Raw genomic sequence first — 115,343 nt, forward strand, 5'->3', positions numbered from 1 at the left:
TATATGATTAATGGACGAGTCCTTTTGAGTGAGATGGAGGAATTGTTTGGTCTCGAGTTTGAGGACAGTGAAGATATAGATACAGTCGGAGGCTGGATCCAATATCAAAAAATTGATACTGTTCAAAATGGAGATTCATTGGAGCATGGTAAGCATCTATGGACTGTCAAGGAAATGGATAACCACCAAATTAAACAAGTATTGTTTACTCAAAAGGTTAAGAAATAATCAAAAGGAATTATTGGAACAACAAATTTTTTTACTATTCTTGGAGGTGAATCCCCCTTTAAGGGGGAAATAATTGGACGGATCAATCGCATTAAATTTATTTTTAGTAGCTATATTTATTGGGCTCACTGCATTCTTTGTTGGTGCTGAATTTGCCATTTTGAAAGTAAGGATGTCCAGAATTGAACAATTGATTTCTGAAGGCAACAAAAAGGCGGTTCTTGCCAAAAAAGTTGCAGAAAATCTAGACTATTACCTGTCAGCATGTCAGTTGGGTATTACGGTTACAGGATTAATATTAGGTGCGTTGGGGGAACCAACAGTCGAAAAAATGCTCCATCCTGTATTTGATGAATGGGGAATATCAGAATCAGTATCTACTGTCCTGTCCTATGTAATCGCTCTTAGCATCGTTACGTTCTTACATGTTGTTATAGGTGAACTTGCTCCTAAAACATTGGCTATCCAATTTGCAGAAAGATTATCCTTGCTTTTATCGCCGCCACTATATTGGTTCGGAAGAGTTACAAAACCTTTTATTAATGCATTAAATGGTTCTGCACAATATATCCTTCGAATTTTTGGTGTACAGCCTGCTGGACATGATACAGTCCATTCGGAGGAAGAATTGAAACTAATTGTCACTCAAAGTTATGAGAGTGGAGAGATTAATCAAACTGAACTGGCTTATCTAGAGAACATCTTTGCATTTGATGAACGTATTTTAAAAGATATTATGATTCCAAGAAATCAAATTGTCACTTTGGATAAGCAAATGTCTCTTGAAGAAATTCTTGAAACGCTTGATCGCTATGAATATACCCGCTACCCTGTTACGGAAAATAGCGATAAAGATCTTCTGGTTGGATTTATTAACACAAAAGAAATGCTAACAAATATAGCAGCTGGACGTGAAAGACCAATTCAGGATTTTATTCATGATATGCCGCGTTTGAAATCAACTACTCATATCAAGGATGTATTATTAAAAATGCAGCAGAGTCGGATGCACATGGCAATCGTTGTAGATGAAAAAGGCACTATAGCCGGCTTGGTCACGATGGAAGACATACTAGAAGAAATCGTCGGAGAAATTAAAGATGAATATAATGGAGATGAACTGCCTGCAACTTAATGGCAAGTTCGTTCAATAGTATGTAGAAGGAGGAGGCTGTCCGTTGAGTCGTTTGTAAGACTTTTCGGAGCCTCTTTTTTATGCATTTAAATAGTGGAATACTGCTTGTTTTAAGTAATTATACTGAGAGTCATTGGTGTCCGAAGACCATTTAGAGCTTGATTTTAAAGACCATGAGTTAAGCAATGCCTTCTTTATTTGAGGAAGATGCTCAGTCTCCATACAAATACCTCCTTTATTTAATCTGATCTATTAGTAATGTCCTCAAAACTTTTATCTATAAAATAGCCTAAATTTCGGTAAAAAGTTAATAGTAAATGAGTTACGAAGATATATATGCTTTTTAAATATACTCTAATCAATTAAAGTTATCCATCAATTACCAGTTTAAACTTTTCAGAAACCTTGTAGTAAAATAGAAGTATCTTTAAAAAAATAATAAAAATGATACTATTAGCAAGTGGACTTTTTTAATTAGATTCTTAAGCTAAAGTAATGAACAAATTTTCATAGAAGGAGTTTGACCTGAAAATGGGAATCCCATTGATTATTGCGGAGAAACCGGATCAAGGAGTTACACTGGCATCTCCATTCTCTTTCAAAAAAAGGGACGGGTATTTAGAGATTGCTCCTAATGAAGTATTTCCGGAAGGGGCATTATGTTCATGGGCCATCGGACATTTAACCGAATTATCCTCACCGGAGAAATATAAACCGGAGTGGAAAAGATGGGCTATTGCCACATTGCCAATAATCCCTGATAAATTTACATATGAAGTAACAAAATCAAAAACGAAGCAATTTAACATTATCAAGCAATTATTGAAGCGACCAGATGTCGAATCAATTATTCATGCAGGTGATGCTGGGAGGGAGGGTGAATTAATCGTACGCAATATTATTGCGGTGAGCGGCGTTCGTAAACCGATGAAGCGTTTATGGATCTCTTCTTTAACGAAAAAATCCATATTAGAAGGATTTAACAGCCTCCGTGACAGCCAGGAAACCATACCTCTCTATCATGAAGCCTATACAAGATCGTGTGCAGATTGGCTTGTTGGCATGAATGCATCAAGAGCCTATTCCTTGCTGCTTAAACAAAAAGGGATGAATGATGTATTCTCTGCAGGAAGAGTACAGACACCTACACTAGCTTTAATAGTGAAACGGGAATTGGAGATTGAAAAATTTGAATCTAAGCCATTTTGGGAAGTCATTGCTACGTTTGATATAAATGGGCAGACTTATGAAGGAAAATGGGAAAAGGATCAGGAGTCCAGACTGGATAAGCAGGAGATGGCTCAAAATATTGCAGCTTTTTGTAAAAATAAAGATGCGAAAATTATAGAAATGAAGACGGAGCGTAAAGAATTCCAGCCGCCCTTATTATTTAATTTATCGGCCTTACAGGCAACCGCCAATAAAATGTATAAGTACTCACCAAAACAAACGCTGGATATCACGCAAAAACTGTATCAAAAGGGAATTGTCTCTTATCCGCGGAGTGATTCAAACTACGTGACTAAAGGAGAGGCGGAAACATTCCCGGAGATCCTATCGAAACTTGCTCAGTTCGAGAAATATAAATCATTCATACCCGTTCCAAACGAATCCATTATCAATAACTCTAGGTTTGTTAATGAAAAGAAAGTATCGGATCACTATGCGATTATTCCTACTGAACAGGTGACGAATCCAGCCAAGCTTTCAGGAGAAGAAAGGAATATCTATGATTTAATTGTGCGTCGTTTGATTGCTGCTCACTATGAATCAGCCATATTTGACTATACAACCCTCATAACATTAGTTGATGGAAGAGCAGAGTTCATTTCAAAAGGAAAGCAGCAAATACGAGAAGGCTGGCGACAAATTATTTTCCAGCAAGAAAAGGATGAAGATACCATCCTTCCGAATGTCCAAAAAGATGATGAAGGTAAAGTGAAAAGCGTTAAAGTAAAAGAAGGAAAAACGCAACCGCCTAAACGATATACCGAGGGACAATTAATTACGTTAATGAAAACGGCCGGTAAGCATCTTGATAATGAAGAACTCGAAAAAGTGCTAATGAAATCAGAAGGACTGGGAACGGAGGCAACAAGAGCGGGAATTATTACGATGCTGAAGGATAGAAAATATATAGATGTTAAAAAGAATCAAGTATTTGCGACTGATAAAGCGAAAGTGTTGATCAGAGCGATAGGCGACGAGATATTGGCTTCACCTGAAATGACAGCTAAATGGGAGCAGCGCTTGGCCGAAATCGGGCAAGGGAAAGCATCAGCTGCTCAATTTATGGAGCAGACAAAGAAATTAACGGGGAAGATTATTGAGGATGCTGTAAAAGGCTTTGAAACCTGGGATTTTACAGGATTAAAGGTTGAAACGATTGAACGTACCTCTTCTAAGTTTACAACAGGGAAAAAGGTAGGCGCCTGTCCGCTGTGTAAAGGGGATATAGTCGATAAGGGTGAATTTTATGGATGTGCGAATTATAAGCAAAACCAGTGTAAATTTACATTTTCGAAAAAAATCCTTGGAAAAAAGATTTCCCAAACCAATATGCAGAAATTATTAAAAGATGGGAAAACCAATGTCATAAAAGGGTTTAAAAAAGGAGAAAAATCATTTGACGCGGCGATTGAATGGAAGGACGGTAAAATTAATTTCCTGTTTTCAAATGAAATTGCTCCAAAAACTTAAAAATTTTTGTGCATTCAGGTATAATGGTCGAAGAAGTTTCCATTTGCGCTGGTAAATGGAGTACATATTATATTAAGGGAGTTTTTGTAAATGAGTAAAGTATTGATTTTTGGACATAAAAATCCAGATACTGACACAATTTGTTCAGCAATCGCTTATGCTGAATTAAAAAAAGAGTTGGGTGTTGAAGCAGAACCGATTCGACTTGGTGCGATTAATGGTGAAACACAATATGCACTTGATACATTTAAAGTGGCAGCTCCCCGTTTGGTTGAGAAGGTTGCGGAAGAAACACAGGAAGTTATTCTTGTAGACCACAATGAAAGACAGCAAAGTGCGGATGATATCGATCAGGTTCGAGTATTAGAGGTTATTGATCACCACCGTATTGCAAATTTCGAAACAGCTGATCCATTGTATTACCGTGCTGAGCCGGTTGGATGTACAGCAACCATTTTAAATAAGCTATACAAAGAAAACGGAATTCAAATCAAAAAAGAAGTAGCTGGCTTAATGTTATCCGCTATTATTTCTGATTCTTTATTATTTAAATCTCCAACTTGCACAGAGCAAGATGTTGCTGCTGCAAAAGAATTGGCTGAAATAGCTGGTGTTAATGCAGAAGAATACGGATTGGAAATGTTAAAAGCTGGAGCAGATTTAAGCAAGAAAACTATTGCAGAATTAATTTCTTTGGATGCTAAAGAGTTCTCCATGGGCACATCAAAAGTGGAAATTGCACAAGTGAATGCAGTTGATACAAACGATGTAATGGCGAAGCAAGCTGAACTCGAAGCAGCTATGCAGGCAGCTATTAATGAAAAGGGTCTGGATTTATTCCTATTAGTTGTGACAGATATCTTAACAAATGATTCTGTTGCCCTTGCTATTGGTGATAAAGCTGCAGCTGTTGAAAAAGCTTTCCATGTAACATTGGTAAATAATACAGCTGTTCTAAAAGGGGTTGTTTCCCGTAAGAAACAGGTAGTTCCAGCATTAACAGAAGCATTATCGTAAATTTTACTTGCAAAATTTCTGGCATGATGTTATATTAATATATGCGATGAGCTGAATTGTGTAAGTCGAGCACATACCTTATGGTACACACTATGTGGAGTGTGGTGACTCGCCTCAATTTTTTCGAACAAGGCACCTGTTTTTAACAGGTGCCTTTTTATATATTCATATCCAGAGTGTCGATTGGACATATCAATAATGGTACACAAATAGCGAGCTTTAAAATACATAATGCAGGCAGATCAATCAAAAAATAGTAAAGATAATAATCAGGTTTTCCGAATAGGGAATCGTTGAGAAGGCATTTAACCAAACTAATACATAAGCTCAAGTTAAGAACGATTTACATATGTTAATTAGTATTCAAGGAGGAAATAAAATGAATAAGAAAACAGTAGATGATTACTTACAGGAAGGGATACATGGCGTTAAAGAAATAAAGCCTGCTGAACGGAAAGAATTTCTTGGGAGCTTACGTGAACGTGTGGTTGTCGCATTAACACAGGCTCAGGTTTTTCAAAAACAAATCCCACATGGATTTATTGACCTATTGAAAAAAAATAAGGGCGCTAAGCTTTATTTAAATGGCCACATTAATTATTCCCATCTATCGAAATTCGTTAAAGCAGCAGATGAACATGGGATTCAATTTAAAATCGTGACCAATAAAGACTATAATTCACCTAATGGTTTGGTATTGGCCTATGATCATGCAATTAATAACGATAACATTACATTAGAAGAACCGGCACAGGAAGAAACTAATACTGAGGAGACAGAAAAAAAGACAGGTTTTTTTGAATCACTTAAGCAACTCTTTACAAAAAAATCATAAACAAAATGTCATAACTGTGCACCCCTTAATACGAGAAACAATACGGTGTCTGGATGCATGTTTCGGTTAGGTGAGTATGTGCCATCGACTATTCTAGTTTTAGTTTGTATGGTATAGTTATCAAATTAGAGATAATTTAGGTTTATGATTTGAGGGGCACAAAGAATGAATTCAACACAAGAGTATATTGAAGAATGGCAGGAAGCACTTGAAGAAGAGATTCAGTATTTAAAAAAATATGGAAGTACCCGCTATCACCTGATGAATGGCAATAAGATTATGTCAGGTGATTCTTTTACGTACTATTTTGAGTCATCCAGTATTTTGCGTATACCTGTTGGAACGATTGCTAAGCTGGAATGGGGCGGGAGTCGGTTTGATGCCAGAATCCTATCCTCTGAGGGCAATAGTTTGCTTCTGTCTCTTGAACAATCAATAGGTGAATTGATTGAAGAGGCTACGATTTATCATGACCCATGGGAACTTTTAGATCAGCTGATTGAAAGACTGGATGATATCAGGAAAAGTAAGCGGAAAAGAAGTCGGGTTAAACGGATCATGGAGCCTTCCATGCCTGATAAACGAACGGACAAAACAAGTAAAAGCGCGGTACGCGAATTATATGCCAGATCAAAATATAACCCGGTCACATATGTTTGGGGACCGCCTGGTACAGGAAAAACGTATACTTTAGCACGAACGGCAGCCAATAAATATTTTAAAAAGAAACGTATATTAGTTCTCTCTCACAGTAATCAGGCTGTGGATGTCCTGCTTGCCGAAATTACGGCATTTGTTAAACGAGCGGATCGTTTTCATGAAGGAGATATTTTACGTTACGGCTCTCAAACTGGTGAGGGTCTTCTGATGCATGGGGATATATTGCCGGCTAAATTATTGGAAAGTCATGATGGACATTTAGTGAAGGAAAGGGATTCGATTAATGAAGAAAAGAAACTGCTAAAAAAAGATCTGTCTCTGTTTTTTAGCGTACGTGACTCGGAGCAGCTTCTTGACCTTGAAAAAAAACTGGGCAGAATCTTAGAGAAAATAAGGCAAAAAGAAATTCATTTAGTCAAAAATGCCTTCATTGTTGGGACTACCTTGGCGAAAGCAGCAATGGACCCGAGTATTTTTGAACAAGAGTATGATCTAGTTATCATTGATGAAGCCAGTATGGCCTTTATCCCGCAAATTGCCTTTGCCGGCGCACTTGCCAAGCGTTGTATTATTTGTGGGGATTTTAAGCAATTACCTCCTATTGCGGTTTCGAGGGGAGAGCTTGTAGACCGCTGGCTGAAGGAGGACATCTTCCATCGTGCCGGTGTAGCTGATATTGCACGTGGGGGAAAACTTCATACTCATTTGTTTTTATTAAAGGAACAGAGGAGAATGCATCCGGATATCTCCGCTTTTACGAACCAATATGTTTATAATTCACTGGTTGGCGATCATCCAAGTGTTCATATAAATAAAAAAGATATCGTTTCAAAGACACCTTTTGTAGATCGTGCTTCCGTACTGTTAAATACGAGCTTCACAGGGGAACACTGCTTTACGGGCACTTCCTCTGGTTCTAGAATGAATTTGATGAATCTATTGTTATCCTTTCAGGTTATTCATGAAGCCTACAGCAATGGGAGTAAATCAATCGGTTATGCAACCCCTTATCGTGCGCAGGCACAATTGATGGAAACATTAATTAAAGATCTATATGAGGAAGAGAACGGCCTGCATGATATATTGGCGGCCACTGTCCATCGTTTCCAGGGAAGTGAACGGGAAGTAATGGTATTTGATAGTGTTGATAGTTATCCGCAAAATCGGGCAGGGATGCTTTTAACGGGCAGGGAAAGTGAACGGCTGTTAAATGTTGCAATTACCAGAACAAAAGGGAAACTGATTCATGTCAGCGATGTGGAGTTTATAGAATCAAAAGTTTCGCATACAAAAACTCTTCATCAGCTCGTTCAATATCAAATGAAACGGAATCAAATGGTCAATATGGATCAAATAGGCAAATGGATTGCCAACCATCATCCAAAATTACAATGGATTTATGCAAGAAATTTGGAAGGGTTCTATCAGGATTTAAAAAAAGCCCAATCTTCCATTATCCTTTCCTTGCCAAATTCCAGTGTGTTATCATCGGATTTTGTTCAAAGAGTGAAGACGAGGAACTCAAGAACAAGACTGATGATGTATTCTCCAGATTCCCATTCCTATTTGGATCCGGATATCCATCTTCAGAATGGGCCAAGCTTCACATTTGTCATCCTTGACCAAAAAGTATTGTGGTTGGGGGTTCCTCTTGAAGCCAATAAACGTGTTCATCCGCCATACATTGGAATTCGATTGGAATCCGAAGCATTTATCAATCAATTTCTCCAGCAATTGCCTAAATAAATTGTCGGAATTTTAGTTGCTATTTTCACATATAAGATTTATAATTCTATATGTTGTTATTATTTTTAATTTAAAATACTATATATTGAGTTTAACGTGTTTAAGGTGTCGTATTACGACTTAATAGGGAATCCGGTTAAAATCCGGAACTGTACCCGCAACTGTATATGCTGATGAAATAAGTAAACCACTGTAGAGAAATCTATGGGAAGGACTTAGAGTAAAGTGAAGCATGAGTCAGGAGACCTGCCTTTTTCACTGGTTTGCCTTTATCGGGAGCAATGAGGGTGGAACGGATGAAATAGCATTTTTGGTCTTTCAATCTTGTTATTATTTCTTTTCCCATTGCTTATTTTAGGCAATGGGATTTTTTGCGTGGAGGGAAATATTATGAAGCCAATGGTTACTGAAAAGAGTAAATTGACAGAAACTCCAGTAGACGAATTATTAAAATCATTTGAAGAAATAGTTCATCTGAATAATTTGGAGTTGGTCAATGAAAATGCCAATATGAATGCCTCCTCTCCAATGGGACAAATGGGCAAGTTTGCGAGTGAAAGTGCTCGCTATTATGCAAAGGAGAATTTACTTTCTGATGAAGCAAGACATGCGTTTGATGAAAATCTCCTTTATCCGCATGATTTGGATTTTTATGCTACTGGTACTACAACTTGCTGCCAAATTCCGTTGGGGAATCTTCTTGAGAAAGGCTTTAATACGGGTCACGGTACCATGAGACCACCGCAGGATATTGGCAGTGCAATGGCGCTTGCTTCCATCATTATACAGGCTAATCAAAATATGCAGCATGGCGGCCAATCGTTTCCGATGTTTGATGCGGACCTAGCCCCCTATGTAAAGAAAACATTTAAAAAACATGTGAAACGTTTGAAGCAATATCCTTGTGAATGGAATGAGGAGTTGCTTCATCAAACAGCATGGAAGGAAACGGAGCGTTCCGTTTATCAGGCATGTGAAGCATTTATCCATAACTGTAATTCCATGCATTCACGCGGAGGCGGACAAGTTCCATTTGTATCCGTGAATTATGGAACGGATACAACCAAAGAGGGCAGAATGCTTGTTAGAAATCTTTTATTAGCTACAAACGCAGGTTTAGGTAATGGGGAAACTCCCATATTTCCAATCCAGATTTTCAAAGTGAAAACTGGTATTAATTTTGACGAGTCTGATCCAAACTATGACCTTTATCAATTAGCACTTGAAACAACTGCGGAAAGGCTGTTTCCGAATTTTAGTTTTATAGATAGTTACTTTAATTATCAGTATTATGATGGAACACATCATTCCGAGGTTGCGTATATGGGATGCCGCACAAGGGTTATGGGAAATCGTCATGGGATAGAAAACAGCATAGGCCGAGGCAATTTATCCTTTACGTCTATTAACCTCGTAAAACTGGCGCTGCAATCTAATTCGATTGAACAATTTTACGTAAAACTAAATGAAATTTGTAATATTGCCATCAGGCAGTTATTTGATCGGTATGAATATCAGGCAAAAAAGAAAGTGAGCCAATTTTCATTTTTGTATACACAAGGTGTTTGGAGAGGCAGTAAAAAGGCGAAGGAAGAACAATTAGTAGGCGAGCTGTTAAAACAGGGGACCCTATCAATTGGCTTTATCGGTTTAGCGGAATGTGTTAAAGCCTTGACTGGCTATCATCATGGGGAGAATGAGGAAGCATACGACTTGGCTTATGAAATTGTATCATTTATGAGAAAGAAAGCAGATAACGCGGCAGAAGAGTTTAATATGAACTTTTCCTTAATCGCTACCCCTGCAGAGGGCCTGAGCGGAAAATTTGTCAAACGGGATCGTAAAGAATTTGGCGTTATTAAAAATGTGACGGACCGTGCCTATTATACGAATTCCTTTCATATTCCAGTTCACTACCCAATTCGTACAGTCGAGAAAATTGAAAAGGAAGCTCCTTTCCATGAATTATGCAATGCGGGACATATTACGTATGTGGAAATTGATGGAGATCCAAAGCATAATCTAAAAGCGTTGGATATGATTATTCGTACAATGGCTAAAAACAATATAGGATACGGGTCCATTAACCATCCGGTTGATCGATGTCTTCAGTGTAATTACAAAGGATATATTGAAAAACAATGCCTGGTTTGCCATAACGATGATGAGTTAAAGATAGAACGAATCAGAAGAATTACGGGATATCTTGTAGGGGACATGAGTAAATGGAATCCTGCCAAGGCTGAGGAAGAAAAGAATCGAGTGAAGCATGGACAATGAGAGTAATGAACATTATTCATGACAGTGTTGTCGATGGGGAAGGAATGAGATCAGTCGTTTTCTTTGCTGGCTGCCCTCATCAGTGTAAAGGTTGCCACAATCCTGAGAGCTGGAATGGAAGAAACGGAAAAAACATTAGCATAGAAGATATTTATAAAGAATTGATGAGCAATTCGCTGACGGATGTAACATTTTCGGGTGGGGAACCGTTTATTCAGGCAGATCAGCTAGTTAAGCTGGCAAAGCTTTTGAAGGAAGGCGGTAAAAATATTTGGATTTACAGCGGTTTTACTTTAGAGGAGATTCTCTCCAATCCAAATACATCTTATCAAAAATTATTGTCTCTATGTGATGTATTGGTTGATGGAAAATTCGAATTGGACAAAAGGGATATAACTTTACCGTTCCGCGGAAGTTCAAATCAAAGAATTATACCGTTACAGGAGTTTTTTGTTTGAATAGATCGGCAATTAATAAGGGGGAAATTAGGATGGCAGTATCTTACGAATCAAACTATGAAAGTCTGGAAGTCACAGATTTAAGAAGTGTAGAAACATATATAAAGGAATGTGTTAATTCCTATACTTCTATCTATTCAGCAGAGGAATACTTAGAAAAAATCATGACAGCACTTGAGTATAAGTCTGACTATAGCAAGGAAGAGTTAGTGAATTTACTGGTACTCAGCGCCGTAGAACGTATCTCTGCTGATGAGCCTGATTGGACATTTGCAGCGGCAACAATTTATTTAGACCAGTTATATGATAAAGCTTCAAAAAGCCGGGGATATGATCTAACACAGAAATATGGGAGCTTTCAACAGCTTGTTGAACAATTGACCGATATGGGGATATATAATCCTGCATTGCTAAAAGAATATACAGAAGAAGAAATCAATGAACTCGAAGCAGTCATCGATCCCTTAAAAGATCAGTTATTTACATATATCGGCATTCGTACGCTGGCAGATCGCTATTTAGCGAAATCTCATCATGGAAGCTTATATGAACTTCCTCAGGAACGGTTTATGATTATTGCCATGACATTAATGATCAATGAGCCTAAAGAACAGCGAATCGGATTAATAAGAGAAGCATATTGGGCCTTATCCAATCTATATATGACGGTGGCCACTCCTACGCTTGCTAATGCTGGGAAAAGCTATGGCCAATTATCCAGTTGTTTTATCGATACTGTTGATGATAGTTTGCAAGGTATCTATGATTCAAACACTGATATTGCCAATCTATCTAAGAATGGCGGAGGGATAGGTGTTTATTTAGGGAAAATTAGAGCGCGAGGCAGTGATATTAAAGGGTTTAAGGGAGTTTCTTCAGGAGTTATTCCATGGATGAAGCAATTAAATAATACCGCAGTTAGTGTGGACCAGCTGGGTCAAAGACAGGGAGCCATTGCGGTTTATCTGGATGTTTGGCATAAAGACATATTTGCCTTCCTCGAAGCGCGTTTAAATAATGGGGATGAACGTTTTCGAACGCATGATTTATTTACAGGTGTTTGCATTCCGGATTTATTTATGGAGATGGTCAAGGAGCGCGGTACTTGGTATTTATTTGATCCTCATGAAGTAAGAAAAGTAATGGGGTATTCTCTTGAAGATTATTTTGATGAAGAAGCGGGGGATGGCCAATTCAGACAAAAATATACTGAATGTATCAATAATCCACAGCTTTCCAAAAAAGAAATACCTGCCATTGAAGTGTTTAAGGCGATTATGATTTCTCAGCTTGAAACAGGAACACCTTATATGTTTTATCGGGATACGGTCAACCGCTCTAATGCTAATCGCCATAAAGGAATGATTTATTGCAGTAATTTATGTACGGAAATTACTCAAAATCAAAGTCCAACTACTGTTATTGAACAAAGAACCGAGGATGGGAAAATTATTATTGAAAAAACACCGGGTGACTTTGTCGTATGTAATCTATCATCTATTTCCCTTGCTAAAGCTGTAAAGGAAGATGTCCTTGAACGGTTAATTGCAATACAGGTGAGAATGCTTGATAATGTCATTGATTTAAATAATATCCCGGTCATTCAGGCGAACATAACCAATAAAAATTATCGGGCTATAGGACTTGGGACATTTGGTTGGCATCATTTATTGGCGCTTGAGGGGATTGCCTGGGAATCAGAGAAAGCCGTTGAATACTGCGACCGTTTATATGAAAAAATCGCTTATTTAACGATTAAATCAAGTGTGGATTTAGCTAGTGAGAAAGGTGCTTATCCGTTTTTCGAAGGATCTGATTGGGATAGCGGATTCTTTTTTGACCAAAGAGGCTATGATTCAGATGCTTGGAGTCAATTGAAAAAAAGAGTGCATACTTCCGGAATTCGAAATGGCTATCTTATGGCCGTAGCACCAAATTCTTCAACTGCGATTATTGCCGGTTCTACATCCGGAATTGATCCAATTTTCAGAAGGGAATATTCCGAAGAGAAGAAGAATTACCGTATTCCAGTGACTGCACCTGACTTGAATCTGGAGACAATGTGGTATTATAAATCCGTTTATTTAATTGACCAAAAATGGAGCATTCTCCAAAATGCACGTCGTCAAAAACATATCGACCAAGGAATCTCGTTTAATTTGTATGTCCGTAATGATATTAAAGCACGTGATTTATTAGACTTGCATCTGCTTGCATGGGAGACCGGATTAAAAACAACATACTATGTACGTTCTACTTCAAGCGCTGTTATAGAAGAATGCGAAAGCTGCCAATAAGGATGGGGGAAATATAATGGATACAAAAACAATAGTGGAAAAACGTAAATTAGTCGATCGGGAAGCACCGAATAGTTCAACGGGTATTATTAATGGCAGAAATTCAAATATTTTAAATTGGGATGATGTGCGCTATCCATGGGCATATCCTAAATATAAAGTAATGCTATCTAATTTTTGGACGCCTTTTGAAATTAATATGGTGAATGATGCGAAACAATTTCCAAATCTTTCAGAAATTGAACAAGAATCCTTTCTAAAAATTATAGGCTTGTTGGCATTGCTTGATAGTATCCAGTCTGACTATGCCAGTAAAGTCGCCGACTATCTGACCGATTCATCTCTGAATGCATTGATGATTATGCTGGCGCAGCAAGAAGTCATTCATAACCATTCCTACTCCTATGTATTGTCAAGTATTGTCCAGAAAAGCAAGCAAGATGAAGTTTTTGAATATTGGAGAACCGAAGAGATTTTGCGTAAACGAAATGATTTTATTACTGATGGCTATCGGGATTTCACAGAAAACCCAACAATTGAAAATCTGCTTAAATCGATTATCTATGATGTAATCCTAGAAGGGCTCTTCTTTTACTCAGGCTTTGCTTTCTTTTATAATTTGGCCAGAAACCAAAAGATGGTGGCAACTTCAACGATGATTAATTATATAAATCGAGACGAGCAGATCCATGTTGGGCTGTTTGAGAAGATTTTTAAAGAAATATTGGCTGAACATCCTGAAACAAATACAGAAGAATTGAAAAATTTTGCGATTGAAACCTTCCGAACTGCTGCAGAGCTTGAGATTGAATGGGGTTATAAAGTTATAGGAAATAAAATCGAGGGAATTACGATGGCTGAGCTCGAACAATATATCCAGTTTATGGCTAATAAGCGTTGCAATCAATTGGGGTATGGAAGATCTCCGTTTCCAGAGGTTCCGAACAAAAATCCATTAAGATGGATTGTTGCCTATCAGGAAGTGGATTTAGGCAAGACGGATTTCTTTGAGCAGAAATCAAGACAATATACAAAAACAACAGATACCAATGGATTTGATGAACTGTAAATGTAAAAAGACGCCATTACGGCGTCTTTTTGCTTGAAGGCATCCTTACCAGCGGTGAGCTTTCGCATTGCTCCTCAAAATGATATTGGTTTGGGACATTGCAGTATGTCCGTTAACCTGTGATTTTGAGCGCTTCCGCCTTGTCCAGTTATGGTGAAAAAGAGAAGAGTGTGGATCTAAATGATTCCGATAACTCATTGCTTATCACCCCATCAGTAGGATACGTTCTGATGTCCCTTTTGAGGACATCAAGTATAGGATATACAAAATGAGTGCCTTTTAATCTCGGGAAAAGTTCACGAATTATTTTCTATATTATGATAAAATATATATAATATGGATATTGATGGTGGATAATTATGCGAAATTTGGAATATGAACAATAATAACGGAGAAATCTATGCCGCGGTCTCCCATTTTGACAGAATGATTTATAAAATCATCTGTTAAAGGGGAAAATACGATGAAATAGCACTGAAAGAAGTCCGGAAGAATGATATGACTGTTGTTTATAGTCAAGAAGCCTATCCAATCCAACGTTTTATGATGTTGGTACTTTTATATCTAAAAGCCATTCTCTGGAAAGTACCGAGTTTTGAGTTGGATCATTAATTGGATGTATGATATATAATCCACCAGATTATTCAGGCGGATGGGTACTTTGATGTAACACATCATCGATTTATCCTTATTGCGGAACCTGTATAAGTAAATGTGTTATTGAATAAAAGTCGGGCTTTCTTATAGTTTGTTTTCTGCTTATGAGCGATAAAATTTGTCCAAAAGAAAGATTGCTGTTTCTAATTTTCGTAAAATTAAAGTTAGCATATTTATCTGAAACATCAATTTTTACAGATATGTTATAGTAGCTTAGTGATTGATTTTAATTTATTGGCAGAAATCCATACAGAAACATTCCTCGATATTGTCAAGAAAGATCAGCTTGTTCTCTTTTCAATTTCTTCACCATGTAAAATACACTCTCCCGCAAAATGATAACTAACATCTAAAGAGGTATGTTATATTTTTTTAAAACTATATTAATTTAGGAAATTTAACTCATATTATACTTGTAGCAGCCAGCCTTAAATAGATACTTTTGGTCTTTAATTAATGTGTCAGTTGGCTTATTATAAATGGTATTGGTCTTTCATAGTATATATGGTAGACCTATTATAATTTGGAAAATGTTTGAAAAGTGAGCACGGTGATAAATATATAGATATCTAGCACTCTAAAGAATCAGTTTGTACTAATAGGAGGAAGTATAAAGTTGTTTAAAGAATTTTCCATCTCGCGGACATCATGTCTTGGCAAATCCCCGATTTATCAGGCAACCATCACAAGTGAAGGGCATGTAAGTTGGCAGGGTGAGAAGTATGTTTCATATATAGGCGTTAAGAACTTTGCGGTTTCTAAGCAAAGAGTTAAAAAAATTGAAGATCTCTTGCTATCATTCGATTACAAAAACTTCATTTATAATACTACTGCACAAATTGTGCCGGATAGCCCGACTTGTGTTACCCGATTGGTATATCAATTTGGCGAACATAAGACAGTGGTACATGATTTGGGTGACGAGGATGCTGCTTGTGATAATAGTAAGCATACATTGAAAAAATTGGATGCCTTTGAAAGAAAAATGGAAGAATTATTGGGATTAAAGAATTTAATTAAACAACCTCTCTATCTCTTCCATATTAAAAGAAAGTCGAACTCACATGAGGAATATGTAATATCCAGCTCCAATCAAGCTGATGCATTTCAAATGATTAATGTGAATGAGGCTAATTATCATAACTGGCAGATTGATAAGTTAGGAAAAGATAGTACAGGTCGTATACATCCATATATCATTATGAGCTCGGAGCGCTAAAACATTTGATTATGAGAAATAGTCGATGAATTGGAGTTTTTTTATTAATTTTAAGTTTGCTACTTGCAGGTTCCCTATTTGAGGAGTACAATTAATTTTATTAATTATTCTGACAATTTAAAGGGGACATCACATGGATACTCAACTAATTTCTATCACAAAAACCAATTATAAAAAAGAAAAGCCCAATCCTGAAACACTTGGCTTCGGAAGAATTTTTACGGATCATATGTTTATTATGGATTATGATGAAGAATTGGGTGGGTGGCATGATCCGAGGATTATTCCCTATCAACCTATTACACTTGAGCCTTCCTGCATGACTTTTCACTATGGACAAACGGTTTTTGAAGGGCTAAAAGCATATCGTACTCACGATAATCGGGTTTTTCTGTTTAGACCGGAAAAGAATTTTGAACGGATGAACAAATCTAATGATCGTTTATGCATCCCCCATATAGATGAGTCGTTTGTTATCAAGGCATTGGAAATCCTAATCGATATTGATCGTGAATGGATTCCGGACCGGGAAGGTACTTCTTTATACGTACGGCCGTTTATTATTGCAACAGAACCTTATTTGGGTGTTGCACCGTCCAAGCATTATCAGTTCATAATCATTTTGTCACCAGTGGGAGCGTATTATAAAGAGGGAATCAATCCCGTTCGAATTGGTGTTGAGAAAGATTACGTACGATCTGTAAAGGGCGGTACAGGGATGGCCAAAACAGGCGGTAATTATTCATCCAGTCTTAAAGCACAGGAATTGGCAGAAGCACTTGGCTGTTCACAGGTGCTTTGGCTTGATGGAATTGAGAAAAAGTATATCGAAGAAGTCGGAAGCATGAACGTCTTCTTTAAAATAAATGGTGAGGTTGTCACGCCTGCATTAAACGGCAGTGTATTGGATGGTGTGACTCGTCAATCAATTATTCAGCTATTACAACATTGGAACATCCCAGTTACAGAACGTCGAGTTTCTATGCAGGAGATTATTGAGGCTAATAAAAATGGGAAATTGGAAGAAGCCTTTGGGACAGGAACAGCAGCAGTAGTTTCGCCAATTGGTGAATTATTATGGGATAATGAAATTTTAACCATCAACAAAGGGAAAATAGGAACGTTAACGCAAAAATTATATGATACCATCACAGGAATACAAAATGGAAAAGTAGAAGATCCATTCAATTGGATAAAGGAAGTCAAAGAAGAAAGCCAGATACATGTATATAAATAAAAAGTTATGAAAGAGAATCGTGGGTAACCACGGTTTTTTTTATGCCTTTTTGTTTGGTTAATATTAATTTGGAAAGTGTATATATAAGATAGTTAAACTATTTAATTATAATATGGTATAATAATTAAGCAAAAAAATTAAAATTATTCTCGATGTAAGAGAGGACAATATAGGATGGATGGTAAAGAAAATCAAATAGAAGAATTTGAAAGTATATTGATTTCAACAATTAGAACAATCATGTCGGAGATTACGCAGCATCAGGATTTGGGGATTACCGGATCGCAATTTCATTTGTTAAATAAAATTGAAAAAGAAAAAGTGACAAACGTTAAACATTTAGCGAAAATCCTCAATGTGAAACCAAGCGCGATCACCGTCATGCTTGAAAGGCTGGTGCAGCATGGATTTGTTTCAAGAGTTCAAGATGAGAAGGATAGAAGGTTTGTCGCTGTAACACTTACCGAAGAGGGGGTTCAAGTTCTTCAGAAGGCAAGAGAGAACTCCCGAGAAATTTTAAAAAAGTATGCAGCTTTGCTGGATGAACACGAACTGAAGATATTAAATTCTATTCTTCAAAAATTTACTGATTATCAATCAAAATAATAAATATTTATAAAGAAAGAAGGAATAGTTTTGCCAAAAACACATAAAAAAGCATCTATATTAAAAATACTAACAAGATTTTTCTTCATTACACTTGGTGCAGTCATGATGGCTGTTGCATTGGAACTCTTCTTGGTACCAAACAGTGTCATTGATGGTGGAATAACTGGGATATCCATTATGCTTTCACATATAACCAAATTACAGTTGGGACTATTCATCTTTATTATTAACTTGCCATTCCTTTATATTGGATACAAACAAATTGGTAAAACTTTTGCGATTTCCTCTATTTATGGTATTGCTGTCCTTTCTGTTAGTACAGCAATGTTGCATCATATTGAGCCATTTACAGATGAGAAAATCCTGGCTGTGTTATTTGGAGGATTGATTCTTGGACTTGGAGTTGGGATTGTCATTCGTGTTGGCGGTGCCCTTGACGGTACAGAAATCATAGCGATTTTATTATCTAAGAAATTAAGATTACCAGTTGGACAAATCATTATGTTCATAAATGTTTTCATCTTTATAGCTGCAGGTTTCGTATTTGAATGGGATTCTGCAATGTATTCTATTTTCGCGTATTATATGGCCGCTAAGGTTATGGATATCGTAGTAGAAGGTTTAAATGAATCTAGATCTGTAACGATTATTTCCAACGAATATGCAGAAATTTCAGAGGCTATTCAGGATCGCCTTGGAAGATCGACCACGTTTATTTATGCAAAGGGTGGCTACCTAAAGGAAGATACGCAAATGGTTTATTGCGTAATGACACGTCTGGAATTGGCTAAATTAAAAGATGTTGTACATGATATTGATGAAAATGCCTTTATAGCGATTCAGAACGTTTCTGATGTTATGGGCGGTAACTTTGAAAAGAAAAACATACACTAATATTTAATACGATAGCAGCTCATCATTGGGCTGCTATTTTTGTTAGTTGAATAAATTACAAATATTTCTAGAGTAAAAATAATATTTAATGGGAATAGAAGTGAGAGATTAAGGGAGGAATTTAGATATGAAAAATGATAAACCGATTATTGGGTTAACAAGTAATATATTAAAAATAGAAGGAAACAATACAACAACTGTATTTTTAAGTTATTCAGAAGCAATAAAAAAAACAGGTGGAATTCCATTGATTTTTCCATTGGGTAATGAGGAACTCGCTAAGATTTGGGTTTCGATGGTTGATGGGATTTTATTAACGGGTGGTATTGATGTGAATCCGATATTTTACAATGAACCACCAAGTGAGGATTTAGGAGACACACATAAGGGGCTAGATCAATCACATTTCCAAATCATTGAAGAAGCACGCAAGCAAGGGAAACCGTTATTTGGAATATGCAGGGGTTCACATTTAATTAATGTAGCAGCAGGTGGAAGTCTCTACCAGCATGTTGAAGAAGATAAAGAAGATGATAATTCTGATGATTTGGAGCATCTATCAAATGTAGAGCGGCCTGAGCCAGTTCATACAGTTTTTTTAGAACAGGATAGCCAACTATATAGTATTGTCAAAAAGGATAAAATGGATGTGAATAGTTTTCATCATCAGGGCATAAAAGAGTTAGGTAAAGGCTTAAAACCAGTCGCGAAGGCTGAAGATGGATTAATAGAAGCGTTTGAAGGAATTGATGATTCAATTATGGCAACACAATTTCATCCAGAAGAATTGCGTAAACATGATGCCAGCATGGATCAATTGTTAAGACATTTTATTGGTGTTTGTAAGCAAAACGCTTTATGAGAAATTAAGTAAGCTAAACGAAAAGACTGTCATTTGGCAGTCTTTTTCTATGTGTAGTATATTGGGATAAATAGAATATACTGGGTTAGGGGTCGAGCGCCATGTTGGATGAAGGCAAAGTACCAAGTAATTCAAAAGCTTATTTGACGATTTAGTTTTACCTGCTGATACAAATCAGTACAATTCGATTTTTGGTGGTAAGGTAATGGCGTATGTTGATAAAATTGCAGGAATTGCTGCGATGCGTCATTGTAGAAAACCAGTGGTTACAGCTTCAAGTGATTCGTTCGATTTTCATGCTCCTATTAAATCTGGGCAGGCTATCTGTTTGGAGGCGTTTGTTACTTGGTCACACAATACCTCAATGGTGGTGTATGTAAGGGTTGAAGGAGAGAATCTGATGACTGGAGAGAGAAGACTAACGTCTGAGGCATTCTTGACCATGATTGCGATTGATAAAGATGGAAGGCCCTCTTCAGTTCCTAAAGTACTGCCTGAAACCGAGCTTGAAAAAGAGCTGTATAATCGTGCTGAAGCGAAGTATCAAGAACGGAAAATGAGAAAGCAGAAATCTAAATAAGGGAGTCACCAAAGCCTTGGAAATATGTTTTTCAGGTTTTATGATGATTTTTGTAACGGCTAATACTCCTCAATTATTCCTGCTTTTTAAAAAGAAATAGTCCTAAATTAGAAGGAAATTTCTAGAGATGAATAGCTATAGTTGAGTTACTTCTACCAAAGAAGAGAGAAAACATATACATAGATCCAGACCGAATTCAGTAACCTGAGGGAGCTAGTTTACTATTATAGAGATTAACACAGATGATAACAGGGAGGGCTGAGGCCTTCCCTTTTTTATTTCTGAAAAATAAATAATGGTATCTGACTCCTCTAGATATTTCATATTAACCATGTGTATACCTCCGAAACTGAACAGGGTTTACAGAGAGTGATATAGACTCAAGATCAGATGTTCTCAGTATTAATTGGATGATTATCCTATCATAAAAATCTTAGGATCGTCAGATATAAATAACTCAAACGAAGGTACTATATTATATGAAAATACTAATTGTGAATGCTGATGATTATGAGATTTATTGCATTTGAAATTTCTGGTTAGTAAGCCTTTAAAAAGGGTATTGTTTTATCAACGTTATGAATGATTTTTCGACTATGGAATATTGATTGGAAATTCCAATCTGATACGTATTAAAAGATATGAAAATATGGATAGCATAAGATAAAGCAGGAGAATCAGAGATGAGGACTGCAATATTATAAAATATCAAATCTATCTAAATGGAGGGAAAATGATGAATGAAGTAGAAAAATTCAGGTTAATTCTCCATGGTGGAGACGGTCGAAGCTGTGCGGTGGAAGCAATTGCTGCAGCGAAGCACGGAGATTATAGCCTAGCTCACCAAAAATTGAAAGAATCAACAGATGCTATTCTAATGGCTCATCAAACGCAAGTTTGTTTATTACAGAAAGAAACGGAAGAAGTTATGAATGTATCATTCTTAATGCTACTTGCACAGAATAATCTGATGAAAACCTTGACAGTTAAGAATATGGCTGCTGAATTTGTAGAATTATATGAAAGCAGCGAGTTACACACCGGAATTGATAGAAGAATTTATAAAAATGTATGAGGAATAAATTGGCTGTGAAGGGATTATGGTTTACCGATATTGAAGATGGCAAATAAAAACTGGAAAGAGTAGGAGCGTTGCCAAATTAAAAAGAAGGTTTGCTTGTATTATCATTGAATTGATGGGTAGAAAGGCATTACAACAAGCTGTCAATGAATAAAGGAGCAATCAGGAAGTTTACTCTATGACAGCGTTGTTGAAATCAGCTGTATTATTACAAGTAAGGGCCTTACCAATAGCAATTGGCGATCTTCCGGTTGCGTCTGAGTACAGTAAAGTAAATTAAATCATTTGAGAGTGAAACGGTAATTTTGGAAAACAGGATTAGCTGTAATTGAGTTAACGAGCAATCAACTTGTATCTTCGGGGGTTAACAAAATAGTTGAAAAACTCTGTAGCTCTATAAATTTCAGCTTTTATAATTCTTCACTTAACTTTTTTTGAAGCCTGAGAGGCTTTTTTTATTGCCTCAATATATTTTCCTTTGCCAATTTGGTTAATTCCTTCACCATGCTTCCACCTAGTTTACCGCCGATTTTTCCTGCATCTGCTGCAGCAATGCGACCATTATATCCTTCATTGAGGGGAATGCCAAGATCTTTAGCTACTTCATATTTTGCTCTGTCCGGGTGGTCGGCTTGCGCCACTTTTGCTTTCAGCTGATCTAATTGTTCCCTGGATTCAGGTACTAAAATTTTTCTGCGTTTGGCCATCGTTAATCACGTCTCCTTTAAATATAAGGTGCCCAAACCGCATTTTATCTACTCGATTTGTTATAATGAATTTTATATGAATTAGATAGAGATATTTAGCAGGGGGAAAATTGAAGTTATGAAATTTGTTTCTTGGAATGTGAATGGGATAAGAGCTTGCGTTGGAAAAGGTTTTTTGGATACTTTTAAAGAATTAAACGCTGATATATTTTGTTTGCAGGAAACTAAACTGCAGGAGGGCCAGATTAATCTGGAGCTGGATGGCTATTATCAATACTGGAATTACGCTGTAAAAAAAGGATACTCAGGCACGGCAATTTTTACTCGTCAAAAACCATTATCCGTTAAATACGGGATTGGGAATGATGAGTATGATGTGGAAGGCAGAGCCATTACATTGGAATTTGATCAATTTTTCATTGTAAATGTGTATACACCAAATTCACAGCGTGACCTGGCAAGGCTTGGGTACCGTTTGGTTTGGGAAGATTTACTTTATGCTTACTTACATGAATTGAATAAAGAGAAAGCAGTGATTTTAACGGGAGATTTAAATGTTGCTCATAAACCCGAAGATTTACGAAACCCCAAATCAAATAAAGGGAATTCTGGATTCACAGATGAGGAACGAGGTAAGATGACAGCTTTATTATCTAGCGGTTTTGTTGATTCCTTCCGTTATCTCTATCCTGATAAAACAGAAGTGTATAGCTGGTGGTCTTATATGAGCAAAGTCCGCGAACGTAATATTGGGTGGCGGATTGACTACTTTATTGTGTCTGAATCAATCGCTAATCTAATTACCGAAGCAGAAATCCACACGTCAATTATGGGTAGTGACCATTGTCCAATTTCTTTGGAAATGAAAATTTGAGTCGATGTAATTTTTAGTTAGTCGTATAGAGAAGTCCATATTCAAAAGTAAGGCATTAATCTAAAAATTATTTGAAAACAAAGAAACACTTTCAGCATTTCGAGAAAGTGTTTCTTTTTGTTTGTTAAAGCATTCTGTAAATCTCTTTATGGTTTACCGTTTGATTAGAATACCAAAAATGAGGTAGAAGATACTCCATAAAGTAATTCCCCATATCAAAAAGATACCCAATAAGGCTGCAATATCCATTAAAGATTTTATTTCAAACCATCCACTGAAAATAAGACATGGAAAAATGGTCAAAAGCATAAAACCAAAGTGAATTATACTCTGCTTCTTCAACGACCAGCCATCAATACTGTATATAACTGAAAAACCTGCAACTAGAGCACTGAATATACCCACAATAAACGTACTTCTTACCTCATGAACCGGTCCAGAGCCGTAATAAAGAACAATTGATATACTAGTCAAAATTAAAAAAGGTATAAACGCTCTTATCATTCCTGCCGTTACATAAGCTATTGTCTTCACCTCGTTCATATATCATATTCACAAGAGTAGACCTTACCAATAAACAGATTATATTTGTTAACATATTTATAATTTTGCCGTAACAGTAGGGGCATGCTGGGCAGTATTTGGCACACGGAGCATGAAGAGCCCGCCAATGATAAATAGGACCACTAAACTAAGCACACCAATATTTGTATTGCCGGTAATTTGCGTTGTGATTCCCATTAAAAATGGACCGGTAATAGCAGCAAATTTTCCAAAGATATTATAAAAGCCAAAAAATTCATTTGAAGACTCTTTTGGCACAAGTTTAGCGTAATAGGAGCGGCTTAAAGCTTGAATCCCACCCTGTGACGTACCTACCAGGATAGCCAATATCCAAAAATCAAGCGCTGACGTAATAAAATAAGCGTAGATACAAATAAATGTGTAGATTGCTATACCTACTAAAATCATGATTTTTTCATTGTATTTAGCTGCCAGTCTGGCATATAGCAAAGAGAATGGAGCGGCTATGACTTGCGTGACAAATAAAACAATTAACAAGGTAGTCGAGCTAAAGCCTAAATCAGTTCCATAGGCAGTCGACATCGTAATAATCGTATGCACACCATCAATATAAAAAAAATAAGCAATCAGGAAAATAAATAAATGACGATAGGCTCTGATATTTTGGAACGTAGCAAACAGGCGTTTAAAACTCATCCTGATTGGGTTTCTAACCCGTTCAATATAATATGTTTGTTGTACATTTCTTAACAGCGGAATCGTAAATAATCCCCACCATAGTGCTGTGATTATAAAGGCTGCTTGCATTGCTGCTGTAATGGAGAGTGGAATGATTTTTTGTTGAGCGAGCAGGGTGAGGGCAATCCCAATGATAAATGGAATGGTACTTCCTATATACCCCAATGCATATCCGTGAGCAGAGAGTTTACTCATTTTATTATCATCGGTCACATCTACTAAAAAGGCATCATAAAAAATATTTGCGCCTGCAAAACCAATGGAAGTGATGATGTAGCAAATCAATAAAATGATCCATTGATCAAAAGGTACGATTGCTAGCATGAAAGTGAAGAGTATCCCCAGTGAAAAAAAGAAAATAAAGAAACGTTTCTTAAATCCTTTAAAATCTGCAATTGTACCCAAGAGCGGTGCCAAAATAGAGATTAATAATGTACCAATAGAATTGGCATAACCCCAATAAGCAGTTGACGTAGCATTCGATATATTCGCTGTATCTGCGGCTGCTTTGAAATAAATAGGAAAGATGGCTGTCACGATTACAATTGAATAGGCTGAATTTGCCCAGTCATAAAAAGCCCAGCTTTTCTCCTGCTTTGTTAGTGAACTCATACCTTACCTCCTTTATTCTTTTGGCTGGATAAACGCTTCTATCACCTTTCCATCTGTTTCTCCCAGGGAGAGACCCAGCATAGCAGCTAATGTAGGACCTATATCGACAAGGTGCATGTTTGGAATGATTTGTCCGCTTGTGACTCCTTTGCCTGCTGCTATAAATACGGTGCTGTAATCTGGTTTTTGAGGAGAATATCCATGTGTGGCCAATGTATATTTGGGTTCACGCTTCACATCTTCTGCGCTTATATGCTTAATGAAATCGCCTTCATAAGATTCCGTGAAATAGAACCCTTTTCTTGCTTCAAGCATGAAGGCACAAGCTGGGTCTGCCCCTAAATTTTCTGCTTCAGTACCAGTCAGGATTTGTTCAATCCCGTTGTCTTTGTTCTCCATTAATTTAGTCAATAATGACTGAACTCGCTTGTAGGTACCGATATCTTCTTTATCTTTTACGTAAATATATGCTGATCCATCACAGGATTTACAATAAGCCTTCCAATTGATCAATTTTCCTTGTTTGTTAATATGTATAAAATTTTCCCGTTTAAATAGGGTGTTTACTTGTATCGCTTTATTTTCATCTAATGCACTGTGATCCCCAAGGACAATCACTGTTGTTTCTTCATATAATTGTATTTCTTTCAATGTGGTAATAATTTGGCCAAGACGTTCATTATGCCTTGTCAGTGCTTCATTAGCTTCGCTGGAATAAAATCCATGGTCATGTCGCTTTGAATCCAAATCTGTGAAATGAACAAGAAGTAAATGTGGCTGCTTCGTTTTGATTGTTTCAAGGCAAGAGGCCAGCACAAAGTCATCTAAATGTGGTTGACTCAGTCCCTGCCTCAGATGGCCGAATTTTTTATTCAGCTGCCATTGGTAGAGAGGACTGCCGTTGAAGAGTGAGACAAGCAGTTGAGTTTGCCAGGGTCTGTTTGGAAAAATTTCCGGCAAATTGTAATCGATGTTCGCACGGCCAGTGACAGGCCATAAAAGGGAAGCGGTTGTTAGGTTGGCCTTTTTTGCCTGATCATATAAAGTAGTGCCTTTAATAGAAGATCTGTACCATTGCCAATCAGGAGATTTCCGGCCGGGCTGAATAAGCGTATTGTTGATAATCCCATGTCTTTTCGGATAATTACCTGTGATGATGGATGTATGACAAGGATAGGTTAAAGAGGGGTAGATGGTTTGAACATGGTTTGCATAAGATCCTCTCTCAATTATATCCCTGAAATGCGTTAAATTAATTAATTTAGGAAAATCCAATGCAGATAAGCAATCAAAAGATATTACAATTATTCGCTTTGTTAGGCCGTTCATAGATACCTCCTTTCCGCTTTATCTTTTATTTTACTATTGTGTAATGAATTGTATAGTTTATTTTTTTGAAAATACATAAAATTGAGATATATTTATATATAATAGATGATTTTCAAGAAGTAAATTGTGTTATACTAATTGGTAAAAAGTATAACATATTAGTTTGAATTTTAAAAAAGTGGTGATACTATTAAGTTAACGAAAAAATTAATTGAGGTTGATTTAGAGAGGGAGATGAACAGAAAAATAACAGTCATTGCTTATATATTACGAATACATAACTAATTTATGGATAGAAGGGAATTGGCTGATGAACAAGAGGGAAATTGTATACGTTATATCTGATTCGGTAGGAGAAACAGCAGAATTTGTCGTAAAGGCGGTTGCCACACAGTTTAATGGCGGACAAGTAGATATTAGAAGAAATTCATATGTAAAAAGTGAAGAAGATATTGATGAAATTATCAATTTAGCAAAACAGGACTCCTCCATTATTGCGTACACCCTTGTTATTCCTTCCTTAAAAGAGCATGTGGATTTGCGGGCTAAAGAAGCGAATGTAGTAGCAGTTGATCTGTTATCTCCATTATTAAATGCATTTGAGGAAAAATTCCATAAGCCAGCCAATCATCTTTCAGGATTAACCAGACAATTGGATGAAGACTATTTTCGTAAGGTTGAAGCAGTTGAATTTGCCGTCAAGTACGATGATGGTAAAGATGCAAGGGGTCTTTTAAATGCAGATATTGTGATAATAGGAGTCTCAAGGACTTCAAAAACTCCATTATCGATGTATTTAGCACACAAAGGGTACAAGGTAGCCAATGTGCCCTTAGTTCCAGAAGTTTCACCGCCTGATGAGTTATTCAAAATTAAAAAGAGTAAATGTGTTGGTCTGATTATAACTCCAGACCAGTTAAATGCAATCCGTAAAGAAAGATTAAAATCATTAGGTTTAACCTCTCAGTCTAACTATGCCAGTTATGAGCGAATATTAGAGGAATTGGATTATGCCGAGAAAATTATGAAAAGAGTCGGCTGTCCGATCATTAATGTTTCCAATAAAGCTATTGAAGAAACAGCGAGTATTATTTTGGATATTTTAAAAGGTGAGAGGAGCTATGTATGATGACTAAATATGTTTATCTTTTTAACGAAGGAAATAGTAATATGAAAGATTTATTGGGTGGTAAAGGAGCTAATTTAGCTGAAATGACGAATATCGGTTTACCTGTACCATTTGGATTCACCATCAGTACAGAAGCCTGTAACTCTTATTATGAAAATGAAAAACAAATTACTGACGAGATGGAAGAGCAAATTCTCGAGGCACTACATAGTCTTGAACAGAGCACTGGTAAAAAACTTGGCGACCCAAACAATCCACTCTTAGTTTCAGTTAGGTCAGGATCCGTTTTCTCGATGCCAGGTATGATGGATACTGTCTTAAATCTCGGTATGAATGATAAAACGGTTGTTGGCATGGCAGAGTTAACAGGAAATCCAAGGTTTGCTTATGACTCTTATCGTCGTTTCATTCAAATGTTCAGCGATGTGGTTTTGGGAGTAGATGGATTTTATTTTGAGCAATTGCTGGAAGATATACGTGAACAAAAAGGGTATCAAAATGATCCTGAATTAACCGCCGAAGATTGGAAAACAGTTATAGAAGGTTATAAAAATATTGTTAGAAAGCACACGAAACAAAGTTTCCCCGAAGACCCTCGTGAGCAAATGTTTTTAGCTGTTAAAGCGGTATTTGATTCTTGGAATAATCAGCGTGCAAAAGTGTACAGACGTTTAAATAAAATTCCTGGACATTTAGGAACAGCAGTTAATATTCAAAGCATGGTTTTTGGGAATATGGGTGAAGATTCCGGAACAGGAGTGGCATTTACCCGAAACCCATCCACCGGAGAGCATGTTTTATATGGGGAATATTTAATTAATGCTCAGGGAGAAGATGTAGTTGCGGGAATCAGGACACCACAGCCTATACATACCTTGGAAAATGATATGCCAGATGTTTTTGAACAATTCGTAAATACATGCAAGCAGCTTGAAAAACACTATTTGGATTTGCAGGATATAGAATTTACGGTTGAGCGTGGACAATTATACATTCTTCAAACGAGATCCGGTAAACGTACTGCACAGGCAGCCATTAGAATTGCTGTAGAAATGGTGCAGGAAGGGATCATCGATAAAAAAACAGCGCTGTTAAGAGTAGATCCGGAGCAATTGGATCAGCTACTCCACTCCCGAATTGATGACACTTATGAACGAAAACAACTGGCTAAAGGCCTTCCAGCATCACCAGGATCTGCTACAGGCCAAGTAGTATTTGATGCGAATGAAGCAGAAAGATTGGGCAATGACGGCCAAAAGGTCATTCTTGTCCGTCCTGAGACGACACCTGATGATATTCATGGAATAGTTGCTGCCCAGGCAATTGTTACAACCCGTGGGGGAATGACAAGCCATGCTGCCGTGGTAGCGAGAGGTATGGGAAAGCCATGTATCTGCGGCTGTGAGCCATTAAAGATTGATTTAAAAGAAAAGCAATTCAGAGTTGGCGATACAGTAGTGAACCATCATGATACCATTACGATAGATGGATCTACAGGTGAAATCATGCTTGGAGAGATTCCAATGATTGATCCAGAATTATCGGATGAATTTTTAACTTTATTATCATGGGCGGATGAAACTAGAAAACTAGGGGTACGTGCAAATGCCGACAATCCAGAGGATGCAAGAAAGGCTCTCGAATTTGGGGCTGGCGGAATCGGACTATGTCGAACAGAGCATATGTTCATGGATGCAAAACGTGTACCGTTTGTCCAACAAATGATTCTTTCTGAGACCATTGCGGAAAGAAATAAAGCATTAGAATATTTATTGCCAATGCAGCAAGAGGATTTTGAAGGCATTTTTGAAGCCATGCAGGGAAATCCGGTTACTATTCGCTTATTAGATCCACCATTACATGAATTCTTACCTGATAAAGAAGAATTAATCATCGAAGTGACGAAGCTTCAAATTACTGATCCTGATTCAAAGGAATTAATGAAAAAAGAGCAACTGTTAAAAAAGGTTCGTCAATTGGATGAATTTAATCCTATGCTTGGACATCGCGGTTGCCGATTAGGTATGATTCATCCAGAAATATACGGCATGCAGGCAAAAGCTATTTTCTATGCGATTGCTAACTTAATGGAGCGCGGTATTCCGGTTCAGCCTGAGATCATGATTCCGCTTGTTGGACATGTGAATGAATTGAAACAAATGCGACAATTGGTGATGGATACAGCGATTCAGGTAGAGGCAGAAACGGACAAAAAGTTCCAGTACACGATTGGTACTATGATTGAAATCCCAAGGGCAGCACTTACTGCTGATCAAATTGCCAAAGAGGCAGACTTCTTCTCATTCGGTACTAACGATTTAACCCAAACAACTTTTGGATACAGCCGTGATGATGCGGAAGGGAAGTTTTTACAAACATATATAGAAGAAAAAGTCCTGCCTGAAAACCCTTTTGCAGTGTTAGACCAAGATGGTGTAGGTAAGCTGGTCGAAATGGGAGTGAAATTGGGCAGACAAACAAAACCTGAATTAAAAACTGGCATATGCGGGGAGCATGGCGGAGAAAAAATATCAATCGACTTCTGTTATAAAGCCGGTTTAGACTATGTAAGCTGTTCGCCTTATCGTGTTCCATTGGCAAGGCTGGCAGCTGCACAGGCAACTTTGCGATATGATGATATAAAGGAAGCCGTGACTAATTAATTATTTGTTTATCTAAGAAGCGCTGTATCAGGCGCTTCCTTTTTTTATGATTAAAAAATAAACAAAGGGGTATAAAATAGTTGAAAGTCAAAAAAGGTCAGAGTATAATGTAATTAAGGTCAAAGATAGTCAAAGTCAAATTGACCAATTTTCAAATGAGTTTAGTAACTGAAACGATAAAATAAATTTAGAATTATAAGGAGGATACATCTATGGTTTGCGAAAAATGCCAACAAAACCAAGCAACTGTACAGATGCAATTAAGGGTGAATGGACATCAGGAAAATCATCATTTGTGTTCTTCATGCTATAAAGAGGAACGCAATAAATTAGGAGCTCAAATGGGAGGAATGGATTTACATCCATTTAAGCCATTTACATTAGAATCATTTTTCAACCAGGGTAACGGAGATTCATTTATGTCAGATATGTCTGGCTCAATGGACCAGACAAATCACAACCAGCATAAACAGGTCAGAACACAAACACAGCCGCCTAATGGTGGAGGATTACTTGATCAATACGGTCGTAACTTAACTTATAATGCAAAAGCAGGACTCATTGATCCAGTGATTGGACGTGAAGAAGAGGTTAAACGTGTAATTGAGATATTGAACAGACGTACGAAAAATAATCCAGTCCTGATCGGTGAACCAGGGGTTGGTAAAACAGCGATTGCTGAAGGACTTGCGCTTAAAATTGCGGAAGGGAATGTTCCCTTAAAACTAAAGGATAAAGAAGTATATCTGCTTGATGTTGCTTCCTTAGTATCCAATACTGGTATTCGTGGGCAATTTGAGGAACGGATGAAGCAGCTTATTCAAGAATTGCAAACAAGAAAAAATGTGATTCTGTTTATTGACGAAATTCATCAGCTTGTAGGTGCTGGATCTGCAGAAGGCTCCATGGATGCAGGGAATATTCTGAAACCAGCGCTTGCGCGTGGAGAGTTACAATTAGTAGGTGCAACAACATTAAATGAGTATCGTCAAATTGAAAAAGATGGGGCACTTGAAAGACGTTTCCAACCAGTAATGGTTAATGAGCCTACAACTGCAGAAGCGTTAGATATTCTAAAAGGATTAAGAGAAAGATATGAATCCTACCATTCCGTTGAATTTAGTGATGAAGTATTAGAAGCAGCGGTAGAACTGTCACACCGCTATATTCAAGATCGTTTCTTGCCGGATAAAGCCATTGACTTAATGGATGAAGCTGGTTCTAAATTGAATTTGACAATTGAAAATCAAGGTGAAGAATCAGTAAAAGAAAGATTGGCGCAAATTCACAAAGAAAAAGAACAGGCATTAAAAACAGAAGCCTATGAACAGGCTGCCAAACTTCGAGACGAAGAAGAAAAACTTGAAAATATGCTTAAAACAGGAACTGGTGAAAAGCCGAAGGTAACTGTAGAAGATATCCAGAAAATTATCGAACAGAAAACAGGTATACCAGTAGGTAAGCTACAAGAGGATGAAGCTGTTCGAATGAATAAGCTTCAAGAGGAACTTAAAAATAAAGTAATCGGTCAGGATGAGGCCGTTCAAAAAGTGGCGAAAGCTGTTCGTCGGAGCCGTGCCGGCTTAAAAGCCAAAAATCGCCCAATTGGATCATTCTTATTTGTAGGTCCGACTGGAGTTGGGAAGACTGAGCTATCAAAAGCATTGGCAGAAGAATTGTTTGGCACAAAAGACTCTATGATTCGTTTAGATATGAGTGAATATATGGAGAAACACAGTGTGTCTAAATTAATCGGTTCTCCTCCGGGATATGTCGGACATGAAGAAGCCGGACAATTAACCGAAAAGGTTCGCCGTAAACCATATAGCATCATTCTTTTGGATGAAATTGAAAAAGCTCATCCAGATGTGATGCACATGTTCTTGCAAATCCTTGAAGATGGACGTTTAACAGACAGTCAGGGACGCACAGTAAACTTTAAAGACACAGTGATTATCATGACAAGTAATGCAGGAGTCGGTGAGAAAGTTAAGAAAGTTGGTTTTGGAGCAGGAGGAGTAGAGGAAGAAGTATCTATTCTTCAATCTCTTGGCAGCTACTTCAAGCCTGAATTTTTAAACCGTTTTGATAGCATCATTGAGTTTAAATCATTAACAAAAGAAAACTTACTTGAAATTGTAGATATTATGCTTGCTGAACTATATGAAATGCTTGATCATGAAGGATTTAAACTGACCATAACAGATGAAGTAAAAGAAAAACTGGCTGAGCTTGGATATAATCCTGCTTTTGGAGCACGTCCATTACGTCGAGTTATTCAGGAACAACTTGAGGATGGAATTGCGGATTGTGTCTTCAATCACCCAGACAAGAGAACATTTAAAGCAGAAGTGATCAAAAACGAAATAAAAGTAGTGACTGTCTAATAAAAATGCCTCCTATCCTTGAGATAGGAGGCATTTTTTGATGAGATTTTGTTCTTTAAGCTATCATAGTTTTGAAATAGGATACTAACTTCTAATCTTACTATTATTCTTCATTATCAGTATTTTTCTTTCGCAGTAACTGTTTTACGCTGCGTTTTTTTAACTTAGGTGTCAATACATAGAGAAAATCGCCTTCTTTGATCACTGTGTCACCGGTAGGGGTAACCAATTTGTCATCTCTTATGATTGCATTGACCAATGTATGGTCAGGGAATGGTATTTCAATTAGTGTCCTCCCAATCAAGAAAGAGTCCGGTTCCATTTGATATTTCACCATTTCAGCATTGGCCTTACCCAGTGAGACAATTTCAAGTGAATGCTTAGGGGTTTCACTGGCAGGCTCGGCTAATCCAAGTTTGCCAGCCACGAAGGATATGGTGGATCCTTGTATTAAACAACTTGTTAATACAACAAAGAAGACAACATTAAAAATCAGGTGGCTGTCTCCAATGTTTGCAAGTAAGGGAAATGTCGCCAGGACAATTGGTACGGAGCCTTTTAAGCCAGCCCAGGATAAAAATACTTTCTCTTTAAAATTGAAATTCATTTTAATAGTAGAAATGAATACAGCTGCCGGCCTTGCAATCAGGATTAAAATAACAGAAAGCAATAAGCCTTTTAAGATAATTTCAAGTGAAAATAAATCGTCGGGATTAACAAGTAAGCCTAATATAATGAACATTAAAATTTGCATCATCCAGGCAAATCCTTCGGCAAAGAATTGTGTAGCTTTTTCATAGGCGACCTCAGAGTTTCCAATGATAATAGCCATTACATAGACGGCCAGTAATCCACTTCCGTTTAGATTCGCAGTAATACCGTATGTTAATAAAGCGAATGTAACAGCGAAAACAGGGTAAAGGCCAGTTGATTCCAAATTGATCCGATTAAGCACAGCAACGGCTATTTTCCCGAATATCCATCCAAGCAGTAAACCAAGTCCCATCTGGACAATAAAAGATCCAATTAGATTAACTACATTTACTTCAGAAGAGGTAATCATTTCAATACAGGACACGGTTAAAAAGATTGCCATCGGGTCATTGGAACCAGATTCAGCCTCTAATGTTTTACCTGAATGGTCTTGTATGTTTTGTCCTTTTAATACAGCAAATACTGCTGCTGCATCCGTTGATCCAACAATTGAACCGAATAACATAGCTATCAGCCAATCAACATTAAGAATATAATGAGCTGCTATCGTAACTATTGCAGAGGTTATCAAAACACCAATGGTTGCCAGTGAAAGGGAAGGGAGAATAATTGGCCGCAATGATTTCCATTTAGTTTGTATTCCACCTTCAAACAAAATAATAATCAAGGCCAGAACACCAATCGTTTGTGCTAATCCTGCATTCGAAAAATTAATTACGCCGAAGGTATCATTTCCCATGGCCATTCCGACCAGTATAAAAAAGACGAGTGAAGGGACTCCTAATTTTGCTGAGAATTTGGTAGACAGAATTCCGAGGATTAATAGGATCGCTGCTATTAAAATATAAAAATCAGTTGTTAGTACTTCAGATGGCATGAACAATCGACTCACTTTCTGTAAATCTATATAAGCTGTTAATAGAATATATATACCTATCTCCATAATTGCATAATCTTTAAACTTGTTTTTCGAGAATTGCTTTTTATTGAAAGGGAGCAGAAGAGGGGAGAAAATGAAAAACAGGTGCTTTTTTAGCACCTGCTTTCATTAGCGTTTGATAACTACTTTTTCATTTTCAACATCAAATTGTTGAACATCCGCCTTGCTGGCAATTTGAAAATCGCCGATAATGGTATGTTTTAAGGCGAATGATGATAGGGCAAAATTAATGATTTCTTGAGGACTGTATTGATTGTTGATTCCATATAATACGCCAGCTACAAATGAATCGCCCGTACCGATTCGATCAAGAACATTTACTTTAACCGGACCTGCTGTGAAGTGCTCTGTTTCAGTTATAATGGCACATCGTAATTCTTGTACATTGTTACCAAGAATATTTCTTTCAGTTGTGTAAATTTGGTCAAACTGATACTCTTTTTGAAACTCTTTTAATAAAGCGATTTTTTCTTCGAATGTGTTAACTTCTCTTTTTTCCTGTCTGATTGTTAGAACGTCCAGGTAACTTCCGATAATAACATCAATATATGGCAGGATTTCGATGTAAGCTTTTCTTGCTTCATCTAATGTCCATAATTTTGCACGATAGTTAAAGTCAAAGCTGATTTTAATGCCTTTTTGTTTTGCCGCCTTGACCAATTCCATAGTCGTTTCACGTGCATTTTTACTTGCACCTAAACTAATTCCGCTGACATGGAGCCATTTAACTTCGGAAAGCATCGCTTCAAAATCATAATCATTTGGCAAAGCTTCAACAAAAGCGGAGTTTTGGCGATCATAAGTGACTTCTGTAGGTCTGATGGAATGACCTTGTTCAACAAAATATAAGCCCATTTTCTTGCCTTTATAGACGATATGATTAGTGTTTACACCATATTTTCTTAACTGTGTGACAGCGGCAAGTCCAAGGTTATTATCTGGTAAGCAAGTAGCATAGGAGGTTTTTTCACCCCAATGACTGAGAGCGACAGCAATATTTGCTTCAGAACCACCATACATCATATCCAGCTGGCTTGCCTGAATTAACATTTGATGATTGGTTGGTGTTAAACGCAACAGCATTTCACCAAATAACATGATTGATTTCAATACGTGCACCTTCTTTATTTGACTAAGAATATAGGAAAGATAGCGACCGGGTATAAACCCAGATCGCTATTTCCATTTTTTAAATTAAGCTTTTTTAATTTTAATTAACTCTTTGTTAATGGCATACATCATTTTTTCAGTAAATATATCATCCGCCATGGATGCCAGCATATCAATTGACATACCTTCTGCCATACCGAACATTGGATTATCCTCATTGAATCCTTTTAAATACTTCTCTAATACTTTCTTAGTTTCTTCATTTTTATATAACTCACCGAGTGTATTGCGAGTAGAATATACATCATCAGTGATAACAAGTTCTTCAATTTCCATGTCTTCATCTAAATCAGGCATGTCAAACCAGTTAGCAACCACTCCGCCAGCATCACTTTCTGGAACTAGGTAGCTTGGATTTGGCTCATCCACTTTATTGAAGTGAGCAGTATCTTCGAATGTATTTCCTTCGGATGTACCGATTGCCTTTACAGTATTCATGCCGTCTTCCAGTGCCACATCATTAAAGGTAAAGGCAGCGCGGTTACGTTCTGTTGTATAGGTAGTCCCGTTTACTACTAACGTTACATCCTCGCAGTTAGAATACACTTTAACTGTAATTTTTTCGTCTGCACGGTCTACAAATCGTTTGCTTGTAATATGCACGAATTTTTCATCAGACCAATTTGCTTTGTACATATAGAATGCATCTTTTTTAATTTTACGGTCGTAAGTCATTAAACCTTTATTATTTCTGCCTTTTACACCGCCTTCATCACGAATGTTGGCTCCGAAATCAAACATATTCCATACATATGTTGACCAAAGGAATGGGCGGTCAGCGAATATATTCCATACAGTTTCATGATATAGAGTATGGTATTCTTCTGTGTAATCTTTTACTTTTGGATCGTTTGTATGGTACTGGATAATACCTTCTGCACCGTACTCAGAGATACCAAGGCTAACTTGTGGGTTCGTTGCATGATAAGCATCAATCCACTCAGCAAAATCTTCTGCCTTACCTTGATACCATCCGTAATATTTATTGTAACCAATCGTGTCGGTGATATAGTTGTATTCATCTGTATCAGGAACAAACATAACGTTGGCCTGTGTAGTTAAACGTGTTGGATCTTCTTTTTTCGTTAACTCATTAAGTTCTTTAACAAGTTTTCTTACTTCTGGTCTGTTACCGCCAATTTGAATCTCATTTTGAACACCCCAGAACATAATGGAAGGGTGGTTGTAATTTTGTCTGATTAACTCAACCATTTGTTGTTTAGCGTTTATACCCTCAAGCTCAGTCTTGGACATGATAGAGATAAACGGAATCTCGGCCCAAACAACCATACCTTCACGGTCACATAAATCATAGAAATATTGATCGTGTTGGTAGTGGGCCAAACGAATGGAAGTAGCGCCCACTTCTTTGATAAATTCCATATCTTCTTTGTGCTCTTTTTTAGTGATTGCCCAGCCCATATCTTTACGATCCTGGTGACGGGAAACCCCATTCAGACGAAGGTGTTCTCCATTTAAGAAGAAGCCTTTTTCAGGGTCCACTTTAAAGTAACGGACACCAAATGGAATGGAAAGTTCATCAATTACATCGTTATAGCTTGTTAAAGATAGGTTAGCTTCATACATATAGGCATTTTTACGGCCATTCCAAAGGATTGGGTTTTCGATTTTGATTGGCAATTCAACAACAGTAGTTTGTCCTGCTGGAAGAACAATCTCTTTTGCTCCATAAGCAGCTGTCTTACCTTCTGCATCAAGCATATCAGCCCATAAACGAACTTTTTTCTCTTCTTCATGATCATTTGTAAGTCTAGTTTTTAGGGTAATGGATGCTTGTTCCTTCGTCACTTCATCTTGAACGATATAAACACCTTGGGAACCATGATCCATTAAATCAAAGTGAACATGGCTAGCAATAACTAAATTAACATCACGGTAAATTCCGCCAAAGAAAGTGAAGTCAGCCATTTGAGGATATACATCTTCAACAACTGTATTGTCGACTTTTACGGCAATCGTATTTTTACCTCCGAAAGTAACAACATCTGTAATATCGAATCTGAAAATAGAGTAACCGCCACGATGTTGGCCAAGGTGTTGTCCATTAACATAAACGTCTGTGACACTATTGCTTCCATTAAATTCGATATATACTTTATTGCCGGCATTTATAGTATCTACAGTAAATTCTTTTCTGTACCAGCATGCTCCTTTATAAAAATCAAATCCATTTGCGCCATCAATCGCATTCCACGTATGAGGGACGTTTACGGACTCCCAATTAGCATCATCATAAACTTGGTTCATTGCATCTTGTACGTTTTCTTTAATGAATTTCCATGCGTCATTCAGATTAATTACTTTTCTCATGTATTGAACTCCCTGTTTATAAATTAATTCAGTAAACAATCAGGATATAAGAACAGATTGTCTTCATATATAGTGTTTACTGAATTAATTTCATTATAGGTATTAATTTTAGAAAAATATCGTACAATTTTTGTTTTTTTAGTATTATTTTTAGTTCGTGATGGCGTTTTCATTGTATAATGAAAATAAAAAAGTGAATTTTAAAGGATGATTTAGATTGAATCAGGAACAGATAAAAGTATACGCTCAGCTATGTAATCTGGTCAGTTCAATTGTTAAATTGGATGTAAAACTGCTTGACCTGGATGGAAATAAAATTATCCTAATGGCTAAACACCAGATACCAAGTGGATTGGCAAATAACGAAGAGGAAAATAAATCAATCACGGAATTTTTAAAGGCAAGTAATAAAAATGAATATTTACATTATATTAATTCGGCTAAATTGGAATGTATTTTTGCTGGAATCTGGAAAGATGATCAATATGCAGGCACAGTGATGGTTGGCCCTTTTTTGTCTGATTTACCTTCAGATTTATTTATCAGCCAAATTATCTCCTCTCAAAGTTTACCCATTAGTGACAGAAAGCAATATCAAGATTTCTACGAGACTTTATCAATCCTAAGTGATGAAGAAATAAGAAGTATTGGAGAGTTATTAGTAAATTTGTGTCCTCACGACTATATTTCGTCATCACAGCTGGTTACACCGACTATTAATAAACAAAGTAATCCAGTAAAACCTATTCAGCATGAAGAAGAGGATCGTGAAAAGATCATTGAACACCGTTATAAAATAGAAAAAAGAATTATAGATGCCATTGCAAGAGGGGATAAGGAAGGGGCATTAAACCAATTAACGGGTTTAACTGATGTACATCTAAAAAATAGGGTGCCGGAAAATCCAATTCGATCGACTAAAAATTTAACGTTTGTTCAGAATACATTATTTAGAATTGCTGCTGAAAAAGGCGGAGTTCATCCGGTTTATCTACATGATATTTCAGAAAAATATGCTATTCTGATTGAAAGAGCAGATAATCTTCCATATTTACACAAGCTTATGAGGAGTATGCTTGATGCATATTGTGAACTCGTCAATGAGTTCTCAACACGAAAGTTTAGTCCAATTGTCAAAAATGCTGTGCAATATATTAATTTCAATTTGGAAAGCCCCTTGATGCTTAATGAAATAGCAGAGTCTATTCATGTGAATCCATCACATTTATCAAAAAAATTTAAAATGGAGACAGGCAAAAGTATCACCGATTTCATCAATTTAAAAAGAATAGAGGCGGCCAAGTTATATTTATTAAATGGAAATATGTCAATCACAGATGTTGCTTACCTAGTTGGATTTAATGATGTAAATTACTTTAGTAGGATTTTTAAACGGATTACATCTATGACACCTTCTCAATATGTAAAAGGAACCGGATTAACAGGTGAGTAAATTTTTTTCTACGGCATAATAGACCCGAATTAATAATTCTATTTAATTAGTAAGATTGGCCATACACTTAATAATAGAAAGAGAGAATCAATCTTTGAAAGTAATAGACTATCTGAAGGAGAAATTTCCATCTATCGAATTAATGCCAAGTATATATAATCAATGGGACATAGGAATCCACTTTACGCTCGGTGGCACTAATTATCAGTTCAAAAAAATGGTGAACTAAATTGTGAAAGATTTAGGCTAGTGTACAAGCAACTTGATACGATCTTTAATCAATTATTTGAGCAATATGATGACGTATTCCTTGTAACGAATATGTACACGTATAAAACTAATGTAAAGCATACGAGAAAGTTGAAGGTATATGAACCTTTTCTAAAGTATAGAAATTCTTTAAATAATATTTAGGTGAGAACATGTCCATATCCTTTTGAGTTAGATGAAGAAGAATATGAAACGCAGCAATCCTCCTTATTGTGTAAAACAAAGGACATACGCATAACTGAATTATTAAAAGCAGCAACTCACGAAGATTTTCCTCTAAAGCCAAGATTCGGAGGGGACGCCATTCATTATCCGGATGTCTTCTTAGTGAACATCACTAAAGATCTTATTTTATTTGTCTATGATAACCGTGGGTGTGAGGTTATTGCTATAGACGCTGAACGACTGCGCCCGCTATATGAACAACATAAGGATTGGGTGGAAGATGTGGATCGTCAGAAGATTGAACGAGCGTTGAACCGGAGAAGCAATTGATAAATTAAAAGAAGTGCAGTCATCGTCTATGATGCTGCACTTCTGCTGTATTGCTTATTTTTTCTGATGCAATATATACATATTACCTTGGTCCCAGTTTAATTAATAAAATCACCTTAAATTATAACTGGCTGTTTGGCATAAATGCTGAACAGTTTTTTTGCCGATTTCAAAATAGCAGAGAAAGAATTTTGTCGAATCTTTTTCATAATTAACAGCAGGTTATTTACATAAATGTAACGAAATGGTAATAGTCTTCAATTTAAAAATCAGTGAAGACAAAAAGGGGAGAAAGAATGAAAAAGATAGTAGCTGTCATAGCCGCTACCGCATTGCTGCTCACGTCGGGTACAAGTGGGGTATTTGCTGCGGCAAAGGTGAGTTCAATAAACCAAAAGGGAGATGAAATCCGCAGTTCCGAAAAAATTTACAAACCAACAACGAAGAAATATGACGAATATATTCAGGCAGACACCTTGGTTATTAACCATAGTGGATCGTTATCTAAGAAAACTCTGACCAAATATAAGGGGAAAGTGATGAAGGCTGGCGGGAACCTTGGTTATTCAGTTGTAAAATTTAAAACAGCATCCGCAGCTAAACAAGCTTACACGGAATTAAGTAAATCTAATTCGGTCACATCGATTTCGCCGAGCGTAAAGTATAAAACTTCTTCTGTCAAAACCGATCCTAAGATCAGTCAACAATATTATAACAAGCTGTTAAACTTACCTGCGGCACAGAAAAAAGCAGGGAAAAATAAAGTATTGGTGGCTGTGATTGATACGGGAATAGATAAAAATCATCCTGAATTAAAAAACAAAATTGTATCAAGCTATAATGTCCATAATCCAGTTAACGCCTCATTGCCGGAGGATCATGGCACACATGTAGCCGGCATAATTGCAGCTGAGAAGAATAATGGAATTGGCGGATATGGCATAAATCCAAATGCCTCGGTTTTATCTATTGATGTATTTAATAGAGAATGGGGTGCGTATGATTACAATATCGCAGAAGGTGTTTTATATGCGATTAAAAAGAAAGCGAAGGTAATTAATTTAAGCTTAGGTGGCCCATTCAGTTCACCGGTTCTTGAAGCCGCAATCAAAAAAGCGAAAGCGGCTGGAATTGTGATTGTTGCTGCGGCTGGTAATGAAGGATCTGATATGAAAGGTTACCCGGCTGCATATGAAGGAGTCATTAGTGTCGGTGCTGTGAATAAAAGCAAAACACTGACATCCTGGTCATCCTATGGTGTATCGACAGATTTGGTAGCACCTGGGGATAATGTTTATGCACCAATCTATGATTATGAGAAAAAATCGACTTTTGCTTCATTTAGCGGCACATCGATGGCAGCTCCAATGGTGACTGGTACGGTTTCTTTATTATTATCTAAATATCCTAAATTAAAACCGGAACAGGTAGAATACATCTTGAAGAAAACAGCTACCGATTTGAGTACGAAGGGCTACGATAAGAAATATGGATATGGACTAATCAACCCATCATCTGCTTTAAGCTTTGATATTAAAAAAATTCCATCCTTAACTACTGCCGTGTGGAATAAGGATACAATTATGAAAAGTGCTAAAACGGTTGGCAGCAGCTATACGGTGAAAAAAACATTTATGAAACCTTTGGAACAGCACTGGATTAAGCATACCGTAAAAAAAGGTGAAACATATCAAATCAATTTAATGGGATCTAAAGTGTTTGATTCCCAATTACTTGTGAATATGTATGGAAAGGATAAATCAAGCACGAAAAAAATCGATGATGTCACTGAAGGTAAAACAGAGGGTTATTACTTTAAAGCACCATACGATGGTACTTTGACCGTTGGTGTTAAAGATATTAGCGGAAATTACGATGTGGCCGGAAGCAAATTATCTGAATATGAATTAGTATTCAAAAAAGTAACTGTTTCAAAAGATGAATCCGGTAAAGAAAACCCGATTATAATACCAAAATTGTCATATGATACTACCGGTAAAAAAATGCATCTTGTTGGCGAAAATGGAGATGATGATTATTTTCAATTTACAACGGGTGAAAAAGAGGAAAACATTAAGCTTTCTGTAAATGGTACACCTGGTGCAGACCTCAGCATGTTTGTCTATGCTTTGACAGACATTAGAGATGAAGAGGAGTTGGAAGAAAAGGAGGAAATTACTGAAGGTGAGGGTATGAGTAAGGAAGCAGATGGAGACATAGAGGATGGTAACTCAGAAGAAGAGCCAACGCATGTTAATATTCTTGAACAGGAAATTAACAGCGGCACCATCGGAGAAAGTGAACAGGATGTATTCACTGCTGAGCCTAAAACAACCTATACCATTAAAATTTCTAACAAATATGAAGGATATTCCGAAAGTTTCTTTGACTTTTTTATCCTTTCAGAAGGATTCGAATCATCGGCTACCAAGATAACTGGTGCAATCAGACAAAACGGTGATCCCTATATTTTCAAGGCCAGCCTAGTCAAAATGCCAGCGGACGAGGATGGAATTCATTCCATTTATGATCGTGATGAAGAGTATGACGAAGAAGAAGAATATGTTGGTGATGATGAAGAATATTGGGAAGAAGAAGGCGACGATGAAGTAATTGAAATGCTGAATGAAATGGCCATTCCGTATAAATTAACAAGTGAAAAATCGGGTTATTTACAGTCACGCTATGATGAAGATTGGTATAAAGTCAATGTAACATCAGCAGGAATCCATGCCTTTGATTTAGGTACAGCTAAACATTCGTACTCCATTTATCAGGTCGTTGAATCTGAAGGTGAAGACGGAAATGAAATCCGTTTACTAGAAGCAGTTGCTGATAATTATGATCCATTTACCGGCAAAAAGCTTAATACGTTTTATGCCTCACTTGAAGCTGGAAAAACCTATTATATGAAGATTGAGATGGATTGGATGTCTGATTCCTATTCTACGGATAAATATTTCTTTGAATCAAGATTGGTAGGTAAGCCTGCTGATAAATACGAGAACAACGATTCTATGAAAAACGTAAAGACTCTTCCTGGTACTACTGTTAAAGGAGATTACGCAAAATTATCGGATACGGATCTGTTTAGATACACAGCCAAAGCATCTGGTAACTATGCATTAACGGTGGATAATAATAAACCAAGCACACCAGGACTCCCTGCACTAGTTAAAGGTGATGTTTATTCGTATATTGCCGTAATGGAAGATAAAAATAATAACAAGAATGTAGATGATGCGGATTTAGATACGATTAAATATATAGATTCCTATTATGATCCTGCAGGTGCATATGGCTCACATTATTTCCAAAAGGGTAAAGCGTATTTTATCGCGATTATGGGTGATGGGGAATATTTACCATTCTCTTTAACTCAATATACGTTTAAGCTCAGTCAAGTGAATCACAAAGATGAAGATGCCGGGACTGTTATTAAGAAAAATAAACCATCAAAACCAATCAGCTTTAAGAAATCGAAGGGAAAATGGGAGAAAACAGGCCGATTTAACGCATTTAATACAAAGAAAAATGATGAAGATTGGTACAAGCTTAAAGTGGATAAAGCCTTCAGCGGTCAAATCACTTTAAGTGGCGGCAGGGAATTGGATGGAGCCTTTGAGGTTTATCAAAATGGCAAAAAAATCGCCGGCTCTGACCGATATGCTGGAAATGATACAGAAGTTTTAAATATCAGTCTTAAAAAAGGTACCTATTATATAAAATTAAAAGATGCTCAAGGTTCTGCTTCTCTGTCACCGTACACAATCCGCGTGCAAGAAAAGAAATAGGTACTTAGAAGGTTTCCAGGTTTTCTGGAAACCTTTTTTACACTTCTTCCTTCTGAATGGGGAGTTGGTTTTGAAGATTTCGTTCGTTTTTAATTAGTTTGACAAGAATGCTCCAGAATTGTTTTTGGATAATGGGATCTGATGTGATTGGCTTAATTTTCTCCCATAAATGATGAAGGTCATTCTGTCTCATGTTTTTCACCCCACTTTTGCTTTGCCATCTTTTTGCATATTTTTTTTGATGAAACGATTCGGATGAGAATTGGATAGTTCTTTTATTAGTTTGGATGCTATTTCTTGATCTGTTTGGTGTTGACTTTGAGAAATCAATATACGAGCCATTGACGAAATAGCCATTATATCTGAATCTCTTAATGTAGCCAATTGGCTGGCCGCCTTTAACTCTTCCGGTGTTTTTTTAAACGGTGAAAGAGTAGTTAAAGAGTAGCTTATTTCATTATTTAAGTCACTTATAATTGCATCGATTGATTCTGGTTTTTCTATATTCAATGAAAATCTCCTTTCAGAATAACTATGTTGTTATTTTTTAAGCTTACTATAAAGGCTATTGCGGAGTAAAAGATTGAGCAAAAAGCATGATTAGATTATTCATGGTGTGAATAACTATCGTATTTCATTAATAAAAATTTTTTGAATTATTATAATATTGTAAAATAATTGAAACTTTCAGTGATATTCAACCGTATAAAATGGTAAGATTATCCTAGGAGGTTGATAAGATGTTTGAGTTTTTTAAACGAATGAAGACGGTGGTCAGTTCAGAATTGTATGCACTCATTGAAAAAGCAGAAGATCCCATTAAAATGGCCGACCAATACCTAAGAGAAATGAATCATGAAATTGAAGAAGCAGAGAAGACAACTGCAAAGGTCATGGCTGAGGAGAAATTAACCCACAGAAAAATCACCGATTTAAAATTACTGATTGAAAAACGTAATACTCAGGCAATGGAAGCCATTCAAGCTGGTAAAGAGACGCTTGCAAAACAAGCTTTAGAAAACAAACTTCAGCTCGGGATTGAGCTTGCCTCATTGGAGAATTTGCATGAACAGGCTAAACAAAATGTCAAGGATTTGCAAAATCGACTGCGAGAAATGAAAGCTGATTATCAGGAACTTGTGATGCGCAGAGATACATTAAAGGCAAGAGCGCTTTCTGCTAAAGTGCAAACTTCAGTAAATCGTTCTTTCCATACAGAAAGTCGAAATTCGGCCAAAGCTGGATTTGAACGAATGGAACAAAAAGTAATGGAATATGAAGCAGAAGCGGAAGTCAGTAAAGAGCTTAAAAGTAATCATCTTGAAATTGATAATGAGTTTAAAAAGATGGAAACCGAAAAATTAGTTGAATCAGAATTACAAAGATTAAAGGATTCATTGAATAGCGAAAAATAACTGATAAAGGGTTGATTAGTATGGAATTTTTAGGGGTGGAATTAGCTGATTTTTTCTTATATTCACTGATTATATCCGGTATCCTTACGTTTTTCTTCATATTATTTAATGATCTGTTTGCCGGATTAGACCTCCCTGACTTTTTAAACCCAACCCTTATACTAAGCTTTTTGACCATTGCAAGCGGATCAGGGTATGTGCTTGTTTCTTTAACCTCATTGCGGGCACTTCCCATTTTTTTTATTTCCTTCGCAATTGCTTTTATACTTGTCTCTATTATTAATCTATTCGTTTTAGTCCCCTTGTCGGCAGCTCATGAATCTTTAACGATAACCGAGGATGAACTAAAGGGACGGTTGGGAAAAGTGATAACATCAGTACCTGTTAATGGGTATGGTGAAGTATTAATAACAAGTAAAAGCGGAACGTTTTCAAAGCCGGCCGTAAGTTTTGACCAAGAAGCGATACCATCTGAGACAAAGGTATTAATCATTGATATCCAAAATGGTGTTCTGCATGTCAGTCCACATGAAGAATTAAATGAACTGGGATAGGAGAGTGGGAGTAGTATGACATTAATCTACGGTATTGTTGGTGCAGTGGTATTTATTTTATTAGCCCTTATAGGAGTTTTTGTTACAAAATATAGAACAGCTGGTCCTGATGAAGCATTGATTGTCACGGGCAGTTACTTAGGCAGTAAAAATGTACATATTGATGAATCCGGAAATCGAATCAAAATTGTACGCGGAGGAGGGACCTTCGTTCTTCCAGTATTCCAGCAAGCTGAGCCGTTGAGCTTATTATCGAGTAAATTAGAGGTTTCAACACCGGAAGTATATACCGAACAGGGTGTGCCGGTAATGGCCGATGGTGTATCCATTATTAAAATAGGTAATACCATTTCTGAAATTGCAACGGCTGCTGAACAATTTTTAGGGAAAACGAAGGATGACCGTGAACAGGAAGCAAGAGAAGTACTGGAAGGGCACCTACGCTCCATTCTTGGTTCGATGACAGTTGAGGAAATCTATAAAAACCGTGAAAAATTTTCACAGGAAGTGCAGAGGGTTGCCTCACAGGATTTAGCGAAAATGGGATTGGTTATCGTTTCATTTACAATTAAAGATGTACGTGATAAAAATGGATATTTGGAATCGCTTGGTAAACCGAGAATAGCTCAGGTGAAAAGGGATGCGGATATCGCAACAGCCGAAGCCGATAAAGAAACACGGATCAAACGGGCTGAAGCATCCAAGGAAGCGCAAAAAGCTGAACTTGAACGTGCAACTGAAATCGCAGAGGCAGAAAAATTAAATCAATTGAAAATTGCTGAATTCAGACGTGAACAGGATATTGCTAAAGCAAAAGCCGATCAGGCATATGATTTGGAGACTGCACGTTCTAAGCAAGATGTTACGGAACAAGAGATGCAAATTAAAATCATTGAGCGGCAGAAGCTGATTGAATTAGAAGAAAAAGAAATTTTACGCCGTGAAAAGCAATATGATTCTGAAGTGAAGAAAAAGGCGGATGCAGATCGCTACGCAGTTGAACAAGCAGCTTCTGCGGAAAAAACAAAGCAATTAACTGAAGCCGATGCCAATCAATATCGCATCGAAGCAATGGCGAGAGCGGAAGCAGAGAGAGTACGTTTAGATGGTCTTGCAAAAGCAGAAGCACAAAGAGCACAAGGGGTTTCCGAAGCGGATATCATTCGTTTAAAAGGTTTGGCGGAAGCGGAAGCAAAGCAAAAAATCGCAGAAGCCTTCGAGCAATTTGGTCAGGCTGCTGTTATGGATATGATGTTAAAAATGCTTCCGGAATATGCAAGGGAAGTGGCTAAACCGCTGAGCAGTATTGATAAAATTACGATTGTTGATACAGGGAGCGGCGGTACAGGCGGCGGCGCCAATAAAGTGACCGGATATGCGACGAATTTAATGGCAACTTTACAAGAGTCATTAAAAGCATCCTCCGGTATCGACATGAAAGAGTTAATTGAAAGCTTTGCAGGTAAAAATTCAGGCGTCAGTCCCAGAATAAACCTTGAAGAAGAGTTGGCTAAAACTGAGATTCCTATTGTTAAGGGACTTGATCGTACTCCAGATCAACTCTAAATAAACAATAAACAAACCTGAGTTCATATGGGCTCAGGTTGTTTCTTGTTTATTACGGATATTAGGATTGAATAAACTCAAAATCTTCTAGAGTATATAACCATTATTCAGAAATACGCTTAACCGTGATTTCTAATTCTATGTCTACATTGTCTTTGAGAGCACGGCTGACCATGCAGGATGCTTCAGCTTTTTGGGCTAGTTTTTGGACAAGTCCGATATCTTCTTTTGTTGCAGAGTCCTTTAGTATAATCGTTGGCCGATGAATGATCTTTTTATAGGTAAACACACCGTTTGTTACATCGACAATTCCCGCTGACTGTAAGGTTAACCCTTCTTTTTCTAAATAGCTGCGTTCCATCATGGCTGCCAGCGTAATAATATAACAGGTTGCTGCAGCACCAAGTAACATTTCATCAGGATTTGTTCCGATTCCAGGTCCATCCATTTCCTCCGGTATCGAAACTTTAGTATGAAGGTTTTTAGTATGTATTTCTCCTATATCGTTTCGTAATCCAGGCCAAACAGCCTCTAAAATAAATTGATGCTCTGCCATTATAAAGTCCCCTTTATTTTACTATTATCTTCATTTTAATGCGTAAATGAATCTTATTCACACAAAGTGCTTAAATATAGTTGAAAAGGAGTTTTTATTTTTAATCGTCTAACCATACTTTAGGACAAGGTTGGAACATATTATTATGTTAGAAAATTAATGGTTGAAGATCTATTTTTGTAGACCAGTATCCTTTAGGGAGTGAAAACATACAGTGCAAATTCAACTAGTGGTTATATTTTCACTTTATGATATTTTTATATACTATATTAGGTAATATTACATATAGTAATGCTAATAATATTCATTGTTTCATTGACTAAACAATATTTGACAGTGGGTATTTTATATTTGACATATTCCTGACACATTATATGATTATAGTATTGTTAACAGACAACATAAATTTTATTTCGATAGGAGTTATATTATGACCAACGAGACAAAGAATACTTCAGATACAGAAGAGAAAGCTACTGAAATAAAAACAGATCAAACAAAAAAACGTAAAAATAAAAAATGGATTGCTGGTATTGCAGCAGCTGCCGTATTAACTGCAGCTATAGCTGGCGGAGCATATGCTTATACTAAATCTCAAACAGTAGGCAGTGTCAATGGCGACCGTATTACTAAAAGTGAATTATATGACACAATGGCCAATGTGTATGGAGCTTCTGCTGTAGATAGCTTAGTTACGATGAAGGTTATTGAAAAGGAAGCAGATGAGCGCAATATAAAAGTTAATGATAGTGAAATTAATAAAGAAGTAGATGCATATATAGAAAGCTATGGTGGAGAGGATGCTTTAAAATCAGCACTTGAAGCTAGCAGTTTAACTCTTGATGATTTAAAAGAGGATATAGCGGTAAATATTAAAATCGAAAAGTTAATGCAGGAAGATATTGAAATCACTGAGGATGAAGTAAAAGCTTATTATGAAGAGAATAAAGCAAATTATGATCAATCTGAACAAGTTGAAGTTAGCCACATCCTTGTTGAAGACGAAGACAAAGCAAAGGAATTATTGAAAAAAATCAAAGACGGCGAGGATTTTGCTGAACTCGCCAAAGAAAATTCCACTGATACAGCATCTGCTGAAAATGGTGGAGAGCTCGGCTATATTTCTGAAGGAGAAATGGTAGAAGAGTTTGAAAAAGCAGCATTCGCTTTAGAAGTTGATGAAGTAAGTGATGTGGTTAAATCAGAATATGGCTACCACATTATTAAAGCTACAGGCCATAAAGAAGCTAAAGAATCCACTTATGAAGAATCAAAAGAGGATGCTAAAGAAGCCGCTCTAAGCGAAAAGATATCTTCTGAGTACAGCACATGGTTGGAAGATTTAAAGAAAGATTATAAAATTAAAAATAAATTTGAATAATTATGTATAAATGATTAAGAGCAAGCCGTTACTGGTTTGCTCTTTTTTGTTTGAGAAGAAGAAATTTTTGTACTTTCTAACATAGGGATATATAGTATAGTAGTAACTAAATTTTACAAAATATAGAGAGAAATAGATAGGGAGGTAATGTTTATGGAACTATTTGAAGCCATTAAAGGAAGAAGAAGTATTGGCAAGGTTAAAAATGAGCCGATACCTGATGAGCTCATACATAAAATTATTGAAGCGGGAACATGGGCACCATGTCATCATCGTACAGAACCATGGAAGTTTTTTGTTTTGAAAGAGGATGGCAGAAAAATCCTCAGTGATGTGTTAGTGGATATCCTGAAATCTGAATTAGATGATCTTGAGTCAGAAGAAAGTAAAAAAAGATTAGAAAAAGTAAGCAAGAATCCCTATCGTGCTCCTGTTATCATAGTGACTGCCGTTGAACCAGTGAAGAATGAAAAGGTTCTGATTGAAGAAGAATACGCTGCTGTCCATGCAGCTACACAAAATATCCTGCTGGCAGCTCACGCTCTTGGACTGGGTGCCGTATGGAGAACCGGGAAACAATGCCATGATAAACGGATGAGTAAGGCTTTTAATCTCTCTGAGGATGGTGCTGTAACTGGGTTTATCTATTTAGGATATCCAGATATGAATCCTAAAGAAGGTTCAAGAAAATCTATTGATGAAGTGACCACATGGATAACCAATTAAATTAACGAAAGCCGGTACAAAGAGGATATTCACTCTGTACCGGTTTATTTTTTGGAAAAAGTTTGATTACTATAAAAGTAGACATAAAATATATTAATCTGATAAACTTAGTATGGAATAAAATCGGTAAAAGGAGGGGTTAATATGGACCGAAGTTTTCTCATAATACATGGACTTGGCGGAAGCGGACCTGAACATTGGCAATCCTGGCTGTATAATGAGCTGGTGGATGCAGGTGAAACAGTTTATTATCCGACCCTTCCTGAATATGATGATCCTTATAAAGATAAGTGGATAAAAAAATTGGAAGATACCTTTCAAACTATTACCTCAGACCATATAACCGTTGTTGCTCACAGTTTAGGATGTGTCCTATGGCTTCATTTTGCTCTCAAAAATGCTCATAAGATAAAAAAATCGGTTAACCGTGTTATTTTAGTGGCACCGCCCTCTCCCTATTTAAAGCATGAAATCATCCAAAGGTTTTTCCCCTTCCAGTTAAGGGTAAAGAATTAATACAGTCTATTGATCATACACTGCAAATTCAATCCACAAACGATTCTTATTGCTCTGTTGAAGACAGTCAATTTTATAAAGACTTGGGTATTATACAACTTTTGGTTGTGAATAAAGGTCATATCAATATCGACTCCGGTTTTGGAAAATGGCAGTGGATTCTTGATTATTGTCTGGATCAAAATCATGATTTTGCAGTAAATGAAGGCTGAATGTATGGATAGGACGGTGATTGTTTCTATGAATATAGTAGTAGTTGGTGCAAATGGACAAATTGGCAATCAATTGGTTCACCTCATTAAGGAAGATGGACAACACAATGTAAAAGCGATGATCAGAAAAGAAGAGCAGGTAAAATCATTTGAAAATAGTGGTATACAGACTGTTCTTGCTAATTTAGAAGATAGCGTAGAAAATCTGGCGAAGGCAATTGAAGGATCAGATGCGATATGCTTCACAGCTGGGTCAGGAGGAAGCACAGGTCATGACAAAACGCTTTTAATTGATCTTGATGGTGCAGTGAAAATGATGGAATCAGCTGAAAAGGCTGGAATCAAACGATTTATTTTGGTCAGTGCCCTTCAGGCTAACAACCGCGAAAACTGGAGCGATGAAATTAAACCTTATTATGTTGCCAAGCATTATGCAGATCGAATTCTGGAAAACAGCCCATTAACATATACGATTATAAGGCCGGGTGGATTGCTGAATGAACCTGGAAACGGGAAAATCCGTACTGGGGATACAATAAAGGCTGGAACGATACCGCGTGAGGATGTGGCACGAACTATTTTGGCTTGCCTCACGAATGAGGCAAGCTATAATCGTTCTTTTGATCTAATATCAGGTGATACCCCGATTGAGGAAGCTCTTAACCAACTATAAAATTTGTCGAAGCAGTTCAGTTTTTAGCTGAACTGCTTTATTTGTTTGTCATAAAAAATATGAAAATCTTTCGACTTAAATTGTCAAAATTTTTTGTCATTGACAGTGTAAGGTTAGAGGTGATAGGTTGAGATTGGGTTAAATACACCATATTTTCATTCACTCATATATTAGATTTTGTATCTGTAAATCAAAATTAAATGTTAATCTTCATTCCGTAGGAGACTTCTTTTCAGCGCTCAGCTCAGGAGCTGAATGATTTAGAATGAGCTTACCATTCAGATGGAGTACAATTTACCAATCGAATGACAATAAAGCCACCGATATGGTTTTTCTGAGCAAAGCTCGAATAATTATCCATTCACATAGCCGAGATGTTATGGAATACGTACCATGGGAGGGAGAATAGTGGACTATAATTTATACAAACCTAAACGCCATTGGAGTGAAATCGAGTTATGGAAGGATGTAGCGGATGATCAGTGGAATGACTGGATTTGGCAGTTAACCCACACCATCAAAACACTTGATGATTTAAAAAAGGTGATTAATCTTACACCAGAAGAGGAAGAAGGTGTACGGATCTCAACTAAAACGATTCCCTTGAATATAACGCCCTATTACGCATCTTTAATGGATCCTGATGATGAGCGCTGTCCAATCCGTATGCAATCCGTTCCCATAAGAAAAGAGCTCCACAAAACGGTGTATGATTTAGAGGATCCCTTACATGAAGATGAAGATTCCCCAGTTCCAGGGTTAACTCACCGTTATCCGGACCGTGTCTTATTTTTAGTAACAAATCAATGCTCCATGTACTGCCGTTATTGCACAAGAAGAAGGTTTTCTGGTCAGATTGGTATGGGAGTTCCGAAGAAGCAGTTGGATAAAGCAATCAATTACATCAGCCAAACACCGGCAGTCCGGGATGTTTTAATCTCTGGTGGTGATGGCCTTCTCATTAATGACAGTATACTGGAATATATATTAAAAAACTTACGCGCCATTCCTCATGTAGAAATTATTCGTATTGGAACTAGAGCCCCGGTCGTGTTTCCGCAAAGAATCACTAAAGATTTATGTACCATTCTTAAAAAGTACCATCCCGTTTGGCTGAATACACATTTTAATACATCGATCGAAATTACAGAAGAATCAAAGCGTGCCTGCGAGCTGCTTATTGATTCGGGAGTACCTGTGGGCAATCAGGCGGTTATTTTGGCTGGGATTAATGACAGTGTCCCAATCATGAGAAAATTAATGCATGATTTAGTCAAAATAAGAGTTCGTCCTTATTATATTTACCAATGTGATTTATCAGAAGGAATTGGACATTTCAGAGCTCCTATTAGTAAAGGCTTAGAAATTATGGAGGGGCTGCGCGGTCATACAAGCGGATATGCTGTGCCGACTTTTGTGGTTGATGCACCAGGCGGGGGTGGAAAAATACCGCTTCAGCCGAACTACATCATTTCACAAAGTTCAAATAAAGTGATCTTACGTAATTTTGAAGGTGTGATTACATCATATCCAGAACCGGAGAACTATGTGTCCGGTCGTGCAGATGAATATTTCAAACAAACATACCCAAATGTATATGAAGATTACAACAGTACAGGTATCTTGTCCATTATGGATGATGAAAAGTTTAATATTACTCCGGATGGATTAGAAAGATACAACAAGCGAAACGCCTATCAACAAAATCCGGAGCATTCGTCACTAAAAGATCAACGAGATAAACGGGACGTTCTAAAAGAAAAGAAATTCAAGGCCCAACAAACAAAAACAACTAAAACTGATCAAGAGGATTCAAAAGTATGAAATGCCAATGGTGTGAACAAGATGGGGCAATTGAGACCAATACCACTGTATTTTGGGAGCTGCCAGATGGAACGCAATCACTAGAAATAAAGGAAACACCAGCCATCCATTGTGGCAATTGCCAAATGGAATATTTAACGGATGAACAGACTGAGGAGATTGAGGACCATTTATTGCTCATTAATACAAAACAATTAACAGGCACTGTACATTTTGAAGAATTGATGAAAGTACCAAGGTTATTAAAGCGAAACTATTTCAAATAGACAAAATATATGTAAGCGATTTCAGTTATTCAACGTCAAAGAAAAGCTATATTCTTTGGCGTTTTTATTAAAATGAAATGGACAGAGGTGAATAGGTTGAAACCGGTACTTTTACCTGATGCAGCAGCATCCTTGCTAAAGAGCGGAGCCCGTATCATGGTTGGGGGCTTTGGATTGGTGGGATGTCCAATAACATTGGTACACGCTCTTGACCGAAAAGGGATAAATAATCTTGAAATTATCAGCAATAATCTCGGTGAGCCAGGCAGGGGACTTGGAGTGCTTGTTCAAAAAAAGAAGGTAAGAAAGGGGATAGGTTCTTATTTCACATCCAACCCGGATGTAGTGGAGGCTTATTTGGGGGGAGAGCTTGAGATTGAACTTCTGCCGCAGGGCACACTGGCAGAAGCGATTCGTGCGGGTGGAGCTGGAATACCAGCATTCTATACACCCGTTGGAGTAGGCACTGACTTATCAAATGGGAAAGAAGAAAAAAAATTCAATGATAATAAATATATATTGCAACATTCTTTGAAGGCTGATTTTTCACTGATTAAGGCCTATAAAGCAGACAAACTTGGTAATTTAATTTATATAAAGTCTGCCCGGAATTTTAATCCTGCTATGGCGACGGCCGGGAATATCGTGATTGCTGAAGTTGATGAAATAGTAGAAGCGGGAGAACTCGATCCTGAGGAAATTATCACACCTCATTTGTATGTTGATTACTTAGTGTTAAAGGAGGAGTCGTTGTGAGTGCAAAAGAGACGATTGCCAAACGTGCTGCACGATTCCTTGGAAATGGTGATATTGTCAACTTGGGGATTGGGATTCCAACATTGGTGGCAGATTTTATCGCTCCTCATCTATCCGTATTTCTACATACAGAGAATGGGATTCTTGGGGTGGGACCTACCCCATTAAATGAACCAGATCCCAATTTGGTGAATGCAGGAAAGCTTCCTGTAACTGTCATGACTGGTGCATCTTATTTTGATAGTGCATCATCTTTTGCGATGATACGTGGGGGCCATATTGATGTCTCGATTTTGGGTGTTCTGCAAATGGATGAAATGGGCAGGATAGCAAATTGGGCAGTTCCAGGAAAAGCGGTTTTGGGTGTAGGAGGAGCGATGGATCTATTAGAGGGCTCTAAAAGAATTATCGTAACAACCTTACATACAACAAAAGCGGGGAAGCCGAAGCTCGTTAAGAATCTTAATTATCCGCTTACATCTGAGCGCAGAGTGGATTTCATTATAACTGAATTGGCCGTATTTGCAGTCGATGATAGGGGGCTTATTTTAGTGGAAACTGGTCCAGGAATAACAGTGGAAACTGTTAAAGAAAAAACGGAAGCGGATTTCAGAATTCAATTAAACAGTGAATTTGTTGGCTTTGATATGTAGCATAAAAAAGTCTTGAACTTGCTTTTTAAGCATATCTTGTATGTAGAAAAATAATAGAACATCTCTATGAAATGGAGAGACGCAAATGGCTGACCATGTATTTCATCGTGATTTTACGAATAAATACCCAATCATAACGCATGGGCAAGGGATTTATTTATACGATCAGGATGGCAAGCAATATATTGATGCATGCTCCGGTGCTGTTGCCGCAAATTTAGGTCACGGGGATGTGAAAATTGCTGAAGCGATGGCTGAACAGGCAAAAAAAGTAGCCTTTGTACATTCGATGCGTTTTGAAACCGAGGTATTGCATCTTCTGGCAGAGAGAATTGCGGAGATTGCTCCCGTTCCATTAAACAAGGTTTATTTCACCTGTGGCGGCTCGGAGGCGAATGAAAGTGCTATTAAACTTGCAAAGCAATATCATAAAGGTGCAGGAAATCCGGAAAAACATATTGTGATTGGCAGATGGCAATCTTATCATGGGAATACTTTAGGATCCTTGTCTGCTGGAGGCGATATTAAAAGAAGGCAGGTATACACTCAAAATCTACTTGATTTTAAACATGTTTATTCCCCTCATTGTAAACGATGCCCATACCAAAGAAATCTCGATGATTGCAATCAACAACACAATTGGTCATGCATTAAGGATATAGAAAAGTTGATTATTGAGATAGGTCCGGAACAAATTTCTTGCTTCATAGCTGAGCCAATCGTCGGGAGCCAATTGGGAAGTGTAAGTCCGCCAGACTCGTATTTTAAAGAGGTCAGAAAGTTATGTGACGATTATAATATTCTTTTGATTGCAGATGAAGTGATGACGGGTTTTGGGAGAACAGGGACCTATTTTGCTGTAGAGCATTTTGATTTCATACCGGATATTATTACGTTTGGCAAGGGAGTATCAGCCGGCTACTCGCCTCTTGGCGGTATGATTGTTCACGATCGATTAATTAAAGGGATTATTCAAAACAGCAAGGGGAAATTTGCGCATGGATATACATACAGTGGCCATCCGGTCTCTGTCGCTGCCGGATTGGCAGTTCTGAAAAAATTAGCTCACAATAAAATCCTTCCCAACGTAGTTATGCAGGGTGAATATTTAATTAAACAACTTAAACTGCTTCAGGACCGTTACCCTGTCATTTGGGATATAAGGGGTAAAGGCCTTTTGATAGGCATTGAATTTGCTTCCAGTCCGAAAGGAGACCCATTCCCTCCCTCTAGCTCAACATCTGAAGTGATTAATCGGATTGCCATGCAAATTGGAGCTGTCTTTTATCCTGGAAGTGGATCAATCAATGGCTATGAAGGTGATCATTTGTTAATTGCTCCGCCTTTAACAGTCTCCAGGGAAGAAATCGATGCAATCATAAATATATTAGAACTTGCTCTGCAACAATTTATGTATTCGAGGGGGAAGTAAATCATGAGTCATTCTGAAAAAGTTACTGAATTAACAGAGAAAGCGAGAAAACATATATCTCCAGTTAGCACAAGAGTGACGGAATTAATTATAGATCGAGGTAAGGGAGCACGTTTTTGGACGAAGGATGGAGAAGAGTATATTGATTTTGTTTCAGGGGTAGCAGTTAATGCACTCGGCCATTCTCATGAAAGAATCGTTAACGCTATAAAAACACAGGCGGAGCGACTCGTTCATTTTGGTTTGAATTATGGCTATTACGAGACTGTGATCGGCTTGGCTGAAAAGCTGGCACAAATCACGCCAGGTAATTTAGATACTGTATTCTTCTCAAATTCAGGCGGTGAAGCCATTGATGGAGCATTGAAGCTGGCACGTGCGGCTACTGACCGCCCGGGAATTATCGCTTTCAATGGGTCCTTTCATGGACGTACGTTAGGTGCTACTACTGTAACAGGATCAAGCAGTAAATATAAAAAGTACTACGAACCGCTGGTAGGAGAGGTTTACCATACACCTTATCCATATCCCGGTTTAGTAAAAAATATCGATAATGCTGATTTGACAAATTATTGTATTAACCAATTACGTTCGTTATTTGATTTACATATTGACCCATCGAGAGTGGCTGCTATACTTGTTGAACCGGTTTTGGGGGAAGGCGGTTACTATCCCGCACCTCCATTGTTTTTACAGGAATTAAGGAGTATTGCTGATGAGCATGGTATTTTATTAATATTTGATGAGGTTCAAACAGGATTTGGCAGAACTGGGCGGATGTTTGCTTCGGAACACTCAGGAGTAACTCCAGATATTCTCGTTTTAGCAAAGGCTTTATCAGGCGGACTGCCTCTTGGTGCAATTGTGGCAAATAGGGATTTACATAATAAATGGCCTGTAGGGGGGCATGGCTCCACGTTTGGAGGCAACCCAATCTCATGTGCAGCTGCCCTAGCAAGTATACAGGTGATTGAAGAAGAGAATCTGGTAAAGAGGAGTAAAGAATTCGGTGAGCAAATTGTTAATAGGCTGCAAAATAGTTTGCTAGGATACGAGCCAATAAAAGAAGTCCGCGGAATCGGTATGATGATTGGCATTGAATTCAATGAATCCGATAAAAAGTCCATTGTGCCGCTTATCAAAGCACGATGCCTGGATAAGCATTTACTAATCATGAACTGCGGAGTTAACGGGCAAACCATCAGGCTCATGCTGCCATTAAATATATTAACAGAAGAATTGGATGCTGGGTTAACCATTCTCGAAACCGTTATTGGAGACGTGGTAAAGGAGGGTATTTAGTAAATGTCCAAAGAATTTACAAAACAGCTGCTTTACATGAATGGTCATTGGACTCACGATTTAAATCAGAATTATCGGGAAAGCAAGAATCCTGCAACGAATGAAGCGGTGGGTATGTATGCAATCGCAACTTCAAGCCAGGTAGACCAGGCTGTACAGCATGCTCACCTTGCCTTTAAAAGCTGGAGACGAACACCCGCGCCGGAACGTGCTGTATTTTTATGGAAGGCAGCAGAATTATTTGAACGAAAAAGAGATCAATTAGCCGAAGTTATGACCAAAGAAATGGGGAAAGTTCTGGCGGAAACACGCGGGGAAGTGAATGTCGTCATAGAAACATGCCGCTATATGGCTGGGGAAGGTCGCAGAATGTATGGTGAAACCATTGCTTCCGGCAACAACAATCGAACGATTACGATGAATCGTGAGCCGCTTGGTGTAGTTGCATGTATCACTCCATGGAATTTTCCGGTAGCGCTTGCCGCTTATAAAATTTGTGCTGCTTTAATCAGTGGGAATACGATTGTGTGGAAACCAGCTTCTGAGGTTGCACTCTCAGCAGGTATATTTATGCAAGTCTTTCATGAAATTGGTCTCCCAAATGGGGTTTTAAATCTCATTACAGGGAGCGGCAGTCAGGTGGGAATGCAGCTTGCTGAACATGAAGATGTCAAAGTGATCTCTTTTACAGGCTCTACTGAAGTAGGCTTGCTGCTTTCACAGGTAGGTGCCAAACAATTAAAAAGGGTTTCCCTTGAGCTAGGTGGGAAAAATGCAGCAATTGTTCTACAGGACGCTAATTTAGATTATGCAGCAGAGTGTATTGTTAAAGGTGCATATGGAACAACTGGCCAAAAATGTACGGCGACAAGCCGGGTTATTGTTGAACAATCGATTAAAGAGGATTTATTGAAAAGGGTCGTAAAGTTAACGAAGGAATTGAAAATAGGTAATGGCCTTAATGAAAATATAGATATAGGTCCTTTAGTAAATGAGCAGCAAATGAAGGTGGTTGAGAAATACGTAAGGATAGCTACAGAAGAAGGAGCCTTATTGGAGTGTGGAGGAAAGAAATTAGCGAACGAAGAAGGGTGTTTTTTTGAACCAACTATTTTCAGTGATGTGAAAAAGGAACATACGATTGCTAAAGAAGAAATATTTGGACCTGTTCTTGCCTTTATTGAAGTGGACAGCTATGAAGAGGCGATTGAGGTTAATAATGATACGAAATATGGACTGTCGACATCCATTTTTACAAGCAGTTTGTCTATTGCCAACCGAGCTGCTGCTGAAATTGAAAGTGGATTGGTTTATGTGAATAACGGAACTGCTAATGCTGAAATTGGTGTTGCGTTTGGCGGGATGAAGTATTCAGGGAATGGCCATCGTGAAGTATCCCATCATGCTTTGGATAGTTTGACGGAATGGAAATCAGTGTATATGACTTATCTATAGGAGGGATTCCCTTGTGAAACAAATGAGGATTGGAATAGCTTTTTTTTATCATGAATCCCATAGTTTCTCTAGAACTAAGACGACTATTCAGGATTTTAAGAATGAGGGTTATTTTAAAGGGAACCAAATTTTTGACGTTTATACAAATACAAGGACAGAGGTTGGCGGGTTTATTGATGTTCTGAGGAAACTTGAAGAGGTAGAGATAGTCCCCCTTCTTTGTGCAGCAGCTGTTCCTTCGGGTCCGGTAACCTATGAAACATACGAAGAAATTGAAACAGAGCTTATGGGTTTAATGGAAGCGGCAGGAAAGCTTGATGGATTATTGATTGCCCTGCATGGAGCAATGGTCATTGAGGGAATTAATGATGCAGAAGAATATTTACTTTTAAAGATTAGAGCAAAACTTGGGGTAGATATCCCGATTGCAACGACCCTGGATCTACATGCCAATATTAGTCCGGCCATCGTTGGAATTACACCCTATCATTTTGGATTTAAAACCTATCCGCATATTGATATGTATGAGCAAGGAGTAAATGCCGCGAATGCATTAATGAATCATCTTTCGCTTGGCGTAGATTATGTAGCGAGATGTGTTAAAATTCCCATGCTGCTTCCCTCAATCAATATGAAGACAATGGAAGGTCCAATGGCAAAAATGATGAAGCTTGCTCACCGTTATGAAGAGGAAGATGGTATTTTAAACATTTCCGTATTTGGTGGATTTCCATATTCAGATGTACCGAGCGCAGGTGCAAGTGTGATAGTAATTGCTAAAAATCAGTTGTTGGCCGAACGTACTGCCAGTGACTTGGCCAAAATATTTTGGAAACTAAGGGAAGAATTTATCGTCAAATTGCCTGATGTTAAAGAAGCATTTCAGCTTGCGTTAGCAATGAAGAAAAATAAACCAATCGCATTAGCTGATATTTCTGATAATCCGTTGAGCGGTGGCAGTGGAGATACAACGAAGCTTTTGAGAGAATGTATAGAATACAATAGAGAGAAAACGCTTTTTGGAGCATTAACGGATTCTAAGGCAATTGATATATGTAGGAGTGTGGGAGTTGGTGGAACCGTCCAACTGTCACTTGGCGGGAAAATCTATCCTGAGTTTGGATTACCGGTTAATGTGCAAGCGACTGTTATCAGGTTAACTGATGGTGTATTTTATAATAGTGGACCATTTAATAAAGATTTGAAAGTAGATGTTAAGGGTGCTTGTTGGATTCGAGTAGGAAATATAGATATTCTCCTAATTGGAAGACCTATGTCTGCTAATGATCCTGAACTTTTTCGTCATATTGGGATAGAACCAAGTGCGTACAGGTATTTGATATTGAAAGCTAAAAATCATTTCAGGGCAGCTTTTGATCCGTTGATAAGTGAAGTCATTTATGTTGATGCACCGGGCGCGGCCACTAATAACATCGCACAGCTACCCTATAAAAATATCCCGGAACAAACATGGCCCTTAAAAAATATAGAATTTCTAAAGGTAGAAGAGAGGAAAAAATCATGACACAAACGAATTCGATGTATTACATTGAAATACCCGAATCCCTAACGCCTGCACAGCAGAACATGATGATGGAGCTCGAAAAGGATGCATTTCCTGGGTTGGGAGCGGTAGATGAACAAACACTGGTTCCTTTGGCGAGATACGGAAAACTAATCCTTTATAGACAACAGGGGGATGAACGACCAGTTGCGGTTTGTGAATGTATGAGAGATTATAATCAGCCGGATAAAGCTTATATATTTGGCTACTATGTACGGTCAGATCAGCATGGGAAAGGATTGGGGACACAATTTTTACATGAGGTTCTGAGCATTCTGAGGGATGATGGTTTTCATAAAGTCAGTTTAACTGTAAGCGAAGCAAACACGGCTGCTGTTAAATTATATAAAAACATCGGTTTTACTGTAAATGAATTAAGGTATGGTGAATTCGGAGACGGTGAGGATCGGTTGTATATGGAGAAAATTTTATAATCAACAACAGGACGTGTGACTAATCACACGTTTTTTTCGTTGATGATTATTGGCTGCAAAGGGACTATTACAGCCAGTGTGGCTCTTCTTTTTATAAAACAAAACCTTCAAATGAAGATAAAAAGTACCTTGATAAATAGATTGTATTGAAACATAAACAGATGAAAAAAATGAACGTTTTTGGGCATACTAGCAAGTGAAAGAAAAAAGCAAAATAAATTATATTTATATAATATAACTCGGTGATTTCCCTCACGTTTTATCATTAAAATACAATTCAATTGATAAATTTACTGTATCGACAGTAATTATGTTTGATCCTGATTACCGTTTATATAGAGAGTTTTTATTGAGTTTACCTAATGGGAAGAGCGGAAAATTTTAAAGGAATATGATAATAATTATAAATAAGCAATTGACAAATTTCTTTTTAATAATTATTATAATATAGTATTAAACATCACTTAGATGATGATATTGTTTAGGAGGAAATACGATATGTCACTTATTAATAAAAAATTAGAGGATTTTACAGTACAGGCTTACCATGATGGAGAGTTTAAAGAAGTAAGTCTTTCAGATGTTCAAGGTAAATGGTCAATCTTTTTCTTCTATCCAGCTGATTTCACTTTTGTGTGCCCAACTGAATTAGCTGACCTGCAAGATAATTATGATGCCCTTAAAGAAATTAACTGCGAAGTGTACTCCGTATCTACGGACTCTCATTTTGTACATAAAGCATGGGCAGACGCTACAGATACAATCGGCAAAATTAAATATCCTATGCTTGCAGATCCGGCGCATGTTCTTTCTCGTCAATTTGAAGTATTAATTGAAGAAGCTGGTCAAGCGCTTCGTGGAACATTCATTGTGAATCCTGAGGGTGAAATTAAAGCATATGAAATTCACGACCTAGGTATTGGCCGTAATGCTGAAGAAGTTGTGCGTAAAGTACAAGCTGCTCAGTTTGTTGCAGAACACGGTGATAAAGTATGTCCAGCAAAATGGACTCCTGGTGAAGAAACACTTGAGCCAAGCCTGGACCTAGTAGGTAAAATATAATTATTAATCATTTGCATTTATCTTTCTTAATGGAAGATGAGTGCAAATTTTATCTTAAGGACTGACAGCTGCTTGTCCAGTTTTTGAATGTTTTTTCTATCAGATGATCAAATGAGGTACTTAAAATGATAAGTACCTTTTTTATTAAAAAGTTTACTAAATTAGGTGAGTATTTTGACAAAAGGAATTTTAGATTTAATTATCATTGGCGGAGGTCCTGCTGGATTGTCAGCGGGTATTTATGCCGGACGTGGAAAATTAAACACTCTTATTATTGAAAAAGGAAATATGGGTGGCCAAGCTGCAACGACAAATGAAATTGTTAACTATCCGGGTGTTCGTAAGACGACTGGACCTTTATTAATAGAAGAAATGAAAAAACAATGTGAAGATTTTGGTGTTAAATTTACCAAAACAGATGTTACGGATGTTGACCTATCCGGAGAAGTTAAAATAATCAAAACGATCAATGGCGAGTATCAGGCAAGATCTGTAATCATTGCAGCAGGTGCAGGTCCTCGTAAACTTGGATTCCCTGGAGAAGCAGAATTCACGGGCCGTGGTGTTGCCTACTGTTCAACATGCGATGGTGAATTCTTCGAAGGATTAGAAGTGTTTGTCATTGGAGCAGGATTTGCCGCAGCTGAAGAAGCGATGTATTTAACCCGTTTTGCCAGCAAGGTTACCATTATTGCTCGTGAACCTGAGTTTACTTGTGCTCCTTCTATCGCAGATAAGGTTTTTGCCAACGAACATATAGAAGTTAAATTTAATACGGAATTGCTTGAGGTTTCAGGGAATGAGATGGTTCAGCATGCCCGATTTATTAATAATGTAACGAAGGAAGAATGGGAATACACAGCGAAAGAAGAAGATGGCGCATTCGGTGTATTTGTTTTCGTGGGATATCAGCCTAAGACAGAGATCTTTAAAGGTCATGTAGAAATGGATGAACGTGGTTACATTATTACAGATGAAGAAATGAGAACAAATATTAAAGGTGTATATGCTGTTGGAGATCTTCGTCCAAAATCTTTACGTCAAGTTATTACAGCTGTTGCCGATGGGGCGATTGCCGGAACAGACGTACAGAAATATGTTGCTGAAGAAAAAGAGCGTCTTGGCATTGTAGATGAGCCAAAAGAAGAAAAACCGGCAGAGAAAAAAGAATCTGCACCAAAAGAAACAGCTAAAAGTGGTAAGAGCAGCTTACTAAGCGATGCCATCAAAGGACAACTAAAAGGTATTTTTGCCAAAATGGAGAATGATGTAACATTAGTAAGTATTGTGGATGAAAGTATGCCTAAATCTGTAGAATTACGTGATTTCTTGATCGATGTTGCTGAACTTGGCGATAAACTTCATCTGGAAGTTTATCCAAAAGGCGAAAATACTGAAATGGAAACGAAAATCAATGCTGATAAATTCCCGGTTGTTTCGTTGCTTGATCATAAAGGGAATTACAGTGGCGTGAAGTTCCATGGTGTACCGGGAGGACATGAGCTTAATTCCTTTATCTTGGCCATTTATAACCTGGCAGGTCCTGGACAAGCATTAGATTCCTCTATCCAACAGTCAATTAAAGCAATCGATAAAAAAGCAAATATTAAGGTAATGGTATCTTTATCATGCCACTACTGCCCAGATGTTGTTGTGGGTGCTCAAAGAATTGCAATTGAAAACCCAAATGTCGAAGCAGAAATGATTGATATCAGTAACTTCCAGGATATTAAAAAGAAATATAAAGTAATGAGTGTTCCAGCCATGATTATTAATGATGAACAAGTAGTCTTTGGAGCTAAAAAAATTAATGAAATTGTAGCAGTGTTACAACAAGCTTAAACAATTAACCCAGCCTTACATCAAGGCTGGGTTTTTGTTTCTCCAGGTTTTTATGATCATGGTAACAGATGCAATGAGTGAAAGTAAAAAGATGATTATGCCTGCAATCTCATACAAATGCATGAATAAAATGAAGGCAATTATTTGAGTGACAGCAATGATTATTCCATAAATTGCGTTCTGTTTTTGATTCTTTTTTATGGCAATGAAGAGCTGGAGTGTAATGAAATTACTGATAACCATAATGGTAATTGCCAAAGTATAGTCCATTGTGGTAATGTTTGTCCCTTTTTCAACTGCGAAGATCGAATAAATCGAAATGGGAAGGGCACAAAGATTTATGCCTAATAAAATCAATACCCATATTATACGATACAAAATTTTTTGCATATATTAGACTCCTTGTTATATTCTATTTTACATTTTGTGCAATATAGAGATGGTTATACCCGACTATAAATACTTCAGTTTATATTGTTTGTATTCTTAAACAAATAACTAAATAAATGACGTGCAACTTGTAAATTATGGTAGAATTCACTTGATAGTTACAAAATTTAGAACTATTCATCAGTTTATCCATACGAATTTTGAAAAAGGAGATTACAACTTGTTAACAATTGAAAAAGCAATCTTTTGTGACGCTGAAAAATTAACAGAACTAATGAAGAAAACATTTGATGAAGAAGCAAAAAGATGGCTTATAGATCAAGAGATTGTGGATTGCAATATCCAGCCTCCTGGCTATACTTCAGTTGAAATGACTAAATATATGATCGAAGAATTATCCTATTACAAAATCATCTATAAAGAGGCTATAGTTGGTGGAGTTATCGTGACGATTACCGATAAGTCATATGGAAGAATAGACCGTATATACGTTGATCCAGATTTTCAGAATCTCAAAATCGGTTCCAGAGTAATGGAATTAATTGAGGAGAAATTTCCAAGCGTAAGACAATGGGACCTTGAGACATCCAGCAGACAGCTTAATAATCACCATTTTTACGAGAAATTGGGCTATAAAACGATCTTTAAGTCGGAAGATGAGTTTTGCTACATAAAGAGGAAAGAGAGTTTGACAAAATCTGATAATTCGGTAGAAAATCATGATATTTCAAATAAACCATATGAAAATTGTAATATGGCATATACAGAATGGTACCAAGTCAACTTAGAAGAGAGTTCTTTTAGTAACAGTAACTTGAGAAGTACTCATTTCAGTAACTGTAATCTTAGTCAGTCAAAATTCCAAAACATAAATTTAAAACACTCCTATTTTGCAGATTTAAACCTATCCTTTTCTAATATGAGATTAGTTACCCTTGCAGGAATCGAATTTATGGACACAAATCTTGGAGATGACAAAAATCCGATATCCTTTGTAAGATGTGACCTCCAGGAATCAAAGATTAGGAATTGTGACCTAAGTAATCTGGAAATCACGGAAAGTGAGATAACAGGAATGAAAATCAATGGTATTTCAGTGGAAAAATTGTTCGAAGTGTATAACCGAGAGTTGAAAAAGGAAAGTTTCGAATAGGTATATGATCAATTGTTTGAACAAGAATCACATGATCATATAAGGGGAAATTATTTAAATCAAGTAAGGTTAAAACTTAAATAATCACAAAGAAAAAAGAACGAAGATGGTGCGACTATTCACCATTCATCCGTTCTTTTTTGCGTTCTCTTCAAGTTTACTGATTCTTTGTTCGAGTTCTTCCATCCCTAATAGTTTGGATTGTCCATCCAGAAAAATATTGCATATTGACGTTAATAGGAAGCCACCGCCCAAACCAACAAGACACCCTACACCTGGAGACCCAATGGATAGTCCAATTCCAAGGCCAGTTAACAGACTGCCTGGAATAAGGTATTCAGTTAGTGAATGCTGTTTAGCCAACAAATCTCCTCCAATCTTTTTCGAAAGTTTATGTATTCTGGTTAATATTATAACAACTTTAATTTGCAGAATATATACATATTCTTGAAATTAACCTTATTTAACCATTTAGTATCTATAAACTTATTATTCAGCAGGAAACAGTTTTAAAAAAACGCCATGAGGATAGTGGTGAGGTTTCTCGAATAAGTAAAAAGGAGGTGGTTTACATGCTAATACAGCTAAGGTCATAAATTGTCAGATCATAAAATGGACCTTTACTGTCTTCTGATGAGATAACAATACCTTTGTAGCCGTTAGAGGTGAGCATTTCGCGAAGCAAGCTGCCTATTTTAAATTCGGTATCTCTAATAAATAATTTAATGTTTGTTCTGTTATTAACTCCAGATAAATTACGAATTTTATCGAATTGTTTATGGTATATATATGCACTTATCGTTTCGTAAGGTTGTACGAATTCATTGGTAAATGAATCATATAATTTAGCATAGTCCTCATCTTCAATAAATAAGAAGTATTCCGTATTGACGCGAAACTCTATGATGTTTGGTCCAAACTTTTTAGCCCAATGTTTACGTGTCGTGGCATAAATAGCATCACCATGCTTTTTTCCATGACTGAAAGAGGTCCGTAGTGTAAGGCCTTTATCGAGAATTTTTTCATAATTGGTAGTAGAGGTTCCATGAAATACATCAATCATCTAATCGCCTCCATATTTTTATTAATACCATCATCATAAATGAAAAACGCAAACTTTTCCATCTTAATATGTTGATTAACTGATTAACGAGAGGAGCAGGAATGAGTGAAATTCAATTTATTTGTGTAGATTGCCAGGAGCTATTCATGGAGGAAACGGATAAAAATTGTTGTACATGCGGCGGTCTGTTAATAATCAAAACAAGTAAAAGCATTTTTAAGGATAATTGGATTGTTGGTGAGAACCAGACGATGTGGAAGTACTATCTAGTAGTATCAGTACAAGCAAACAAACGTGCATGGGAGAAGGTATCATTAGGTGAGGGGAATACCGTGCTCGATAAATTGGACTCGGACAATCAGCACATCTACTTAAAATTAGAAAACACTTTACCAAGCCAATCTTATATAGATAGATGCTCAGCATTATTAGTGACTAAGTTACTAGAGAAAAAGATACAAAACATCCTTATAACGGAAGCCACTTGTATGAGTCTTTCTGTTGCTAAATATGCAAAACATGCTCAAATTGCCTGTGAGTTAGCTTTACCTGAAAATACAGCCTGTCAGCTGGTGGATGCACACAGAAATGAAGGAGTCAGAGTAAGCGATTTTGTTTCTGATCAAGAATCTGCTGCAAATAATTTTATTTTACCCGACTTTCACCCCTATATGATTGAGGGAGCAAAAACATATGCATATGAGATATGGGAGCAGTTGGGACACCGTCATCCTGATATCGTTACGTTCTCGGTTGAAACCAGTATGTTAGCAGTAGGTACTTATTATGGATTTAAGGATCTTTTAGAACATCATTTAATAGGAAAACTCCCCAGATTTATCATTGTCGACATTCAATCAACTTCTCTGCTTGTAAAAAGTAAAGCGGTATCTATCCCTCAACCCCTATATAAAGAATTGATAAAAATGATTAAAGAGACAGATGGACACTTACAGACCATTACGAAAACTGAAATCATTCAAGCCAGTAAAGCGCTTTTTATGAGAGGTTATCAGATAGATGAACAAAGTGCAGCAGCCTACGCAGGATGCATGAGATATTATCGAGACTTTTCAATCAAAAATGAATCGATTGTGATACCCCTTAGTAATTTTAGCGAGATAGGAAAATCCAAATAGTTTTTTGGGGTGATAAGATAGTTATGACAAAATCTAACGTTGAGAAGTATATAGCCTCCAAGCTAGAAAGGCTGGAAAAAACACAAAATCAATCAGGTTCATGGACATTCAACTTTGAAGGATCTTCATTAACGGATTGTTTTATGATCTTACTTATACGGACCTTAGGAATAGATGAAGAAGAATTAATGCATCAACTAGTGAAACGGCTGCTGCGCACTCAAAATGATAATGGGTCTTGGAGTATCTATCCGGATGAGAAGGATGGTAATTTATCTGCCACCGTTCAATCTTATACAGCCCTGCTTGTGTCAGGCAAATTTACTCGGATGGATGAGGAGATGAAGCGAGCTGAACAATTTATAATTAAGCATGGTGGAGTATCAAAATCTCACTTTATGACTAAAATGATGCTCGCAGTCAATGGAATGTATAATTATCCAAGCTTTTTTAAATTTCCGATGAGTTATTTTATGCTCCCGCCCCATGTACCTTTTAACATGTATCAATGCAGTAACTATGCCAGAGTGCATTTAACTCCTATGACCATCTGCATTAATAAACGATTTATGTATGAACACAAGGGGATAGATAAGAGTTTCCTTGATGGACAAGAAGGTGGATGGTTTAGAGAGGAACGTTTTTTTCAGACAGAACAATTGATTAATCAACTAAAGACCCTCAATTTTTCTCCATCCTCTTGGCAAAAAGCAGGCTATCAATCTGCAGAAAAGCTAATGATTGACCGGGTTGAGAAAAATGGGACACTGTATAGTTATAGTTCGGCTACCTGTTATATGATTTATGCTTTACTTGCCTTAGGGTATAAACGAAACTCACCGATTATTCTTAAGGCGATGGAGGGAATGAAGAGCTATTTAACGGATACACCTTATGGCCTTCATTTGCAAAATTCACCCTCCCTGGTGTGGGATACAGCTTTATTAAGCTATTCCTTACAAGAAGCGGGGGTTAAGGCAACCCATCCTGTTATCGATCGAGCAAATGCGTATTTGCTGAAAAAACAACAAAGCACGAGAGGGGATTGGACAGTACATGCTCCAGATGTGATTCCTGGGGGATGGGGATTTTCTGACAGCAATCATTATATACCGGATAATGATGATACAAGTGCGGTTTTACGAGCATTAACAAAGCAAAGTAAATTGAACCAACAAGCAAATCTTGCTTGGAAAAAAGGTTTCTCGTATTTGAAGGGCATGCAAAATAAGGATGGAGGATGGGGAGCCTTTGAAAAAGATGCCTATAATTCTTTATTTGCTTATCTACCAATCGAAAATGCAAAGGATGCCATCATTGACGATTCTACCTCAGACCTGACAGGTCGTGTTTTAGAATTTATGGGTAATTATGCTGGATTAACACATGACCATTCCTTTATTAAAAGAGCAGCTGCCTGGCTTCTGAAAGAACAATTATCAGATGGTAGCTGGTATGGAAAATGGGGTGTTTGTTATATTTATGGAACGTGGGCAGCGGTGACTGGACTATGTGCAATCGGAATCAAGCCTGAGCACCCTTCTATCCAAAAAGCAATCAGATGGCTGGAGTCTATCCAGCTGAAAGATGGAGGATGGGGAGAATCCTGTATGAGTGCAGATAAAGAACGTTATATCCCATTGTCCTACAGTACTCCATCCCAGACAGCCTGGGCATTGGATGCTCTCTTAGCAGCTAAGCGGGCAACTTCACCAACCATTCAGAAAGGGGTTAACTTTTTAATAAATGAAGAGTTATACCATCCTAATGCAAAGAGGTATCCAACAGGTCTCGGTTTACGGGGTGGTTTTTATATCATTTATGAAAGCTATAATTATATTTTTCCTCTGTTAGCACTGGGTCATTATGAAAAGAAACTGATTACTGACCATACATAGCTACATGGGAATGAGCGCGCTAATCCTAATTTTCTATTTTTTACTTGTTTTATGTTAGAATAGTGGCAAATGAGGAAGAATAGGTGTTGAAGCATGAATAAGAGAATAGGTTTTATTGGCTGTGGAAATATGGGAAAAGCGATGGTTGGTTCTTTGATTAACAGTAATCAAAAACTCGCTGATCAATTGTTGGTATCTGTGCGCTCAGAAGAATCAAAAGTTGCTATTTCGGAAAAGTGGCCGATTCATACAACTCTGGATAATAAAGAAGTTGTCCTAAATTCAGATATAATCTTTTTAGCAGTTAATCCAAACCAATATGAAGAAGTTATTAAAGAAATAAGAGAATATGTTACTGATAAGAAGATTCTTATTTCGATTGCTGCCGGAGTTAAAATAAAGCAAATGGATGAATGGATTGGAGCAGAATCAAAATTTATATTGTCTATGCCTAATACTCCTGTCCTGGTGAATGCAGGGATGACAGCTATTTGTCCAAATGACCATGTCACAGGAGAAGAGTTAGAGGAAATCTGCCAGTTATTTAGTGTGTTTGGAGAATATGAAATTCTTAAAGAAGATGATTTCGAAGCGTTTATTGCTTTATGCGGTTCTTCTCCAGCCTATATTTTCGTATTAATTGAAGCAATGGCAGATGCAGCTGTGAAATTAGGGATAGATCGAAAAAAGGCCTATCGAATGGCTGAACAAACCATTATGGGATCGGCAAAACTCGCTTTGGAAACAGGGATTCATCCAGCAGAACTGAAGGATCAAGTTTGCTCCCCAGGTGGTGCAACGATTGCTGCCATCACAGAACTGGAGGCACAAGGATTCAGAAGTTCTGTCATTAAAGCGATGGAGGTTTGTGCTGAACAATCAAAGAAAATGAATGATGAAGTTTACTAGAAACGAAAATAATGCAGCATCCATTTTACCTTTTAGGGATATGGATGCTGTTTTTTATGCAGTGATTATTCATGGTGTAGTTAAACCATTCTTTGTCCCGCTTTTTATGAATTACACTTTTATCAATCTTAATTAAATTGAAAAAGATTTACACTCACACGTATATTAACAACTATTTCCATGTTAAAATGTTTCTATCTGTTAAGGTCGGGAGAGTGAGTTATATGGATGGAACTTTATTATCTAACAGTATCTATTCGTTGAAAGGAGCCGATTTACGAATCATTTATAGTTTATTAACGAATTTAAATCTAAAAGAACTAATCCCATTTAATTTTAACAAAATCATTTCTAGGAAACATAACACTGATTATGTAAACTGCCTTCTTGAAAAAACCGATGAATATATTCATCTCTCAGATGAGGCATTGCAGGTCAGTTTGTTTCAGGAAATGAATAAAACACTTGAACTAGAAGGTGTTTATTATAGTGAAGCTTTCCATGTGGATAATCAATGTGAAGAAATTGTTGAAAAAGTATATCAAATATATATAAATCAGGAAAAATCATTCCTTCAAAACACGGAACAAATTGAGTTTACAAGGATCCATCACATTATTCACTATCAGCTCAGACAGCTATTTTATGAGGTGGAATATCGCTTTCAAAATCTTTCAGTTGAGGATCAGCAGGATTTTTTAAACACTATATATGAATTTATAATTCAGCTCTCAGAGGATGAAAAATGGATCCTTCTTCAACAATTGCCTGCAAATTATTTGTCAATTGAGGTTTTTAAAGAAATAGAATTATCCACTTTACTTATTCAGGTATCAAATATCAGTCTTCCTTCATTTTTTGATATGTTTACAAAGCTTTTAATGAACTACAATGAAAAGCTTCCAATGAATATCCCATTAATCAATCAAGAAAATATTTCCCCTACGACAAAATTATTAACTTCTCCATATTTTATTACACCCTATGTCCTTGGAGGCAGAGTCCTTCAAATAAACTATCAGCATCATGCCATAAAAAAAAGGCTAATGCCTTTTATCCTAATGCAGATAACTTTAGCGTATTTATGCGATGAAAATTCTGTATCCAGTCCAGTGTTATTCCTGAATGAATGGAAAAGAAGGGTAGAGGAATACCGTCAATTGGAGTATCATTCTGATTTATTAGAAATGAAACATATCGAAATGAGTTCATCTGTCCATAAATCCCGGCAGCGGATAAACGAATTTGCAAATCAAAAAAAACATATTCAGGAACGATTGAATATCGAAATGTACAAGCTTAAATCAACACTCCTTTTTATGGATATAAATGAGTTGAAGATAAATCAAAGTTTTGAAAAACATCGTACTGAGTACATTCACATCCAAAAAAAATTAAACCAATTAGCTGCATCCAAAAGCAATGAAATATTGGAAACCAGTTTAATCAAACAATTTACTAATAAATTGCTGAATATGTCAGTGACACTTGATCAGCTTGGTAAAGAGAAAAAAGTGGATGAGCTTCTTGAGAGCTTAGTCCGAGATATTTTAGATTCGGATAGTGACTTTAAACGGGCTGATCGAATTGGGATTAAACAAATACAGAAGGAATTAACGGATATTGATTTCATGATTGAAACGGAGAATAAGATTAAAAGTAAATATGAAAAGGAGCTTATCAAACTGAATCAACAATTACAGGAATGCAGCGATAAGGTGAAACAAATTGAGAACGAAAATTACGGGATTAAAGAGGTAGCGCAAAGTATATGAAAAGTCCGTTTCAGCAAAAACGGACTTTTTTTACCCCTAGTTAATAAAGAGGTTCATGATAATTGGTCCTATAATGGAACCAAAAACAGCGCTTAATGTCATGGAGATAGAACTCATGGAAAAGGTTAATTCACCGAATTCAAATGCCTTTGAGGTACCAATTGCATGGGATGCGCTGCCCAAAGCAATCCCTTTACTAACGGGATTTGTTATGTGGAATAGATTTAAAATAAGCGGCCCTAAAATAGCTCCGGTTAGACCTGCTATCATGACAAAAATAGCTGTTAATGCTGGAACCCCGCCTAATTCCTCGGAGATCTGTACAGCAACCGGTGTAGTTAATGATTTTGGCAGTATGGAAACGGCAGTCTCTTCGGCTACACCAGCCAGCTTACTAAATAGAAGTCCGCTAACCATTCCTGCCAATACGCCAAGAAAGACACCTCCTAAAATGACGAATATATGATCTTTCAACATTCTCCATTGTTTATAAAGCGGAAAAGCAAGTGCAACTACTGCAGGACCAAGTAATTGATTAATCCACTCTCCGCCAATCATGTATGTATCATAAGAAATATTAAAAACTGAAAGGATGCAAACAATTAAAATGGTTGTTGTTAAGATCGGCAAAAGAAATGGATTGGAAAATCGGATATAGAGTTTATTCAATAAAAGAAATATGATGACAGTTATAATAATAATCGAAATGGCAATCAGTAATTTCCCCATTTATTTTGATCCTTTCGTTTGTTCACTGAATTTTCGAGAATCTGACTGGTTCCTCCGGATATCAGCAGGGTAAAGATTGTACTAATAAATACGACAAACATAATGATGAAACCTTTAGAGGAGAATAGCTCGGGATACTTTATAACACCGATACAGATTGGAACAAATAACAAAGGCAAGAAAGCAATTAAAAAACCAGCTCCACGATTAATATATTCAACTGGAATTACTTTGAATTTTAAGCAAACTAACAGTAATAATAACCCGATGATACTTGCAGGGATGGGAATGCTAAACAGCTCTTGTATGAATACGCCGATATAATAAAAAAGAAAAAGAACAACGATTTGCGAGCATATGACTAAATGTTTCATGAACGTATTGGCTACTATAGAGTGAAAGTAACCTTCACCTCCAAATTTAAATGATAATTTGATATTACGCTTCCCTTCTGACAAGTCAAACAATTTGCACTTTATGGAAATTGCACTTGTACTTTAGCTAGTACATCTTATTAGCTTTTTGAATCCTGTTAGATTAGGACAAATCAGAGGCTTTGTTGCTCGCTTTTCCAAAAACATTCTATATTGATTTCTCATTAGATTAAGCGGTGATAAGAGGATGATTATATGCATATGAAGAGAGAAGTAATAAGACCCTTTATAAGCTAGAAAAACGTAAGTCATTATCTGTTCAGCTTTGTACCGTTTAAAGTTTTGATTATGAAAACGGAAACAGAAAAATTAGTGAGGATTCTTGTTTGGTTTATTTTACCTCCTAAAAAATTAAAAAAAGGTCTTTTAATCTGATCATGCGCATGCTAGTATACTAGTGTAAATGAACGAAACATAGTTTGAACCAAGAAGAAGTTTCAAACATTTATTTTACTCTTGTTTGTGAAATAATGAGCAATAGTAATTATAATTTATTTTTACACGAAATATTAATGATCAGTTTTAGAACAATTTTACCTCCTGCATTTTATTTTACTTTTCTTTGTGAAATAATGAGCAAAATGAAATGTAAATAAAATTTAGGAGTAAGTATATACTACCAGTTAAGAAGCCTTTACTGTTTACAAAAGATTGATGGAAGTATGGAGTGTAAGTGTTTGAACCTGCTTGGCGGTATTTTCGTCATTTATAACTATTATAGTATTTGGAGGTAATTAAATGAGTGCAGAAGCTTTGAAAAAACAAGGCTCACCAAAAGAAAACCCTACTCCTAATGTTCGTCCTTTCGGCATGAGGGACAAAATTGGATATCTATTAGGTGACTTTGGAAACGATTTCTTTTTCTTATTGGTAAGTGCTTACTTAATGGTATTCTATACCGATATTTTTGGCATCAATGCAGCGACAGTTGGTGCGCTCTTCATGGCTGCTCGTTTATGGGACGCAGTAGCAGACGTAACTTGGGGACGTTTTATTGACACTAGAAAACCAACTAAAAATGGTAAATTTAGACCATGGGTACTAAGAATGTCATTCCCATTAGTTTTCTCAGGGGTTTTAATGTTCGTTACGATTCCTGGTATGGGTGATGGTTTCTACTTGGCATGGGCGTTCGTAACATATATCGTTTGGGGTACTTTGTACAGTACAGTTAATATTCCTTACGGATCTATGGCTTCTGTTATGACAGATAATCCAGTTGAACGTACTTCTTTATCTACTTACAGAACAGCAGGTATGATGCTTGCGAGCTTGATCATCAATGCAGTCGGACCAATGATTGTCTTTGTTGATAACAAAATCGATGCAAATCGTATGTTTATGGCTGCTTGTATCTTTGGTGTGTTGGCAATTTCTTGTTACATCGGTTGCTACAAATTAACAACTGAACGTATCGTTCCTGAAACAAATGATGCAGAAAAAATGGATCTTCGTAAAACGCTTAAAGCGATCGGTCAAAACAAACCACTTATTTGGATTTTAACTGCATCTTTATTATTCATGACAAACAGCATGCTTATGGGAGCAGTAAACGTATACCTATTTAAAGATTATTTCACTAGCACTGCAGCGTTAAGTCTTGTTGGTGTTATGACTACAGTTACAGCATTTATAGCAATGCCGTTGGTTAAACCATTAGTTGCTCGTTTCGGTAAAAAAGAAATTGCTTCTATTGGTATGGGATTTGCGGCTATCATTTACTTCGTACTATTCATGCTGAAAGATATTGATGCAATGACATTTGTATGGATTGCAGCACTTGGTATGTTTGGTACAGCATTCTTAAACGTTGTTATTTGGGCGTTTGTAACGGATGTTATTGATTATCATGAGTTCTTAACTGGTTTACGTGAAGATGCAACGATTTATTCAGTTTACTCCTTCGCTCGTAAAGTAGGTCAAGCCGTTGCTGGTGGTCTTGGCGGTTTCTTGATCGCTGCAGTTGGTTACAATGCAGCACTTGAAACACAAACAGAAGGTACGTTAAATGGAATTCATGCACTTGGTACATTAGCACCAGCGTTGTTCTATGCAGTTATTTTCTTAATCCTAATGTTCTTGTACCCATTAAACAAGAAACGTACAGAGCAACTTGCAATTGATATTGCTGAAAGACGTAAAAAATAATTAGTAAAGAGATAGCTCTTAAATGGGCTATCTTTTTTTGTTATTGGGGAATTTGTAAAAAGAAGAAAAGGATGTAAAAGGAAGAGTATTTAATGAATTACGTACATACTTTGAATCTGGTAGAGCATGATAAGTAATGGGCATTTAATGTATGAGTTATGTTCAAATTTAGAAAAATAAATTATTGATATAACTCGTCAAGTATGCTAGTATACAAGCATGCAATAACACGTATACATAGTGTTTATGAAAATTTCAATGCAAATATATGGAGGTATGACGAAATGACTACTTTACCTTTTAAAGTTGATTTAACAGATAAAGTTGCGGTTGTTACAGGCGGCGCTGGAATCCTTTGCGGAGCATTTGTTGATGCTTTGGCTGCATGTGGAGCGAAAGTTGCCATTCTTGACCGCGCTTTAGAAAATGCTGAAAAGAAAGCTGAAGAAGTTCGCCAAAAAGGCGGAATTGCGATTGGTGTTGAAGCAAACGTATTAGACAAAGAAAGCCTAAAAGCTGCACACGCAGTTGTAAAAGAAAAATTAGGACTTTGCGATATCTTAATCAACGGTGCTGGTGGTAACCATCCACTTGGAACTACTACTAAAGAATATTTATTCCCAGAAGATTTGAATGGTCAATTGAAAGATACAATCACTTTCTTCGATTTAGATCCAGAAGGAGTTCAATTCGTATTCAACTTGAATTTCTTAGGTACTTTATTACCTTCTCAAGAATTTGCAAGTGATATGGTAAATCGTAAAGGTGCAACAATCATCAATGTATCTTCTATGAATGCATACACACCATTAACAAAAATTCCTGCTTACAGCGGTGCGAAAGCTGCAGTAAGTAACTTTACACAATGGTTAGCGGTTCACATGTCTAAAGTTGGAATCCGTGTTAATGCAATTGCTCCAGGATTCTTCGTTACAGCACAAAATGAAAAATTGTTGAAAAACGAAGATGGCTCTTACACTGAGCGTTCTGAGAAAATCCTTCGCAATACGCCGATGGATCGTTTTGGTGAAGCGGAAGAGCTTGTTGGAACAATGTTATACCTTGCAAGCCATGAAGCATCCAGCTTTGTTAATGGCGTAATCATCCCAGTTGATGGTGCGTTCTCTGCATATTCTGGTGTTTAATTAGGGCTAAAAAATTGAAAACAAATAGCGATTAATCTATCGCTATTTGTTTTGTTGATATCGACTCGAAAACTGGAGTGTGAATGTTATGTTACCAAAATTTGAAGTATTAAATGAAATGCGCAAAGGCTATGTTGTAGCAGTTGTTCGCGGTAAGACAAAAGAAGAAGCTGTTGAAATTGCTAAACAAGCATATGCAGGCGGTATTCGTTCTTTAGAAATTACATTTACAACACCTGATGCAGGTGACGTTATTGCTGAACTTGCAAGCATGAATGATGACAACATGATCATTGGTGCTGGAACAGTATTAGATGAAGCTACAGCTCGTCTTGCTATTATGAAGGGTGCACGCTATATCGTGAGTCCACACTTTGATAAAAACATTTCATTAATGTGTAATCGTTATTGTGTTCCTTACTTACCAGGTTGCGGATCCGTAACTGAAGTAATGGAGGCTGTTACATACGGTTCTGATGTTATCAAAATGTTTCCTGGAAGCCTTCTTGGCAAATCCTTCATTAAGGATGTACACGGACCACTTCCACATGTTCAAATGATGCCTTCAGGCGGTGTTAGCAAGGATAACTTGGCTGACTGGATCGAAGTTGGTGCATTTGCAGTAGGTATCGGAAGTGCCTTAACGAAGAATGTGAAAGATGGAGATTACAGCTCTGTCCAAGCAGTTGCAAGAGAGTTTATGGACCATTTAGCAACACTTCAAAATAAATAATCAAGACCTGCTACATAAAGGAGGGTAAAGCGGATGAGTTCATTTATACATGAAAACTTTATATTGCAAAATGAAACAGCTGTGAAGTTGTATCATGAATACGCTAAGAATATGCCTATTTATGATTACCACTGCCATTTATCCCCAAAGGATATTGCAGAGAATCGTAAATTTAAAAATATAACTGAACTATGGCTCGAAGGTGACCATTATAAATGGAGAGCAATGAGAGCACATGGGATTCCTGAAAAGTATGTTACTGGTGATGCCGATCCGAAGGAGAAGTTTGAGGCTTGGGCTAAAACTGTTCCATATACAGTTGGAAACGCTTTGTATCACTGGACTCATATTGAGTTAAAAAACTACTTCGGTATTGAAGAATTATTAAACGAACAAACATGGGAAAGCATTTGGAACCGTTGTAATGAATTGTTGCAGCAAGATGATTTTTCTGTTCGCGAACTCATCAAACGCTCAAATGTAAAAGTAATTGGCACGACAGATGATCCGACGGATGATCTTATGTATCATGCGCAAATCGCTGAATTGCCTGATTTCCCAGTGAAGGTTCTTCCTTCATTCCGACCTGACAAAGGATTGGAAATCAATAAAGCTACATTCGTTCCATTCGTGGAGACTCTTGAAAAGGTTGCTGACAAATCATTAGCAACTTATGCGGATTATATTGCGGCTCTATTAGATCGAGTTCAATATTTCCACGAAAAAGGCTGCAGAATTTCTGACCATGGTCTATCTGAGGTTCCATTTGCTGAATTCGATGAAAGCGAATTAGATGGAATTTATCAATCTGGACGCAGTGGTAAAGCTGTAAGCCTAGAGGATGAAAATAAATTCAAGACAGCCATCTTGATTGCTCTTGCAAAGGCCTACACAGAAAGAGGCTGGGCAATGCAGCTTCACTTTGGTGCAATCCGCAATAACAACACAAAAATGTTCAAAAGATTAGGACCTGATGCAGGCTTTGACTCCATCAGTGATCAAGGCGAAGTAGCCGCACCATTAAATGCGCTGCTAGACGCGTTAGAAATCAGGGATTCCCTGCCTAGAACAATTGTGTATAATTTGAATCCTGTTTATAACGAACTGATTGGAACAACGATTCAAAACTTCCAAACAAACGAGGAAGGTATCGCAGGTAAAATCCAATTTGGTTCTGGCTGGTGGTTCAATGACACTAAACCAGGCATGATTCGCCAAATGACAGCTCTAGCTGATCAAGGATTATTAAGTCACTTTGTAGGGATGCTGACAGATTCACGCAGCTTTATCTCCTATAGCAGACATGAATACTTCCGCCGCATTCTATGTAACTTAATTGGTACTTGGGTAGAATCTGGCGAGATTCCAAATGATCCGGCATTGCTGCAAAACTTAATTGAAAACATCTGCTTTAATAACGCTAAGAACTATTTTAATATAGATCTTCAATAATTTTTAGGAGGAAACTTACTATGGAAATGTCATTCCGTTGGTATGGAAAAACTGATAGTATTCCTTTGGAGTACATCCGTCAAATTCCAGGTATGAAAGGAATTGTAACAGCTATTTATGATATCCCGGTTGGTGAAGCTTGGCCGATGGATAAAATCGAAGAATTGAAAAAGACTGTAGAAGATGCTGGTATGCACATCTCTGTTATCGAGAGCGTACCGGTTCATGAAGATATCAAAATTGGTTTGCCAACTCGTGACAAATATATCGAGAACTACAAAACGACTTTACGTAACCTTGGTAAAGCTGGTATCCCAGTTGTGTGCTACAACTTCATGCCAATCTTTGACTGGACACGTACAGATTTAGAATACCGTCTTCCAGATGGTTCTACAGCTCTTATCTTCGAAGAAGAAGTAGCTAAGAAAATGGATCCACTAACAGGTGAACTTTCTTTACCAGGTTGGGATTCCAGCTATAAAAAAGAAGACCTGCAACAATTATTTGATCACTACAAAAATGTTGATCATGAAAAACTTTGGGAAAACCTTGAGTATTTCATTAAAGAAATTATTCCAGTTGCAGAAGAAGCTGGCGTAAAAATGGCAATCCACCCAGATGATCCGCCATTTGATATCTTTGGATTACCACGTATCATCACAAACAAAGAAAACCTAGAAAGATTCGTTAACCTATATGACAGCCCATATAACGGTTTAACAATGTGCAGCGGTTCACTTGGTTCTCACCCAAATAACGATTTCCCAGAAATGCTTCGTTACTTTGGTAAGAAAGACCGCGTAAACTTTGTACATGCCCGCAACGTTAAATTAACAGGCGGAATGTCATTCGAAGAAAGTGCTCACCCATCTGAGTATGGTTCTGTTGATATGTATGAAGTGATTAAAGCAATGAAAGACTTCAACTATGAAGGACCAATCCGTCCTGACCACGGTCGTATGATCTGGGGCGAAACTGGTAAGCCTGGTTACGGTTTATATGATCGTGCATTAGGTGCTACTTACCTAATTGGATTATGGGAAGCAGTAAATAAAAATAATCGCTAATGATTAAAATAAGTCGATGCGAATCTTCCAAGTAAGAATTCGTATCGGCTTATTCATATAGAAGGAGAGTATAGAAATGAAGGACAACATCAAAGAATTTGTTAAAACAAAAGACTTTTTAGTATGCGTTGATTCCGATGGTTGCGCAATGGATACGATGGGTGTAAAACACGAAGAAGCATTTGGACCGCGTGCAGTAGATGTATGGGAGCTTCATCACATTAAAGATCGTTTCCTAAAAGTATGGAATGATATCAACCTTTACACAAGAACAAGAGGAATCAACCGCTTTAAAGGGGTTGTCGCTACTTTCGAAGCTTTAGAAAAAGAAGGCATTGAAATGCCTGATATCACTTCTTTCAAAAAATGGGCTGAAACAACGAATGAACTTTCCAATCCATCACTTGAAAGAGCGATTGCTGAAACAAATGACGAGCAATTAAAGAAAGCTTTAGAGTGGAGCCATGCGGTTAATCGTACGATTGAGGAAGAACTGGCTGGAAATGATAAACCTGTTGAAGGTGCTAAAGAAGGCTTAGCAGCTGCTAATAATGTAGCAGATGTAGCGATTGTATCATCAGCAAATGGTGCAGCTGTACTTGATGAATGGACAAGACATGAACTAAACGTACATGTTGATGTCATGCTTGGACAAGAAGCTGGTACTAAAGCTTACTGCATAGAGCAATTGAAAAAATTCGCTTATGAAAACACTCGTGTATTGATGATCGGTGATGCTCCTGGAGATTTATCTGCTGCTGAGGTAAATGACGTTCTTTATTACCCAATTCTTGTTGGTAAAGAGAAATTCTCTTGGGATCGTTTTCAAAACGAAGCTTTGGCTAAATTCTTAGACGGCAGCTTTGCAGGAAAATACCAAGAACAATTGATTAAGGAATTCAACGATAACTTAAAATAAGGTTTGGAGGAAGTCCAGATGATTCAAAAAATTGCTAAAAACATCCCAATGCCAAAGGTTGATCTAAAAGCAAAGCCATATAATCTATCTGATGAAGATATTAAATGGGTTAAAGATACAATCGCTGGAATGACTACAGAAGAGAAGATCGGTCAGTTATTTATTAACCTATTCTTCTTTGGTGATGATAAATTCAGCGGTAATACATTCACAAACAAAGAACTGCTTGAAAAATACCATATCGGCGGGGCTCGTTATATGGGGGCTACATCCGATAAAGTACAAGCACTTATCAACGAACTTCAAAAGGATTCCAAAATTCCATTACTAGTAGCAGCGAACTGTGATGCAGGCGGTAATGGTGCGGTAAACGATGGTACATATGTGGCCTCAGCTGCTATGTGTGAAGCTTCTGGTGATGAACAATTATCCTTTGATGCCGGTTATGTAAGTGGTCGTGAAGCGCATGCGGTTGGTGTTAACTGGAACTTCGACCCATGTGTGGATATCCTAAAAAACTGGAGAAATACAATCGTAAATACTCGTGCTTACGGTACAACTGCTGAACCGGTTATTAAGCATACAAATTCATACATTAAAGGATTAACAGAAAGCAATGTTGGTGTTTGTATTAAGCACTGGCCTGGTGATGGAACAGAAGAACGCGACCAGCATTTAGTTATGGGTGTAAATGAATTATCTGTAGACGAATGGGAAAAATCCTTCGGTGAAGTATACCGCAACCATATTGAGAACGGAGTACACTCTATTATGGCCGGTCATATTGCTTTGCCAGAATATCAAAAAGCATTGGTACCTGAATTAGAAGACCATGATATCCTGCCAGCTACATTAGCGCCAGAACTGATTAATGGTCTCCTAAAAGGTAAATTAGGCTTCAACGGTCTAGTTTTGACTGATGCATCTCATATGCTTGGTATGACAGCAGCGATGAGACGTGAAGAATATGTACCGCAATCTATTGCGGCGGGCTGTGATATGTTCTTATTCTTCAACGATATTGATGAAGATTACAACTTCATGTTAAATGGATACAAAAACGGAATCATTACAGAAGAACGTCTTCAAGATGCATTAGAAAGAATCCTGGGCTTTAAAGCGACACTAGGCTTGCACAAAGCGCAAAAAGACGGTTCCATCTTCCGCAATGAAGAGGATTTAAAAGTAATTGGCTGTGAAGATCATATTGAGCGTGCTAAACAAGCTGCAGATAAAGGAATTACGCTTGTTAAAAACACATTGGATCAACTGCCTATTCGCCCAGAAACACATAAACGTATTCGCCTGTATTTCTTAGAAGGTGAAAAAGGCGGCATTTATGAAGGCGATGATAAAACTCTTAACTATATTGTGAAAGAGCTTGAAAGCAGAGGCTTTGAAGTAACTGTTAACGAAGGTAATACTCGCGTTAAGGGCCCTACATTAAAATACCGTGAAGAAGTAGATGCAGCTCTTGTATTTGCCAATGTCATCGGTTATGGTGCAGAAAACAACTATCGCATCAGATGGAAAACGGCTATGGCAAACGAGATCCCTTGGTATGTACATGAAGTTCCAACCGTATTCGTATCATTGAACTTTACAACACACTTAACTGATGTGCCAATGGTAAAATGCTATATTAATGCATACAAAGATACTGAAATCACAATTAAAGCGGTTATTGACAAGATCATGGGTGAATCAGAATTCCATGGTACACCAAATGAAAACGTTTGGTGTAATAAGTGGGATACAAGACTATAATATACGGTCATTGATATATTGAAATTATATTCAGTCCACGAAAAACATGCGGATCTACATGCTTTAAGCATGCGGGTCCGCTTTTTTAATGGTTCATTCTAACTTTAAGATAATAAACTTCAATGAATTAACACTAAAAGTATAATAACTCCGGTAACATTTAAAATTACTTTTTATGAGAGAAAATAACATATGTTTTTATTAATAAGAACTAAACAAACTATGTTCCAAATCTTCATAGTTTTTTTCTAAAAACCCAGCCACCAAGAAAAAATCACAAAACCCACCAAGAAAGAAAAAATTTGATAATATAAGATTAAAAGTGATGTCTAATGTAAGAGGTGAGGGGAATGAACAGAGGATTCTTATTAAAACAAAAAGCATTTTTAAAGCTTTATCTACTGGAGATTGCTTCTCATCCAAGGGACTATGGTTCCATGGTGTTAAATGATTTAAGAGAAAAATTTAAACCATTTGGCTATTCGCCAACCCATACGGAAATTTATAAAACCTATAAAGAATTGTATAAAGCCGGATTCGTAAAAAAAAGAACCGAAATACTCGGCGATCCGCAAGAAAATGTTCAAGAAGTTTTTATTTATTATTTAACGGATAAAGGGAAAGAAGAATTAGAAATTTACCGAAAGTTAATGAAAAAAGAGCTGGAACGTTCAATCGGCATACTGCAGGTTGCTTTAGAGGATCATTTTGGTCCAGTTAAGAAAATATAAGGGTCAGGATTCTAAATAAATAGCAAAATAAAATTAGGTTTCAACAGGCAGACTGATTTGCATAGCAAGTCGGTCTGTTTTGCATGTATAGAATGAATTACACCTTAAGTTTACGTATTTATGATTTAAAGGGATGCAAATGAAAATTTGAAAAAAGATCCCTCCTATTAAAAAAACATAAATAAATCGACTCGAATTAAAATACATATATAGTAATGGGATAAAGATGTTCAATTTAGTTAGCTCCCAAGAATTCGTTTGTTTATAAGTATAAAAAGCACTAATAAACGAAATATTAAGTTGTGATTATTAAAATGGTTTAAGGACAATTTATTCTCACTTGGCAATTGCTTTATTTACTGAGGGGGTGCTAAAGATGATCATTCAGGATCACGATTTTACGATGGGCAAGTTAACTTCTTTATTGGTACTCTTACATAACAATGAAGCGGGAGAATTGATAAAGAAGCAGTTAAATATGGAGAATTGCCGGTATACCGTAGGAAGTATAGGATCTATCGACTTAAATAAAGTCATCTCTGTCATTGAAGCAAGTGCAGAAACAAAGGGAATTATTAATTCGGATTCATACAATGAACGAAATACGTTATATCATACCATTTTAGAGGCAGTACAAGGAGTCGGCAGAGGGACCATTCAAGTAGGTGACTTACTTAAAAAAGTTGATTTAACCTATGGCATAGTAAGAGGTAAAAATAAAAAAATAAGCACGGGCAATGAATGGATTGGTGTTTGCATTTATGGACGGTCTGATTCAGAGGAAAAAGGGATTGAACAGGAAACATTAGGCCTTGGTTTTAATCATTTATAGTCAGCGCTATCTGTCACCCTATTCAGAAGACTTCACCAGGAATAATTTTTCCTAGTGAAGTCTTCTTTTTATATTTTTTATGAATAACATGTTTGATCAAGGCAGGACCATGTGTATGGATGGTTAAAAAAACAGAAACACAATCATTTTATCGGTAATTTAAAGGGAATATCTAACTGTTGTTGAAAAAGTATTATATGCAGTGATTTTAAGTAGCTAATGAATAAAGATTCTAATTGAAAAAATTACACATTAAGTTAAATGGATGGAGGGGATTTTTACTTATCTAATTTGAAATAGAGTGTATCTTGTTTAGGGAATTGAATCTGGGCTTTTTATGTAATTGATCATAAATTAAGGTGTACTTTCACCATCCTATACACCATCCAAACTAGACCGCCAATATAAAGATTTTAGTAAAACTCTACATAATCTTTTCTCAAAAATCAAATAGACAACAGGATTCTATTTATTCCAAAACAGAAATTTGTAGTTGTAAAATCAAAAAATGATAAAAAATTGGAGGTGGAGAACAAATGAGAAAAGAAAGTGTCAAAGAATTAGCGGAGCAATCCGTTTTGCCGATTATTGTTTCACCAATGTTTATTATTTCTACTCCTGAAATGGTACTTGCAAGCTGTAATGCCGGGGTTATTGGTACTTTTCCAACTTTAAATGCACGAACTGAGGAACAATTGGAGGTATGGTTTCAAGAAATAAAGGATGGACATGTAAGATTACAGAAAAAACATAGAAACAAAAAAATAGCACCCTGGGGAGTAAACTTAATTGTTCATTCTACTAATCATCGTTATGAAAGTGATTTAGCGTTAATAAAGAAATACCAACCACCTATCGTAATTACGTCACTTGGAAAACCGGTAAATGAAGTTAAGATCGTCCATGAATATGGCGGGCTGGTTTTTTCTGATGTTATAAGCATTAAGCATGCAAAAAAAGCAGCTGAGGCCGGAGTAGATGGATTAATTCTTGTTTGCAATGGCGCGGGTGGTCATGGAGGGACGTTGAATCCGTTTGCCTTTATAGCTGAAGTTAAACAATTTTGGAATGGAATTATTATTTTGGCAGGTTGTATATCAAACGGACAAGAAATTCTTGCAGCAAAAGTGCTTGGTGCTGATTTTGTTTATATGGGCACTCGGTTTATCGCTTCTTTGGAAGCGGTTACTAAAGAAGGGTATAAAGAAATGTTAATTGAATCGAATGCCAGCGATATTATTTATACGAATACCTTTAGTGGTGTGAATGCAAATTACCTCACACCAAGTATCAAAAAAGCTGGCTTGGATCCAGCTAACCTACCGGGGAAAAGCGAAATGAATGTGGTTCGTCAACAAAATGAAGCAAAAGCCTGGAAGGATATTTGGTCTGCAGGCCAAGGAGTAGGGTCGATTAAAGATATTCAACCAATAGAGTCTATTATTAAAACTTTGCAGCAGGAATATGAGAAAGCATTAGACATATTACCTTCAACAGCAGCTACTAAGTTATGAATCTAAAAAAAAAGTTATTTGATTTTCAAGGTGAATTTTAAAGGAGGAACCTCTAATGAGAGAAGCGGTTATTGTGGAAGCAGTCAGGACTCCAGTCGGGAAAAGAAAGGGAGTATTTAGTTCAGTTCGTCCGGATGATTTACTTGCAGGAGTTTTACGTAAACTTACCGAGAAAGCTGGTATTTCAAGTGGTCTGGTTGAAGATGTTATTATTGGTTGTGTTTCTCAGGTTGAAGAACAAGCCATAAACATTGCAAGATCAGCTGTACTGATGGCCGATTTCCCAATCCATGTACCTGCCACAACGATTGATCGTCAATGCGGCTCAAGTCAACAGGCGGTTCATTTTGCTGCACAGGCTATTTTAAGCGGTGATATGGATATTGTAATTGCAGGTGGAGTTGAAAGTATGACTCGAGTGCCAATGGGGTCAAATAGGTTACATGCAAAACCAAGTGAAGAACTGTCTTCGCGTTATGAATTAATTAACCAGGGGTTATCTGCAGAGAGAATTGCTGAAAAATGGGGATTTAGCCGAAATCAGCTAGATGAATTTTCAATTAGAAGTCATCAAAAGGCTATCCGGGCACAGGAGGAAGGACGTTTTGAACGAGAAATCATGCCAATAGAAGTAGTTAATGATGACGGGACTAAAACTATAGTCACTCAGGATGAGGGACCGCGTCGTGAATCCTCAATGGAGAAACTGGCCAAACTACCAACCGTCTTCAAAGAAAACGGAGTCATTCATGCGGGTAACGCGAGTCAAATGAGTGATGGTGCTGCAGCGCTTCTTATTATGTCAAAAGAGAAAGCGACCCAATTGGGATTAAAGCCCCGCTTTAAAATTATCTCCAGAACAGTAATAGGCTCTGACCCAACCTTAATGCTTACAGGTCCGATTGAGGCTACTAAAATGGTATTAAAAAAGAGCGGTTTAACCATTAATGATATGGATTTATATGAGGTAAATGAAGCATTCGCACCTGTTCCTTTATGCTGGATGGAGGAGTTTGGAGCTGACCCAGAAAAATTAAATGTTAATGGAGGAGCTATTGCACTTGGTCATCCATTAGGAGCTAGTGGCGCTCGCGTCATGATTACATTAATGCATGAATTAGAACGGATAGAGGGTAGGTATGGTTTACAGGCCATTTGTGAGGGAGCAGGAATGGCGAATGCTACTATTATTGAAAGAATAATAGAATAAAACATTGATTATTTGGAACAAAAGAAGGCATAAATCAGATTTATGCCTTCTACTCAATTCACTAATTTTTATTTTTAATGTTTTATCTGTATTAATCTAAGATTGTTAACCACATGGTTCGGATGTTTCATTCCCACCATTACTGAGCTAATGTTTTGCTCTCCCAAAATGGAGAGTAAATAATCGTCTGGAGTACATTCTCTATCAATTAATTTACCTAAGTTAAATGGAGCGCTGGTCACTGTAGTTAACCCAAATTCCTTCGCGGCATCTAAAACAGTATGAAATTTTTGATTTACTTGTTGATTTCGTCTTGTTTTGGCATAGTGAGTGATTTTGTTATAGGGGAATTGTAGAAATTTGAAATGATGATTTACTCCAACAACTTTTACTAAAGTTTGCATAACTTTCTCCAATGATACATACCCTTTCTCTTTAGGATTACATAATAATCCAACCCAGGATGCAAACCCGTAATAACGAATATTTCCCCTGGATACTTGTTCCTCATAAAATAAAAAAAGTGATTCAAGCTGATGATAAAAAGCTTCTTCTCCTAAAACCACCATTGAGAGTTCGGGATTATGTATATAATGGATGTCAATGGTATTTATTCTGAGATGCTTCTTACTTTGTTCGATTGCGAACTGATAATAGGAAGGAGCCAAAACGTGTCGCTGATTTCCTACGATATGTAAATCGGCTTCTTCAACTATTGCTGCATCTAGGAGTATTTTCTGTAAATAATCTTTAGGTACAAGCCCTGCATCATTATCTCCTGGGATAATTCCGGCTTTTGTAGAAATCACTATTTCCTCGCGATTTATTGTTCCATTATCAATTAAACGAGATAAAACTAAGCCGATGTCACGTTCTGATCTCATTCCTCGATAGTTAATTGCTGTATCTACAAAATTGATACCATTTTTCAATCCATATTCAATCGAAGTTCGATAAAGTCTAGAGTCTGTTTCATCCATACTGCCTAAATGTGTGCCAATGGCGATTGGAGAGACTGAAAAACAAGAAAGTTCTCTTTTTATAACTCCATGCCTATCTAAATATGCAGAAGTAGCTTTTGAAGTTGCAGAACCATTATTCATTAGAATCTCATCTTTATTCAACTTCCCAACCCCATCCTCAGAATATCTTTCTGCGTACTTATTTCTTTATCTTTGAGTAAGAATCCTTCCTAACATTTCAATTTAACCGATAATCCAGCTGAATTCTTATATAATTCAGCCGATTCACTCAATAATTCACCGATACTCCCCAACCTTGTAATAAATAATAGAAGACCCCCAAACCGAATGATTTGAGGATCTTCTCTAATTATCAATTAATCTATCATTTTACTTCCAGTGACTAATGGTAGGTCAGGCTTGGAGGCCCATTCATTCATGGAGCCATCATACACCGCGACATTTTGCACACCTAATTTTTCTAGTATTAAAGCATTCCAGGTAGCAGCGATTCCGCCACCGCAATAGGTGATTACTTTTTTATTGGAATCAAATACACCGATATCCGCAAAGTTATCCTTCAATTCTTCATCAGAAAGAACATTTTTTGTTGTTGAATCAGTATGGCATCCGAAGAATACATTGGCACTGCCGGGTATATGGCCTTTTCTCAGATAACTGTTAGTTTCACCGCGAAAATCCTCTGGAGAGAGACTGTTGATTAGAATAACCGAATCATCATCTATAGATTTTAAAACCTCATCCATTGTAACTAATAAATGATCTCTTCTATAGCTTGTAAACGAAGCTTTTGGATAGGATGTCTGATCAGTAGTAACAGGACGACCTTCTTCAATCCATTTTGGCAAACCTCCATCCAAAATAGCAATATTGTCTAAGCCCTCATATTTAAGCTGCCATCTTAAACGAGATGCCCAATATGGAGCAAAAAATGGAGCCCCAACAACCGCTCCTCGGTCATAGATTACAGTGTAAGTATCCTGATCGCCGATTCCTAATTCTGAAACCTTTTCTATGAAATAATCTCTATCAGGAACAGTGAATGGTAAATCAGAAGCGGAATCAGATAGTTCATTTATTAAATCTGCATACACCGCCCCAGGTATATGTTCATGTTCATATGATTCCTTACCTGATGAGAGTGTGATACTGCCATTTTCTAAGGGTTTCATAAGAGTAGTTACGTCTATTAATCTTAATTTAGGGTCATCAAGTCGGCTTGATAACCATTCTGTAGAAACAATAATAGGAATTGTTTGCATGTATATTTCCTCCTATATAAGTTATTCTGTTAAATATATAATAATTTCTATGTAAATACTATGAATTAGCTTTTTATCTAACATCAGTGACAATTTAATTTAGATCCCAATAACTATCAGGAAAGTCTATAATTATTTGACACTGTTTATGAAAAATTGATATTTGATGCCTTTCTAAAACATTGATACGTAACATACTTATCTCAACGGGAGATTGTCTCATAAGCTGTCAAACAGGGAGTCTTTCCTTCATTTATCTTTCGTAAAAGTATCATTAAAGAAATACATATAAAATGCATTACGTTACAAATACTAGTCCGATAAATAGAATTCTGTACCTGAAAGTTTTTAGGTTTGATTAAGTAGTTTGATAATAAGCGATTCTAGGGTTCATTCGTTGTTTGGATAATCTTATATTGCGATGGTATGTATACTTCGAGAGAAAATATCCATCCACCGCAAGTGATTTACTTATAGTATCGGTGGACAGATAGTTGACTTTTTACCGTCATATTAAGAGATTCGTGGTATTTACATATGTCTAGATAATTAATAATTAGCAACTATAAGCTAATATACTAGATGTAGGGAAAGAGGCAAAAGTAAAAGTAGGAAAAATGATTCCTGTAGTATTACCAAACGGACTTGCTGATAGGACCCACATTAATACATAACGACCATTATTTAAAAGCATAATTGTCCAGCGTCTATCACAGCCCACCCCAAAAGTTGTTCCAGTTCCTGAACCAACCCATGTACCTGATGTTAGAACCTCTTGGCCTTTTGACGGGTTTTGTAGAAGATATTGATACATATTAATCGTATTCTGTGAAGGTGGGGGTGTGCCCCCAGTTGGTGAACCACCTGTGCCGGGCATTCCAGTATTGGTATTCGGCCATCCTGTTGATGTTCCAGGCCATCCTGGAATAGGAAACGGAAGATTGGGAAGCCCGGGGATTTGTCGATCATAATATTCCATTAATATACACTCCTAATTCAATTTTTTATAGGCTAACGACAGTATATTATTTGGTTTGATTAAGGGTGTGGGCAATAATTCTTTAACATTAAATATACAATCATGGAATAGATTGTTTTGTTATAGTTGAATGTTTGCTTTTGATTGGATCGAGAATAAATGGAGTAATCGGTTAGTGTGTTAAACTAGAAGATATCAGTAGGTTTGTTATTATTCTTAAAAGAGCTTTTGTTAAAGATAAATGTTGTTTTTACATTGAGTAGAGTGATTCTTCCATAAATTAATAAATTGGATGACTGATAATGGTATGAAATATACTTGGCCAGTATGAGTCGATTAGGATATATATTTTGTTTATACTGAGGAATGGATGGAGGAAAAAGAATGAAAAAATTATTATCAATGCTTATTTTACCAATGACTATTTTTCTGACGAGTTGTTCGACAATAGAGGAAGTGTCAAATTCTTTAAATTATGTTACGGAGGCTACGGATTACATCGATGAAGTAAATCAATTTGCAAATGAATTACCAACTGTAGCAGAAGCAGCAATAAACGATTTAAATTCAAAAATTCAATTAGAAGAGTTATTAACAGAAATGCAAAATGAATTAGAAGAATTCAATATACTTGAAGCACCGGCTATGTTAGAGGATATCCATAATCAAGTGGTAGAGCATAATATGGAACTAGCAAGTGGTATTGAGTTGTATTTAGAAAATATAGAGGCAGGCACATTAAGTTCAGAATTACTTTCGGAAATTGGTTTATTGGAGGAAATCGCTGTTTATAATGATCTGTTAAGCCAAATTAAGAAATTAAGCGAATAAAATAATATTCTACTGAGGCGCTACAGGATTTAAAATCCTGTAGCCAGTTTTTTATTGTACTACTATCAGTCCGTTGATCCAGGAAGGATTTATGTTTTTTTGTTAAACCTCTTATGGAGATAAAGGGGCACGTTAATGAAAAAGGGTATAGATGATGGATTATCGAATATTTATATTAAATACTAATCTTTCTTAGGGGTGCTATGTTTGAGCAAACAAGATAAAATAGGGGAAATATCGATTATTTTAAAGAGGAAAATAGTAACGGCCGTTGTTAGTAGTTTAATATTTTCCCTTATCTTTTCAATACCAGCGGGTTTTGAAGGGGATTTATTTTATAATTTATATTATATGAATTTTATGATTGTTATTACCTACGGGGTTATGACATCCATATTTAGTGACTGGTTTAGCAGGAAGCTTTCAAAAAAAGGGGTAATTCGTGAAATTGCTTCCTTTTTATTTCATGTTGTTTTCGGATCAATGTTACAAGTTTTTGGTCTTATTTCTGCCATCTCATTCTTTATTGTTGACCGTTTATTAATAAGGGTGAAGATCGGGTGGATGTCAGTTTTTATTGCATTATTAATTGTAGTACTAGCTTTTCTATTTCTGATTAATCGGTAGCTAAAATAAGCGAAGCAAACTTAATGGTTATAGATTCTAATTATTTACTAGTAGCGTAGCTTTGATAAAATTAAAGGAACTGCGATCTGTACTGAAACCCCAGTTAGAGTCCAATCTAACTTCTTGGGTTCACATCAGATCGCAGTTTCTTTTGTTATGGTCTATTGGTTAGCTTAGTGATCATTATTTAAAATGATTAATAAGATTTTTCAAGATTGATTTATCGAAGGCAAATACTTCGGGATTTTTATGATAAAATATTTTAATATAATAACAATATTCAGAACTGTAATGATGGAGGCCTATTCTTTATGGAACAATATCAAATTGTATATAATACCTTAACTAAAATGAATATTCCATTTGAAGTAGTTGAACACCCTCCTGCTTGGACAACAGCTGAAGCAGACAAATATATTGATGGGAAAGAAGGGGTGCGCACTAAAACGCTCTTTCTTACCAACAAAAAAAAGAATGCGTTTTATTTAGTTATAATGGATGGAGCAAAGCGTCTTGATATGGATCATCTTGCTACTATTCTCAATGAAAAACGGATAAGCTTTGGTTCTTCCGAACGGTTAATGGAAAAAATGGGGTTATCTCCTGGTTTTGTTTCTATTTTTGGATTGCTAAACAATGATGAACACGACATAAAAGTCTATTTAGATAAAGAGATGCTCTCAGAAAGATTAATAACGTTCCACCCTAATGACAACACTAAAACTCTATTTATGTCTACAGAAGATATGTATAAATTTATAACTACAATCGGGTATGAGTACACGATAGTTGAACTTTAATAAAACCAACCAAATTTAGTGAATGATTAAACTTAAATAATCGAGTGTGTTTTAAATGCAAAAGCACTAAATAAAAAATTAACATAAATTTGGACTAGTAGGTTGAAGTCAAAAATGTAATCATGCGGTTTAGACGGTAGTGATAGTGAAGTTGGATCAATTAGAAGATATCGATTTAGTTTGAACTTGGACAGTACAGTCCATACGCCGATACAATAATATTTAGGCGGAGGAATATATGGAAGCGGTTAGGAAGGGAATGGACAACCCTCAATCCTGCATATGAAGCTATAGAGAAAGATAACTTTCACAGTACAAACTATGCTTCTATTTCATAAATCCATACTAATATCAACCCTACCTCCATCAACAAAAATGGAGGTTTTTTTATTGACAGTTAAAAAGTTGGTAAAGTATGGTCGTTTGGATAGATGCCGGTGCTGACACACTTACTGGCAAGAGGAAACAGATTTATCGAAGTGGTTTTAAAACAAAACGTGAAGCGCTTAATTAAAAAGGCGAAGGTTCCATGCCACTTCATAATCTTAGGCATATTCATGCAAAGATTCTTATTAGGAGGCGAATCGGTTTATGGAATATTAATTTTACTAAAAATAGAAAAAAGGCTCAAACCCTTGATACCATTAGGTTTAAGCCTTCTTGTAAAGTGTGATCCCGACTGGGTTCGAACCAGCGACCCCCACCCTGTCAAGAAGAGGGTTAAATAAAGACCTGTCTGTTATCCCTGCGATAATTCATTCTTGACGGTCATGATTTCATCTTCGGTTGCAGGCTGTGCTGGTTTATAATAGCCTCTTTGCTTAGCCAGTAAATAGACTTGATATTGTCTTTGTTCATCTTGATTTCTCATATCTTGAACCTTTTGTCTTAATTCCTGATTTTCTGTCTGTGCAATAATAGACGCATAACCTGTAAGACTACTGTTTAATCCTGATAAATAATCATTAATCATTTCTTTTTCCTGCATGACAAATCCTCCTTTTATAAAAATTTCATTAGGTCTTCTTTATGATTTCTTGCGTCTTGAGCATCTTTTTGTAGCTGTTGTATGATTTCTGGGTCTGTACATTGCTGTGCATAATAATCAAGCTTAGTGGCTAGGGTGCCATGCGAGCCGATCATATGACGCAGGTTCTGAAGTTCTAATTCATTTAAGTTTGGCATATTATCACTCCTCAATAAAAATACACTCCTACTATCTGCTAAAACCACATAAAATATGCATTTCTAAAAGGTTGTTGATCTTATCAGTGAATCACTTCACTTTACTTTTACACGAACAAGTTATCCTACAAATATTGACACCATATTAAAATTGTGAATAATTAAAAATAGATAGCAATTAGCACTCGATATTCATGAGTGCTAATTGCCGGATATTCTTTCTTTACAGAACACGATGGAGGGGAAAAGACGAAAATGGAAAAACAGCAATTTAAAGCAGAATCCAAACGATTATTGGAAATGATGATTAACTCAATTTATTCTCAGCGCGAGGTGTTTTTGCGTGAACTTATTTCAAATGCCAGTGATGCGATTGATAAACTTTACTACAAGGCATTAACAGATGAGTCCTTAACATTTAATAAAGAAAGTTATTACATAAAAGTAAGTGCAGACAAAGAAAATAGAACCTTATCCATCTTGGATACTGGTATTGGGATGACCAAAGAAGAACTTGAAAATAACCTTGGTACGATAGCTAGAAGTGGATCTTTAGCTTTTAAAAGTGAAAATGAATCAAAAGATGGCCATGATATTATCGGACAATTCGGCGTTGGTTTTTATGCAGCGTTTATGGTAGCTGATAAAGTGACAGTAATCAGTAAAGCGCTTGATTCTGATACCGCGTATAAATGGGAATCAGAAGGTACGGAAGGATATACGATTGTTCCATGCGAAAAGGAAACAATCGGTACTGAAATCATTCTTACGATTAAAGAAAATTCAGAGGAAGAAGATTTCGATCAATATTTAGATGAATATAAATTAAAATCCATTATCAAGAAATATTCCGATTTCATTCGCTATCCAATCAAAATGGATACCGTAGAGAAGCACCTAATTGAGGGCAGCGAAGATGAATATGAAAATATTATTGAGGAACAAACCATCAATAGTATGGTTCCGATTTGGAAAAAGAATAAAAGTGAATTAACGGATGAAGATTATGAAAGCTTCTACCATGAGAAGCATTACGGCTTTGATAAGCCGCTTAAACACTTGCATATCAATGTAGACGGAACAATCCGTTATAATGCAATTCTTTATATTCCTGAAAATATTCCTTTCGATTATTATTCCAAGGAGTTTGAAAAAGGGCTGGAGCTGTATTCAAACGGTGTTCTGATCATGGAGAAATGTGCCGATTTGCTTCCTGACCATTTCAGCTTTGTGAAAGGGATGGTCGATTCAGAGGATCTATCACTGAATATTTCAAGGGAAATGCTGCAGCATGACCGACAATTAAAGCTTATTGCAAAAAATATTTCGAAAAAAATTAAGAGTGAGCTTCAATCATTATTAAAAAATAACCGTGAGAAATACGATTCATTCTACAAATCCTTCGGCCGTCAAATTAAATTTGGCGTGTATAGTGATTTTGGAGCAAATAAAGAAGCTTTACAGGATCTGCTAATGTTCTACTCTTCCAAAGAGAAGAAATTGGTGACTCTTGATGAGTATGTGTCGAGAATGCCAGAGGATCAAAAATACATTTATTATGCAACCGGTGATTCCTATGAAAGAATAGAAAAGCTTCCTCAAACAGAGCTTGTTCTAGATGAAGGGTATGAAATCCTGTACTTCACTGAAGATATTGATGAGTTCGCCGTTAAAATGATCATGAACTATAAAGAGAAAGAATTTAAATCTGTCTCCAGCGGAGATCTTGGTATTGATCGCAATTCTTCAGACAAGCAAACAGATGAACAAGAAGAAGAAAATACTGAGATATTCAATTATATGAAGGAATTACTTACAAACAAAGTGAAGGATGTCCGGGCTTCCAAACGTTTAAAAACACACCCTGTTTGTTTATCCGCTGATGGAGAAATCACGATTGAAATGGAAAAAATCTTGAATGCTATGCCTGATAATCAAAATGTGAAGGCAGATAAAGTATTGGAAATCAACACAAATCATGAAGTCTTCCAATCTTTAAAAGCAGCTTATGAACAGGATAAATCCAAGCTGGATTTATATACTGAGCTATTGTATAACCAGGCCTTATTAATAGAAGGACTGCCAATCAATGACCCAGTTGAGTTTACAAATAATATTTGTAAAGTAATGGTTTAATCATAACCTTAAAGCATCAGTCTACCCTAGGAGATGGGTAGACTGATGCTTTTATATATATAGCATCTTTTCCAGCTCTATTATATATAGGATATTAGAATAAATTTTTGTTCGTATAAGCACATTGTAGATGTGATGATACAGAAGGACAAGTAGAGGAAGGAGTGTATACAGCAGTTAAGATAACCATCGTATAAATATTCTCTGTACCATTCATTATAGAAGATTAGGCCTTTGCATTTTGGGTGATTTCCATCATTTTCATAATTGTAATTTTCTTTATACAGGAAGGTATGAATAATGCATTTTAATAATCCAAAGAAATTGTATCTAAAAGATAAAGTTAAACTACATAACAAATTCACTGGACTAATTTAATATCTACTGTAATAACTTTATGACTTTCCTCTATTCTATTGCTAGAAGAACTTGGTTTTTTTATTGTAGATATTGAAGGAATCTATTTACAAAAAAATGACAGCGCTTTCTTGTTGAGTGTAAATCACCAAAGGAGGAAAAGTCTTTATGAATAAGACTGCCCATATAATTTCTCATTCTCACTGGGACAGAGAGTGGTATTTACCTTTTGAAAAACATCGTTTTTACTTTATCAAACTCATGAATAGTATCATTGAGCAATTTAAGAAGGATGGTAATACATTTAAATCGTTTCATCTTGACGGCCAGACAATCCTTTTAGAGGACTATTTTGCAGTCCACCCTGAAAATTTTGAAATCGTAAAACAATTGATTGAAGATAAAAAACTTTATATTGGTCCTTGGTACGTGTTGCAGGATGCTTTCTTAACCAGTTCTGAAGCTAATATCAGGAACTTACAGATTGGTTTGTATGATACGGAAGTCTATGGCCATGCTTCAAAAATTGGCTATTTTCCGGATACATTTGGGATTTATGGACAGGCACCTCAAATTCTGAAACAGGCGGGCATTGATACAGCAGCATTTGGGCGTGGTGTTAAGCCTACTGGCTTTAATAATACAGTATCGGATACACCAAACTTTGAATCCCCTTATTCCGAGATTGTTTGGAAATCGCCAGACGGTTCTAGTGTTTTAGGTATTCTTTTTGCGAATTGGTATTCGAATGGGAATGAAATTCCAGTTGATGAGGAAGAAGCAAAGGTATTTTGGGATAAAAAAATCCAGGATGCAGAGAAATATGCCTCGACAAATCAATTATTATTCATGAACGGCTGCGACCATCAGCCATTGCAAAAAACAATACCGCAAGCAATTGAAACAGCCGGTGCTCTATATCCAGATTATACATTTAAACTCTCCAGCTTTGCTGAATATATACAAGCATTAAAAGTCTCACTTCCCAATAACCTGCAAATCATTGAAGGTGAGCTTCGCAACCAGCGAACAGATGGCTGGTCTACCCTTGTCAACACGGCATCAAGCCGTATTTATTTAAAGCAATGGAATACGAGGTGTCAAATATTGCTGGAAAAAGTCGTGGAACCACTTGCAGCTATTAACCTTTTGGCCGGAGGGGATTACCCGAGAGAATATATCCGTTTTATGTGGAAAACACTGATGAAGAATCACCCACATGATAGCATTTGTGGCTGCAGTGTAGATGAAGTCCATCGTGAAATGGTCACACGTTTTGAAACAGTTTCGCAGATGGGAGATGTATTTGTTAAGGAACTTGCTGCTGAGATTGCTGAAAGAATTGATACATCTGAAACACCGGATGGCGGGATCCCACTCCTTGTAATTAATACAACCGGTTGGGAGAAAAATGAAGTAGTCATAAAAGAAATCGATCTGGATAAAATATTTTTTTCTCAAATGGATTTTAAAGAAATACCAAATTATCTTAAGGAAAGAGAATTACCTTATTATAAACTCGTAGATAATCAAGGAAAGGCAATAGATTATTACCTTGAAAAACCTGTTATTGAATTTGGATATGATTTACCAGACGATCAATTTCGACAGCCGTTTTTTGCTAAACGGGCTAAGCTATCATTCTTCGCTGAAGGAATTCCTTCATTTGGCTATAAAACGTTCTACCTTTTACCAGAAAAGGTTCCAGCACATCTAGCTGAAACAAGAGAAACTGAGAATGATAGATTTGAAATGGAAAATGAGTATGTTCATTTACATTTTCATGGAGATGGAAGCTTTGATTTAATGAATAAACTAACGGAAGAAGTATTTCATCATCTTGGTATATATGAAGACACTGGTGATATTGGAAACGAATATATGTTTAAGGAAACAGAGGGGCATGCCTCCATCAATACAAAGGGGATAGCAGCCGAATTTTCATGGTTGGAACAAAGTAAACTCAAAACTGTACTCCAGTATACTCATACGTTATCAATTCCAGCATGTGCGGATGAGCGATTAGCCTTAGAAAGGAACCAATTAGTTTGGCATAAAGAACGGGAGGCAGGTAGATCTGATGAAATGACAACAATTACTTTACGAACTGTTGTCACACTGGCAAAAGGAATGAAAGGTCCGGTTTTTACGCTGACCATTGATAATCAAGCAACAGACCATCGTCTCCGTGTGCTTTTCCCAACTGGTTTAAAGACAGAAACTCACAAAGCAGATAGTATATTTGAAATTGTTACTCGTCCCAATAAACCAGAAAAAGAATGGGATAATCCTAGCTTTTGTCACCATCAGCAGCGATTTAGCAGTATAGCAGATGAGCAAATGGGCTTAACCGTGGCAACCCATGGTCTTCAAGAATATGAAATCCTGCCAGAAGACGGTACGATCGCAATTACTGTTCTCCGTTCGGTAGCTGAGCTTGGAGACTGGGGATATTTTTCGACACCTGAAGCACAATGCTTAGGAATCCAGACAGCAGAGTGGCAAGTACTGTCACATGAAAAAGATGTGATTAAATCACAAGCTTTTGTTGATGCTTACCAATTTAAAGTACCTCTTGTTATTGTTCAACCAACTATACATAAAGGTACAAGGCCACCAATACATCAATTTGTACAATCTGAAGACAAGGGACTAGCATGGTCCTCTATGAAAGTAGCGGAAGATCGTGATGATATCATGATTCGCTGGTTTAATCCTGGTGAAAAGAATGCGATACTAAAAGCATCTATCAAAGATTATCAATCGTACAAGAGTAATATCTTGGAAGATTCAACAACTTTGACAGAAAATCAATATGAAGCAGGAAATGCAGAAATCATTACACTTGGATTTAAAAGAAAAGGATAGGGTGTGAATTGATGATAACTATTCCTAAATCAATGCAGAGACTTATCAAACATGTAAATGACTTTTTTCCGGAAGACGCAAAATTACAAAGAATGTTTGAGCAATGTTTTGTTAATACGTTTACAACGACTTTAAAAAAACAGGAAGATGGCAAAACCTTCGTAATTACCGGTGATATTCCGGCAATGTGGCTCCGCGATTCAGCTGCACAAGTAAGGCCCTATTTACTGGCAGCAGAAGAAGATGAAGAATTAGCGGATTTAATCGAAGGAGTAATTCGCCAACAGTTTTCTTTTATACTTCATGATCCGTATGCTAATGCTTTTAATGAAAGTGCCAACGGCAAAGGTTATCAAACCGACATAACAACGATGACCCCACATATTTGGGAACGAAAATATGAAATTGATTCTTTGTGCTATCCAATCCAACTGGCTTACCTATTTTGGAAGTCTACAGGACGTACTGCGTTTTTACAAGAATCGTTCCAGGATGTTATGAAAACAATTCTTCATGTATGGAGAACGGAGCAGGATCATGAAAATCATTCACCATACCGGTTTGAACGTGCAGAAGTTCGTCAGTCCGACACATTAATACGTCATGGAAAAGGAGGACATGTTGTACCGACCGGAATGACATGGAGTGCCTTCCGTCCAAGTGATGACGCTTGTACTTACGGGTATTTAGTGCCCTCTAATATGTTTGCAGTGGTAGTACTTGAATATGCAGCTGAAATCAGCAATCAAGTATTGAACCTACCAATATTAAGCAAAGAATGTCTGAATCTTCGCAATGAAATAAAACAAGGAATCGAAACTTTTGCCAAGTTCTCTCACCCAATTAACGGTGACATGTATGTATATGAAACGGATGGTGAGGGCAGGGTCAATTTAATGGATGATGCGAATGTTCCAAGCCTGCTGGCTGCTCCTTATTTAGGATACATGCCATATGAAGATCAAGTATATGCGAATACACGCCAATTTATATTAAGTAGGGATAATCCATATTATTATGAAGGGAAATTTGCAAATGGAATCGGAAGTCCACATACACCTGATCATTATATCTGGCATATTGCACTTGCAATTCAAGGAATGACGACAACGGTTGAAGGCGAAAAACAAATGATACTAGACTATTTTAAAACAACTGATGGCGGAACGGCGTATATGCATGAGGGCTTTAACGCCGATTGCCCAGAAGAATTTACAAGAGATTGGTTTGCTTGGGCTAACACAATGTTTAGTGAATTTGTATTAAGTTTAACGGGGAAAGCGGTAAAAGGAAGCCCGCTTTATCACCAATTGATTAAAAATCAATAAGTATCTTGAAGGAGAATTTTCATTTGAGGGGATGAAGCAATGAAAAAAGTGCCATGGATCATTGGTGTTTGTGAGTGGATTTGGAGAGTGATTTTAGTCAATTGGTGTTGGTTTGCGTTTACTATCCTTGGATTAGGCATATTCGGATTTTTCCCTGCGTCGGTGGCTTTATTTACGATATTAAGAAAATGGATTAGAAACGAAACGGATGTACCTGTTTTAAAAACATTTAAGCAGATTTATTTTCAAGAATGGAGAAGAAGTAATGTAAATGGCTTGATTTTCTATGGCATCGGACTTTTCCTGTTTATTGATATTCGAATAGTTGACCAAGTGATGACAGGCTTTTTGGCTAGTTTTCTTTCTATCTTCTTATACATTCTTGTATGCGTGTTATTTTTAGCGATTGGGTACTTTTTTGCAATCTATGCTCATTATGAACTACCAAATAGGGATTACATTAAACAGTCATTTCTGTTTGCAGCGACCAGCTTGCCTTCTACTATACTCATTTTGATTGGCCTTATCCTGATTGGCTATATGATTAATGAGTATCCAGGTCTTATTCTATTTGTGTCTGCAGTTGCGCCTGCCTTTTGGATGATGAGAATCTGTCTTAGCCGATTTACAGCTTTAGATAGTCAAGTAAGTAGCAATAAAGGTTACTAAAAACAATCTTTAAGGAGGAGTTTATTTTGAAATTGCATATTAAGGGAGATGTAAATTCAGTACAAAATGGTATAGAGATTCTGTCTAAGCATCTAAATATAGAGCTTTCCACGGAAGGGCATCCCATTCAGGTGAAAAATGAAAGTGGACAGCTTAGGGTTGCTAATCAAAACGGTAGCGGGGAAATTAGCTATGATCAGCCGGTACATTTTTTTCGTGCTTTAGGTTTGTGGATTGAGAATTATCAGAAAAACTATGAATTTGATATATCAGAAGACCCGAATTTTGAAATGAGTGGTGTAATGCTTGATGCCTCAAGGAATGCCGTCCCAACAGTTACTGAATTGGAAAAGCTGCTGCAAAAAATGGCAATTATGGGACTTAACACATTGATGCTTTACACAGAGGACACTTATGAAGTTAAGGAGCATCCTTATTTTGGTTATATGCGAGGACGATACACAATTGAAGAGCTAAAAGCATGTGATAATTATGCCAATAAACTTGGAATTGAAATGATTCCATGTATCCAAACATTAGGGCATTTACGGGAAGCGCTGAAGTGGAACTATGCTTCTGAATTTAGAGATACCGATGATATCCTATTGGTGGATGAGCCGAAGACCTATGAATTTTTGGAGAACTGTATTAAAGCCGTTTCTGAAGCTTTCCATACGAAACGTATTCATATTGGAATGGATGAAACTTTCCAGTTAGGACTTGGAAGGTATTTGGAAAACCACGGTTATGTGAATCATATTGAAATTATGAACCGCCACATACAAAAGGTTGTAGCAATTACCGAAAAGTATGGCTATAAACCAATGATATGGAGTGATATGTATTTCCCTCTATTCTCCAAGGATAGTAAATACCATGATGAAAAAGGTCATATTAGCGAAGAAATTTTAGGTGGAATTCCGGATGTAGACCTTGTCTATTGGAATTATTATCGTAAAGAGCAGGAGGTATATGAAGAATATATCCAACATCATAAAGATCTAGGTCGCCTACCAATTTTCGCTGGCGGTGCATGGACATGGAATGGAATTGCACCGAATTACGGAAAAGCAATTGCTACTACTGAAGCAGCTATGGCCGCATGTAAAAAAGAAGGAGTTAAGGAAGTCTTTGTTACACTCTGGGGTGATAATGGAGCAGAGACACCTTTCTCAACGGCTTATCCGATCCTTCAATTATTTGCTGAACATACCTATCACCAAGTAGTAACGAATGAACAAGTCGGCGACCGCTTTGCATTTTGCTGTCAAGGACACTTTGAAGATTTTATGATTTTGAAACACTTGGATGAAACGCCAGGAGTCATGGAGAATAATATGAACACATCCATGACTTCGAAGATATTATTGTATCAAGATATTTTAATCGGTCTCTATGATGAGAATGTTCGAGGTTTAGGGCTTGGCGAACATTATAATAAGCTAGTTTATGAGATTGAAAAGGCTAAACTTCATAATCCTGATTGGGAGCATTTATTCGACTTTTATGGGCAGCTGGCTAGAGTGTTGAGTGTGAAGGCGGAAATAGGCCTTCAGTTAAAGGAGCTTTATGACAAAAAGGATGTTGAACAGATCCGTTCATTCTTACCTAAACTCGATTGGATTCAAACTAACGTGGACCTGCTCCGTCAAAAACATCGTGATATTTGGTTTACAGCCTATAAACCATTCGGTTGGGAAGTTATTGATATCCGCTATGGGGGGGTTATTACAAGAATTGACACCATAAAATATCGTCTCAATGAGTGGCTTGATGGAAGAATTGATCAAATTAATGAATTAGATGAAAAACGACTGCTTCACGATGGACCTTGGGAGATTGTAGATGGATTAGTAGGTGGGAATATATATCATCGAATTGTCACTGCTGGTAATTTTTCAATCTAAAACATAGGAGTGAAAACATGTTTTTAACCGAAAGAAAGTTTGAAGCACGTATTCAAGAACTAGGGGAGTATCGTTACCGTGACTGCTATGATATTCCTCAATTTAACACCTGCAGTGACAATGGTAGGATTGGTGCCTTTCCACCATTGGAATACGATGAACATCATCAAATGAGGTTAGGCAACTATTGGAAGGGACGAGATCGTTACATGTGGATACATGCTAATGTCGATAGCCACCTCCCATATAATAATAAACAAATTGTCGGACTATTTTCTTTTGGGAAAACAGGAGGAGGAAATAACTCTGGTTTTGAGTCCTTATTATTTATTAATGGAAAGCCCGTACAAGGAGTAGATTCCAATCATGAAGAAGTTCTTTTCGACCAAGAGACGTCGCAAGGATCCATACGATTAGATTTTCGATTATGGTCCGGCTTTGAAGGCGGAGGCCCTCCTGTTGAAAATGAATTTAAACTCCAAACCGCGAAGATTGGCTGGCTGGATACTCGTATTGATGATTTATACTATACCCTTTTAGCTTCTTATGAGGTATTAAAAGAAAGCATGGAAGCAGATTCTCATTATTCGTTTTTAAAGAAAATGATTCAGGACGCTTTATTCCGAATTAATTGGACTGATCCAGGAAGCATTGAATTCTATGAATCATGTTATGAAGCGGAGACCGATATAAAAGAAACGCTTAGATCAGTTGATAAAAATTCAGATATTACGATACATGCAGTCGGCCATACACATATCGACGTTGCCTGGCTTTGGCGGTTAAGAAATACGAGGGAGAAAGCAGCCCGATCCTTTTCAACGGTACTAAATCTAATGAATCGGTTTCCAGAATATCACTTCTTGCAAACACAACCGCAGCTCTATGATTATATTAAAGCTGACTATCCTGAAATATACGAGCAAATAAAAGAGAGAATTGCAGAAGGTCATTGGGAAGCAGGAGGAGCGATGTGGCTGGAAGCCGACTGTAATATCCCTAGTGGTGAGTCGCTTGTCCGTCAAATTCTTTATGGGAAGAATTTTTTTAAGGAAGAGTTCGGCATCGATTGTGACTATCTCTGGTTACCGGATGTGTTTGGCTATAGCTGGGCGTTGCCGCAGATATTAAAAAAATCTGGGATCAAAACGATGATGACCACTAAGATTAGTTGGAATCAGTATAACCGTATGCCGCATGATACATTTTTTTGGAAGGGGATTGATGGGTCAGAGATATTAACTCATTTTATCACTACACCTGAACCTTGGAACGAGCCGGACTCGTGGTTCTATACATATAACGGCTACATTACAGCGAAAACAGTAAAAGGGATTTGGGAAGCTTATCGCGATAAGGATTTATCCAAGGATCTTCTACTATCATACGGGTACGGTGACGGTGGGGGTGGCGTTAATCGCCATATGCTTGAAATGCGCCGCAGATTCGATCAGCTGCCGGGAATGCCGAATGTGAAAACATCCGGGGCAGGAGAATTTTTTAGAAAACTGCACGAAAATGTAGAAAAGTCCGATGGTTATATTCATAAATGGGACGGCGAACTATATCTTGAATATCACCGTGGAACCTATACTAGCCAAGCATTTATGAAAAAGATGAATCGTCAACTGGAGCTCTTATACCGAAGGGCAGAATTCCTATCCTCTTGGTTATCTGACAAGGGAGAATGGCTAGGATTTGACCGACTTAAGGATGGTTGGAAGATTATATTAAGAAATCAATTTCATGATATCATCCCTGGTTCCTCGATACATGAAGTATATGAAGATGCGATGGAAGAATACGCTGAAGCACTACAGATTGTTCAACAAGTGGAAGCAAACATTATTAGTAAGAACGTTGAAGAGAAGGGACAGTCTGCGATTTTATTTAATGCTACTCATTGTAAGGATAAAAGGAATGTATTCGTGTCTCAATTCGCACAATTTAACGCTGGGGTTTGGACAGATAGAGAAGGACATGAGTTAAACCATCAAAAGAGTGAGAATGGGTGGTTAATTGAAGTGAAAAACCTACCTTCTTTTGGTGTAGCTGTCTTAAATTTTGAGCCGGATGAAATAATTCCAGCAGCTTCTAATTTTATTTATCATAATAGAAAATTAGAAACGGCATTCTACCAAGTTGAATGGAATGAGTATGGTCAGATGATCAAAATTTACGATAAAGAAACAAATCGTAATATTTTAGCAGATGGTCAAAATGGAAATGTGTTGCAAATCTTTGAAGATAAGCCTCTTGCACACGATGCTTGGGATATTGATCTATTCTATCAAGAAAAAATGGAAGAAATTCGTGATATTAGTACATTTAAAGTGGAGGAAAATGGTGAGCTTTTCTTTAGCCTTCTTGTTACTTGGAAGTATCATCATTCGTCCATTACTCAACGAATCAGATTTTATCATAATGATCGACGGATTGATTTTATAACTGATGTTGATTGGCATGAAAAAAGGAAGTTGCTCAAAGCATCGTTCTCTGTTGATATTCGGTCTACAGAAGCTACTTATGATATTCAATATGGTAATGTAAAGCGTCCTACGCATTGGAATACCAGTTGGGATATGGCAAGGTTTGAAACTGTCGGTCATCAGTGGGCCGACCTATCAGAACCAGATTTTGGAGTCAGTTTGCTAAATGATTCAAAATACGGGTATGACATCAAGGAGAACGTGATGCGTTTAACTTTATTAAAATCGGCAATTCATCCAGATCCTCAAGCTGATCAGGGGCAACATTCCTTTACTTATTCTCTTTATCCGCATATAGGAGATTGGAGAATAGCGAAAACAGTGGAAAAAGCTTGGGATTTAAATGCACCGGTTTTATCTACAGAAGGAAAATGGACGAGAGAGGAATCTTTCTTAGAAACTGATTCGGACCATATTTGGATAGATGCTATTAAGCCTGCTCACGATGGAAAAGGGATTATCGTTCGGATTCATGAATATGAGGGGCGCAGGGGTACGGTATCATTGAATTTCCACACAGATAACTCATCATGGATTGAGACGAATTTAATGGAAGAACCTATCGGTACAGAATCATCTGCACCGATTAAGATGGAAATTTGGCCTTATGAAATAAAAACAATCAGAATAACATAATCAGAAAAATGAACGGTTTGATCATTCTTTCCGTTCATTTTTTGTATTTATATAGGCAATTCGCTTTTACTATTTCGCTTTAGCATCAGCTTACATAACTTCAAGTTTTAGGTAAACTTACATTGTTTAAAAATTTATTAAATTACGTAAAAGTGTTTAGTAAATACAACAAAGTAAAATAGCATGAAGATTACTATCTTAAAATTATGCCATGTTAACCTAGTTGTAGGTTAAGCTTTAAAAATTGCTGAAAGATGTCGTTTAATGCCGTTTAGTAATTCATCTTTTAATCGATTTTGTTATTCTTTATGAAAAGTCCTAAAAAACATCTTGTTTCTAAGTTTTTTCCAGTTAATCCTAAATTAGTCAACTATAAATTAAGCTCTATTCCCTATAAAATATAGTTATGAAAGTGCTTACATAGTTTGAAGGGAGGTAAAAACACTTGAAAAGATTTGCACGTGATCTATATAAAAATCGAGTCTGGCTTCTAATGGTCCTGCCTGGAACCATTTGGTTATTGGTATTCTCCTATTTACCTATGTTTGGACAAGTATTAGCTTTTAAGAAATTTCGAATCCATCCAGACGGTTTTTTTGCAAGCGTTATCAATAGTGAATGGGTAGGTTGGGATAACTTTAAATATTTGTTCAGTACAAATGATGCATGGATTATAACAAGAAATACTCTCTTATATAATATTATCTTTATTGTTGTTGGGCTTATTGCTGCTGTGGGAATAGCCATTTTGCTTAATGAGCTAGTGAATAAAAAGCAATCAAAAATTTATCAAACTTCTATCCTTTTCCCACATTTTATTTCCTGGGTTATTGGCAGCTATTTTGTTTTTACTTTCTTAAGTACTGATCATGGCCTAATGAATCATGTACTCAGTTGGTTCAATATTGATCCCATTTCATGGTATAGCGAGTCAAAATATTGGCCATTTATTCTAGTATTTATGAGCTTGTGGAAAGGTATAGGTTACGGCAGTATCGTATATTTAGCATCTATAGTTGGAATTGACCGAACATATTACGAGGCAGCAATGATTGATGGTGCTTCAAAATGGAAGCAAATAAAACATGTTACTTTACCAATGCTTAAGCCATTAATGATTATTTTAACCATTATGAATATCGGAAAGATCTTTAACTCGGACTTCGGATTGTTCTATCAGGTACCAAGAGATTCCGGAGCATTGTATTCGGTTACAAATGTTATTGATACATTCGTATACCGAGGTCTTATGAATCTTGGGGATATCGGTATGAGTACAGCAGCCGGTCTTTATCAGTCCGTTGTAGGTTTTACCCTTGTCATGATTACGAATTACATAGTCAGAAAAATTGATGAGGAAAGTGCATTGTTTTAAAGTTTTTTTCTTCGGAAAGGAGGGAGAGTCGCTCAAGCGGCTAACTTTATGGCTAAACTAGAGCAAGATCCAGCACCGGTTGTCGTTTCACAATCGATGGGAGAGCTAAGAGGGGATAAGACAAGGAAAAAGTATCGAGACCCCCAGCAAATCTCCCCTGTCGTAAACATAATTATCAGTGTGTTTCTGGCAATATTAGCATTCATGTGTGTATTTCCATTTATCTATGTCATCATAATTTCTTTTACAAGCGAAGAAAGTATTGTAAGAAATGGATTTCAGCTATTTCCAAAAGAGTGGAGTACTGATGCATATCTTTATTTATGGAGTATGAAGGAACGATTATTCCGTTCTTATGGCGTTACCATTCTTGTTACTATCCTCGGGACCATTATAAGTGTGTTAATGATTACCTTTTATGCTTACGCTATTTCAAGACCGCAATTTAAATATCGGAAATTCTTTACTTTCCTAGCCTTTTTCACAATGCTTTTCAGCGGCGGTCTAGTACCGACTTATATAATTGTTACTCAATTTTTAGGATTGAAAAATACAATTTGGGCATTAATTTTACCGCTTGCATTGAATGCTTTCTATATCATCATAATGAGGACATTTTTCCTGAAATCAGTTTCCGAATCAATATTAGAATCAGCGCGAATTGATGGAGCTAGTGAATGGAGGATTTTTTTCCAAATCATCTTTCCACTGTCATTACCGGGTATTGCCACAATTGCATTGTTTAGCACATTAGGTTATTGGAATGACTGGTTTACGGCTTTGTTGTATATAGATAATCCGAATTTAGTGCCGTTACAAGCATTACTAATGAAAATAGAAGCAAACCTTGAATTTATGAGGCAAAATTTAGATGTTGGCTCAATACAACAAAGTTTATTTGATACGATTCCACAAGAGTCAGCTAAAATGGCAATGGTTGTTATCGCCACGTTACCAATAGCAGTTTCATACCCGTTCTTCCAAAAGTACTTCATCAGCGGACTAACTATTGGCGGCGTTAAAGAATAATATAGAAAGAGGAGAGAGGTATGAAGAAAAAATTTGTGATTCTATTAGCACTAGTTCTATCGATTGGAACAATCCTATCTGCATGCACCAGCAAAGAAAGCTCAAATGAGGAAAACGGCGGAAAAGATGGAGACCCATACGAAATTAAATGGTACACCATCGGAACACCTCAAAAGGATACAGATAAAGTATTCGATGAGGTAAATAAGTACCTAAAGGAGAAAATAAATGCCACTGTGAAAATGACTCAAATTGATTGGGGTGATTGGGCTCAAAAATCGCAAGTTATGATCAATTCAGGTGAACAATTTGACATCATTTTTACAAACGGAACCGATTATGTTCAAAATTCCCAAAAGGGTGCATTTATGGCTCTTGATGATATGTTGAATAATAAAGGAAAAGAGATGAAAGAGGTTATTGATCCTCAGTTTTTAGAAGGTATCAAGATTGATGGTAAAATTTATGGTATTCCTGCTAATAAAGAGGTAGCAAGACAAACGGTTTATACGTTTAATAAACGACTTGTAGACCAATACAACTTCGATATTTCTAAAGTGGGTTCTTTAGAAGATTTAGAGCCAATGCTGAAAACTATTAAGGAAAAAGAATCTGGTGTTACACCAATGGCTACATTTAAAGCATTTTTACGCTATGACTATGTCTTTAATGGTGAAATGCCCTTTGCATTCCCATTTGAAGGGGAAACAGATCAAGTGATTAATCCATTTGATACAGATGAAGCTATGAATATGTTTAAAACGATGCATAAATATTATAAAGCTGGCTATCTAAAAGAAGATGCTGCTACAAGTAAAGACACATGGCCAATGGATGTGGAAAATTGGTTTGTACGTATGGGTGGATCACAGCCATATGCTGATTTACTTTGGTCCCGTTCAGCTAAATACGAGGTTGTGTCTGCACCTGCTGAACCGCCAACCATTGTAAATGACTCTGTTTCTGGTTCAATTCAGGCCATTTCGGCTACATCTAAAAATCCTAAAAAAGCAATGGAATTCCTAAATTTGCTTAATACAGATTCCTATCTTCGTAACCTCGTAGATAAAGGAATTGAGGGCACCCACTATAAGAAAAACGAAGATGGAACAATAGAAGATCTTCCTGCACGTATCGACAGCTATAATATGCCATCCTATTCTTTAGGAAACCATTTCATCCTAGACCTATACAAAGAAGATCCTAAGGATAAATGGGAGAAATTCGAAGAATTTAATGCTTCTGCCGTTAAATCACCAACCCTTGGTTTCAATTTTAATAGTGATCCAGTTCGCTCAGAGCTTGCTTCGATAACGAATATTTCGAAGGAGTTTTATCCGGCGCTTGGAACAGGTTCAGTGGATCCGGAAGAATATCTGCCTAAATTCAATAAAAAATTGAAAGAGGCTGGAATCGATAAAGTATTAAAAGAAATTCAAAAGCAATATGATGAATGGAAAAGCAAACAATAATAAACATAAAAATCAAGCTGGTGCATTCCAGCTTGATTTTATTTACCATACTCCTTTTTAACCTAATAACCTAAATATTGCTATTCGATGTTATAATTAACATATATACAATTTGTATACTAAAGGATTCTAATATGAAATTTAAAGAACGCTTTACGCAAAATGTATTTAATAGACTGTTTTTGATATCCTCTATCACTATTGTTGTAACCGTTATCATTTTATTTGTTACGGTTTCAAATTATTATTCCGATATTATTATTCAAAAGGAAGTTAATATTAATACACGGACATTAGAAAGAGTAGAAGATTATTTTTCATCCAAGGATGCAGATATTAATAGAGCTATAAGAGATCTTTATATAAATGGAGAAATGATCAATGATATAACTTTCGCTCTCAACAATGGTTATGGAAAATACTTGGAGTACCATTTAGATAGATTTTCGAAAAGTAAATCTTTTACTCCTAATAATATTGATATCTATTTTAATGGTTATTTTAGTCAGGATAGTGATTTAAATGCCATTAGTTTACGTTCATATGAGAATCAATCTATTGAATATTTATTAATCAATAATAATGTCCGCTGGAATAAAAGCGTAATTGACCTTGGTACAAATGCAGATCCTTCTCTTTCTCAGGGAATACCTAACTTAAACAGGGATGGTTTGCTAAAAGAACGAAAGTTAAGAAACACAATAACAAAAAGAATCATACTGAATAACCCAGTAACACTGAAAAGAATTGGTGAAATATCATTTTACTACTCAACAGAATGGTTAGACAAAATGTTAAGAAAGCAAGAAGGAGCACCAGTATCTTTCTTTCTTATTGATAGAAATGGAGAAATTGCTTATTCGGTTAATAAAGGTATCCCGATTGATATGATTAGGGAAGTGAAACGAGAAACAAATGAGACGAAAATAGAGTGGAAGCAAGAAAACTATCACATAAACACGATTGCTAATATGGGGGAATTTACTTACATAAGTGTTATTCCCGATAAAGGATGGCAAAAGCTGACGATCATTAGAGGGACTATGTGGGTTGTTATTTGCTTTCTTATTTTAGCTGCTATTTTAATAACTTTTTCTTTTACCAGGAATTATTCCCGTCGAATTCAAAACATCGTAAAGATAGTTCGTAAGGTAGAAAATGGTGATTTGAATGCACGAATTCCGATATCAAAGCAAGAAGATGAATTATCGAAGATATCTATCAATATCAATTCGATGTTAACAGAGCTAAATAAGTATATTGAACAATCCTACCTGTTGAATATGAAGCAGCAGCAAGCCGAATTAAAAGCCCTTCAGGCACAAATAGATCCGCATTTTCTATTTAACACACTTGAGGCCATCCGAATGGTTGCAGTTGTAGAGGGTTCTAAAACATCCAGTAAAATGATTTTTCATTTATCTAAGCTTTTTCGTTATACTTTGGAATCTAAAGATACCGTACCGCTTTACACTGAAATCAGATATGTTAATCAATACTTGAAATTGATGCAATTTAAATATCCAGATAAATTAAGTGTGGATATCAATATTCCAAATGAAGTGGAACAAACAATGGTACAAAAATTAATATTACAGCCAATAATTGAAAATTATTTTGCTCATGGTTTCAAAAAAAATCAATTTAATAATGAATTATTAATCCTTGCCCACCAAGTAGGTGAAAAAATAGATATCATCGTGAAAGATAATGGCAAAGGAATGTCTGAAGATAAACTAGACATCATTGTTCAACATATTAATCATGAAGAAGGTGATGGTGTGAAATCAATCGGATTAAGAAATATTCATCAACGTCTAAAGCTTAAATATGGGGACCAGTTTGGAATTTCCTTGACCAGCATCAAAGATCAAGGTACAACGGTTAAGTTGTCTATTCCTGTGCAGGAGATCAAACATGTATAAGATACTATTAGCAGATGATGAACCGATTATCACAAAAGGACTAAAGGCCATAATAGATTGGGAGGATTATGGATTTGAAATTGCCTATACTGCCGAAAGCGGGGAGGATGCTCTTGCTTATCTAATTAATCATCCAATTGACATTCTTATCACGGACATTTTAATGGGCGAAATGTCTGGCTTGGATTTAGTTGAGGAAGTGAATAAAATAAAGCCTGAGATTAAGAGTATTGTTTTAACAGGTTATCAAGAGTTTGAGTATATAAAACAAGGATTATTGTTAGGCATTGAGAATTATTTGCTAAAACCAGTAGATGAAGAAGAATTATTAACAACTATCCAAAATACAGGCCGAAAGTTAAATTCGATCGTAAACACCAGGCAGCAGCATGATGAGACAACTCTGTTGGATAATACGTTATGGAACTATTTAACTGGTGAAATAGATCAGCACGATTTTCATGAAAGGTTGTTATTATACAGTATTGAGTTTAATGAAAAGCTTTATAATGTTTCTATATTAAATATTGAGAATTACCAAGATGGAGAGATACTAAACAAAGTTCGTAGCTTTATTGAGGAAAATTATTCAGCACTTTGTCTCTTTAGCCCTTTCCAGGAAATCGTAATCATCTATGGAGGTTATGATGAAGAGGATATATTGAGACAAAATCAAAATCTAGTCGAAAATTTACATAAAGAACAGTTAGGGACCGGACTATTTTATTTATCTATGGGAAAGGTAGTCAATACGCTTGATGGATTTGAGGACAGTTTTGCGAATGCAAGGGAAAATAGTTTGCTGCAGTTAAATTTCGAACCCAATGTTCTTATTTCCAATAAAAATGCAATGGATCGGCAGGAAGAAATAAAGAGACAAAAAGAAATTAAAGAAAATATCGTGAAAAAACTAATGAATGGGGAAGACGTATTCTTATTGGAGATTGATCATTTCTTTGAAAATTTGACACAGCAGTCAAATTTAATCTCTCCTCAAGTAGTGAAAAAATATACATTTGATTTAATCTGCTATATCCACTATTCCATACAGCACGATGATTTTTCTCAATATACTGCAGCTGTTGAAAGGATTGTCTATAGTACTGAAATCAGTCATATGACAACCATCCTAAAAGAGTACTGTCATGATTTACTCCAAGCCATTCATCAACATACTCATAGTCGAAGTCCGATTGTGCAAAATGTGCTTCAGTATATTCATTCACATTATCATGAAGGTCTGTCATTAAAAACACTTGGACAGCAGTTTCATATAAACGCCATTTATTTAGGCCAATTATTCCAAAAAGAAGTTGGCTTGGTGTTTTCTGAATACCTGAATCGATATCGATTAGAAAAAGCTAAGGAATTATTAAAAACAACTCATTATCGCGCTGGGGAAATCGGCAAAAAAGTAGGATATTCTGATACAACCTACTTTTATAAACAATTTAAGAAAAATATAGGGACAACACCTAGTGAATGGAGAAAGATTTGAATAATCTGGTGGAAGGGAATTGAAGATAAATCGCTAGGCCACTTTCATATCACATGAATTTACCAGTAAAAACGTATCAAATTGATACGTTTTTTTATTGCATCTTCTATTTGAGTATTCTTTATTTTATCCAATGAATCTATATTTTCCCCAATAGGAAGGGGCATTTATTATTGCTAAAATTATGAAAATGATTACATATTTATACCAGTACATCCTATTTAGAAAGATGAAGATTAAGATAATTGTTTGAATAAATGTCCATGAACTCTCATAGCCTGATTCATCGACAGGATAAATCTGGATACACGGTAAGGAGAATTTATTTAGAAGAGTTTCTGATAAAAGATAAAGCACTAGGTTTTTTAGAATGCCTGATTTTTGTAATTTGAGTTGTTGGTGCCTGATGGGAAAGTATGATACTGACCTATCATCTGCCATACAATTTGTCTATTAATTTGTTCAATAGGTACCTGGAGGGATATGTAATGGAAAGAATAGAACGATTCATTCGTTATCTAGCAGATCACCAACTTCTAGAAGCTATACCCATTTCCGATTGGCGTACGAAACGTGCGATATATGAGGAACCTATTAAGTATGTATTAGAATCTGAAAGTTCTCCTTTAGTTAATAATGGTGATTGGTTAATCAATTCAGGTACAACTATGTTTCTTGAAAAAGATGTATACATACCAGAAAAATGGAGAAAGCAACAATTTGGATTAAATTTTCTAGTTGGGGCAAAGGGACGACCAACTCATCATGAGGGTTTGGTTTCGATCGATGGCTTGCCCTATCAAGGGATTGATCGAAACAGAAATTATGTGCCATTTAATGATAAAGCAAGGGGAAAAGAAAAAATTAATATCAAAATAGAATTATTTAATCCTGTTCCTCAGGCAGTAGATGAATTAAATCATCAAAATGAACCTGCGGAATATGACCCGCCTTCTCTTTATCTGATAAATGGGTGCTTGGAATTGCCGAATCCAGCAATAAAAAGTCTTTTAACAACTGTTACATGTTACTTTGAGACTGCAAAATTGCTCCCTGAAGATGATTTAATAAGAGGAAAAATCTTCGAAGCTCTAAATGAAGTTCAGTATCAAGTTCTTTTTGAAAAACCTGAATCTTTACGTGAAAGTTTACGGATAAAAGAAATAGAAGAAAAGCTAATTAAACATCTGGCACATTTACCTGGTAGCATACCGGGACAGATGTTAATGGTCGGTCAATCCCATATTGATTTAGCTTGGTTATGGCCGATGAAGGAGGCTGTCCGAAAGTGCAGTCGTACTTTTTCGACGATGAGTACTTTACTAGATGAGAATCCGAACTTTACCTATGCTCAAAGTCAACCTCAAGCATACGCATTTGTAAAAGAATATTATCCTGACATCTATCAGAGGGTTAAAAAGCATATCTCCGATGGCCGCTGGGAAATTGTCGGTGGTATGTGGGTAGAGCCTGATTTAAATATACCTTCTGGCGAATCATTAGTGCGTCAACTCTTATATGGAATGAAGTTCTATAAAGATGAATTCGGTCAACAGCCAAGAATTGAGTGGCTTCCAGATACATTTGGATATTGCGCCTCTCTACCTCAATTGTTAAAGAAAGCAGGATTAGAGTACTTTATGACAACCAAAATGAACTGGAATGATACTAATCCATTCCCATATGATTTATTTCATTGGGAGGGAATTGATGGAACAAGAATTCTTTCCTATTTAAATCATGGTTTGAATGAATATACCCATCCAAAAGAAATTGATAATCACTGGAGGAGCTATAAACAAAAGCAACTATATCCAAAACAAATGCTTCTCTATGGTCACGGGGATGGAGGTGGAGGTGTTACACAAGAAATGATTGATTATATAAACCGCTCTACCTCCCTTCCCGGACTTCCAGCAGTGGTGAATAGTACAGCACACGAATTCTTTGATGGTATTCAACAAGAAGATCCCAATTTGCCGACATGGGTTGGAGATATGTATTTAGAGCTTCACCGAGGGACATACACAACACATGCCCGGAATAAGAAATGGAATCGTAAGGCTGAGGTTCTTTTTCGAGAAGCAGAATTTTG

General features: G+C 36.7%; 95 protein-coding genes, 2 pseudogenes and 1 riboswitch (2 of these 98 only partly in view). Of the genes and pseudogenes, 75 read left to right on the top strand and 22 right to left on the bottom strand.

Annotated features, from left to right (window positions below; translation table 11 throughout):
* Positions 1-228, top strand: partial view of a hemolysin family protein gene (locus AC4BHP_RS05245; RefSeq protein WP_140461512.1) — the final stretch only. Its footprint begins 1,080 nt before the window's first position; only the last 228 of its 1,308 coding nucleotides appear in the window; its start codon lies off the left edge, out of view; its stop codon occupies positions 226-228.
* Positions 229-301: 73 nt separating this feature from the next.
* The gene (locus AC4BHP_RS05250) at positions 302-1,363 is read left to right on the top strand and encodes a hemolysin family protein (protein ID WP_140461511.1); all 1,062 of its coding nucleotides are present in this window, start codon (positions 302-304) and stop codon (positions 1,361-1,363) included.
* Positions 1,364-1,441: 78 nt separating this feature from the next.
* Here the strand turns inward: AC4BHP_RS05250 and AC4BHP_RS05255 are convergent, their stop codons facing one another.
* Positions 1,442-1,585, bottom strand: a complete 144-nt coding sequence (locus tag AC4BHP_RS05255) for a hypothetical protein (RefSeq protein ID WP_175354252.1) — start codon at positions 1,583-1,585, stop codon at positions 1,442-1,444.
* A 315-nt stretch (positions 1,586-1,900) separates the two neighbouring features.
* Between AC4BHP_RS05255 and AC4BHP_RS05260 the strand changes: the two genes are divergently transcribed.
* The 8 genes from AC4BHP_RS05260 to AC4BHP_RS05295 all read left to right on the top strand — a co-directional run bounded on the left by AC4BHP_RS05260 (position 1,901) and on the right by AC4BHP_RS05295 (position 14,425).
* On the top strand, positions 1,901-4,063 hold the full coding sequence (locus tag AC4BHP_RS05260; RefSeq protein ID WP_490551666.1) for a DNA topoisomerase III: 2,163 nt from the start codon (positions 1,901-1,903) through the stop codon (positions 4,061-4,063).
* A 90-nt stretch (positions 4,064-4,153) separates the two neighbouring features.
* Positions 4,154-5,080, top strand: coding sequence for a manganese-dependent inorganic pyrophosphatase (locus AC4BHP_RS05265; RefSeq protein WP_066103560.1), 927 nt, complete (start codon positions 4,154-4,156; stop codon positions 5,078-5,080).
* A gap of 379 nt (positions 5,081-5,459) precedes the next feature.
* Entirely contained in the window at positions 5,460-5,915 is a 456-nt protein-coding gene (locus AC4BHP_RS05270; protein WP_066103561.1) for a YueI family protein, read from the top strand.
* A 165-nt stretch (positions 5,916-6,080) separates the two neighbouring features.
* A complete protein-coding gene (locus AC4BHP_RS05275) occupies positions 6,081-8,321 on the top strand; it encodes a DEAD/DEAH box helicase (protein WP_490551516.1) in 2,241 nt (746 codons plus the stop codon).
* A gap of 86 nt (positions 8,322-8,407) precedes the next feature.
* Positions 8,408-8,589, top strand: a riboswitch (cobalamin riboswitch).
* Between the two features lie 131 nt (positions 8,590-8,720).
* Positions 8,721-10,601, top strand: a complete 1,881-nt coding sequence (locus AC4BHP_RS05280; RefSeq protein ID WP_490551667.1) for an anaerobic ribonucleoside triphosphate reductase — start codon at positions 8,721-8,723, stop codon at positions 10,599-10,601.
* Positions 10,598-11,059 (top strand): anaerobic ribonucleoside-triphosphate reductase activating protein, encoded by a 462-nt coding sequence (gene nrdG / locus AC4BHP_RS05285; protein ID WP_490551519.1) that lies wholly within the window; start codon positions 10,598-10,600, stop codon positions 11,057-11,059. Before AC4BHP_RS05280 ends, nrdG begins: the two co-directional genes overlap by 4 nt.
* 32 nt (positions 11,060-11,091) lie before the next feature.
* The gene (locus tag AC4BHP_RS05290) at positions 11,092-13,356 is read left to right on the top strand and encodes a ribonucleoside-diphosphate reductase subunit alpha (protein WP_490551522.1); all 2,265 of its coding nucleotides are present in this window, start codon (positions 11,092-11,094) and stop codon (positions 13,354-13,356) included.
* A 16-nt stretch (positions 13,357-13,372) separates the two neighbouring features.
* The gene (locus AC4BHP_RS05295; protein ID WP_148629763.1) at positions 13,373-14,425 is read left to right on the top strand and encodes a ribonucleotide-diphosphate reductase subunit beta; all 1,053 of its coding nucleotides are present in this window, start codon (positions 13,373-13,375) and stop codon (positions 14,423-14,425) included.
* Between the two features lie 45 nt (positions 14,426-14,470).
* Here the strand turns inward: AC4BHP_RS05295 and AC4BHP_RS05300 are convergent, their stop codons facing one another.
* Positions 14,471-14,623: a YpzG family protein gene (locus AC4BHP_RS05300; protein WP_077248014.1), complete on the bottom strand. Its 153-nt coding sequence runs from the start codon at positions 14,621-14,623 to the stop codon at positions 14,471-14,473.
* A gap of 1,075 nt (positions 14,624-15,698) precedes the next feature.
* Here AC4BHP_RS05300 and AC4BHP_RS05305 point away from each other — a divergent pair.
* The 7 genes from AC4BHP_RS05305 to AC4BHP_RS05335 all read left to right on the top strand — a co-directional run bounded on the left by AC4BHP_RS05305 (position 15,699) and on the right by AC4BHP_RS05335 (position 21,558).
* Entirely contained in the window at positions 15,699-16,301 is a 603-nt protein-coding gene (locus AC4BHP_RS05305; RefSeq protein WP_490551524.1) for a DUF6438 domain-containing protein, read from the top strand.
* 133 nt (positions 16,302-16,434) lie between these two features.
* A complete protein-coding gene (locus AC4BHP_RS05310; protein WP_066103569.1) occupies positions 16,435-17,538 on the top strand; it encodes a branched-chain amino acid aminotransferase in 1,104 nt (367 codons plus the stop codon).
* Positions 17,539-17,712: 174 nt separating this feature from the next.
* Positions 17,713-18,144: a MarR family winged helix-turn-helix transcriptional regulator gene (locus AC4BHP_RS05315; protein WP_066103571.1), complete on the top strand. Its 432-nt coding sequence runs from the start codon at positions 17,713-17,715 to the stop codon at positions 18,142-18,144.
* A 30-nt stretch (positions 18,145-18,174) separates the two neighbouring features.
* Positions 18,175-19,041, top strand: a complete 867-nt coding sequence (locus AC4BHP_RS05320) for a YitT family protein (protein WP_066103573.1) — start codon at positions 18,175-18,177, stop codon at positions 19,039-19,041.
* A 127-nt stretch (positions 19,042-19,168) separates the two neighbouring features.
* Positions 19,169-19,903, top strand: a complete 735-nt coding sequence (locus tag AC4BHP_RS05325) for a gamma-glutamyl-gamma-aminobutyrate hydrolase family protein (protein ID WP_066103574.1) — start codon at positions 19,169-19,171, stop codon at positions 19,901-19,903.
* 205 nt (positions 19,904-20,108) lie between these two features.
* A complete protein-coding gene (locus AC4BHP_RS05330) occupies positions 20,109-20,483 on the top strand; it encodes an acyl-CoA thioesterase (RefSeq protein ID WP_490551527.1) in 375 nt (124 codons plus the stop codon).
* A 736-nt stretch (positions 20,484-21,219) separates the two neighbouring features.
* Positions 21,220-21,558 carry a PTS sugar transporter subunit IIA gene (locus tag AC4BHP_RS05335; protein WP_139892015.1) on the top strand — a complete coding sequence of 113 codons (339 nt, stop codon included), beginning with the start codon at positions 21,220-21,222 and terminating at the stop codon, positions 21,556-21,558.
* Positions 21,559-22,019: 461 nt separating this feature from the next.
* Here AC4BHP_RS05335 and AC4BHP_RS05340 read toward each other — a convergent pair whose 3' ends face one another.
* Positions 22,020-22,271 (bottom strand): alpha/beta-type small acid-soluble spore protein, encoded by a 252-nt coding sequence (locus AC4BHP_RS05340; protein WP_066103579.1) that lies wholly within the window; start codon positions 22,269-22,271, stop codon positions 22,020-22,022.
* A gap of 118 nt (positions 22,272-22,389) precedes the next feature.
* Between AC4BHP_RS05340 and AC4BHP_RS05345 the strand changes: the two genes are divergently transcribed.
* The gene (locus AC4BHP_RS05345) at positions 22,390-23,145 is read left to right on the top strand and encodes an exodeoxyribonuclease III (protein ID WP_139891883.1); all 756 of its coding nucleotides are present in this window, start codon (positions 22,390-22,392) and stop codon (positions 23,143-23,145) included.
* A 153-nt stretch (positions 23,146-23,298) separates the two neighbouring features.
* Here AC4BHP_RS05345 and AC4BHP_RS05350 read toward each other — a convergent pair whose 3' ends face one another.
* The 3 genes from AC4BHP_RS05350 to AC4BHP_RS05360 are packed head-to-tail and all read right to left on the bottom strand — an operon-like array spanning position 23,299 to position 26,349.
* A complete protein-coding gene (locus AC4BHP_RS05350; RefSeq protein WP_218975784.1) occupies positions 23,299-23,688 on the bottom strand; it encodes a DUF3021 family protein in 390 nt (129 codons plus the stop codon).
* Positions 23,689-23,745: 57 nt separating this feature from the next.
* Positions 23,746-25,020 (bottom strand): MFS transporter, encoded by a 1,275-nt coding sequence (locus tag AC4BHP_RS05355; RefSeq protein ID WP_490551529.1) that lies wholly within the window; start codon positions 25,018-25,020, stop codon positions 23,746-23,748.
* Positions 25,021-25,032: 12 nt separating this feature from the next.
* Positions 25,033-26,349 carry an alkaline phosphatase family protein gene (locus tag AC4BHP_RS05360; protein WP_490551531.1) on the bottom strand — a complete coding sequence of 439 codons (1,317 nt, stop codon included), beginning with the start codon at positions 26,347-26,349 and terminating at the stop codon, positions 25,033-25,035.
* 310 nt (positions 26,350-26,659) lie between these two features.
* Between AC4BHP_RS05360 and AC4BHP_RS05365 the strand changes: the two genes are divergently transcribed.
* The 3 genes from AC4BHP_RS05365 to AC4BHP_RS05375 all read left to right on the top strand — a co-directional run bounded on the left by AC4BHP_RS05365 (position 26,660) and on the right by AC4BHP_RS05375 (position 32,528).
* Positions 26,660-27,478: a pyruvate, water dikinase regulatory protein gene (locus tag AC4BHP_RS05365; protein WP_066103589.1), complete on the top strand. Its 819-nt coding sequence runs from the start codon at positions 26,660-26,662 to the stop codon at positions 27,476-27,478.
* Complete coding sequence (ppdK, locus tag AC4BHP_RS05370) at positions 27,478-30,141, top strand: pyruvate, phosphate dikinase (RefSeq protein ID WP_490551537.1); 2,664 nt, start codon at positions 27,478-27,480, stop codon at positions 30,139-30,141. Before AC4BHP_RS05365 ends, ppdK begins: the two co-directional genes overlap by 1 nt.
* A gap of 212 nt (positions 30,142-30,353) precedes the next feature.
* Positions 30,354-32,528 (top strand): ATP-dependent Clp protease ATP-binding subunit, encoded by a 2,175-nt coding sequence (locus tag AC4BHP_RS05375; RefSeq protein ID WP_490551540.1) that lies wholly within the window; start codon positions 30,354-30,356, stop codon positions 32,526-32,528.
* 103 nt (positions 32,529-32,631) lie between these two features.
* Here AC4BHP_RS05375 and AC4BHP_RS05380 read toward each other — a convergent pair whose 3' ends face one another.
* The 3 genes from AC4BHP_RS05380 to AC4BHP_RS05390 form a co-directional block, all read right to left on the bottom strand.
* Positions 32,632-34,119 carry a potassium/proton antiporter gene (locus AC4BHP_RS05380; RefSeq protein WP_490551669.1) on the bottom strand — a complete coding sequence of 496 codons (1,488 nt, stop codon included), beginning with the start codon at positions 34,117-34,119 and terminating at the stop codon, positions 32,632-32,634.
* Between the two features lie 171 nt (positions 34,120-34,290).
* Complete coding sequence (locus AC4BHP_RS05385; RefSeq protein WP_066103594.1) at positions 34,291-35,292, bottom strand: sugar kinase; 1,002 nt, start codon at positions 35,290-35,292, stop codon at positions 34,291-34,293.
* A gap of 84 nt (positions 35,293-35,376) precedes the next feature.
* A complete protein-coding gene (locus tag AC4BHP_RS05390) occupies positions 35,377-37,683 on the bottom strand; it encodes a glycoside hydrolase family 2 protein (RefSeq protein ID WP_490551541.1) in 2,307 nt (768 codons plus the stop codon).
* A 217-nt stretch (positions 37,684-37,900) separates the two neighbouring features.
* Here AC4BHP_RS05390 and AC4BHP_RS05395 point away from each other — a divergent pair, with 217 nt between their 5' ends.
* The 3 genes and pseudogenes from AC4BHP_RS05395 (at position 37,901) to AC4BHP_RS05405 (ending at position 43,695) form a co-directional block, all read left to right on the top strand.
* Positions 37,901-39,136 (top strand): helix-turn-helix domain-containing protein, encoded by a 1,236-nt coding sequence (locus AC4BHP_RS05395; protein ID WP_066103598.1) that lies wholly within the window; start codon positions 37,901-37,903, stop codon positions 39,134-39,136.
* Between the two features lie 142 nt (positions 39,137-39,278).
* A pseudogene (locus AC4BHP_RS05400) lies at positions 39,279-39,901 on the top strand (DUF3885 domain-containing protein).
* A 296-nt stretch (positions 39,902-40,197) separates the two neighbouring features.
* Entirely contained in the window at positions 40,198-43,695 is a 3,498-nt protein-coding gene (locus AC4BHP_RS05405; RefSeq protein ID WP_490551542.1) for a S8 family peptidase, read from the top strand.
* A 37-nt stretch (positions 43,696-43,732) separates the two neighbouring features.
* On the opposite strand, the gene AC4BHP_RS05410 is transcribed toward AC4BHP_RS05405, so the two are convergent.
* Complete coding sequence (locus AC4BHP_RS05410) at positions 43,733-43,888, bottom strand: hypothetical protein (RefSeq protein WP_175354253.1); 156 nt, start codon at positions 43,886-43,888, stop codon at positions 43,733-43,735.
* Between the two features lie 5 nt (positions 43,889-43,893).
* Positions 43,894-44,205, bottom strand: a complete 312-nt coding sequence (locus AC4BHP_RS05415; protein ID WP_490551543.1) for a hypothetical protein — start codon at positions 44,203-44,205, stop codon at positions 43,894-43,896.
* A 230-nt stretch (positions 44,206-44,435) separates the two neighbouring features.
* Here AC4BHP_RS05415 and AC4BHP_RS05420 point away from each other — a divergent pair, with 230 nt between their 5' ends.
* From AC4BHP_RS05420 to floT, 3 genes are read left to right on the top strand one after another with little or no spacing between them, the layout of a single operon-like run.
* Positions 44,436-45,110: a PspA/IM30 family protein gene (locus AC4BHP_RS05420; RefSeq protein WP_140461504.1), complete on the top strand. Its 675-nt coding sequence runs from the start codon at positions 44,436-44,438 to the stop codon at positions 45,108-45,110.
* 20 nt (positions 45,111-45,130) lie between these two features.
* The gene (locus tag AC4BHP_RS05425) at positions 45,131-45,664 is read left to right on the top strand and encodes an NfeD family protein (protein ID WP_066103608.1); all 534 of its coding nucleotides are present in this window, start codon (positions 45,131-45,133) and stop codon (positions 45,662-45,664) included.
* Between the two features lie 15 nt (positions 45,665-45,679).
* A complete protein-coding gene (gene floT, locus AC4BHP_RS05430) occupies positions 45,680-47,230 on the top strand; it encodes a flotillin lipid rafts scaffold protein FloT (RefSeq protein ID WP_066103610.1) in 1,551 nt (516 codons plus the stop codon).
* 103 nt (positions 47,231-47,333) lie between these two features.
* On the opposite strand, the gene AC4BHP_RS05435 is transcribed toward floT, so the two are convergent.
* Positions 47,334-47,786, bottom strand: a complete 453-nt coding sequence (locus tag AC4BHP_RS05435; RefSeq protein ID WP_066103613.1) for an OsmC family protein — start codon at positions 47,784-47,786, stop codon at positions 47,334-47,336.
* 430 nt (positions 47,787-48,216) lie between these two features.
* Here AC4BHP_RS05435 and AC4BHP_RS05440 point away from each other — a divergent pair, with 430 nt between their 5' ends.
* The 16 genes from AC4BHP_RS05440 (at position 48,217) to AC4BHP_RS05515 (ending at position 63,884) form a co-directional block, all read left to right on the top strand.
* On the top strand, positions 48,217-49,167 hold the full coding sequence (locus AC4BHP_RS05440; RefSeq protein ID WP_077248015.1) for a peptidylprolyl isomerase: 951 nt from the start codon (positions 48,217-48,219) through the stop codon (positions 49,165-49,167).
* Between the two features lie 153 nt (positions 49,168-49,320).
* The gene (locus AC4BHP_RS05445) at positions 49,321-49,893 is read left to right on the top strand and encodes a nitroreductase family protein (protein ID WP_066103616.1); all 573 of its coding nucleotides are present in this window, start codon (positions 49,321-49,323) and stop codon (positions 49,891-49,893) included.
* A gap of 144 nt (positions 49,894-50,037) precedes the next feature.
* A complete protein-coding gene (locus AC4BHP_RS05450) occupies positions 50,038-50,409 on the top strand; it encodes an RBBP9/YdeN family alpha/beta hydrolase (protein ID WP_490551547.1) in 372 nt (123 codons plus the stop codon).
* A gap of 26 nt (positions 50,410-50,435) precedes the next feature.
* Complete coding sequence (locus tag AC4BHP_RS05455; RefSeq protein ID WP_490551670.1) at positions 50,436-50,621, top strand: alpha/beta hydrolase; 186 nt, start codon at positions 50,436-50,438, stop codon at positions 50,619-50,621.
* Positions 50,622-50,649: 28 nt separating this feature from the next.
* A complete protein-coding gene (locus AC4BHP_RS05460) occupies positions 50,650-51,294 on the top strand; it encodes an SDR family oxidoreductase (RefSeq protein ID WP_490551672.1) in 645 nt (214 codons plus the stop codon).
* A 408-nt stretch (positions 51,295-51,702) separates the two neighbouring features.
* Positions 51,703-53,118: a lysine 2,3-aminomutase gene (kamA, locus tag AC4BHP_RS05465; protein WP_490551548.1), complete on the top strand. Its 1,416-nt coding sequence runs from the start codon at positions 51,703-51,705 to the stop codon at positions 53,116-53,118.
* Positions 53,115-53,384, top strand: a complete 270-nt coding sequence (locus AC4BHP_RS05470) for a YokU family protein (RefSeq protein ID WP_066103622.1) — start codon at positions 53,115-53,117, stop codon at positions 53,382-53,384. Before kamA ends, AC4BHP_RS05470 begins: the two co-directional genes overlap by 4 nt.
* A gap of 72 nt (positions 53,385-53,456) precedes the next feature.
* A complete protein-coding gene (locus tag AC4BHP_RS05475; protein ID WP_077248016.1) occupies positions 53,457-54,140 on the top strand; it encodes a CoA transferase subunit A in 684 nt (227 codons plus the stop codon).
* Positions 54,137-54,793 (top strand): 3-oxoacid CoA-transferase subunit B, encoded by a 657-nt coding sequence (locus tag AC4BHP_RS05480; RefSeq protein WP_066103624.1) that lies wholly within the window; start codon positions 54,137-54,139, stop codon positions 54,791-54,793. Before AC4BHP_RS05475 ends, AC4BHP_RS05480 begins: the two co-directional genes overlap by 4 nt.
* A gap of 85 nt (positions 54,794-54,878) precedes the next feature.
* Entirely contained in the window at positions 54,879-56,225 is a 1,347-nt protein-coding gene (locus tag AC4BHP_RS05485; protein WP_490551550.1) for an aminotransferase family protein, read from the top strand.
* 3 nt (positions 56,226-56,228) lie between these two features.
* A complete protein-coding gene (locus tag AC4BHP_RS05490) occupies positions 56,229-57,527 on the top strand; it encodes an aminotransferase class III-fold pyridoxal phosphate-dependent enzyme (protein ID WP_490551551.1) in 1,299 nt (432 codons plus the stop codon).
* Positions 57,528-57,530: 3 nt separating this feature from the next.
* Complete coding sequence (locus AC4BHP_RS05495) at positions 57,531-58,982, top strand: aldehyde dehydrogenase family protein (RefSeq protein ID WP_490551553.1); 1,452 nt, start codon at positions 57,531-57,533, stop codon at positions 58,980-58,982.
* 22 nt (positions 58,983-59,004) lie between these two features.
* Positions 59,005-60,507 (top strand): M81 family metallopeptidase, encoded by a 1,503-nt coding sequence (locus AC4BHP_RS05500; protein WP_262365991.1) that lies wholly within the window; start codon positions 59,005-59,007, stop codon positions 60,505-60,507.
* Positions 60,504-60,980, top strand: coding sequence for a GNAT family N-acetyltransferase (locus tag AC4BHP_RS05505; protein WP_066103634.1), 477 nt, complete (start codon positions 60,504-60,506; stop codon positions 60,978-60,980). Before AC4BHP_RS05500 ends, AC4BHP_RS05505 begins: the two co-directional genes overlap by 4 nt.
* Before the next feature lie 498 nt (positions 60,981-61,478).
* The gene (gene ahpC / locus AC4BHP_RS05510) at positions 61,479-62,042 is read left to right on the top strand and encodes an alkyl hydroperoxide reductase subunit C (RefSeq protein ID WP_066103636.1); all 564 of its coding nucleotides are present in this window, start codon (positions 61,479-61,481) and stop codon (positions 62,040-62,042) included.
* A 174-nt stretch (positions 62,043-62,216) separates the two neighbouring features.
* On the top strand, positions 62,217-63,884 hold the full coding sequence (locus AC4BHP_RS05515) for an FAD-dependent oxidoreductase (protein WP_490551557.1): 1,668 nt from the start codon (positions 62,217-62,219) through the stop codon (positions 63,882-63,884).
* 15 nt (positions 63,885-63,899) lie between these two features.
* On the opposite strand, the gene AC4BHP_RS05520 is transcribed toward AC4BHP_RS05515, so the two are convergent.
* Entirely contained in the window at positions 63,900-64,274 is a 375-nt protein-coding gene (locus AC4BHP_RS05520; RefSeq protein WP_139891888.1) for a hypothetical protein, read from the bottom strand.
* A 274-nt stretch (positions 64,275-64,548) separates the two neighbouring features.
* On the opposite strand from AC4BHP_RS05520, the gene AC4BHP_RS05525 reads away from it, so the two are divergent.
* Positions 64,549-65,427 (top strand): GNAT family N-acetyltransferase, encoded by an 879-nt coding sequence (locus AC4BHP_RS05525; RefSeq protein WP_490551674.1) that lies wholly within the window; start codon positions 64,549-64,551, stop codon positions 65,425-65,427.
* A 126-nt stretch (positions 65,428-65,553) separates the two neighbouring features.
* Here the strand turns inward: AC4BHP_RS05525 and AC4BHP_RS05530 are convergent, their stop codons facing one another.
* Together AC4BHP_RS05530 and AC4BHP_RS05535 are read right to left on the bottom strand one after the other, a co-directional pair.
* On the bottom strand, positions 65,554-65,790 hold the full coding sequence (locus AC4BHP_RS05530; protein WP_139891889.1) for a hypothetical protein: 237 nt from the start codon (positions 65,788-65,790) through the stop codon (positions 65,554-65,556).
* Positions 65,791-65,995: 205 nt separating this feature from the next.
* Entirely contained in the window at positions 65,996-66,490 is a 495-nt protein-coding gene (locus AC4BHP_RS05535) for a hypothetical protein (RefSeq protein ID WP_139891890.1), read from the bottom strand.
* A 101-nt stretch (positions 66,491-66,591) separates the two neighbouring features.
* On the opposite strand from AC4BHP_RS05535, the gene AC4BHP_RS05540 reads away from it, so the two are divergent.
* The 4 genes from AC4BHP_RS05540 (at position 66,592) to AC4BHP_RS05555 (ending at position 72,211) form a co-directional block, all read left to right on the top strand.
* On the top strand, positions 66,592-67,629 hold the full coding sequence (locus AC4BHP_RS05540; protein ID WP_490551558.1) for a threonine synthase: 1,038 nt from the start codon (positions 66,592-66,594) through the stop codon (positions 67,627-67,629).
* A gap of 23 nt (positions 67,630-67,652) precedes the next feature.
* Entirely contained in the window at positions 67,653-69,527 is a 1,875-nt protein-coding gene (shc, locus tag AC4BHP_RS05545) for a squalene--hopene cyclase (protein ID WP_490551559.1), read from the top strand.
* A gap of 93 nt (positions 69,528-69,620) precedes the next feature.
* Positions 69,621-70,436 carry a pyrroline-5-carboxylate reductase gene (proC, locus tag AC4BHP_RS05550; protein ID WP_139891893.1) on the top strand — a complete coding sequence of 272 codons (816 nt, stop codon included), beginning with the start codon at positions 69,621-69,623 and terminating at the stop codon, positions 70,434-70,436.
* A 224-nt stretch (positions 70,437-70,660) separates the two neighbouring features.
* Positions 70,661-72,211: a hypothetical protein gene (locus AC4BHP_RS05555; protein WP_148629746.1), complete on the top strand. Its 1,551-nt coding sequence runs from the start codon at positions 70,661-70,663 to the stop codon at positions 72,209-72,211.
* Positions 72,212-72,247: 36 nt separating this feature from the next.
* On the opposite strand, the gene AC4BHP_RS05560 is transcribed toward AC4BHP_RS05555, so the two are convergent.
* A complete protein-coding gene (locus tag AC4BHP_RS05560) occupies positions 72,248-72,940 on the bottom strand; it encodes an LrgB family protein (protein WP_066103657.1) in 693 nt (230 codons plus the stop codon).
* On the bottom strand, positions 72,925-73,314 hold the full coding sequence (locus AC4BHP_RS05565) for a CidA/LrgA family protein (protein ID WP_066103659.1): 390 nt from the start codon (positions 73,312-73,314) through the stop codon (positions 72,925-72,927). The genes AC4BHP_RS05560 and AC4BHP_RS05565 overlap by 16 nt, the downstream gene beginning before the upstream one ends.
* A 798-nt stretch (positions 73,315-74,112) precedes the next feature.
* On the opposite strand from AC4BHP_RS05565, the gene AC4BHP_RS05570 reads away from it, so the two are divergent.
* The 11 genes from AC4BHP_RS05570 (at position 74,113) to AC4BHP_RS05620 (ending at position 86,892) form a co-directional block, all read left to right on the top strand.
* Positions 74,113-75,522 (top strand): MFS transporter, encoded by a 1,410-nt coding sequence (locus AC4BHP_RS05570; RefSeq protein WP_066103662.1) that lies wholly within the window; start codon positions 74,113-74,115, stop codon positions 75,520-75,522.
* Positions 75,523-75,806: 284 nt separating this feature from the next.
* A complete protein-coding gene (locus AC4BHP_RS05575; RefSeq protein ID WP_066103664.1) occupies positions 75,807-76,667 on the top strand; it encodes an SDR family oxidoreductase in 861 nt (286 codons plus the stop codon).
* 88 nt (positions 76,668-76,755) lie between these two features.
* Complete coding sequence (locus tag AC4BHP_RS05580; RefSeq protein ID WP_066103666.1) at positions 76,756-77,400, top strand: bifunctional 2-keto-4-hydroxyglutarate aldolase/2-keto-3-deoxy-6-phosphogluconate aldolase; 645 nt, start codon at positions 76,756-76,758, stop codon at positions 77,398-77,400.
* A 33-nt stretch (positions 77,401-77,433) separates the two neighbouring features.
* On the top strand, positions 77,434-78,852 hold the full coding sequence (gene uxaC, locus AC4BHP_RS05585; RefSeq protein ID WP_490551563.1) for a glucuronate isomerase: 1,419 nt from the start codon (positions 77,434-77,436) through the stop codon (positions 78,850-78,852).
* Positions 78,853-78,872: 20 nt separating this feature from the next.
* A complete protein-coding gene (gene uxuA / locus AC4BHP_RS05590; RefSeq protein WP_066103670.1) occupies positions 78,873-79,919 on the top strand; it encodes a mannonate dehydratase in 1,047 nt (348 codons plus the stop codon).
* Between the two features lie 76 nt (positions 79,920-79,995).
* On the top strand, positions 79,996-80,838 hold the full coding sequence (locus tag AC4BHP_RS05595; protein WP_490551565.1) for an HAD family hydrolase: 843 nt from the start codon (positions 79,996-79,998) through the stop codon (positions 80,836-80,838).
* A gap of 18 nt (positions 80,839-80,856) precedes the next feature.
* Positions 80,857-82,605 carry a glycoside hydrolase family 3 protein gene (locus AC4BHP_RS05600; RefSeq protein WP_490551566.1) on the top strand — a complete coding sequence of 583 codons (1,749 nt, stop codon included), beginning with the start codon at positions 80,857-80,859 and terminating at the stop codon, positions 82,603-82,605.
* Positions 82,606-82,955: 350 nt separating this feature from the next.
* Entirely contained in the window at positions 82,956-83,336 is a 381-nt protein-coding gene (locus tag AC4BHP_RS05605) for a helix-turn-helix domain-containing protein (protein WP_066103674.1), read from the top strand.
* A gap of 376 nt (positions 83,337-83,712) precedes the next feature.
* Positions 83,713-84,168, top strand: coding sequence for a HutP family protein (locus tag AC4BHP_RS05610; protein WP_140461492.1), 456 nt, complete (start codon positions 83,713-83,715; stop codon positions 84,166-84,168).
* A 536-nt stretch (positions 84,169-84,704) separates the two neighbouring features.
* Positions 84,705-85,682 carry an NAD(P)H-dependent flavin oxidoreductase gene (locus AC4BHP_RS05615; protein ID WP_490551567.1) on the top strand — a complete coding sequence of 326 codons (978 nt, stop codon included), beginning with the start codon at positions 84,705-84,707 and terminating at the stop codon, positions 85,680-85,682.
* A gap of 55 nt (positions 85,683-85,737) precedes the next feature.
* A complete protein-coding gene (locus AC4BHP_RS05620; RefSeq protein WP_066103680.1) occupies positions 85,738-86,892 on the top strand; it encodes a thiolase family protein in 1,155 nt (384 codons plus the stop codon).
* A 74-nt stretch (positions 86,893-86,966) separates the two neighbouring features.
* On the opposite strand, the gene AC4BHP_RS05625 is transcribed toward AC4BHP_RS05620, so the two are convergent.
* The 3 genes from AC4BHP_RS05625 to AC4BHP_RS05635 form a co-directional block, all read right to left on the bottom strand.
* Positions 86,967-88,016 carry an aldo/keto reductase gene (locus AC4BHP_RS05625; RefSeq protein WP_066103682.1) on the bottom strand — a complete coding sequence of 350 codons (1,050 nt, stop codon included), beginning with the start codon at positions 88,014-88,016 and terminating at the stop codon, positions 86,967-86,969.
* 215 nt (positions 88,017-88,231) lie between these two features.
* On the bottom strand, positions 88,232-89,137 hold the full coding sequence (locus tag AC4BHP_RS05630; protein ID WP_066103684.1) for a sulfurtransferase: 906 nt from the start codon (positions 89,135-89,137) through the stop codon (positions 88,232-88,234).
* A 556-nt stretch (positions 89,138-89,693) separates the two neighbouring features.
* Positions 89,694-90,116 (bottom strand): hypothetical protein, encoded by a 423-nt coding sequence (locus AC4BHP_RS05635; protein ID WP_066103686.1) that lies wholly within the window; start codon positions 90,114-90,116, stop codon positions 89,694-89,696.
* 384 nt (positions 90,117-90,500) lie between these two features.
* Here AC4BHP_RS05635 and AC4BHP_RS05640 point away from each other — a divergent pair, with 384 nt between their 5' ends.
* From AC4BHP_RS05640 to AC4BHP_RS05655, 4 genes and pseudogenes are all read left to right on the top strand, one after another.
* A complete protein-coding gene (locus AC4BHP_RS05640) occupies positions 90,501-90,947 on the top strand; it encodes a DUF6376 family protein (RefSeq protein WP_066103687.1) in 447 nt (148 codons plus the stop codon).
* 207 nt (positions 90,948-91,154) lie between these two features.
* Entirely contained in the window at positions 91,155-91,574 is a 420-nt protein-coding gene (locus tag AC4BHP_RS05645) for a hypothetical protein (RefSeq protein WP_066103690.1), read from the top strand.
* A 311-nt stretch (positions 91,575-91,885) separates the two neighbouring features.
* Positions 91,886-92,374, top strand: a complete 489-nt coding sequence (locus AC4BHP_RS05650) for a prolyl-tRNA synthetase associated domain-containing protein (RefSeq protein ID WP_066103692.1) — start codon at positions 91,886-91,888, stop codon at positions 92,372-92,374.
* Between the two features lie 401 nt (positions 92,375-92,775).
* Positions 92,776-92,879 (top strand): annotated as a pseudogene (locus tag AC4BHP_RS05655) (Arm DNA-binding domain-containing protein); the annotation flags it as partial.
* A gap of 234 nt (positions 92,880-93,113) precedes the next feature.
* On the opposite strand, the gene AC4BHP_RS05660 reads toward AC4BHP_RS05655, so the two are convergent.
* Positions 93,114-93,362 (bottom strand): spore coat protein, encoded by a 249-nt coding sequence (locus AC4BHP_RS05660; protein WP_066103694.1) that lies wholly within the window; start codon positions 93,360-93,362, stop codon positions 93,114-93,116.
* A gap of 14 nt (positions 93,363-93,376) precedes the next feature.
* The gene (locus tag AC4BHP_RS05665) at positions 93,377-93,559 is read right to left on the bottom strand and encodes a hypothetical protein (RefSeq protein WP_066103696.1); all 183 of its coding nucleotides are present in this window, start codon (positions 93,557-93,559) and stop codon (positions 93,377-93,379) included.
* A 255-nt stretch (positions 93,560-93,814) separates the two neighbouring features.
* Here AC4BHP_RS05665 and htpG point away from each other — a divergent pair, with 255 nt between their 5' ends.
* From htpG to AC4BHP_RS05725, 12 genes are all read left to right on the top strand, one after another.
* Positions 93,815-95,695 carry a molecular chaperone HtpG gene (gene htpG / locus AC4BHP_RS05670; protein WP_066103698.1) on the top strand — a complete coding sequence of 627 codons (1,881 nt, stop codon included), beginning with the start codon at positions 93,815-93,817 and terminating at the stop codon, positions 95,693-95,695.
* Between the two features lie 525 nt (positions 95,696-96,220).
* Positions 96,221-98,920 (top strand): alpha-mannosidase, encoded by a 2,700-nt coding sequence (locus AC4BHP_RS05675; RefSeq protein ID WP_490551570.1) that lies wholly within the window; start codon positions 96,221-96,223, stop codon positions 98,918-98,920.
* 11 nt (positions 98,921-98,931) lie between these two features.
* A complete protein-coding gene (locus AC4BHP_RS05680) occupies positions 98,932-100,248 on the top strand; it encodes a glycoside hydrolase family 125 protein (RefSeq protein WP_066103700.1) in 1,317 nt (438 codons plus the stop codon).
* Between the two features lie 39 nt (positions 100,249-100,287).
* On the top strand, positions 100,288-100,917 hold the full coding sequence (locus AC4BHP_RS05685; protein ID WP_139891901.1) for a YesL family protein: 630 nt from the start codon (positions 100,288-100,290) through the stop codon (positions 100,915-100,917).
* 26 nt (positions 100,918-100,943) lie between these two features.
* Complete coding sequence (locus AC4BHP_RS05690; RefSeq protein ID WP_490551572.1) at positions 100,944-102,824, top strand: beta-N-acetylhexosaminidase; 1,881 nt, start codon at positions 100,944-100,946, stop codon at positions 102,822-102,824.
* 17 nt (positions 102,825-102,841) lie between these two features.
* Positions 102,842-105,949: an alpha-mannosidase gene (locus AC4BHP_RS05695; RefSeq protein ID WP_139891902.1), complete on the top strand. Its 3,108-nt coding sequence runs from the start codon at positions 102,842-102,844 to the stop codon at positions 105,947-105,949.
* Between the two features lie 445 nt (positions 105,950-106,394).
* Positions 106,395-107,324, top strand: coding sequence for an ABC transporter permease (locus AC4BHP_RS05700; RefSeq protein ID WP_066103708.1), 930 nt, complete (start codon positions 106,395-106,397; stop codon positions 107,322-107,324).
* Positions 107,325-107,420: 96 nt separating this feature from the next.
* On the top strand, positions 107,421-108,353 hold the full coding sequence (locus AC4BHP_RS05705) for a carbohydrate ABC transporter permease (RefSeq protein ID WP_139892019.1): 933 nt from the start codon (positions 107,421-107,423) through the stop codon (positions 108,351-108,353).
* Positions 108,354-108,373: 20 nt separating this feature from the next.
* A complete protein-coding gene (locus tag AC4BHP_RS05710; RefSeq protein ID WP_490551575.1) occupies positions 108,374-109,825 on the top strand; it encodes an ABC transporter substrate-binding protein in 1,452 nt (483 codons plus the stop codon).
* A gap of 134 nt (positions 109,826-109,959) precedes the next feature.
* Positions 109,960-111,750 carry a sensor histidine kinase gene (locus AC4BHP_RS05715; RefSeq protein ID WP_490551576.1) on the top strand — a complete coding sequence of 597 codons (1,791 nt, stop codon included), beginning with the start codon at positions 109,960-109,962 and terminating at the stop codon, positions 111,748-111,750.
* Positions 111,743-113,248: a response regulator transcription factor gene (locus AC4BHP_RS05720; protein ID WP_490551578.1), complete on the top strand. Its 1,506-nt coding sequence runs from the start codon at positions 111,743-111,745 to the stop codon at positions 113,246-113,248. Before AC4BHP_RS05715 ends, AC4BHP_RS05720 begins: the two co-directional genes overlap by 8 nt.
* Before the next feature lie 488 nt (positions 113,249-113,736).
* Positions 113,737-115,343, top strand: partial view of an alpha-mannosidase gene (locus tag AC4BHP_RS05725; protein ID WP_490551579.1) — the 5' portion only. Its footprint extends 1,513 nt past the window's final position; only the first 1,607 of its 3,120 coding nucleotides appear in the window; its start codon is at positions 113,737-113,739; its stop codon lies off the right edge, out of view.

The sequence above is a fragment of the Pradoshia sp. Z4_20 genome, assembly GCF_058216035.1.

What these genes read in the sequence shown, in the direction of transcription:
- AC4BHP_RS05295 (WP_148629763.1), top strand. Translation starts at nt 13,373, where the DNA reads ATGGATACAAAAACAATAGTGGAAAAACGTAAATTAGTCGATCGGGAA.
- AC4BHP_RS05665 (WP_066103696.1), bottom strand. Translation starts at nt 93,559, where the DNA reads ATGCCAAACTTAAATGAATTAGAACTTCAGAACCTGCGTCATATGATC.
- AC4BHP_RS05475 (WP_077248016.1), top strand. Translation starts at nt 53,457, where the DNA reads ATGAAATGGACAGAGGTGAATAGGTTGAAACCGGTACTTTTACCTGAT.
- AC4BHP_RS05565 (WP_066103659.1), bottom strand. Translation starts at nt 73,314, where the DNA reads ATGAAACATTTAGTCATATGCTCGCAAATCGTTGTTCTTTTTCTTTTT.
- AC4BHP_RS05375 (WP_490551540.1), top strand. Translation starts at nt 30,354, where the DNA reads ATGGTTTGCGAAAAATGCCAACAAAACCAAGCAACTGTACAGATGCAA.
- AC4BHP_RS05405 (WP_490551542.1), top strand. Translation starts at nt 40,198, where the DNA reads ATGAAAAAGATAGTAGCTGTCATAGCCGCTACCGCATTGCTGCTCACG.
- AC4BHP_RS05720 (WP_490551578.1), top strand. Translation starts at nt 111,743, where the DNA reads ATGTATAAGATACTATTAGCAGATGATGAACCGATTATCACAAAAGGA.
- AC4BHP_RS05650 (WP_066103692.1), top strand. Translation starts at nt 91,886, where the DNA reads ATGGAACAATATCAAATTGTATATAATACCTTAACTAAAATGAATATT.
- AC4BHP_RS05330 (WP_490551527.1), top strand. Translation starts at nt 20,109, where the DNA reads ATGGCGTATGTTGATAAAATTGCAGGAATTGCTGCGATGCGTCATTGT.
- AC4BHP_RS05345 (WP_139891883.1), top strand. Translation starts at nt 22,390, where the DNA reads ATGAAATTTGTTTCTTGGAATGTGAATGGGATAAGAGCTTGCGTTGGA.
- AC4BHP_RS05425 (WP_066103608.1), top strand. Translation starts at nt 45,131, where the DNA reads ATGGAATTTTTAGGGGTGGAATTAGCTGATTTTTTCTTATATTCACTG.
- AC4BHP_RS05495 (WP_490551553.1), top strand. Translation starts at nt 57,531, where the DNA reads ATGTCCAAAGAATTTACAAAACAGCTGCTTTACATGAATGGTCATTGG.
- AC4BHP_RS05570 (WP_066103662.1), top strand. Translation starts at nt 74,113, where the DNA reads ATGAGTGCAGAAGCTTTGAAAAAACAAGGCTCACCAAAAGAAAACCCT.
- AC4BHP_RS05270 (WP_066103561.1), top strand. Translation starts at nt 5,460, where the DNA reads ATGAATAAGAAAACAGTAGATGATTACTTACAGGAAGGGATACATGGC.
- AC4BHP_RS05435 (WP_066103613.1), bottom strand. Translation starts at nt 47,786, where the DNA reads ATGGCAGAGCATCAATTTATTTTAGAGGCTGTTTGGCCTGGATTACGA.
- ppdK (WP_490551537.1), top strand. Translation starts at nt 27,478, where the DNA reads ATGACTAAATATGTTTATCTTTTTAACGAAGGAAATAGTAATATGAAA.
- AC4BHP_RS05580 (WP_066103666.1), top strand. Translation starts at nt 76,756, where the DNA reads ATGTTACCAAAATTTGAAGTATTAAATGAAATGCGCAAAGGCTATGTT.
- AC4BHP_RS05660 (WP_066103694.1), bottom strand. Translation starts at nt 93,362, where the DNA reads ATGCAGGAAAAAGAAATGATTAATGATTATTTATCAGGATTAAACAGT.
- AC4BHP_RS05445 (WP_066103616.1), top strand. Translation starts at nt 49,321, where the DNA reads ATGGAACTATTTGAAGCCATTAAAGGAAGAAGAAGTATTGGCAAGGTT.
- AC4BHP_RS05360 (WP_490551531.1), bottom strand. Translation starts at nt 26,349, where the DNA reads ATGAACGGCCTAACAAAGCGAATAATTGTAATATCTTTTGATTGCTTA.
- AC4BHP_RS05600 (WP_490551566.1), top strand. Translation starts at nt 80,857, where the DNA reads ATGATTCAAAAAATTGCTAAAAACATCCCAATGCCAAAGGTTGATCTA.
- AC4BHP_RS05470 (WP_066103622.1), top strand. Translation starts at nt 53,115, where the DNA reads ATGAAATGCCAATGGTGTGAACAAGATGGGGCAATTGAGACCAATACC.
- floT (WP_066103610.1), top strand. Translation starts at nt 45,680, where the DNA reads ATGACATTAATCTACGGTATTGTTGGTGCAGTGGTATTTATTTTATTA.
- AC4BHP_RS05575 (WP_066103664.1), top strand. Translation starts at nt 75,807, where the DNA reads ATGACTACTTTACCTTTTAAAGTTGATTTAACAGATAAAGTTGCGGTT.
- uxaC (WP_490551563.1), top strand. Translation starts at nt 77,434, where the DNA reads ATGAGTTCATTTATACATGAAAACTTTATATTGCAAAATGAAACAGCT.
- proC (WP_139891893.1), top strand. Translation starts at nt 69,621, where the DNA reads ATGAATAAGAGAATAGGTTTTATTGGCTGTGGAAATATGGGAAAAGCG.
- AC4BHP_RS05685 (WP_139891901.1), top strand. Translation starts at nt 100,288, where the DNA reads ATGAAAAAAGTGCCATGGATCATTGGTGTTTGTGAGTGGATTTGGAGA.
- AC4BHP_RS05710 (WP_490551575.1), top strand. Translation starts at nt 108,374, where the DNA reads ATGAAGAAAAAATTTGTGATTCTATTAGCACTAGTTCTATCGATTGGA.
- AC4BHP_RS05365 (WP_066103589.1), top strand. Translation starts at nt 26,660, where the DNA reads ATGAACAAGAGGGAAATTGTATACGTTATATCTGATTCGGTAGGAGAA.
- AC4BHP_RS05500 (WP_262365991.1), top strand. Translation starts at nt 59,005, where the DNA reads ATGAGGATTGGAATAGCTTTTTTTTATCATGAATCCCATAGTTTCTCT.
- AC4BHP_RS05460 (WP_490551672.1), top strand. Translation starts at nt 50,650, where the DNA reads ATGAATATAGTAGTAGTTGGTGCAAATGGACAAATTGGCAATCAATTG.
- AC4BHP_RS05300 (WP_077248014.1), bottom strand. Translation starts at nt 14,623, where the DNA reads ATGAGTTATCGGAATCATTTAGATCCACACTCTTCTCTTTTTCACCAT.
- AC4BHP_RS05275 (WP_490551516.1), top strand. Translation starts at nt 6,081, where the DNA reads ATGAATTCAACACAAGAGTATATTGAAGAATGGCAGGAAGCACTTGAA.
- AC4BHP_RS05705 (WP_139892019.1), top strand. Translation starts at nt 107,421, where the DNA reads ATGGGAGAGCTAAGAGGGGATAAGACAAGGAAAAAGTATCGAGACCCC.
- AC4BHP_RS05340 (WP_066103579.1), bottom strand. Translation starts at nt 22,271, where the DNA reads ATGGCCAAACGCAGAAAAATTTTAGTACCTGAATCCAGGGAACAATTA.
- AC4BHP_RS05410 (WP_175354253.1), bottom strand. Translation starts at nt 43,888, where the DNA reads ATGAGACAGAATGACCTTCATCATTTATGGGAGAAAATTAAGCCAATC.
- AC4BHP_RS05560 (WP_066103657.1), bottom strand. Translation starts at nt 72,940, where the DNA reads ATGGGGAAATTACTGATTGCCATTTCGATTATTATTATAACTGTCATC.
- AC4BHP_RS05535 (WP_139891890.1), bottom strand. Translation starts at nt 66,490, where the DNA reads ATGATTGATGTATTTCATGGAACCTCTACTACCAATTATGAAAAAATT.
- AC4BHP_RS05380 (WP_490551669.1), bottom strand. Translation starts at nt 34,119, where the DNA reads ATGCCATCTGAAGTACTAACAACTGATTTTTATATTTTAATAGCAGCG.
- AC4BHP_RS05610 (WP_140461492.1), top strand. Translation starts at nt 83,713, where the DNA reads ATGATCATTCAGGATCACGATTTTACGATGGGCAAGTTAACTTCTTTA.
- AC4BHP_RS05485 (WP_490551550.1), top strand. Translation starts at nt 54,879, where the DNA reads ATGGCTGACCATGTATTTCATCGTGATTTTACGAATAAATACCCAATC.
- AC4BHP_RS05280 (WP_490551667.1), top strand. Translation starts at nt 8,721, where the DNA reads ATGGTTACTGAAAAGAGTAAATTGACAGAAACTCCAGTAGACGAATTA.
- AC4BHP_RS05390 (WP_490551541.1), bottom strand. Translation starts at nt 37,683, where the DNA reads ATGAGAAAAGTAATTAATCTGAATGACGCATGGAAATTCATTAAAGAA.
- AC4BHP_RS05355 (WP_490551529.1), bottom strand. Translation starts at nt 25,020, where the DNA reads ATGAGTTCACTAACAAAGCAGGAGAAAAGCTGGGCTTTTTATGACTGG.
- AC4BHP_RS05615 (WP_490551567.1), top strand. Translation starts at nt 84,705, where the DNA reads ATGAGAAAAGAAAGTGTCAAAGAATTAGCGGAGCAATCCGTTTTGCCG.
- AC4BHP_RS05525 (WP_490551674.1), top strand. Translation starts at nt 64,549, where the DNA reads ATGAAGAAAACATTTGATGAAGAAGCAAAAAGATGGCTTATAGATCAA.
- AC4BHP_RS05635 (WP_066103686.1), bottom strand. Translation starts at nt 90,116, where the DNA reads ATGGAATATTATGATCGACAAATCCCCGGGCTTCCCAATCTTCCGTTT.
- AC4BHP_RS05640 (WP_066103687.1), top strand. Translation starts at nt 90,501, where the DNA reads ATGAAAAAATTATTATCAATGCTTATTTTACCAATGACTATTTTTCTG.
- AC4BHP_RS05255 (WP_175354252.1), bottom strand. Translation starts at nt 1,585, where the DNA reads ATGGAGACTGAGCATCTTCCTCAAATAAAGAAGGCATTGCTTAACTCA.
- AC4BHP_RS05680 (WP_066103700.1), top strand. Translation starts at nt 98,932, where the DNA reads ATGATAACTATTCCTAAATCAATGCAGAGACTTATCAAACATGTAAAT.
- AC4BHP_RS05505 (WP_066103634.1), top strand. Translation starts at nt 60,504, where the DNA reads ATGACACAAACGAATTCGATGTATTACATTGAAATACCCGAATCCCTA.
- AC4BHP_RS05490 (WP_490551551.1), top strand. Translation starts at nt 56,229, where the DNA reads ATGAGTCATTCTGAAAAAGTTACTGAATTAACAGAGAAAGCGAGAAAA.
- AC4BHP_RS05315 (WP_066103571.1), top strand. Translation starts at nt 17,713, where the DNA reads ATGGATGGTAAAGAAAATCAAATAGAAGAATTTGAAAGTATATTGATT.
- htpG (WP_066103698.1), top strand. Translation starts at nt 93,815, where the DNA reads ATGGAAAAACAGCAATTTAAAGCAGAATCCAAACGATTATTGGAAATG.
- AC4BHP_RS05310 (WP_066103569.1), top strand. Translation starts at nt 16,435, where the DNA reads ATGGATACTCAACTAATTTCTATCACAAAAACCAATTATAAAAAAGAA.
- AC4BHP_RS05440 (WP_077248015.1), top strand. Translation starts at nt 48,217, where the DNA reads ATGACCAACGAGACAAAGAATACTTCAGATACAGAAGAGAAAGCTACT.
- AC4BHP_RS05695 (WP_139891902.1), top strand. Translation starts at nt 102,842, where the DNA reads ATGTTTTTAACCGAAAGAAAGTTTGAAGCACGTATTCAAGAACTAGGG.
- AC4BHP_RS05620 (WP_066103680.1), top strand. Translation starts at nt 85,738, where the DNA reads ATGAGAGAAGCGGTTATTGTGGAAGCAGTCAGGACTCCAGTCGGGAAA.
- AC4BHP_RS05675 (WP_490551570.1), top strand. Translation starts at nt 96,221, where the DNA reads ATGAATAAGACTGCCCATATAATTTCTCATTCTCACTGGGACAGAGAG.
- ahpC (WP_066103636.1), top strand. Translation starts at nt 61,479, where the DNA reads ATGTCACTTATTAATAAAAAATTAGAGGATTTTACAGTACAGGCTTAC.
- AC4BHP_RS05520 (WP_139891888.1), bottom strand. Translation starts at nt 64,274, where the DNA reads ATGCAAAAAATTTTGTATCGTATAATATGGGTATTGATTTTATTAGGC.
- AC4BHP_RS05325 (WP_066103574.1), top strand. Translation starts at nt 19,169, where the DNA reads ATGAAAAATGATAAACCGATTATTGGGTTAACAAGTAATATATTAAAA.
- AC4BHP_RS05715 (WP_490551576.1), top strand. Translation starts at nt 109,960, where the DNA reads ATGAAATTTAAAGAACGCTTTACGCAAAATGTATTTAATAGACTGTTT.
- AC4BHP_RS05540 (WP_490551558.1), top strand. Translation starts at nt 66,592, where the DNA reads ATGAGTGAAATTCAATTTATTTGTGTAGATTGCCAGGAGCTATTCATG.
- AC4BHP_RS05350 (WP_218975784.1), bottom strand. Translation starts at nt 23,688, where the DNA reads ATGAACGAGGTGAAGACAATAGCTTATGTAACGGCAGGAATGATAAGA.
- uxuA (WP_066103670.1), top strand. Translation starts at nt 78,873, where the DNA reads ATGGAAATGTCATTCCGTTGGTATGGAAAAACTGATAGTATTCCTTTG.
- AC4BHP_RS05555 (WP_148629746.1), top strand. Translation starts at nt 70,661, where the DNA reads ATGGATGGAACTTTATTATCTAACAGTATCTATTCGTTGAAAGGAGCC.
- AC4BHP_RS05450 (WP_490551547.1), top strand. Translation starts at nt 50,038, where the DNA reads ATGGACCGAAGTTTTCTCATAATACATGGACTTGGCGGAAGCGGACCT.
- AC4BHP_RS05420 (WP_140461504.1), top strand. Translation starts at nt 44,436, where the DNA reads ATGTTTGAGTTTTTTAAACGAATGAAGACGGTGGTCAGTTCAGAATTG.
- shc (WP_490551559.1), top strand. Translation starts at nt 67,653, where the DNA reads ATGACAAAATCTAACGTTGAGAAGTATATAGCCTCCAAGCTAGAAAGG.
- AC4BHP_RS05290 (WP_490551522.1), top strand. Translation starts at nt 11,092, where the DNA reads ATGGCAGTATCTTACGAATCAAACTATGAAAGTCTGGAAGTCACAGAT.
- AC4BHP_RS05335 (WP_139892015.1), top strand. Translation starts at nt 21,220, where the DNA reads ATGAATGAAGTAGAAAAATTCAGGTTAATTCTCCATGGTGGAGACGGT.
- AC4BHP_RS05605 (WP_066103674.1), top strand. Translation starts at nt 82,956, where the DNA reads ATGAACAGAGGATTCTTATTAAAACAAAAAGCATTTTTAAAGCTTTAT.
- AC4BHP_RS05265 (WP_066103560.1), top strand. Translation starts at nt 4,154, where the DNA reads ATGAGTAAAGTATTGATTTTTGGACATAAAAATCCAGATACTGACACA.
- nrdG (WP_490551519.1), top strand. Translation starts at nt 10,598, where the DNA reads ATGAGAGTAATGAACATTATTCATGACAGTGTTGTCGATGGGGAAGGA.
- AC4BHP_RS05595 (WP_490551565.1), top strand. Translation starts at nt 79,996, where the DNA reads ATGAAGGACAACATCAAAGAATTTGTTAAAACAAAAGACTTTTTAGTA.
- AC4BHP_RS05630 (WP_066103684.1), bottom strand. Translation starts at nt 89,137, where the DNA reads ATGCAAACAATTCCTATTATTGTTTCTACAGAATGGTTATCAAGCCGA.